General features: G+C 46.0%; 97 protein-coding genes, 1 pseudogene and 2 riboswitches (2 of these 100 cut by a window edge). Of the genes and pseudogenes, 70 read left to right on the top strand and 28 right to left on the bottom strand.

Going from position 1 to position 115,343, the window contains the following annotated elements:
• Together AC0VYE_RS04330 and AC0VYE_RS04335 are read right to left on the bottom strand one after the other, a co-directional pair.
• A protein-coding gene (locus AC0VYE_RS04330; RefSeq protein ID WP_076271914.1) for a Fe-Mn family superoxide dismutase crosses the window boundary here: on the bottom strand, positions 1 to 786 show its 5' portion. Its footprint begins 300 nt before the window's first position; the window shows 786 of its 1,086 coding nt (coding positions 1-786); it begins with the start codon at positions 784 to 786; its stop codon lies off the left edge, out of view.
• Positions 787 to 868: 82 nt separating this feature from the next.
• Complete coding sequence (locus tag AC0VYE_RS04335) at positions 869 to 1,924, bottom strand: alpha/beta hydrolase (RefSeq protein ID WP_076271915.1); 1,056 nt, start codon at positions 1,922 to 1,924, stop codon at positions 869 to 871.
• 253 nt (positions 1,925 to 2,177) lie between these two features.
• On the opposite strand from AC0VYE_RS04335, the gene AC0VYE_RS04340 reads away from it, so the two are divergent.
• Positions 2,178 to 2,921 carry an IclR family transcriptional regulator gene (locus AC0VYE_RS04340; protein WP_076271916.1) on the top strand — a complete coding sequence of 248 codons (744 nt, stop codon included), beginning with the start codon at positions 2,178 to 2,180 and terminating at the stop codon, positions 2,919 to 2,921.
• A gap of 1,620 nt (positions 2,922 to 4,541) precedes the next feature.
• On the opposite strand, the gene acnA is transcribed toward AC0VYE_RS04340, so the two are convergent.
• A complete protein-coding gene (gene acnA / locus AC0VYE_RS04345; RefSeq protein ID WP_475446279.1) occupies positions 4,542 to 7,253 on the bottom strand; it encodes an aconitate hydratase AcnA in 2,712 nt (903 codons plus the stop codon).
• Between the two features lie 509 nt (positions 7,254 to 7,762).
• On the opposite strand from acnA, the gene AC0VYE_RS04350 reads away from it, so the two are divergent.
• The 6 genes from AC0VYE_RS04350 to AC0VYE_RS04375 all read left to right on the top strand — a co-directional run bounded on the left by AC0VYE_RS04350 (position 7,763) and on the right by AC0VYE_RS04375 (position 14,269).
• On the top strand, positions 7,763 to 9,082 hold the full coding sequence (locus tag AC0VYE_RS04350; protein WP_083682766.1) for an amidase domain-containing protein: 1,320 nt from the start codon (positions 7,763 to 7,765) through the stop codon (positions 9,080 to 9,082).
• A gap of 23 nt (positions 9,083 to 9,105) precedes the next feature.
• Positions 9,106 to 10,227: a D-alanine--D-alanine ligase gene (locus AC0VYE_RS04355; RefSeq protein ID WP_475446281.1), complete on the top strand. Its 1,122-nt coding sequence runs from the start codon at positions 9,106 to 9,108 to the stop codon at positions 10,225 to 10,227.
• 819 nt (positions 10,228 to 11,046) lie between these two features.
• Positions 11,047 to 11,364: a hypothetical protein gene (locus AC0VYE_RS04360; RefSeq protein WP_054026471.1), complete on the top strand. Its 318-nt coding sequence runs from the start codon at positions 11,047 to 11,049 to the stop codon at positions 11,362 to 11,364.
• Between the two features lie 3 nt (positions 11,365 to 11,367).
• Positions 11,368 to 12,390 (top strand): UV DNA damage repair endonuclease UvsE, encoded by a 1,023-nt coding sequence (gene uvsE, locus AC0VYE_RS04365; RefSeq protein WP_475446283.1) that lies wholly within the window; start codon positions 11,368 to 11,370, stop codon positions 12,388 to 12,390.
• Between the two features lie 99 nt (positions 12,391 to 12,489).
• Positions 12,490 to 13,308 (top strand): sulfite exporter TauE/SafE family protein, encoded by an 819-nt coding sequence (locus tag AC0VYE_RS04370; protein ID WP_339206881.1) that lies wholly within the window; start codon positions 12,490 to 12,492, stop codon positions 13,306 to 13,308.
• A 106-nt stretch (positions 13,309 to 13,414) separates the two neighbouring features.
• The gene (locus AC0VYE_RS04375) at positions 13,415 to 14,269 is read left to right on the top strand and encodes an inositol monophosphatase family protein (RefSeq protein ID WP_076271143.1); all 855 of its coding nucleotides are present in this window, start codon (positions 13,415 to 13,417) and stop codon (positions 14,267 to 14,269) included.
• Positions 14,270 to 14,357: 88 nt separating this feature from the next.
• On the opposite strand, the gene AC0VYE_RS04380 is transcribed toward AC0VYE_RS04375, so the two are convergent.
• Both AC0VYE_RS04380 and AC0VYE_RS04385 read right to left on the bottom strand, forming a co-directional pair.
• Positions 14,358 to 15,272, bottom strand: a complete 915-nt coding sequence (locus AC0VYE_RS04380) for an NAD(P)/FAD-dependent oxidoreductase (RefSeq protein ID WP_475446285.1) — start codon at positions 15,270 to 15,272, stop codon at positions 14,358 to 14,360.
• Positions 15,273 to 15,332: 60 nt separating this feature from the next.
• Complete coding sequence (locus AC0VYE_RS04385) at positions 15,333 to 15,818, bottom strand: RrF2 family transcriptional regulator (RefSeq protein WP_076271141.1); 486 nt, start codon at positions 15,816 to 15,818, stop codon at positions 15,333 to 15,335.
• Between the two features lie 185 nt (positions 15,819 to 16,003).
• Between AC0VYE_RS04385 and AC0VYE_RS04390 the strand changes: the two genes are divergently transcribed.
• Entirely contained in the window at positions 16,004 to 17,161 is a 1,158-nt protein-coding gene (locus tag AC0VYE_RS04390; RefSeq protein ID WP_475446287.1) for a PQQ-dependent sugar dehydrogenase, read from the top strand.
• A 57-nt stretch (positions 17,162 to 17,218) separates the two neighbouring features.
• On the opposite strand, the gene AC0VYE_RS04395 is transcribed toward AC0VYE_RS04390, so the two are convergent.
• Both AC0VYE_RS04395 and AC0VYE_RS04400 read right to left on the bottom strand, forming a co-directional pair.
• Positions 17,219 to 18,529: a glutamate-1-semialdehyde 2,1-aminomutase gene (locus AC0VYE_RS04395; protein WP_076271140.1), complete on the bottom strand. Its 1,311-nt coding sequence runs from the start codon at positions 18,527 to 18,529 to the stop codon at positions 17,219 to 17,221.
• Positions 18,530 to 18,666: 137 nt separating this feature from the next.
• Positions 18,667 to 19,752 (bottom strand): LCP family protein, encoded by a 1,086-nt coding sequence (locus AC0VYE_RS04400; RefSeq protein ID WP_372239033.1) that lies wholly within the window; start codon positions 19,750 to 19,752, stop codon positions 18,667 to 18,669.
• A 374-nt stretch (positions 19,753 to 20,126) separates the two neighbouring features.
• Between AC0VYE_RS04400 and AC0VYE_RS04405 the strand changes: the two genes are divergently transcribed.
• The 8 genes from AC0VYE_RS04405 to AC0VYE_RS04440 all read left to right on the top strand — a co-directional run bounded on the left by AC0VYE_RS04405 (position 20,127) and on the right by AC0VYE_RS04440 (position 27,228).
• Positions 20,127 to 21,152, top strand: a complete 1,026-nt coding sequence (locus tag AC0VYE_RS04405; protein WP_076271139.1) for an ABC transporter ATP-binding protein — start codon at positions 20,127 to 20,129, stop codon at positions 21,150 to 21,152.
• Entirely contained in the window at positions 21,149 to 21,943 is a 795-nt protein-coding gene (locus AC0VYE_RS04410; RefSeq protein WP_076271138.1) for an ABC transporter permease, read from the top strand. Before AC0VYE_RS04405 ends, AC0VYE_RS04410 begins: the two co-directional genes overlap by 4 nt.
• A gap of 5 nt (positions 21,944 to 21,948) precedes the next feature.
• Positions 21,949 to 22,740: an ABC transporter permease gene (locus tag AC0VYE_RS04415; RefSeq protein ID WP_076271137.1), complete on the top strand. Its 792-nt coding sequence runs from the start codon at positions 21,949 to 21,951 to the stop codon at positions 22,738 to 22,740.
• A gap of 53 nt (positions 22,741 to 22,793) precedes the next feature.
• Positions 22,794 to 23,279: a thioredoxin-dependent thiol peroxidase gene (bcp, locus tag AC0VYE_RS04420; protein ID WP_475446291.1), complete on the top strand. Its 486-nt coding sequence runs from the start codon at positions 22,794 to 22,796 to the stop codon at positions 23,277 to 23,279.
• A gap of 233 nt (positions 23,280 to 23,512) precedes the next feature.
• Positions 23,513 to 24,109: a lipoprotein BA_5634 family protein gene (locus tag AC0VYE_RS04425; protein ID WP_475446293.1), complete on the top strand. Its 597-nt coding sequence runs from the start codon at positions 23,513 to 23,515 to the stop codon at positions 24,107 to 24,109.
• Positions 24,110 to 24,663: 554 nt separating this feature from the next.
• Complete coding sequence (locus tag AC0VYE_RS04430) at positions 24,664 to 25,665, top strand: methionine ABC transporter ATP-binding protein (protein ID WP_076271134.1); 1,002 nt, start codon at positions 24,664 to 24,666, stop codon at positions 25,663 to 25,665.
• Positions 25,662 to 26,324 (top strand): methionine ABC transporter permease, encoded by a 663-nt coding sequence (locus AC0VYE_RS04435; RefSeq protein ID WP_076271133.1) that lies wholly within the window; start codon positions 25,662 to 25,664, stop codon positions 26,322 to 26,324. The genes AC0VYE_RS04430 and AC0VYE_RS04435 overlap by 4 nt, the downstream gene beginning before the upstream one ends.
• 55 nt (positions 26,325 to 26,379) lie before the next feature.
• Complete coding sequence (locus tag AC0VYE_RS04440) at positions 26,380 to 27,228, top strand: MetQ/NlpA family ABC transporter substrate-binding protein (protein ID WP_475446295.1); 849 nt, start codon at positions 26,380 to 26,382, stop codon at positions 27,226 to 27,228.
• A gap of 138 nt (positions 27,229 to 27,366) precedes the next feature.
• On the opposite strand, the gene AC0VYE_RS04445 is transcribed toward AC0VYE_RS04440, so the two are convergent.
• Positions 27,367 to 28,485: a copper amine oxidase N-terminal domain-containing protein gene (locus AC0VYE_RS04445; protein ID WP_475446297.1), complete on the bottom strand. Its 1,119-nt coding sequence runs from the start codon at positions 28,483 to 28,485 to the stop codon at positions 27,367 to 27,369.
• A 212-nt stretch (positions 28,486 to 28,697) separates the two neighbouring features.
• Between AC0VYE_RS04445 and AC0VYE_RS04450 the strand changes: the two genes are divergently transcribed.
• From AC0VYE_RS04450 to AC0VYE_RS04475, 6 genes are all read left to right on the top strand, one after another.
• Positions 28,698 to 30,017, top strand: coding sequence for a polysaccharide deacetylase family protein (locus AC0VYE_RS04450; RefSeq protein WP_475446299.1), 1,320 nt, complete (start codon positions 28,698 to 28,700; stop codon positions 30,015 to 30,017).
• Between the two features lie 88 nt (positions 30,018 to 30,105).
• Positions 30,106 to 31,125 carry an AAA family ATPase gene (locus AC0VYE_RS04455; protein ID WP_339206902.1) on the top strand — a complete coding sequence of 340 codons (1,020 nt, stop codon included), beginning with the start codon at positions 30,106 to 30,108 and terminating at the stop codon, positions 31,123 to 31,125.
• Positions 31,122 to 32,618: a DUF58 domain-containing protein gene (locus AC0VYE_RS04460; RefSeq protein WP_475446301.1), complete on the top strand. Its 1,497-nt coding sequence runs from the start codon at positions 31,122 to 31,124 to the stop codon at positions 32,616 to 32,618. The genes AC0VYE_RS04455 and AC0VYE_RS04460 overlap by 4 nt, the downstream gene beginning before the upstream one ends.
• Positions 32,605 to 35,586, top strand: coding sequence for a DUF4129 domain-containing transglutaminase family protein (locus AC0VYE_RS04465; RefSeq protein ID WP_475446303.1), 2,982 nt, complete (start codon positions 32,605 to 32,607; stop codon positions 35,584 to 35,586). Before AC0VYE_RS04460 ends, AC0VYE_RS04465 begins: the two co-directional genes overlap by 14 nt.
• 584 nt (positions 35,587 to 36,170) lie before the next feature.
• Positions 36,171 to 37,709 carry a glutamine-hydrolyzing GMP synthase gene (guaA, locus tag AC0VYE_RS04470; protein ID WP_441885164.1) on the top strand — a complete coding sequence of 513 codons (1,539 nt, stop codon included), beginning with the start codon at positions 36,171 to 36,173 and terminating at the stop codon, positions 37,707 to 37,709.
• Between the two features lie 240 nt (positions 37,710 to 37,949).
• Positions 37,950 to 38,522 carry a hypothetical protein gene (locus AC0VYE_RS04475; protein WP_475446305.1) on the top strand — a complete coding sequence of 191 codons (573 nt, stop codon included), beginning with the start codon at positions 37,950 to 37,952 and terminating at the stop codon, positions 38,520 to 38,522.
• Positions 38,523 to 38,580: 58 nt separating this feature from the next.
• On the opposite strand, the gene AC0VYE_RS04480 is transcribed toward AC0VYE_RS04475, so the two are convergent.
• From AC0VYE_RS04480 to AC0VYE_RS04495, 4 genes are all read right to left on the bottom strand, one after another.
• Positions 38,581 to 39,333, bottom strand: a complete 753-nt coding sequence (locus tag AC0VYE_RS04480) for a lysostaphin resistance A-like protein (RefSeq protein WP_475446307.1) — start codon at positions 39,331 to 39,333, stop codon at positions 38,581 to 38,583.
• Entirely contained in the window at positions 39,334 to 39,858 is a 525-nt protein-coding gene (locus AC0VYE_RS04485; RefSeq protein ID WP_441907962.1) for a PadR family transcriptional regulator, read from the bottom strand. It lies immediately after the preceding gene.
• Positions 39,859 to 40,046: 188 nt separating this feature from the next.
• Entirely contained in the window at positions 40,047 to 40,643 is a 597-nt protein-coding gene (locus AC0VYE_RS04490; RefSeq protein WP_475446309.1) for a permease, read from the bottom strand.
• An 80-nt stretch (positions 40,644 to 40,723) separates the two neighbouring features.
• Positions 40,724 to 41,368 carry a TetR/AcrR family transcriptional regulator gene (locus tag AC0VYE_RS04495; RefSeq protein WP_475446311.1) on the bottom strand — a complete coding sequence of 215 codons (645 nt, stop codon included), beginning with the start codon at positions 41,366 to 41,368 and terminating at the stop codon, positions 40,724 to 40,726.
• 333 nt (positions 41,369 to 41,701) lie between these two features.
• Between AC0VYE_RS04495 and AC0VYE_RS04500 the strand changes: the two genes are divergently transcribed.
• The 17 genes from AC0VYE_RS04500 to AC0VYE_RS04580 all read left to right on the top strand — a co-directional run bounded on the left by AC0VYE_RS04500 (position 41,702) and on the right by AC0VYE_RS04580 (position 63,079).
• Entirely contained in the window at positions 41,702 to 42,553 is an 852-nt protein-coding gene (locus tag AC0VYE_RS04500; RefSeq protein ID WP_076271121.1) for an AraC family transcriptional regulator, read from the top strand.
• Positions 42,554 to 42,644: 91 nt separating this feature from the next.
• A complete protein-coding gene (locus tag AC0VYE_RS04505) occupies positions 42,645 to 43,616 on the top strand; it encodes an N-acetylglucosamine kinase (RefSeq protein ID WP_256711067.1) in 972 nt (323 codons plus the stop codon).
• A gap of 34 nt (positions 43,617 to 43,650) precedes the next feature.
• The gene (locus AC0VYE_RS04510) at positions 43,651 to 44,958 is read left to right on the top strand and encodes a 6-phospho-beta-glucosidase (RefSeq protein ID WP_475446314.1); all 1,308 of its coding nucleotides are present in this window, start codon (positions 43,651 to 43,653) and stop codon (positions 44,956 to 44,958) included.
• Between the two features lie 246 nt (positions 44,959 to 45,204).
• Positions 45,205 to 46,227, top strand: a complete 1,023-nt coding sequence (locus AC0VYE_RS04515; RefSeq protein ID WP_076271119.1) for an ABC transporter substrate-binding protein — start codon at positions 45,205 to 45,207, stop codon at positions 46,225 to 46,227.
• 8 nt (positions 46,228 to 46,235) lie between these two features.
• Positions 46,236 to 48,290, top strand: coding sequence for an iron ABC transporter permease (locus AC0VYE_RS04520; protein ID WP_475446316.1), 2,055 nt, complete (start codon positions 46,236 to 46,238; stop codon positions 48,288 to 48,290).
• Positions 48,291 to 48,399: 109 nt separating this feature from the next.
• Positions 48,400 to 48,500, top strand: a riboswitch (purine riboswitch).
• 122 nt (positions 48,501 to 48,622) lie between these two features.
• A complete protein-coding gene (locus AC0VYE_RS04525; protein ID WP_076271118.1) occupies positions 48,623 to 50,008 on the top strand; it encodes an NCS2 family permease in 1,386 nt (461 codons plus the stop codon).
• Positions 50,009 to 50,178: 170 nt separating this feature from the next.
• Complete coding sequence (locus AC0VYE_RS04530; RefSeq protein ID WP_475446318.1) at positions 50,179 to 50,940, top strand: 5-oxoprolinase subunit PxpA; 762 nt, start codon at positions 50,179 to 50,181, stop codon at positions 50,938 to 50,940.
• Positions 50,937 to 51,698 carry a 5-oxoprolinase subunit PxpB gene (gene pxpB / locus AC0VYE_RS04535; RefSeq protein ID WP_475446320.1) on the top strand — a complete coding sequence of 254 codons (762 nt, stop codon included), beginning with the start codon at positions 50,937 to 50,939 and terminating at the stop codon, positions 51,696 to 51,698. The genes AC0VYE_RS04530 and pxpB overlap by 4 nt, the downstream gene beginning before the upstream one ends.
• Positions 51,695 to 52,723, top strand: coding sequence for a 5-oxoprolinase subunit C family protein (locus tag AC0VYE_RS04540; protein WP_475446322.1), 1,029 nt, complete (start codon positions 51,695 to 51,697; stop codon positions 52,721 to 52,723). The genes pxpB and AC0VYE_RS04540 overlap by 4 nt, the downstream gene beginning before the upstream one ends.
• A 101-nt stretch (positions 52,724 to 52,824) precedes the next feature.
• Positions 52,825 to 53,592 (top strand): DeoR/GlpR family DNA-binding transcription regulator, encoded by a 768-nt coding sequence (locus AC0VYE_RS04545; protein ID WP_076271115.1) that lies wholly within the window; start codon positions 52,825 to 52,827, stop codon positions 53,590 to 53,592.
• 187 nt (positions 53,593 to 53,779) lie between these two features.
• A complete protein-coding gene (locus AC0VYE_RS04550; RefSeq protein ID WP_076271114.1) occupies positions 53,780 to 54,634 on the top strand; it encodes a DMT family transporter in 855 nt (284 codons plus the stop codon).
• 38 nt (positions 54,635 to 54,672) lie between these two features.
• The gene (locus tag AC0VYE_RS04555) at positions 54,673 to 55,641 is read left to right on the top strand and encodes a metallophosphoesterase family protein (RefSeq protein WP_475446324.1); all 969 of its coding nucleotides are present in this window, start codon (positions 54,673 to 54,675) and stop codon (positions 55,639 to 55,641) included.
• A gap of 354 nt (positions 55,642 to 55,995) precedes the next feature.
• Positions 55,996 to 57,645 (top strand): type 2 periplasmic-binding domain-containing protein, encoded by a 1,650-nt coding sequence (locus tag AC0VYE_RS04560; RefSeq protein WP_475446325.1) that lies wholly within the window; start codon positions 55,996 to 55,998, stop codon positions 57,643 to 57,645.
• Positions 57,646 to 57,723: 78 nt separating this feature from the next.
• The gene (locus AC0VYE_RS04565) at positions 57,724 to 58,629 is read left to right on the top strand and encodes an ABC transporter permease (protein WP_054027178.1); all 906 of its coding nucleotides are present in this window, start codon (positions 57,724 to 57,726) and stop codon (positions 58,627 to 58,629) included.
• The gene (locus tag AC0VYE_RS04570) at positions 58,623 to 59,522 is read left to right on the top strand and encodes a carbohydrate ABC transporter permease (protein WP_475446327.1); all 900 of its coding nucleotides are present in this window, start codon (positions 58,623 to 58,625) and stop codon (positions 59,520 to 59,522) included. Before AC0VYE_RS04565 ends, AC0VYE_RS04570 begins: the two co-directional genes overlap by 7 nt.
• Before the next feature lie 44 nt (positions 59,523 to 59,566).
• A complete protein-coding gene (locus tag AC0VYE_RS04575; RefSeq protein WP_475446329.1) occupies positions 59,567 to 61,882 on the top strand; it encodes a helix-turn-helix domain-containing protein in 2,316 nt (771 codons plus the stop codon).
• A gap of 57 nt (positions 61,883 to 61,939) precedes the next feature.
• Positions 61,940 to 63,079 (top strand): glycoside hydrolase family 88 protein, encoded by a 1,140-nt coding sequence (locus AC0VYE_RS04580; RefSeq protein ID WP_475446331.1) that lies wholly within the window; start codon positions 61,940 to 61,942, stop codon positions 63,077 to 63,079.
• A gap of 42 nt (positions 63,080 to 63,121) precedes the next feature.
• Here the strand turns inward: AC0VYE_RS04580 and AC0VYE_RS04585 are convergent, their stop codons facing one another.
• The 3 genes from AC0VYE_RS04585 to AC0VYE_RS04595 form a co-directional block, all read right to left on the bottom strand.
• Positions 63,122 to 64,066, bottom strand: coding sequence for a proline dehydrogenase family protein (locus tag AC0VYE_RS04585; RefSeq protein ID WP_475446333.1), 945 nt, complete (start codon positions 64,064 to 64,066; stop codon positions 63,122 to 63,124).
• A gap of 100 nt (positions 64,067 to 64,166) precedes the next feature.
• Complete coding sequence (locus AC0VYE_RS04590; protein ID WP_475446335.1) at positions 64,167 to 65,243, bottom strand: phosphodiester glycosidase family protein; 1,077 nt, start codon at positions 65,241 to 65,243, stop codon at positions 64,167 to 64,169.
• Positions 65,240 to 65,671, bottom strand: coding sequence for a hypothetical protein (locus AC0VYE_RS04595; RefSeq protein WP_076271107.1), 432 nt, complete (start codon positions 65,669 to 65,671; stop codon positions 65,240 to 65,242). The genes AC0VYE_RS04590 and AC0VYE_RS04595 overlap by 4 nt, the downstream gene beginning before the upstream one ends.
• A gap of 262 nt (positions 65,672 to 65,933) precedes the next feature.
• Here AC0VYE_RS04595 and AC0VYE_RS04600 point away from each other — a divergent pair, with 262 nt between their 5' ends.
• The 3 genes from AC0VYE_RS04600 (at position 65,934) to AC0VYE_RS04610 (ending at position 69,416) form a co-directional block, all read left to right on the top strand.
• Complete coding sequence (locus AC0VYE_RS04600) at positions 65,934 to 67,691, top strand: stalk domain-containing protein (protein ID WP_475446337.1); 1,758 nt, start codon at positions 65,934 to 65,936, stop codon at positions 67,689 to 67,691.
• A gap of 121 nt (positions 67,692 to 67,812) precedes the next feature.
• Positions 67,813 to 68,799, top strand: a complete 987-nt coding sequence (gene msrA / locus AC0VYE_RS04605) for a peptide-methionine (S)-S-oxide reductase MsrA (protein ID WP_083682630.1) — start codon at positions 67,813 to 67,815, stop codon at positions 68,797 to 68,799.
• A 47-nt stretch (positions 68,800 to 68,846) separates the two neighbouring features.
• Complete coding sequence (locus tag AC0VYE_RS04610) at positions 68,847 to 69,416, top strand: nitroreductase family protein (RefSeq protein WP_475446339.1); 570 nt, start codon at positions 68,847 to 68,849, stop codon at positions 69,414 to 69,416.
• 77 nt (positions 69,417 to 69,493) lie between these two features.
• Here the strand turns inward: AC0VYE_RS04610 and AC0VYE_RS04615 are convergent, their stop codons facing one another.
• Positions 69,494 to 70,771 (bottom strand): LysM peptidoglycan-binding domain-containing protein, encoded by a 1,278-nt coding sequence (locus AC0VYE_RS04615; RefSeq protein ID WP_475446341.1) that lies wholly within the window; start codon positions 70,769 to 70,771, stop codon positions 69,494 to 69,496.
• 511 nt (positions 70,772 to 71,282) lie between these two features.
• A riboswitch (purine riboswitch) is annotated at positions 71,283 to 71,382 on the top strand.
• Positions 71,383 to 71,702: 320 nt separating this feature from the next.
• On the opposite strand from AC0VYE_RS04615, the gene purE reads away from it, so the two are divergent.
• The 20 genes from purE to AC0VYE_RS04715 all read left to right on the top strand — a co-directional run bounded on the left by purE (position 71,703) and on the right by AC0VYE_RS04715 (position 95,265).
• On the top strand, positions 71,703 to 72,188 hold the full coding sequence (purE, locus tag AC0VYE_RS04620) for a 5-(carboxyamino)imidazole ribonucleotide mutase (RefSeq protein ID WP_339206946.1): 486 nt from the start codon (positions 71,703 to 71,705) through the stop codon (positions 72,186 to 72,188).
• Positions 72,185 to 73,360 carry a 5-(carboxyamino)imidazole ribonucleotide synthase gene (gene purK / locus AC0VYE_RS04625; protein WP_475446344.1) on the top strand — a complete coding sequence of 392 codons (1,176 nt, stop codon included), beginning with the start codon at positions 72,185 to 72,187 and terminating at the stop codon, positions 73,358 to 73,360. The genes purE and purK overlap by 4 nt, the downstream gene beginning before the upstream one ends.
• 7 nt (positions 73,361 to 73,367) lie before the next feature.
• Positions 73,368 to 74,663: an adenylosuccinate lyase gene (purB, locus tag AC0VYE_RS04630; RefSeq protein ID WP_076271100.1), complete on the top strand. Its 1,296-nt coding sequence runs from the start codon at positions 73,368 to 73,370 to the stop codon at positions 74,661 to 74,663.
• Between the two features lie 15 nt (positions 74,664 to 74,678).
• A complete protein-coding gene (locus AC0VYE_RS04635; RefSeq protein ID WP_076271099.1) occupies positions 74,679 to 75,575 on the top strand; it encodes a phosphoribosylaminoimidazolesuccinocarboxamide synthase in 897 nt (298 codons plus the stop codon).
• Between the two features lie 1,082 nt (positions 75,576 to 76,657).
• Entirely contained in the window at positions 76,658 to 76,903 is a 246-nt protein-coding gene (purS, locus tag AC0VYE_RS04640) for a phosphoribosylformylglycinamidine synthase subunit PurS (protein ID WP_175598164.1), read from the top strand.
• 4 nt (positions 76,904 to 76,907) lie between these two features.
• The gene (purQ, locus tag AC0VYE_RS04645; protein WP_076271098.1) at positions 76,908 to 77,603 is read left to right on the top strand and encodes a phosphoribosylformylglycinamidine synthase subunit PurQ; all 696 of its coding nucleotides are present in this window, start codon (positions 76,908 to 76,910) and stop codon (positions 77,601 to 77,603) included.
• The gene (gene purL / locus AC0VYE_RS04650; RefSeq protein WP_076271097.1) at positions 77,581 to 79,827 is read left to right on the top strand and encodes a phosphoribosylformylglycinamidine synthase subunit PurL; all 2,247 of its coding nucleotides are present in this window, start codon (positions 77,581 to 77,583) and stop codon (positions 79,825 to 79,827) included. The genes purQ and purL overlap by 23 nt, the downstream gene beginning before the upstream one ends.
• On the top strand, positions 79,809 to 81,293 hold the full coding sequence (purF, locus tag AC0VYE_RS04655; protein WP_076271096.1) for an amidophosphoribosyltransferase: 1,485 nt from the start codon (positions 79,809 to 79,811) through the stop codon (positions 81,291 to 81,293). The genes purL and purF overlap by 19 nt, the downstream gene beginning before the upstream one ends.
• A 65-nt stretch (positions 81,294 to 81,358) precedes the next feature.
• Complete coding sequence (gene purM, locus AC0VYE_RS04660; protein ID WP_076271095.1) at positions 81,359 to 82,402, top strand: phosphoribosylformylglycinamidine cyclo-ligase; 1,044 nt, start codon at positions 81,359 to 81,361, stop codon at positions 82,400 to 82,402.
• Positions 82,402 to 83,013, top strand: coding sequence for a phosphoribosylglycinamide formyltransferase (purN, locus tag AC0VYE_RS04665; RefSeq protein ID WP_475446349.1), 612 nt, complete (start codon positions 82,402 to 82,404; stop codon positions 83,011 to 83,013). Before purM ends, purN begins: the two co-directional genes overlap by 1 nt.
• Before the next feature lie 92 nt (positions 83,014 to 83,105).
• On the top strand, positions 83,106 to 84,653 hold the full coding sequence (gene purH / locus AC0VYE_RS04670) for a bifunctional phosphoribosylaminoimidazolecarboxamide formyltransferase/IMP cyclohydrolase (protein ID WP_076271093.1): 1,548 nt from the start codon (positions 83,106 to 83,108) through the stop codon (positions 84,651 to 84,653).
• Positions 84,654 to 84,773: 120 nt separating this feature from the next.
• Positions 84,774 to 86,039, top strand: a complete 1,266-nt coding sequence (gene purD / locus AC0VYE_RS04675) for a phosphoribosylamine--glycine ligase (RefSeq protein ID WP_475446350.1) — start codon at positions 84,774 to 84,776, stop codon at positions 86,037 to 86,039.
• Between the two features lie 198 nt (positions 86,040 to 86,237).
• Complete coding sequence (locus AC0VYE_RS04680; RefSeq protein ID WP_475446351.1) at positions 86,238 to 87,167, top strand: polysaccharide deacetylase family protein; 930 nt, start codon at positions 86,238 to 86,240, stop codon at positions 87,165 to 87,167.
• Between the two features lie 29 nt (positions 87,168 to 87,196).
• Positions 87,197 to 88,642 (top strand): FG-GAP repeat domain-containing protein, encoded by a 1,446-nt coding sequence (locus tag AC0VYE_RS04685; protein WP_076271091.1) that lies wholly within the window; start codon positions 87,197 to 87,199, stop codon positions 88,640 to 88,642.
• A 25-nt stretch (positions 88,643 to 88,667) separates the two neighbouring features.
• Positions 88,668 to 89,522, top strand: coding sequence for a response regulator transcription factor (locus AC0VYE_RS04690; RefSeq protein WP_475446352.1), 855 nt, complete (start codon positions 88,668 to 88,670; stop codon positions 89,520 to 89,522).
• A complete protein-coding gene (locus tag AC0VYE_RS04695; protein WP_076271089.1) occupies positions 89,519 to 90,913 on the top strand; it encodes a sensor histidine kinase in 1,395 nt (464 codons plus the stop codon). The genes AC0VYE_RS04690 and AC0VYE_RS04695 overlap by 4 nt, the downstream gene beginning before the upstream one ends.
• Before the next feature lie 350 nt (positions 90,914 to 91,263).
• A complete protein-coding gene (locus AC0VYE_RS04700) occupies positions 91,264 to 92,085 on the top strand; it encodes an alpha/beta hydrolase (protein ID WP_475446354.1) in 822 nt (273 codons plus the stop codon).
• A gap of 253 nt (positions 92,086 to 92,338) precedes the next feature.
• Positions 92,339 to 93,412: a DUF3048 domain-containing protein gene (locus AC0VYE_RS04705; RefSeq protein ID WP_475446356.1), complete on the top strand. Its 1,074-nt coding sequence runs from the start codon at positions 92,339 to 92,341 to the stop codon at positions 93,410 to 93,412.
• A 221-nt stretch (positions 93,413 to 93,633) separates the two neighbouring features.
• Complete coding sequence (locus tag AC0VYE_RS04710; RefSeq protein WP_076271086.1) at positions 93,634 to 94,245, top strand: DUF47 domain-containing protein; 612 nt, start codon at positions 93,634 to 93,636, stop codon at positions 94,243 to 94,245.
• 24 nt (positions 94,246 to 94,269) lie between these two features.
• Positions 94,270 to 95,265 carry an inorganic phosphate transporter gene (locus AC0VYE_RS04715; RefSeq protein ID WP_076271085.1) on the top strand — a complete coding sequence of 332 codons (996 nt, stop codon included), beginning with the start codon at positions 94,270 to 94,272 and terminating at the stop codon, positions 95,263 to 95,265.
• Positions 95,266 to 95,903: 638 nt separating this feature from the next.
• Here AC0VYE_RS04715 and AC0VYE_RS04720 read toward each other — a convergent pair.
• Positions 95,904 to 96,431, bottom strand: coding sequence for a tyrosine protein kinase (locus AC0VYE_RS04720; RefSeq protein WP_475446359.1), 528 nt, complete (start codon positions 96,429 to 96,431; stop codon positions 95,904 to 95,906).
• Between the two features lie 222 nt (positions 96,432 to 96,653).
• On the opposite strand from AC0VYE_RS04720, the gene AC0VYE_RS04725 reads away from it, so the two are divergent.
• From AC0VYE_RS04725 to rlmD, 4 genes are all read left to right on the top strand, one after another.
• Positions 96,654 to 96,944, top strand: a complete 291-nt coding sequence (locus tag AC0VYE_RS04725; RefSeq protein WP_054026535.1) for a YerC/YecD family TrpR-related protein — start codon at positions 96,654 to 96,656, stop codon at positions 96,942 to 96,944.
• Positions 96,945 to 96,954: 10 nt separating this feature from the next.
• Positions 96,955 to 97,758 carry a sirohydrochlorin chelatase gene (locus tag AC0VYE_RS04730; protein ID WP_475446361.1) on the top strand — a complete coding sequence of 268 codons (804 nt, stop codon included), beginning with the start codon at positions 96,955 to 96,957 and terminating at the stop codon, positions 97,756 to 97,758.
• 41 nt (positions 97,759 to 97,799) lie between these two features.
• Positions 97,800 to 98,708, top strand: coding sequence for a diacylglycerol kinase (locus AC0VYE_RS04735; RefSeq protein WP_475449442.1), 909 nt, complete (start codon positions 97,800 to 97,802; stop codon positions 98,706 to 98,708).
• An 80-nt stretch (positions 98,709 to 98,788) separates the two neighbouring features.
• Complete coding sequence (rlmD, locus tag AC0VYE_RS04740) at positions 98,789 to 100,294, top strand: 23S rRNA (uracil(1939)-C(5))-methyltransferase RlmD (RefSeq protein ID WP_475446363.1); 1,506 nt, start codon at positions 98,789 to 98,791, stop codon at positions 100,292 to 100,294.
• A gap of 179 nt (positions 100,295 to 100,473) precedes the next feature.
• On the opposite strand, the gene AC0VYE_RS04745 is transcribed toward rlmD, so the two are convergent.
• On the bottom strand, positions 100,474 to 101,631 hold the full coding sequence (locus AC0VYE_RS04745) for a site-specific integrase (RefSeq protein ID WP_475446365.1): 1,158 nt from the start codon (positions 101,629 to 101,631) through the stop codon (positions 100,474 to 100,476).
• Positions 101,632 to 102,013: 382 nt separating this feature from the next.
• Positions 102,014 to 102,202: pseudogene (locus AC0VYE_RS04750) on the bottom strand (transposase); the annotation flags it as partial.
• Between the two features lie 713 nt (positions 102,203 to 102,915).
• Here AC0VYE_RS04750 and AC0VYE_RS04755 point away from each other — a divergent pair.
• The 3 genes from AC0VYE_RS04755 (at position 102,916) to AC0VYE_RS04765 (ending at position 106,494) form a co-directional block, all read left to right on the top strand.
• Positions 102,916 to 103,941, top strand: coding sequence for a hypothetical protein (locus tag AC0VYE_RS04755; RefSeq protein WP_475446367.1), 1,026 nt, complete (start codon positions 102,916 to 102,918; stop codon positions 103,939 to 103,941).
• The gene (locus AC0VYE_RS04760) at positions 103,941 to 105,548 is read left to right on the top strand and encodes a hypothetical protein (protein WP_475446369.1); all 1,608 of its coding nucleotides are present in this window, start codon (positions 103,941 to 103,943) and stop codon (positions 105,546 to 105,548) included. The genes AC0VYE_RS04755 and AC0VYE_RS04760 overlap by 1 nt, the downstream gene beginning before the upstream one ends.
• Before the next feature lie 70 nt (positions 105,549 to 105,618).
• Positions 105,619 to 106,494, top strand: coding sequence for a hypothetical protein (locus tag AC0VYE_RS04765; protein ID WP_475446371.1), 876 nt, complete (start codon positions 105,619 to 105,621; stop codon positions 106,492 to 106,494).
• Between the two features lie 92 nt (positions 106,495 to 106,586).
• Here the strand turns inward: AC0VYE_RS04765 and AC0VYE_RS04770 are convergent, their stop codons facing one another.
• The 7 genes from AC0VYE_RS04770 to AC0VYE_RS04800 form a co-directional block, all read right to left on the bottom strand.
• Positions 106,587 to 106,874: a tyrosine-type recombinase/integrase gene (locus AC0VYE_RS04770; RefSeq protein ID WP_475449444.1), complete on the bottom strand. Its 288-nt coding sequence runs from the start codon at positions 106,872 to 106,874 to the stop codon at positions 106,587 to 106,589.
• Positions 106,784 to 107,536 carry a site-specific integrase gene (locus tag AC0VYE_RS04775; RefSeq protein WP_475446373.1) on the bottom strand — a complete coding sequence of 251 codons (753 nt, stop codon included), beginning with the start codon at positions 107,534 to 107,536 and terminating at the stop codon, positions 106,784 to 106,786. The genes AC0VYE_RS04770 and AC0VYE_RS04775 overlap by 91 nt, the downstream gene beginning before the upstream one ends.
• A gap of 9 nt (positions 107,537 to 107,545) precedes the next feature.
• Complete coding sequence (locus AC0VYE_RS04780) at positions 107,546 to 107,758, bottom strand: hypothetical protein (protein ID WP_475446375.1); 213 nt, start codon at positions 107,756 to 107,758, stop codon at positions 107,546 to 107,548.
• Positions 107,759 to 107,881: 123 nt separating this feature from the next.
• Positions 107,882 to 108,736 carry a tyrosine-type recombinase/integrase gene (locus tag AC0VYE_RS04785; protein ID WP_475446377.1) on the bottom strand — a complete coding sequence of 285 codons (855 nt, stop codon included), beginning with the start codon at positions 108,734 to 108,736 and terminating at the stop codon, positions 107,882 to 107,884.
• 108 nt (positions 108,737 to 108,844) lie between these two features.
• Complete coding sequence (locus AC0VYE_RS04790; protein WP_475446379.1) at positions 108,845 to 109,945, bottom strand: tyrosine-type recombinase/integrase; 1,101 nt, start codon at positions 109,943 to 109,945, stop codon at positions 108,845 to 108,847.
• Positions 109,946 to 109,957: 12 nt separating this feature from the next.
• Entirely contained in the window at positions 109,958 to 111,445 is a 1,488-nt protein-coding gene (locus AC0VYE_RS04795; RefSeq protein ID WP_475446381.1) for a tyrosine-type recombinase/integrase, read from the bottom strand.
• A gap of 116 nt (positions 111,446 to 111,561) precedes the next feature.
• Complete coding sequence (locus AC0VYE_RS04800; protein ID WP_475446383.1) at positions 111,562 to 112,419, bottom strand: hypothetical protein; 858 nt, start codon at positions 112,417 to 112,419, stop codon at positions 111,562 to 111,564.
• Between the two features lie 168 nt (positions 112,420 to 112,587).
• Here AC0VYE_RS04800 and AC0VYE_RS04805 point away from each other — a divergent pair, with 168 nt between their 5' ends.
• Positions 112,588 to 112,920 (top strand): helix-turn-helix domain-containing protein, encoded by a 333-nt coding sequence (locus AC0VYE_RS04805; protein WP_475446385.1) that lies wholly within the window; start codon positions 112,588 to 112,590, stop codon positions 112,918 to 112,920.
• 269 nt (positions 112,921 to 113,189) lie between these two features.
• Here the strand turns inward: AC0VYE_RS04805 and AC0VYE_RS04810 are convergent, their stop codons facing one another.
• A complete protein-coding gene (locus tag AC0VYE_RS04810) occupies positions 113,190 to 113,363 on the bottom strand; it encodes a hypothetical protein (protein WP_475446387.1) in 174 nt (57 codons plus the stop codon).
• 1,077 nt (positions 113,364 to 114,440) lie between these two features.
• On the bottom strand, positions 114,441 to 115,343 hold the 3' portion of the coding sequence (locus AC0VYE_RS04815; protein ID WP_475446389.1) for a TIGR04141 family sporadically distributed protein. The gene runs 663 nt beyond the window's last position; 903 of the gene's 1,566 nt are visible here — the last part of the coding sequence; its start codon lies beyond the right edge, outside the window; it ends in the stop codon at positions 114,441 to 114,443.

Genomic DNA, 115,343 nt, shown 5'->3' on the forward strand with positions numbered 1-115,343 from the left:
GAAGCTGCCAAAATCATTTCGGATTTGCTGGCTGAGAGCTCCTATCGGTTCACCACCACCATAGGGCGTCATGATGCTCCAGAACAGAGTATGTAAGTAGTGGCCGGCACCGTTAAAAGCAAGCTCTCGCTCCCAATGCTTAACCAGCTCAAATTGATTCGTCTCGCGTGCGATTTTGAGCTGCAATTCCGCTTCATTTAGACCATCGACATAGGACTGATGGTGTATATCATGATGGATTCGCATCGTATGCTCATCGATATAAGGCTCAAGGGCACTGTAAGCATAGGGCAGAGGAGGCAGTGTGTGTCCCCCGATGGGGACTTGCTGGACAATTGCACGGTGCTGATTATTGCCTGAGCTGGTTACCTTTTGTCGATAGGAGCTCATTAAGCCGATATAATAGTTGGATTCACGAATGGCGTGAGAGATGACGGATTTGGTGACATCAGAAGAAGCCGACGCGGTGCGTTCAGTTAGCTGCCTAAGTTGATCGACATACGTTCTTGATTGTTCAAGAGATGTCTCTACAACCGCTTCAATCGTTTGTTCCATATAGGATGGCAAGCGTGACGGAATGGGAAGCCATTCATCCAGCCATTGATTAGTATATTGAGCGGTATTGGAGAAAACAGGCTCCCATGCTTGGAGAAGCTGAACATACTGACGCTCCATCTCAGGCGCTGCCTGCAAAATAACAGCGATATGCTCTTTCTCTTGCAGCTTCCAATGTCTAACTAATTCCATTACGCGAACGGGCATGAGCGTTCCATAAACAAAAAGCACGACCATCGCCTCCCTTTTTCGCAACAAATGCATCTATGTTAGATGTATTCGTCGGTAAGCGGGCTTATGTCGTGCTTCATTATTATGTTCGTTCTGCTTGGAGCTGTTGATCGACTTGGCTTAGAAATAAGGCTGCTCTTTGGATATATTCACTCGGATGAACTTGAAACAGCAATTCGTGTTTGCCTTCGGGAACGATCCAAGAACGAGATAGAACGTTGCCTTGCCCATCAGCAATAGCCTCTGCCGTTTGGTAAGGAGCCTTTGAATCTTCTGTGCCATGGATGATAAATAACGGGATATCGTAAACGTTAGATAAAACCTCGCTTGCCGGAATAGATCCAAAGCTTGTACCCGTCCAAAGGGGGATCATCGATTCAATAAGCGGCAAAGAGAACTGCGGCAATGAAACAAATTGATTCAAGTTATCAAATAATGCCTCGGGGCTCGGGATGAAAAGACTGTCGAGTATCATGGCGTCAATTTCATCGGTCTGCAGTCCTGCTTGCAGTGCCGTTCCTGCACCCATTGAGAAGCCCCAGACGACGATGTCCTCCGCTCCGCGTGATTTTGCATAATCTACTGCAGCAAGCAGCTGTTGTGACTCCTCAAGGCCGCCAGTGGCCGGAGCTTTGTACTCCTTAGATGCATAGCCGTAGTCAAACAACAATATATTATAGTTTAAACCGTGCAGCAGCTTCGAGAGCTCATACATCGGTACCCATGATTCTTCGCGATTAGCGCCATAACCGTGGCTGAAAACAACAGTTCGTGCTGAAGGAGCCGCTTCGCTTGCATCACTCTCAGCAGGAATGAACCAGCCGCTGACCGTCGTATTTCCGCTTTTGCTAGGGAAAATGACATCCTCGTAATCTAGGCCGATAGCCGCTTGCGGATTAGAGGAGAGTGGGGCTACATAAGGGTATGCAAGCATCCATGCGACATAGCCATGAAAAATAATGACAGCAATCAAACACATTGCCGTAAGGGAAGCAATGGAAGCAACCAGCAAATGCTTGCTGCGGCTTTTGGTTTTGCGCAATTGGGACAGGTTATCCGAATCGCCAAGCGGGAAGGGATGAAGGTTTTTTGGAAATCCGCCTTCAAGTGGCAATGGTGTCATTATAGTCGTGCTCATGTCGTTGTCCTCCCTCTGTAAGTAACCGTCCATTAGACTCATATATTCGGATCGTTGTAAGCGCTTTTCTTATCTAGTACTTTTATCGTAGTCCGGTCCTATAAGCCTGTCAATTGTTGTCGAGGTAATGTTAATCATTTGTAATATTACTGTAATGTAAACAACTGTTCTTTACGATAATGGAAGCGATGAGTTATACTGAATGAGAATCGGTTTCATTGGATGAAACTTTTGGAGAGGGAGCTGTGGCTGCATGGAAGATGGAAAATCGACGGTTCGAGCAGTGGATCGGGCGCTTGATATATTGCTGTGTTTTATTTCAAAAACAGACTGGGCAATGACTGAGATTGCCGAACAGGTTGGCCTGCACAAAAGCACGGTGCACCGGATGCTCGCCACGCTCGAAGAGAAAGGCTTCATCGAGCGCGATCGCTCGACAGACCGATATCATTTGGGTTTAAAAATGTGGGAGCTGTCAGCCCATTTATCACGTTCAGATGATCAAGCAACAATATGGCTGCCTGAGATGGAGCGTTTACGCGACCAGCTGGGCGAGACCGTTAGCATATACGTAAGAGACGGCTCTGAGCGGATTCGTATGCAGGCCGTACAAAGCAATCAACCCGTTAGGCGGGTAGCGCCTGTAGGCGTGAGACTGCCGCTTTATGCAGGTGCATCGAGCAAGGTGCTAATCGCTTATTCAGATCCGATCGTACAGGAAAGCATTTTTGGAGATCCAGCTTGGCTGTACTCTCTGGATCTGGATCAATACAAGCAGCAGCTCGAAGAGATTTGTATGCAGGGATATGCCACAAGCTTCGAGGAACGCGAACCGGGAGCAGCGGCGCTTTCTGCGCCTATCTTTAACCGTACCGGCAAGCTCGCTGCTGCATTATCCGTGTCGGGTCCTGCCAGCAGGATGACGATGGATACGATGAGGGAATACGCCCCGGTCATGATGGAGTCCGCCAAACGGATGGGTACGATGATTCTATAGTCATAAAAGAAACAGCAGGTATGAGGTGATCCTCGGGCCTGCTGTTTTTGTTTTAAACACATTAGGGTTGTTGGGTAGTGTAGCCCGTTTTAAGTTACGCCTTTGCTGGGATGTTGCGTTGCTTAGCGAGTGGTTGCTGCATCTAGGATTTAAACAAGCAGCTAAGCTATGTTCCACGAATGATTGGAGCATATGAATCTCAGGATTAAGTCATCTAATCGGTGGGAGTGGAAGCTCCTGTGTATTGCTTTTTAGAGAAGGTAACGGACATCAGATACGCTATTTGCTCCTTTTCCTTACTTTTGGGGTAGCTAACGGACATAGGGTACGCTATTGGTCTTAAAAAGGTAGGTTTATGCTCAAAATGGGACAAATAGCGGATCGTATGTCCGTTAAATTTGTTGTGGACGTTATTTGTAGTAAATAACGGATCCTATGTCCGTTAGGTGAGATTTTGTACGATAAAGCGAAGCTATGACACTTCAAGTACAGTTGAGGACTAATGTGATTGTTGTAGCTGCGCGCCTGCTTTGGATGGGGTACGTGGCTAGATTGCTGGTTGTAATTTATTCAAACTCATAATGAGCATTTGAAGTAAAAGAAGGGTGGAATTAGGAGCTTGAGTAACCAAACTTGCTGTAACGGTCATCAGATACGTTATTTGCTTCGAATCCTCCCTTTTGGGGCGGCTAACGGACATAGGGTACGTTATTGGGCTTAAAAAGGTAGGTTTATGCTCGAAATGGGACAAATAGCGGATCGTATGTCCGTTAAATTTGTTGTGGACGTTATTTGTAGTAAATAACGGATCCTATGTCCGTTAAGATGAGCATTATGGGAAATAGCGAAGATATGACGCTTCAAGTGCGTAGAGGACTAATTTGATTGTGATAGTTATGTGCATGCTCCGGGTGGGGGGATCGTGGCAGGGTGCTGGCTGTAATTTGGTTCAAACTCAAGCTACAGGACTAACAACGTGATAGCCGCGCGCCTGCTTTGGGTGGGGGTACGTGGCTAGATTGCTGGCTGTAATTTATTCAAACTCATAATGAGCGTTCGAAGTAAAAGAAGGTTGGAATTAGAAGATTGAGTAACCAAACTTGCTGTAACGGACATCAGATACGCTATTTGCTCCTTTTCCTTACTTTTGGGGTAGCTAACGGACATAGGGTACGTTATTGGGCTTAAAAAGGTAGATTTATGCTCGAAATGGGACAAATAGCGAATCGTATGTCCGTTAAATTTGTTGTGGACGTTATTTGTAATAAATAACGGATTCTATGTCCGTTAGGTGAGGTTTTGTACGATAAAGCGAAGCTATGACACTTCAAGTACAGTTGAGGACTAATGTGATTGTTGTAGCGGCGCTCCTGCACTCGGAGGGAGCCTGACTAAGGTGTTGCCTGTAATCTAGCTCAAACTCATAAGGAGTGTGTGAGAGAAGATAGGAGGAACTGGAACCACGAGCCAAGCATAGGCGGCGGAAATTGTTCCAGCGTACAGTGACAAGTAACAGTTAGCAAATAACAAGAAGCAAGTAACAACGCTATTGCTTAAAACAAACGAAAAAAGAGCTTTGCCGACGAATCGGCAAAGCTCTTTTTGATACTGCGCAGATTATTACATGTTAGCGATCATTTGACGAAGTACAGTTTGCAGGATACCGCCGTTGCGATAGTAATCAACGTCAACTACCGAGTCAAGACGTACAATTGCTGGGAAGTCGAATGTCGTGCCGTCTTCGCGAGTAGCCGTAACGGTAACTTGCGAACCTGGAGTAACGTCATTTGACAAGCCAACGATGTCGAATGTTTCGCGGCCAGTGATGTTAAGCGTCTTCCAGCCTTGGCCTTCTGGGAATTGGAGTGGCAATACGCCCATACCAACCAGATTGGAGCGGTGAATACGCTCGAAGCTTTCAGCGATAACAGCTTTGACGCCTAGTAGGAATGTACCTTTTGCAGCCCAGTCACGCGAGCTACCAGTACCGTATTCTTTACCAGCAAGAACGACAAGGTTTTTGCCTTCGTTTTGATATTTCATCGATGCATCGTAGATCGACATTACTTCATCCGTTGGAAGGTAAGTCGTTACGCCGCCCTCTGTACCTGGAGCCACTTGGTTACGAATACGAATGTTCGCAAACGTACCGCGCATCATAACTTCATGGTTACCACGACGTGAGCCGTAAGAGTTGAAGTCTTCGCGTTTAACGCCGTTTTCGATCAAGTATTGACCGCCTGGGCTGTTAACTGTGATGTTACCAGCAGGTGAGATATGATCTGTTGTTACGGAATCGCCCATAAGAGCAAGTACGTTTGCTGTATGGATATCTTTGATATCAGAAAGCTCGGAGCTTAGGTTTTCGAAGAACGGCGGGTTTTGGATGTAAGTTGATTTTGCATCCCACTCGTAGCTTTCGCCCTTAGGTACCGAAATTGCGTTCCAACGCTCATTTTGTGTAAATACGTTTTCGTATTTATCACGGAACATTTGCGGGTTAAGCGCAGCTGTCATTGCGTCGTTGATTTCTTGCGACGTTGGCCAGATATCTTTTAGGAATACAGGCTTGTTGTCTTCAGTGTAACCAATTGGATCAGTTGTCAAATCGATGTTAGTCGTTCCAGCAAGCGCATAAGCGATAACTAGTGGCGGAGAAGCCAGGTAGTTTGCTTTTACTTGTGCGTGGACACGGCCTTCAAAGTTACGGTTACCGGAAAGTACAGCAGATACGGTCATGTCATTGTCGATGATCGCTTTGCTTACTTCGTCTGGAAGTGGACCGGAGTTACCGATACAAGTCGCACAGCCGTAACCAGCAACGTGGAAGCCAAGTGCTTCAAGCGGCTCGATTAGGTTTGCTTTTGTCAAATATTCCGTAACAACGAGCGAGCCCGGTGTTAGGGAGCTTTTTACATAAGCAGGTTTCTTAAGTCCAAGTGCTACTGCTTTCTTAGCAACTAGACCAGCGCCAACCATTACGCTTGGGTTCGAAGTGTTCGTACAGCTTGTAATAGCTGCGATAACGACTGCGCCAGTACCCATTTGGCTAACTTGGCCATCATTATGGTTAACAGTAACGAACTGCTCGATTTTCTCATCGGACAGACCGTAGCCGCCTTTGTCAATCGGTGTGCGGATGATGCTATTGAAGGATTCCTTCATTGCAGTAAGCTCCACGCGGTCTTGAGGACGTTTCGGGCCTGCAAGGGAAGGAACGATTGTCGAAAGATCAAGCTCAACCACATCCGAGAATACTGGATCTGGAGTCTCGTCAGTACGGAACATGTCTTGCGCTTTGTAGTAAGAGCCAACAAGCTCAATAAGATCCTCATTGCGGCCAGTTTGGCGCAAGTAGCTAAGAGTCTCGTTATCAACAGGGAAGAAGCCGATTGTAGCGCCATATTCTGGTGCCATGTTGGCAACTGTTGCACGGTCAGCAAGGCTGATGTTCGATAGACCAGGGCCGAAGAACTCAACAAATTTACCAACAACGCCTTTTTTACGCAAAATTTGAGTAACCGTAAGCGCAAGGTCAGTTGCTGTTGAACCTTCTGCAAGTTTGCCTGTCAATTTGAAGCCGATAACTTCTGGCATTACAAAGTAAAGCGGTTGACCAAGCATACCAGCCTCAGCCTCGATACCGCCAACGCCCCAGCCTACTACGCCTAGACCGTTGATCATCGTAGTGTGGGAATCCGTACCTACGAGGGAATCAGGGAATACGACGGTTTCGCCGTCTACTGTTTTTGTAGCTGCAACAGATGCAAGGTACTCCAAGTTAACTTGGTGAACGATACCTGTACCTGGTGGAACCGCGCGGAAGTTATCAAATGCTGTTTGTGCCCAGCGAAGGAAACGGTAACGCTCTTCGTTGCGCTCAAATTCAACTTTAGTATTGTATTCAAGTGCTTCAGGTGAACCAAATGCATCAACCATGATCGAGTGGTCAATTACAAGGTCAACTGGTACGAGCGGGTTGATTTTTTTCGGATCTCCGCCTGCTTTTTTCACAGTGTCGCGCATTGCAGCAAGGTCAACGACAACCGGTACGCCTGTGAAATCCTGCAAAACGATACGAGCAGGGATGAAAGGAATTTCTTTATCTTCGCGTCCGTCAGCCCATGTAGCAAGCTGCTTTACATGTTCAGGGGTAATGGCGCGTCCGTCAAATTGACGAACAGCAGCCTCAAGCAATACTTTAATTGAAAAAGGAAGCTTGGAAATATCGCCTAGTCCTTGCTCTTCAAGTCCGCCTAGACGGTAGTAAGCATAAGACTTGCCGCCAGCGTCGAGCGTTGTGCGAACTGAATAATGATTTTGTGTAGACATCGTCATTCTCCTTTTAACTGTAGTCTGAGTTTCATTCTGTGAAACACTATTTCATAATTTCTATATCTATAGTATATCGTTAAAATAGTCCTTCCGTAAAGTCCAATTATGTCTTTATGCGCTTGGAAATGGCATTGAAAATGATCCTCAATGAATGTTACATGAAATGGCAGAGTGCCTCATATAATGAAGCAGTTAATCAGCGACAGGTTTAGCCCCGAAATACTTGATGACGTTCTCATGCCATAAAGGCAAGCTGTAGCAGCATAGGCTTGAAATATAAGATTGCTAACGAGAAGGTCAATCCAAAAACTTATATTTCATCGTGAAACGGCGGCCATGAAGCATTAAGGGAAAAGCGGCAACCTTTTACATTTGAAATGTAAGTTCGGTTAAGTTGGATTTCTATCCCAAAAGCTTATATTTCAACGCTAACCAGTTAGCCTCAACAAATGAGATGCTGCAGCCGTTTACGCTTGCACTCACGATAAGGTCAAGGAGGGATTGCTATGCCGCGAACAGGCAACAGGGGGCCAGGAACTCAGGGCCAAAAGCATAACCAAACATCATCCAAACCATCAGCTTCTCAGCGCAAGTCACAGCAGAAAGTTGTAACGCATGCCATCCAGAAGCAGCCGTCGCCTTCTGGGTTGCAAGCGGAGCGAAATGCTGCAATCGGCGATCAAGCACTGCAAAATCAAAAAAGAGCAAATCAGGAAGAACAGCCAGTAAAACAACAAACGTCAAAGTTAAACTCGCTGCTTCGTTCCTCTGATTACGATCCGCACGATCAGCAAGGGAAGCTGCAAGGTTGGAAAGCTGCTGTTCATCGCTATATTAGCTTGTACAATCAAGCCGAAGCGAATCAGCATGCGGCTGTGCTGACCGATTACGTTACGGACCGCGATCATTGTGACCGCCTAAGATTCAGGCTTGAGCGTCTTCGTGAACGCGATTTGCTTAGAGGCGCGCTTCCCGCAGGAAGCGAAACAAAAGCAGAACTCATACGCGTCAACGAATCATCAAGCGAGGTCTCCGTGCTGATTCGTCTCCACATCAAAAGAAGAATGGAGCAGTCTGGGCGTTTTTACATGGAAGAAAGATCTGAATTCGAGCGTCTTTGGTTAGGGCTCGCAGGTCACTCATGGAATGTTCTTCGTGTTGAGCCAATTATATCGGAACGAAGACCGCGTTATGGCACAGCAGTAGACAATTGGATGACCGTCGATGATTACTCGGAGCTATTTGGCGAACAATCTTCACCATCAACACCATACTTAAATTATGACCTATTACAGCAATTCAAACACAGACCATCTGGTATTCGTTACAGGAGAGATTTGGTTGCTGCGTATGCGGATCGTTGGTGGAATGAGGGGAACCCAGCGTATGAGCTTTTTGAGGTGAATTGTACCAATTACGTGTCGCAGTGCATCTTTGCAGGCAATGCTCCGATGAACTATACTGGTAAGAGAGAAACGGGCTGGTGGTATAAGGGCCGAAATAAGGGCAGTGAATGGTGGAGCTACAGCTGGGCGGTATCGAATGCGATAACCAACTATTTAACTGGTTCAAAGACCTCAGGCTTGCGTGCAGAGGTCGTGCAATCTGCGGATGAGCTGCAGCTTGGAGATGTCATTACGTATGACTGGAATGGTGATCATCGCTTTCAGCACAGCACAATCGTTACTGCCTTTGACTCGTTCGGTATGCCGCTAGTGAATGCGAATACCGTTTCCAGCAGGCATCGTTATTGGGATTATCGTGATTCCTATGCATGGACGGAACAAACGAAATATCGTTTTTTTCATATTGCAGATCTATTATAAATTATTGTACCGGAGGATATGCCATGGGGAGCAAGGTTAGAGTAGGTTTAGTTTACGGGGGGAAATCGGGAGAGCATGAGGTCTCTTTGCAAACGGCTTACGCAGTAATGGGTGAATTTGACTACAGCAAATATGAAATCAAACCTTTTTATATTACGAAGCAAGGCGAATGGAAAACGGGAGCCGTTTTGCATAACCGTCCAAGCAGTGTAGAAGATCTACGCAACACAACAGATGAGGCTGAGGATAATGGCTTTGCTCTTGCTCCATTATTTCAAGGCTTGAATAGAAGCTCAAAAATGGCTGGCGATGAGCCGCGCATTGATGTGATTTTTCCTTTGCTGCACGGAACATTTGGTGAAGATGGTACCATTCAAGGGCTGTTCGAAATGGCGAACATTCCTTACGTCGGAGCGGGTGTTCTCGCTTCTGCCGTTGGGATGGACAAGATTCTAATGAAAAAAGTATTTGCGCAAGAAGGCTTGCCGCAATGCGTTTTCCGGTACTTCAACCGTACACAGTGGGAAAGAGACGCATCTTTCTTCATCATGGAATGCGAGGTTTCACTCGGCTATCCATGCTTTATTAAGCCAGCCAACCTAGGTTCTAGTGTAGGCGTATCCAAAGCGAAAAATCGTGAAGAGCTTATTAATGCCATCAACTATGCGTTCCGTTTTGACCGCAAGGTTATTGTTGAAGAGTTCGTGGATGCCCGCGAGATCGAAGTAAGCGTACTTGGCAATGATGATGCCAAAGCATCCTTACCTGGCGAGATTGCGCCTTCTAACGAATTTTACGACTACAAAGCCAAATACATCGATGGAAAATCGACTATGCAGATTCCGGCTCATTTGTCGCCTGAGCTTACAGAATCCGTTCGCGAAATGGCCGTTCGTGCATTTCAATCCATTGATGGCTCGGGATTATCGCGCGTAGACTTTTTCCTTCGCAAAAGCGACAATCAACTATTTATCAACGAAGTCAACACATTGCCTGGTTTCACGCCTATCAGTATGTATCCGCTTATGTGGAAAGAAACCGGCATTCCATATAAAGAATTGTTAGACACCTTAATTTCCTTAGCTCTTTCCCGCCACGCGGAGAAGCAGCGGATTGATTTTACAGGTGAAGCATCACAATCGTAAGATACATTTCTAACGATCTCTAACTTGTTATTTTTTCTATAACTTTCTTAACTTTCTATAACTGTTTGTACACATATGAAAAAAAGATATGGGGAAAAATTTCTTTTATTATTTACTTTGGGGCTTCAATCTTTATCTTTGCATCCAAGGTAAACAGGTAAAAGATCTTTTTTCCTTCTTAAAATGGACAAGTTGTTTCTTTAATGCCATGCCCTAAAAGTAAAGCGTGTCCCGCAGGGACGAAAGCGATCCCCCTGAAATGTAGAAAGCTCGCGCAGTGTAACTCCTAGGGTAGTCCAATTGCGGGTGTCCAGAGGGTGCAACCCTTGGGGCCCTCCCTTGGAAGGGAGGGTTTGGGTGGGTTCGAAAAGTTTGTGAAGCTCGGAAAGTTCGAAAGGCTTGCATTGTTCGTTAAGATTGAATAGCGTAAAGGTTAAAAAAAGTTTAAAGGGTTAAAGGTTTATTCTTTAAACGCACCAAAAGTAAAGCGTGTCCCGCAGGGACGAAAGCGATCCCCCGCAAAAGTAGAAAGCGCGCGCAGTGTAACTCTTAGGTTAGTTCAGTTGCGGGTGTCCAGAGGGTGCAACCCTTGGGGCCCTCCCTTGGAAGGGAGGGTTTGGGTGGGTTCGAAAAGCTTGAAAAGGATTTAAGGGTTTGATATTAATGTTTTAAAGGTTTGATATTAATGTTTTAAAGGTTTGATATTAATGTTTTAAAGGTTTGACATTAAGGTTTAAAGATTTGAAATAAGCCTTTAAAGGTTTGGTAGTAAGCCCTTTGAAGGCACGGTAGAAATTTCACTGAAAGGAGGGAAACAATATGGGTTTTGCAACTGAGTTTAATTCTGTGTGCAAATTTAAGTCCGAACAAGAGCTCTATGAATTGTTGGAGTATGGTCGGGGCAAAATGGTCAAGAGCGGCTTTCGCGTATTTCCAACTGGCCAAAAGGTGATTGCTTATACACCAGCCAATGAAGCGATTGCGATTGTCCGCATTTTAGCTTCTATCGCCGAAATTAATTTTCAAGGCGAAGAAGTGACACAAGTGGAGATGGAGCTCGTGAGAAAATTGACTGAGGAAGAATCAAAAGTTCAAACGGCGCTTGCTTTTGAAATGTTTTTTGGAGAGAGGGCCTAATCGATGATTGTCAGATTAGGTTTTGTTGCAATGAGCTTGCAGGTTGAGAATGCATCGCCTTCGAGAACGATGACGTTTGCGAACTTCTCGAAGCTAAACGACCGCGAGGCAGGGATTCGGAAGCTGGAAAGAATAGCAGAGGAAAATCTGCGCAGTACGCTGCGGATTTTGAAGCATTGCAAAGCCAGCGACATTCAAATGTATCGCTTTTCGTCAAAGCTTATACCCCTTGCTACTCATGAGGACTTATTGGAGTGGAATCCATTTGAAGCACTAGCACCAGCATTTCAGGAAGTTGGCGAGTTCGTGCAGAAGCACGGAATAAGAGTGTCCTTTCATCCGGATCATTTCTGCGTGTTCAGCACGCCTAGACCGGAGGTGCTCGCGAAATCAGAGCTGGATTTGCTCAATCATATTCTTATGCTAGAGGCAATGGGGCTTGATGAAGCGACAAAATGCAATATACATATCGGTGGAGCATATGGCGACAAGGTTGTAGCTGGTGAACGTTTTGTTCGCCAGTTCAGCTCCTTGTCGCCTCGCTTTAAACATCGAATTACGCTTGAAAATGATGATAAAACGTTCAATGTCAAGGAAACGCTAGAGGCGGCTGAGCAGGTTGAGGTTCCGATGGTGCTCGACATTCACCATCATGCCGTTAATGCAGGCGACATCTCAGATGACGAATTATATGAGCATTTATGGCCGCGTATTGTTCGAACATGGGATAAAGAGCGAGATCGGCTGGGCCTTGCTGGTACAAGCCAGCTCCCTCCCAAAATTCACGCTTCCAGTCCAAAAAGCTTATCTGACCCGCGTGGTCATGCAGATTATGTAGAAGCAGAGCCGCTTGTACAGTTTTTGCGTCATGCGGCTAGAAATACTGAATATTTGGATTGCATGCTTGAAGCCAAAAGCAAGGATGAGGCTTTGATGAAGCTGATAGAAGACTTAAAGGAACTGGAAGCAAGCGCAGAAGGCATCAAGGTGTTGGATGGCGGCCGCGTAGAAATTACTGCTGATTAGCAGCAAAATAACACCGTCAGGGCTTGCCTTGGCGGTGTTATTATATAGCGGGCGCTTCCGAGTAGATGCATCATTATGTAACTGAAAAGGTGAATTCGCATGGAATGGATACTTCTTGTACTTCTTGGCGTTGTAGCAGCGATGTTTGGCAGTATTGTTGGACTTGGCGGCGGTATCATTATCGTTCCTGTCTTGATGCTCATTGGTCCCACATTAACGGGAGAAGCTATTGGACATGCAACAGCAGTTGGCATATCATTAACGGTATTAGTCGTTACGGCACTTGCATCTACACTGAGCTATGCCAAACGCAAAATCGTTGATTTCCGCAGCGGCTGGATATTTTTTGTGACCAGCGGGCCTGCAGCAATGATTGGCTCCGCGCTTACAGGAAAGCTGCCTGCAGGCGTATTCCAGCTTGTATTTGGTATTTTCATGCTGCTGATGGCATCATTATTAATTGCTCGTGACTACATGAAACCGTTTACGAAGCAGTGGCCAATCGTTCGAACGATGACCGATGCATCAGGCGAGGTGCATACGTACAGCTATGGTATTATTCCTGCACTCGGTATCGGTTTTGGCGTAGGTCTCATGTCTGGCTTATTTGGAATCGGAGGCGGGTCGCTGTTTGTCCCCCTTATGGTGCTGTTATTTCGTTTTCCGCCTCATATGGCGACCGCAACGTCAATGTTCGTTATTTTTTTATCATCCATTCTAGGGAGCGGCATGCACGTTTATCTTGGTGAAACAGATTGGCTGCTCGTGCTTGCATTAGTGCCTGGAGCTTGGATCGGCGGAAAGCTGGGTGCGGCAATTGCTGTGAAAATGAGCGGCAAGGGCTTACTTTGGCTGCTTAGAGTGACGCTGCTTCTGCTTGCGGGACAATTAATCATTGAAGGCTTGCGTTCATTTTGATATGGTTGGAGTATTCATGCGAAACTTGGTAAAAGCATCAAACGTAGTAGACCTTAACATGGATAGAAATGTTCGTGAATTTACATAGAGGGAAGAGTGATGGATCGTGAATGATCAGAACAGTACTTCCGTCGTTGGCGGTAAAAGCTTTACGGCTGTCGCAATTAATTGTGCGTCGAAAGCAGGAGAATGGATTAAGACGAAGCTTGGCAATTTTGCAAGCCTTGATATAAAGTATTCCTCGCATGATCTTGTTACGGAAATTGATAAAGGTTCCGAGCGTTTAATAAAAAATCTAGTGATGACTCATTTTCCCCATCATTCGTTTTTGGGAGAGGAAGGCGTAGAGCCTGGGCCGGAAGCGTCAACGCGTGCGCTGGAGAACATCCGTGACGCTGAATATTTATGGATCGTTGATCCTATTGATGGCACAACGAACTTTGTTCACGGATTTCCTTTTTTCTGTGTATCCATTGCTTTGGCGCATAACGGCGAGGTGATCGTCGGCGTGGTCTATGACCCGATGAAGGATGAATTGTTTGTAGCCGAAAAAGGCAAGGGAGCTTACGTGCACGGAAAACGGATGCAGGTATCCAAGGAGGATACGCTGCGCGGCAGCTTGGTTGCAACAGGTCTTCCGGCCGACCATCATTATGCGCTGCCTTTAAATTTGAAAGGCATTCAAGCAGTTGCCCCGCAGGTTCGAAATCTCCGTATAGCCGGCTCTGCTGCGATGCATATGGCCTATGTAGCGGCAGGACGCTTGAGCGGGTTCTGGGAGATTGGACTGAATAGCTGGGATCTGGCTGCCGGTTCGCTGCTCGTTCAGGAATCGGGCGGTATTGTGACGAGTACAGTTGGCAAGCCTTACGAATTGGGAACGCGAAATATCGTAGCGTCTAATGGACACATTCAGCAGGAGCTTATCTCGGCGCTTGACGAGGCGAAAGCAAGCGAATAAACGCAATAGACAGCGTGTAAACAAACACCAAAAAAGCAGCCAGGCTTATAAATTGCCGAGGCTGCTTTTTTTTATGAATTTGAAAGTATTAAACTCGGCTATTCCAAGCCTCTGCAAGCAGCTCGCTGTTAATGCCCACAGCAGCCAAGGATCCCATCGAAGCAGCCGTAATGGCTTGATACAGCTCCGTCGCTGCATCGCCAGCGCCATAGATACCTGGAATGTTTGTTTTCCCAAATATATCAACAAAAACAGTCCCTGCTTCAGTGACCTTGCAGCCTAATGTTTGCGGCAAGTCTGAGCCTGCAGCAAGCTTTGGTGCAAAGAAAATTCCTGTACACGGAACAATAGTACCGTCCTCCAGCACAATTTGCTTCACCATGCCATCGCTAGATTCAATACGCAGGATAGGTGAGTTAAAGGTAGGAACGTTATGCAGCTTAAGCTCCTCACGCTGCTCATCGGTCCATTCATCAGGACCATCGGTACAAATGGTAATTTGGCTTGTCCAACCAGACAGCATTTTGGCAGAGTGCAGCGCTCTATCGCCTTTGACAATCAAGACTAGCGGTTGGTCTCTTAATTCCCAGCCATCACAATAAGGGCAGACGAAGGCGCTTTTGCCATATACTTCAGACAGTCCATTAATATCGAGAGGGATGTCTTTCATTCCTGCTGCAAATAGCAGCTTTTTGCTTTGATAGATTTGTCCTTGTGCGGTCGTAATTTGAAAATGGCCATCGGTTCCAGTGATCGACACTGCAGCATCCTCTACAAAATGAACCGTAGGATATGCGCTAATCTGCTCCTTCGCGACTCGTCGAAACTCGCCTGGACTAATGCCGTCTCTGGTAAGAAAACCGTGAGTTTCGCGAGTAACTCGGTTGCGCGGACGCCCTTCATCAATAACAACTACGCTTTTTCTTGCTCTGCCTAGTACAAGTGCAGCACTCAAGCCTGCAGGTCCCCCGCCAATAATTGCTGCATCGATCATTTGTTCCATGTTAAACATCCTCTCGAATGGCTAATTTTATTTTTACGCAGAAAGAGTAGTGAGGCTTGTTTATTTCACGGTTTGTGTTAATGGATTGAAGGCAGCAGAGTCTACCACCCACTGGATCGTATGCTGCTGAAGGTACTGCTGCATATGACGTTCAGCACCAATCATCACTTTTTTTACAAGACATCCCTTATTTTCTGAATGGTCAGTGGACTCAAGCTCTAAATCTTCAGCTTCAAAAAATAAATGATGATGCTGATCGTCAATATTAAAGCACTCATATAGAGGCTGTCGTCCCTCAATAACTTGAATGACATCAAAAAATGTAATTTGATCTGCAGCTCTAGCAAGCTCGTAGCCGCCGCTTGCACCCGTCACAGCACGTACGATGCCGTCCTGGCGTAGTTTGGACATAATCTTGGATAAGTAGCTCTCTGAAACTCCGAGAGAAGAAGATAAATCTTTAATACCTATGTTCTGACCGCGCTCAGCATGGGCTAAGTGAATTAAAGCATGAAGTGCATAACCGATACTTTTTGAATATTGCATAGGGTACACTCACCCTCCTTTAGTACTTGTAATTACTCATTATGGATCCACAATGTCCATTATAGACAACGTGAATCCGTAATGCAATGGTGTAATACAAATATGTAAATTTGCAAGGATTTACAATGTGTTTTGTCGAATGAAATAGCATGAAAGTACTGGAGATAAGCCAGGAGGAGTGAGCGATGGTGACAGTGAAAAAACGAATTGTTGCGATGATGATGACAACATTATGTTTAGGCATGCTGGTTGCATGCGAGCCGAATGAAACGTCGTCAACAAATACAAAAGTAAATGAAGCGACGGATAAGCCTGAGAAAACGATGGCAATTGATGAAAGCACTGAGCCGTCAGAGCAAGAAGAGCAAGACGAAGCTTACACCGTACTTGCGAAGGAGCTTCGAGTGCCTTGGGTCATTACTTTTGACGAAGACATTGTTTATATAAGCGAGCGCGAAGGAAATATTGTGAAGGTGGATGGCGATGCGACGACACGTCAAGCGGTTCATTTGCTCAAAAGTGTACATGACCGCGGAGAAGGCGGATTTTTAGGTTTCCTGCTTGCTCCGGATTTCGCTCAGTCTCGAGAGGCCTACGCGTATCATACTTACGAAGAAAATGGTCGTGTAATGAACAGAGTCGTGCTTATTAAACAAAATGGCGGGCAATGGGATGAGGTTAGAGCACTGCTCGAGGGCATTCCTGGTGCTGCGAATCACGATGGCGGACGGCTGGCGATTGGGCCCGACAAGCTGCTTTATGTAACAACAGGAGATGCCCAGCAGCCGGAGCTGGCACAGGATCGTAACAGCCTTGCAGGAAAAATCTTGCGAATGACGTTAGATGGCAAGGTGCCAGCGGACAATCCGTTTTCCGGCTCCTATGTGTATTCTTATGGACACCGCAATCCTCAAGGGCTTGTTTGGAATAGTGAAGGTGCGCTATTTAATACAGAGCATGGCCCTTCGGGAGATCCTGGCGGACATGATGAGATTAATAAAATTGCAGCGGGCGGCAATTACGGCTGGCCTGCGATTTATGGCAGTGCTGCGCAGGAAGGGATGATAACGCCGATTTATCATACCGGCGAAGATGCGATTGCGCCCTCAGGCGCGACAATCGATGAGAACAATCGAATATGGATTGCTACTTTAGTAGGCGAGGCGCTTTATCGCTATGACCCAGCATCCAAAAACATGGAAAGAGTATTCGAAGGTGAAGGAAGACTTCGTGACGTAAAGATAAAGGACGGACGTATTTATGTCATCACGAATAATACCGATGGCCGCGGTAACCCGTCAACATCGGATGATCGATTGCTTATAGTAAAGCAGGTAAAATAAAAAAAGCTCAGGAGCCTATTTCAGCTCCTGAGCTTTTTTTTATGATCTAAACAACTATTACAAGTTAGTGAAAGCATAATTAATGGCTTTAATCGTTTCATCAATGTCTGCCTCGGTATGGGCTGTTGTAAAGAACCAAGCCTCATATTTGGATGGTGCAAGATTGATGCCTTGATCCAGCATGAGCTTGAAAAATCTGCCGAACAGCTCGCCGTCCGTATCCTGCGCTTCATCATAATTCGTAATCGGATGATCGCAGAAATGAGCGGAGAAGGAGCCGCGAATTTGGTTAATTGTGAGCGGGATGCCATGCTGCTTGGCAGCGGCGTGCAGTCCTGTTGCAAGCTTCGTAGCCAGTGCGTTCATTCTATCGTAAATGCCAGGCTCTTGGAGCAGCTCCAAACACGCTATGCCTGCTGAGATCGAGGCAGGATTGCCCGCCATCGTACCAGCTTGATAAGCAGGGCCGAGAGGAGCAACCTGCTCCATAATTTCACGGCGTCCGCCGTATGCACCGATTGGAAGGCCGCCACCGATGATTTTGCCTAATGCGGTTAAATCAGGTTCGATGGCTTGGTGATCAGGGAACGCAACATAGGTCTGTGCTGCTCCGTAATGGAAGCGGAAGGCGCTGATGACCTCGTCGTATATAACTAGCGCTCCAGCTTCGCGAGTGAGCTTGCAAAGCCCTTCTAGGAAGCCTTCATGCGGCATAACCATACCGAAGTTGCCGACAATCGGCTCAACCATAACAGCGGCAGTCTCGTGCCCCCAGCGATCGAGTGCAGCTTTCAGCGCAGGCAGATCATTAAATGGCACGGTGATGACTTCACTAGCGATGCTTGCAGGGACGCCTGCACTGTCTGGAATGCCCAGAGTAGACGGACCAGAGCCTGCTGCGACGAGCACAAGGTCTGAATGGCCATGATAGCAGCCAGCGAATTTAATGATTTTGGATTTCTTTGTATAGGCGCGAGCGACACGAATGGTCGTCATGACGGCCTCTGTACCGGAATTGACGAACCGCACCTTGTCGAGAGATGGGATGGCTTCTTTCAGCATACGAGCAAGCTTAATTTCCAGCTCCGTTGGTGTGCCGTATAGCGTGCCGTTCTGAGCTGCACGAACGATAGCTTCTGTAATATGCGGGTGAGCATGTCCAGTAATAATAGGGCCATAAGCAGCTAAATAGTCGATATAGCGGTTATCATCGACATCCCAGAAATAAGCGCCCTCGCCACGTTTCATAAATACGGGTGCGCCGCCGCCTACCGCTTTGTAACTGCGGGAAGGACTGTTGACGCCGCCAACAATATGCTGCAGCGCTTCTTCATATAGTTTTTCGGAATTTTGTCGCTTTGTTGTCATGGAAAGCAGCCTCCAATGGGATTCATAGTTGTAAGTCAATTTAAACAAGCTGAGAAAGAGTGTTGTATGATGTACAGCAGCGGCGCACCTAGAAACAAAATACACGCAACTTGAAGCGCCGTTGCGTGTACGTATGTTTACTGCTGTTTATTGCTGCTGTCGCTGCCGCTTGGTGTACTGCTTGGCGAAGCAGTAGGTTCTGGAACGGTGTTGTCTTCCTGCAGCGTCGTTTGTACGAAGGAGCGCAGCTCATCTTCATCTCTAATTCCAATAACAGACGCGCCGCCAACCCGATCCTCCGCGATGAGATCCATCGGCGGTATTTGCGTTGTACTGGCCACATGGCTTTTGACGCCAAGCTGACCGAGCTTCAGCATATCGGGCACACTAATGTTTGTTTTCACATAAGGCTGAACGCTTTCAAGAATTTTTTTCATTTGGATAATGTTCCATGTCGATTGAAGCTCTTTGGACACCGCCTGAAGGAAATTTCTCTGACGCTCCGTTCTTGTGAAATCGCTCATCGCATCGTGGCGGAAACGAACGTATTGCAAGGCTTTATCGCCGTCAAGCAGCTGGTAGCCTTTTTTGAGATCAATATCGTAGCGATTACCGTCGGCGTTATCGGTGTAATGCATATCTTTTTCGACATCGAAGTAAATGCCGCCCATTGCGTCAATCAGGCTTTTAAAACCTTCAAAGTCGGTATAAACATAATATTGTATGTCGAGGCCAAGCAGGTCTCCAACCGTTTTCATAGCGAGCGGATATTCTCCTAAAGTAAGTGCTGTATTAATACGGCCTTTCCCATGTCCTTCTATGCTGACGTAAGTGTCGCGAAGAACGGAGAATAGATGTGCTTTCTTGGTTACAGGATCAAAGGATGCAACCAATATGGAGTCTGAACGAGCCGCTTGCCCCTCGTCTAGCCCGCGAGCGTCACCGCCGAGCAGCAATATATTAACGCGCTCTTTGCCTTCCCATTCAGGAATAGGTACTGGCGTTGCTTCAGCATCCTCGATAGGAGCCTTTGTTGGCTCTGGATCACTGAACTTATCAAGCGCACTGTAAACACCTACGCTCCAATAAATAACAAACGCTGCTACCACACCAAGAATGACAGAGAGGCTGATATAGATCCTTTTCCATCTTTTTTTCTTCGCCATTTTAGCAGTCTCATTTTTCGATTCTTCAGTCGTCTCTTTATTCGTCTCTTTAGGCATTTCGTTAGACGTGCTCCTTTCAGATATTGCGGAATCGTTTTGAAACAATGAGGGTAGATTTCAATGTAAGCATGAGCAAAGATGGCATAGCGAATGATCCGCTCCCAAAAAAAGAAGTTAGCAGAGCAGTATACGTTAGAAATATAAGAACGCATAAGTATGAGCCTTATTAACAGCTTATATTTCATCAGCAAACAAAAGCTTCGCTGCACAAGGCAAAGACAGTCGTTTACGCTAGGCGTGAACTAATGTATGATTACATATCATAAAATTATAAAGCTGAACGACATGCAGAAGCAAGTTTTATCGTTTTAAGTAAATAAAGATCGCTATTTCCTAGGAAATGTCGAAGTGGAAGGGGCTATAACAACCAGATGTTAGCAATCGATGTAAAGGATTTACGCAAGCAATTCAGCGTTCAAAAAAACCGAGAAGGCCTATCCGGCGCCCTCAAGGACTTGTTTAAACGCGAGTACAACGAGGTAACGGCGGTAAAGGATATTTCATTTCAAATCCCGCAGGGTGAAATTTGCGGTTATATTGGCGAGAATGGAGCCGGAAAATCGACAACCATCAAAATGTTGACCGGTATTTTGGTACCGACCGCAGGCGAGCTCAAAGTAAATGGCTACGTGCCTTTTAAGGATAGAGAGAAATTCGTTAATGGCATTGGTGTTGTATTCGGACAGCGGTCTCAGCTGTGGTGGGATATAGGCGTTATTGAATCGTTCCAATTACTCCGCAAAGTTTACCGGGTTTCGGAGGCGGATTTCCGCAAACGTCTTGACGAGCTTGTTGAGCGGTTACAGCTTGGCGACTTATTAAATCGTCCTGTACGCAAGCTGAGCCTTGGGCAGCGGATGCGCTGCGAGCTTGTTGCTTCACTCCTTCACAATCCATCCATTCTTTTTCTCGATGAGCCTACAATTGGTCTGGATATCGTTGTGAAGACAGAAATTCGTGATTTCCTGATGCAAATGAATAAGGAACAGGGTACGACAATTTTGCTGACGACTCATGATCTCCAGGATATTGAGGCGCTTTGTTCTCGCGTCATCATGCTCGATGATGGCCGCATTATTTATGATGGCGGACTGGAGGATCTGAAGAGTCGTTGGAGCAAAGGACGCGAAATTCAGTTCCAATTTGCAGGGCATACTGCGCTTGCCAAGCTGCAGCAGTTGACGAGCACACTCGATGTGACATGGACGATGGAGAATGAAGTGAGCGCAAAAATGTGGCTGCCGCATGCCGTTAATGTCTCGGATGCATTGGCATGCGTTGTAGGCGGCGTTGAAATTCGCGACATTAAAATTATCGAAACAAACACCGATGACATCGTTCGAAGCATTTATTCCTCTGGCTCTGCGGCAACAACCAAGGAGACGGTTCAATCATGATGAGCGCTTATATCGACTTTATTCGAATACGGTTTATCATGATGCTTGCGTACCGCGTTAATTATTATAGCGGTATCATTATTTATGCGATTAATATCGGTGCTTATTACTTTCTATGGCAGGCGATTTATGGGGACAAGGAGACGTTGGCCGGTTTCACGGTGACCCAAATGACAACCTACGTTGCGGTATCGTGGATGGCTCGTGCTTTTTACTTCAATAACCTGGACCGCGAGATCGCGAATGAAATAAGGGACGGTAGCGTAGCAGTACAGCTTATTAGACCTTATTCCTATTTAGTCGTAAAAATGATGCAAGGTTTCGGAGAAGGTTTGTTCCGAATGCTGCTCTTCATGGTGCCGGGGATGATTATCGTTTGTTTCTTATTTCCCGTTAAATTACCGACAGATCCGATGACCTGGCTCATTTATTTAGTCATGCTGTTCTTTAGCTTTCTTATCAACTCGCAAATTAATATTTTGACAGGCCTATTCGCATTTTTCGTTGAAAATAACGAAGGCATGATGCGAATGAAACGTGTTATGGTCGATTTGTTTTCTGGCGTAGTTGTGCCGATAGCGTTTTTCCCAGGCTGGCTGTCAGCTATTATGCAGTGGCTGCCATTCCAAGCCATTACGTATTTGCCAAGCTCCGTCTTCACGGGGCGGACGCCTAGCGATCAAATATTGCAGGTGTTTGGCATACAAGTGCTTTGGTTTGTTGGGCTGCTGGTGCCAATCTGGTTAACGTGGCGCGCCGCTCGCAAGCGGTTGTTCGTGCAAGGGGGATAATAAATATGAGATACGCATCATTATTTTTGGAATACATTAAAAACTACGCGAAGACGCGTCTTACTTATCGTGCTGACTTTTGGATTGAGGTACTTTCCGATTTATTGTTCCAAGGGATGAACCTCATCTTTATTCTGATCGTGTTCCAGCACACGCCATCGCTTGGCGGCTGGTCTGAGGCAGAGGTCGTATTCGTTTATGGTTTCTTCATGATCCCATATGGCGTGTTCAGCACCTTCTTCAGCATATGGAATTTCAGCGAACGTTATATTGTGAAGGGCGAGATGGATCGTGTTCTAACCCGCCCAGCACACAGCCTATATCAGGTGCTCCTCGAAAATGTAGATCCGCCTTCTTTAATCGGTTCCTTCGTTGGGGCTATTATTATGGTGCTATGCTGGACACAGCTCGGATTGCCTTTCGAGATTCTCGATCTATTTGTGCTGATGCTCTTAATATTAGGTGCAGTGCTGATTTATGCGGGGCTCTACACGGCACTTAGTGCCATTTCCTTTTATTCCGATGCACCCACAGGAATTGTGCCGTTGATGTACAACATTCAAAATTACGGACGTTACCCGGTTAATATCTATAACAAAATGATCCGCTTCGTATTAACATGGCTGCTGCCGTTTGCTTTTGTAGGCGTCATCCCAGCTTCTTATTTTCTTGATAAGAAGGCGGATGATCTCTCACAGCTTGCGCTCCTAACTCCGGTCATGGGAATTATCGTGTTCTCTCTAGGGCTTTTGTTATGGAACCATGGCGTAAAGCGATACCGAGGAGCCGGCTCTTAAGCGGCTTGGTTTTAATTGAATAGGTGTGCAGCAAAAATGATGGGGGACTAATCATGACACAGCTTCAAGTGGGAGATATGGCACCGGAGTTTGTATTGCCGGCGTCAAATGGAGAAGATGTTTCACTTAGCGATTATCGTGGGAAAAATGTTGTCCTTTACTTTTATCCAAAGGATATGACGACAGCTTGCATACAGGAATCATGTGATTTTCGAGATGCAAACACAGAGATGCTGAAACGAAATACTGTTATTTTGGGGATTAGCCTAGATACGGTAAAGTCTCATCATCGTTTTATTGAAAAGAAGGAGCTTCCTTTTCTGTTGTTAGCTGATCTGGAGCATGAAGTGTGTGAGCTGTATGGAGTATGGCAATTAAAGAAGCTTTATGGCAGAGAGTATATGGGTCTTGTCCGATCGACTTTTCTCATCGATGAAGCGGGCAGGCTTGTGCAGGAATGGCGTAAAGTAAGGGTGAAGGGGCATGCAGAGCAGGTACTGGATGCCGTAAAACAATTGCAGCCGACTGCTGCTAAATAATTGAAAACAGGACGGAGCAGGAAGTAGCTGCTCCGTCCTGTTTTTTTGTTTTGGACTCTTACAAATTTGTCACCTGAATTGTCACCCTAATCGATGGTTGGCAATCGCTATTTTTTATACGATAGGAAATAGAGAACGGACTTGTAAAGGAGGCGTCAACAAATTGTTCCAATAGCTTGAACTCAGCTGATCGCAGAATATCGAATAAACACAAAATATATGGGGGAATGAAAATGAAAAAGTTGTTAATTGCCATGCTGTCGCTTGTCGCTGTCATCCTCATCGCGGGATATGTTGGCAAGGACAGCATCATCGAAAAAATATTTCCGCAGGCTAAGGGTGTCATTGTGTACGGAGAGAAACAGCAGATCGATGATGTATTAATCAAACATGCCGAGCAATTAGAAACAAAAGAAGTGTACGAAATAAAAATCGAAATTGCTGATGGACAAAAAATAATGTATTTGTCGCAATCAACGATTCAAGGCTTATTGAAAAAAGAACTGCTTACCGAAGTGGAAGCTGACGGTAAAACTAAAAAGGTAAAATCTTTGTCGACTGTTCCAAGTGGAGAAGGCTTATTGTTTGCCAAAAAAGAGTCAGACAAGATTAATGGAAATGGAAATCCCATTTCAGTCAAATATGAAGGGAATTTGATTATTGGAAGCGGCCGAGCTTATGTCGATGCATTTGTTGTACTGGAGGACTCATCCTGGTCATCGCTGCAAAAGACAGAAAAAACGATGGCTGTTATGAAATTTAAAGAAAATCCACAAAAGCTAATCGGAGAGTTTGATGTGGAAAGAGACCAGCTTGTAACTTTGAAATAATGGTTCTGGTTAGGGTTGTCGCAAAAACAGATTTAATCTGCTTTTGCGACAACCCTATTTTTATTTTTGCTGACGTATCTTAGGGAGAGCGAGTCTCTGAGGTAATTGCAGCCAGTAATGCACTCCCTTATTGGACAACAAGCTTACGAACCCAGCAGCTCTTATTTGATCTTTTCATAATGGATTGAATTTTTAGCGAACTCCAGAATCGTTATTTCGAGCAAATCAACTCATGGAGCCCTGTACAGTACGCGATAACGTTAATAAGATTCGTTAAAGCTTAACAGAAGGAGTTTTCTGCATAATAGGCATGATACAGTTCGTTAGCCAAATGGTTTTGGGATGTTATGCGCTGTCGGTGACACGAAGCGTTGAACCCTTAGGTGTATTGCAAGAGTAAAAAGATGGAGCAGGGAAACAATAGAGGAAGCTTTCTCAAATGAATATATAGCTGTTAAATTATGAAGCACAGTTAAATAGATAATTTTGACATTGACAGTATGCTGTCACATTTATAAAATATGGACTTGCTTGTTAGATAGGGGGTTATAGATTTGATCAGGCTAAACAACATCAGAAAATCGTATCGAGTAGGGTCGGTTTCAGTAGAAGCGGTTCGTGGCGTTAGCTTGACGGTAAGTAAAGGTGAAATATTTGGAATTATCGGTCATTCAGGCGCGGGGAAGAGCACGCTGCTGCGCTGCGTCAATTTGCTGGAAAAGCCAACATCGGGAACGGTAAATGTTGGGAATGTGGAGCTTACCGGCTTGCCAGAGAGACAGCTGCAAGCGCATCGCAGGCGTATCGGAATGATTTTTCAACATTTCAACCTGCTATCGATGTCTACGGTACGAGATAATATTGCATTCCCGCTTGTTCTCGCCAAGCTTTCAAAGGCAGAGGTGAATAAGCGTGTGGATGAGCTGCTGAAGCTCGTTTCGCTTGAAGGTCATGCAGATAAATATCCTTCTCAGCTTTCGGGAGGCCAGAAGCAGCGTGTTGGTATCGCGAGAGCGCTCGCAAACAATCCGGATGTATTGCTCTGCGATGAAGCGACATCGGCATTAGATCCGCAGACAACGAACTCGATATTATCATTGCTGCTCGACATTAATGAGAAGCTAGGAATTACAATTTTACTTATTACGCATGAAATGAACGTTATACGTTCGATATGTGATCGTGTCGCTGTTATTGACGATGGCGAAATCGTTGAAATGGGCGATGTGCTGCATGTATTTCTAAAGCCGGAGCATCCGGTTACCCGCGACTTTGTTGATCAAGCTTCGGACAGCGCCGTGAATGGACAATTGCTGCGAGGCCGCTCAGGGCGTCTGCTTCGCATGACTTATATTGGTGAGCTAACTTACGAGCCTATTTTGTATAATGCGGTGAAGCCAACGTCTGTTCAATTTGCGATTTTGCAAGGAACCGTTTCGCGTATGAAGCACACGCCTTATGGTCAGCTTATTGTGGAATTGATCGGCAGTGCTGCGGAGATTGATCAAGTAATTGATGTTTTACGTAGAGATGGGCTGGAGGTGGATGCGATATGATGAGCTTCGAAAACGTACGTATTCCTGAAATTTGGGATGCTACGAAGGATACGCTCTATATGTTGACAGCCTCGCTCGTGTTTACAATTATTTTCGGATTAATCATGGGCGTCGTCCTGTTTCTAACTTCAAAACGGCAGCTTCTGCAGCAGCCTATTGTGTATGGCATCCTTTCATTTATCGTCAACGTATTGCGCTCGGTTCCGTTCGTTATATTGATGATATTGATCATGCCGCTTACAAAAATCATTACGGGAACGACGCTAGGCGTAGAGGGGTCTATTCCGCCGCTTGTGGTAGCAGCAACGCCTTTCTTTGCAAGGCTGGTGGAAACGTCGCTGCGTGAGGTAGATCGCGGCGTTATTGAAGCGGCTCAGGCAATGGGTGCATCAAAGTGGGATATCGTACGCCGCGTGCTGCTCCGTGAATCTAGTCCAAGTTTGCTAGCTGCGGTTACAATAACGGCAGTCACACTCGTCTCTTATACAGCGATGTCGGGTGTAATCGGCGGCGGTGGACTTGGTGACTTAGCACTTCGCTACGGATATCAACGTTTCCAAACCGATGTGATGCTGGTAACCGTTGCGCTTCTTATCGTGCTCGTACAGGTGCTGCAAACGATCGGGGATTCATTAGTGCGTCGTTACAGCAGAAAATAAATAAGTAGAAGCATGATGCAGCTCAGAGTGAATTGACAACTATGGAGGAATGAACATGAAAAAGACAAGTTATATGATCGTAACTTTAATGCTGATGTTTGCATTAGCAGCTTGCGGACAAAACAAAAATACCGATGACAACTCAGCAGGATCAAATGCTAATCAAGGAACAGAAACGCCTGGAGCGGTTAAGCTGAAGGTTGGCGCTTCTCCTGTTCCACATGCGAAGCTGCTTGAATTTGTAAAGCCAATGCTCAAGGAGCAGGGCGTGGATCTCGAAATTATCGAGTTCAATGACTACATCCAACCGAATACACAGCTTTATGAAAAAAATATTGATGCTAACTTTTTTCAGCATACACCTTATTTGGATCAGTTCAACAAAGACAAAGGTTATGATCTTGTAAATGTAGCTGCTATTCATATTGAGCCGTTTGGCGCTTATTCGAAAAAGATTAAAAAAATCGATGAGCTGAAGGATGGCGCGAAAGTTGTCATTCCGAATGATCCATCGAATGGCGGACGTGCGCTTGCCCTTATGGCTTCAAATGGACTGATTACTCTGAAGGATGGCGTAGGTGTTAGCGGAACTGTATCAGATATTGTCGCTAACCCGAGGAAGCTTGATATTAGAGAAGTAGAAGCAGCGACATTACCGCGCGTCTTAGGTGAGGTTGACCTTGCTATGATCAACACGAATTACGCGCTGGAGGCCGATCTAGTTCCTACAGAGGATGCACTTTTCATTGAAGGAAATGACTCCCCTTATGTGAATATTCTTGTTGCGCGTCCAGACAATAAGGATTCCGAAGCGATCCAGAAACTCGCTGCAGCGCTGCGTTCACCTGAAGTGAAGAAATTTATTGATGAGACCTACAAAGGCGCGATTGTTGCTGCATTTTAAGCAGGCCGTACTTTAATTAAAATGACAAAAAAGCTGAGCATGCGAGTAATCGCTGCTCAGCTTTTTTATGTTTTGTGCATCACTGCTATTGTTGGTCAATGCTTTTATACCGAATCTCTGCCGACAAGCTCCTTCTTATTACGAAAGGCTTAAACTATAGGTTTGATTATCCTTGTCATACGGGAAACCATTCTTGAAATACAAAATATCGCCTTCACGCTTGATGAACTTTAGGTAATCGCCGAGATAAGGAAGATCATTTGTTTCTACATATTCTTGCTGCTTAGCACCCAATAATTCTTTGTAAAGCACTGTAGTCGTCATATCTTTTCTATACACAAGTTTTAAAATGCCGCTTTTATTTGCCCGCAAGAGAAAAACATCCTTGTCAAAATACTCAATAAAATAATTGTCATCCTCTCCGCTGAGGTTAACCAAATTAACCGTTTCAATCACTTCTCCGGTACCGTCTTTAATCAGGCGCAAAGTCTTCCCATCGTTCAGCAGCAAGTTGCCGTCTGCTTGAGTCACATTTTGCTCCAATCGGTTGAAATAGTAAACGCTGGATTGCTGTATGACTTTGCCGTCTTTCATGACAAGCGTGAATAGCTGGTTGTGAATATGCGGCTCTCCATAGTTATCTTCCAGATTAAGCACCAGCAGTCCGCCCGGTGTTTTTTGAAATTTGAATGTCAAATATTCATGTATGGATTCACCTAGCTTTGCCAGCTCACGCCTTACACCCTTGGCCTCAGTGACGTAGACAATGCCTTTCTTAGGCTCTACGGTGTAAGTTAATCCACCATATGAGTAGAGATACTGCTTGAACGTTTTCAGATGATCAGCCTTTATCGTCTTTTTTTTGTCATCCCACGTCACGTTATCTCCACCTAATGCTCCGACAACGAAACGGACAGGCAAATAAACATTTTTCTCATACAAAAATGGTGCGCTTTCGAGCTTAACCATCTTTCCATCGAGTACGCCTGTTTTGCTGCCTAGACGCACCGCAATCGATTTATTCCACCCGTCATATTGAGCCCGCTTGCCCGCTTTATCCCATTTCACTTCGAGCCCCGCTCCGCCTCCGACACTATCCATTGATAAGAATGTAACGCCATTTTTTACGAGTGCTCCTCCATAAGAGCGAGTGCCGGAATCCCAATTAAACTCATAGCTTGCCTGAGATGCCGCACTGACAGAGGTTGGCAGCAGGAGTGCAAATACCAAAATAACTGCTGCAATGCTCCATTTCATTACAATCACTCTCCTAAATTTCAATTAAATGGAATATATATGGAATGAAGACGCGAATGCACCACAATAAGTTGCGCACTGTTGTCTTCATGTTTTATTCGAAGCTGACATTTGAAATTGACTAGCATAGTCATTTACCAGTTCAACTGTTCATATAATCTATCAGAATGACTCAGTTAATTATTCATAGGTAGAGAAGGGTGGCAGCGTGAATGCAGCGGATTTGGCGGGTAGCGATTTGTATGCTAGTTGTTTGCTTTGGTTTGTTTAAGCCTGATGGCTTTGGGGCGAATAAAGACGATGCTGCAAGTGATCAGAAGATCGTACAGGCAAGTGCCGCTGCTGGGGTTACGAATTATGAGGCGATGCCGCTTCTAACGGTGCAGGCATCTTACGATACCGAGAAAAAGCTGGAGCAAGGCAAGTCGTCGGCTGCTGCTGCTTCATCGCAAAATGATAGAGTTAAAGCCAATTCACTAGGATCAGATCAAAAGATTTTGTATTTAACATTCGATGACGGACCTAGTAAAAATACAGAGCAGGTGCTGGATATTTTGAAGCGGGAAGGGATAACGGCGACTTTTTTTGTGCTTGGCGAGCATGTACTGAAGCAGCCGGAATTAGTTAAACGGATCGTGAAGGAAGGACATGGGATTGGCAATCATACGTTCGACCATAAATATGATCATTTATACGGAAGCTTTGCTGAATTTGCTGATCAGGTGATGAAAACGGATGAGGCTATCTATCGTACAACTGGGGTTAGAACTACATTAGTTCGCGCGCCGGGCGGCACATATAGCAATTTTGATCAGGGATACTTCGATGCGATGAAAGCCGCAGGTTATCAGGTACATGACTGGAATGTAGACAGTGGGGATTCGAAGCGGCAAGGCGTGCCAGCCTCCGAGATTATGACGACGATTAAAGGCTCAAAGATTGCAAACAAGCTGAATGTTTTGCTTCATGACAGTGCAGGGCATGCAGAGTCTGTTAAGGCATTGCCGGCCATCATTAAATATTACAAAGATAAAGGGTACACATTTGCTAAGCTGACGGATCAGGTTGAACCTATTCAGTTTAGGGTGGCAAGCAAACTCAAGTGGAGCAGAATGCAGGTCACGCAGCAGGAAGTAGATAAGCTCACTCTGTTTTCGGAGAAGCTAGGTCAAAGCAGCCTGTCTGCCCAAACAAAGAAGCAGGTTCCAAATTTAATTTTGCATCGTGGCGAGAAAAGTCTAGTGCTTGAGTCAAGCGAATACGGAATAAAAAACGGCGCCATCGAAGTCTCGCTGCAAAAGCTTGTGGAATGGATTGAAGACAGCACGGAGCTTGAGCTGAATACTGATTCCATAGAATCGTATGTAAGTACAAACCAGGTGCCACCGAAATCCGGCAAGGAGAAACCTGTGATGGATGAGCCCAAGAAGCAGATCGTAGTTCCAGTACGTGAGACGCTGCAAAAACTTGGAATTGCGATAACAAGATATGTGTACAACGATACCGATCGGGAAATTTGGATAACGGAGTAATAGAAAGGTTTCTAGCAGGTCTAAAGTGAGAGAAAGCTGGGGACACTGAAAAATAGATAGATTTATTTTTCAGGAGGCGATTTATACGATGATTTCTCCCCAATTTTCTGAGGATGCTAAAGAGGAACGTTATAGTCATTGGCCGGAAGCACCACAGGTGCTGCTGCATCGATTGCTAGTAAAGGTAGAGAGTGTATTGCTAGGCAAGCAGCAGGTCATTCGAAATACGCTAACTGCACTTCTGGCTGGCGGACATGTTTTGCTAGAGGATGTGCCGGGTGTTGGCAAGACATTGCTCGCTCAGGCGTTTGCTAGAGCGGTCGGTGGAGATTTTAAACGAATACAGTTTACGTCCGACATGCTTCCGGCTGATATTGTTGGCGGAGTCGTGCTTGATGCACGGACGAGTGAGCTGGTCTATCGGCCTGGACCGATTATGGGCAATGTGGTGCTTGCTGATGAGATTAACAGAACGTCGCCGCGCACGCAGTCTGCGCTTTTGGAGGCCATGGAGGAAAGACGAGTGACGGTAGAGGGGAAAACCCGCAAGCTGCCGGTTCCTTTTATGCTCATAGCTACACAAAACCCACTTAGCTTCGAGGGGACAAACACGCTGCCAGAAGCACAATTGGATCGGTTTATGATGAGGCTGACAATTGGTTATCCCGGCTCATCGGAAGAGAAGCGGATGCTCGAGCAATACGCGAATGGCAATCGAATTGAACCCGAACGGCTTCGTCCTGTCATTGCTACGGAGGAATGGCTGCAAATGCAGGCTGAGGCAAGGCAGACTCACATGCATCCGGCACTGCTTGAATATATGGTGCAAGTAGCCGATGCGACAAGGCGTGCGCCTGAGGTTGTGCTGGGCTTAAGCCCACGCGCACTGCGCGACTGGCTGCGGGCATCACAGGCGAATGCGTATATGGAAGGACGCGGATTTGCGATTCCAGATGATTTGCTGGCGACAGCTGATGCTGTGCTTCCGCATCGTTTGTCTTTGCGTTTTAACGCGACTGCGGCTGGTGCTGATGCAGCTGCAGTTATGAGACGGACGATACGTGAATGTCCGATGCCTGCTGCAGTAGGAAGCGGGAAGCGCCGATGAATGCACCTTTTCAAGATGAATTATTGCAAGGCGGAACGCCGGAGAATGAGGCTGTTGATACGACGACTTATTCTCAAGAGGGTGACAGCGCAGCTCCGCTTGATAGGAGTGGGCAAAGAGCAGCTTCGGTACAAGTAAAAGAAGCTGTTCTAGTGAATAAGGAATGGGATCAACTAGCTTATCCATATCGTACGAGATGGATCGCTTGGTGTATCATTACGGCGGGCTGGGCAAGCAGCTTGGCAGCTGTCATGATGCGAGGCGGTGCAGTAGAGTGGTTTATGTTATCCGTATTCAGCATGATTATAATCATTAGCGGGCTTGCGCCTATTATGGCTGCCAAGGGATTAACTGCAATGAGGATGATGTCGCAAGAAATGACGAGAGAAGGCGGGCAGCTTGAAATTAGCCTGACTTTTAAGCGTTCTTTGCTCATACCTATTGTATGGATAGCTATTTCCGATGAGACGAGTAATGAAAGTTCATCAGAAAATACGAAAATAAGCGTGCGTACGGTGCTTATGCCAATGTTCCGCCAAGAGATGACTTACCGGTATACTCTTCATCACTTACGGCGCGGGCGTTATCCCTTCGAGCCTATATCGATTACAGTGGGGGACTGGCTCGGCTTGTCAGCGATCCATAAACGTATATATACCGCAGGAGAATTTGTAGTACTGCCAGGACTGCCCCATGCCGATCAGGTACAAAAAGCGGAATGTGCAAGAGGCACGGCATTATATGCTGTGCAATCTTCGACCGCTGATCCAAGTACGGATCACCTTGGAGATGCGGGTCGGGAGGAAATCAAAGCGGCGGTGAGTGCGGCGGGACTAGGACCAGACAGCCGTCCATATCGCGAAGGAGATTCGCTGCGTCATCTGGATTGGCGAAGTGCAGCTAAGGGGCGCGGCTTACAGACCAAAATCCATCCTTTAGAGCGGCCAGCTAAAACAGTTATTGCTGTCGATACGCTTGCTTCGGCTTATGGGCAGGACGATCGGTTGTTTGATGCTTGTGTAGGCTGGACTTCGCTTGCATTAGCACAGTCTGCTTCACTCGGCCACGCTGTGACACTGCTGCTTGGACAAGCTTCTCCTGTCATGCAATCATCTGTTGATGGAGGAACACCGTCTGATTTATCAGAGATGCTGCATGCCATGGCATTGCTTCGCGCAGATGGAAAGGGCTCTCTTGCTGGGAGACTCGCCGAGGAATCAAACCTGCAAGCACGCGGCAGTACGATACTTGTATTTACTGCGGATTGGCGAGGCGGCCGGAGCTGGGGAGAGCTTGCCGGATTCGCAGGCGAGCAAGGCTGCAGGCTGGAACTATTTATTATTACGCGCAGCAATGTACCGACCTTCGCTATGCGCGAACAACAAAAATGGTTGGAAAGCGGCGGCGTCAAAGTGACGTGGCTGCATGTCCCTTCGAGTATGAACGCGCTCCCTTACGCCGAGGAAGGAGGCGACAATCATGAGCTTGCTTAAAAGCGATGTAGTAGGGAGGAGCGATAAGCCTCTGAAAGCTGAGCATAATTTACTGAGGGGCGAATCGGCCGAGGAATCGTTTGAATACCGATTGATCACAACATTGCTGTTGTTCGGACTGCTGTCGGAATGGCTGCTGCCTTGGGTGAATGCAGGTGAGTGGTCAGCTATTTATAATCCTGCCCCGCTAATTTTTGTTATCGGAGTGGTGCTGCTGGCAGGGCTGTTTCGTTTGCCGATTGCACTTTCGTTCGTTATGAATGCTTTGTTGTGCATATTAAGTCTCATGTGGATTTATAAAAGCGCTGATCAAAGCAGTTTGCAATGGCTGCTTGCGTTTCCAGGCATGTTGAGAGACCATTTCGTTCTGATTATAGAAAATGGGCTGTGGTCAATGTCCGGAGAGCTTCGGACTTTGCTGCTGTTTATAGGCTGGGCGATGCTTGCACCTGCATTGCAGGCTCTATTATGGATGCGGCAGACCGCTCTTGGCATCGCATGTTTCACGCTAGTTTATTTGATTACGCTGCATGTCTGGCTGGGTATGGATGTAATGGGAGGCTTAATGCGAACCGTGGCAGAAGGACTCCTGCTAGGTGCCATTGTTTCTGTACCGCGTGTTAAGCGCATGATTAATACAGGTGCCGGCAAGCTTAGAGGTCTTGATATGCGCTGGTTATCAAGCTCCGTGTTTGTTGTACTTACGATACTTGGCTGCGGTCTTTTGTTTGCAGGCGGGAAAGGTGAAACGATGCCGCCTGCTAGCTGGACTGCCTCTCTCAATGATCGTTTAGAGCAAACCATTCAGTCTATGGGTAATCAGCAAGGCTCTATCCATGTAATGGGGCAAACTGGATTTGAACGATTAGGCAGTGCATTTACGGGTTATGGCTTTGATGACGGCGTGCTAGGAGCGCCTTTGCAAAAGGATAACAGCGTATTATTTACAGGCAGCTCCACTGAGAAAGCATACTGGCGCGGGGAGTCAAAGCAGGTGTATGACGGCCGGGGCTGGATTGATACCGCGGGCAGCTCTGTGTTGCTTCCTATACGAGGCTCGGATGCAGCAGCCTCCACTGAGGCAGCAGCAGAAGCTGGAAATAAGCAGCTCGGTCCGCTCATTCGGCAAACTGTAGTTTGGTCTAAGCCGGCTGCAGGGATGCCGCTCTTTGCATCAGGCCACTTTGGCAATGTGACAGAGCTTGTAGCAGCTGATCCGCGTAGGAAGCTTGGAAGTTACGTATACAATGCGGATAAAGACTCTTTATACGCACAATCCGATACGGCGAAAATTGAGAAATATACAATAGAGAGTGTGCTCTCCATAACGGATGAAGCACAATTGCGCGCTTTGAGCAGTACCGCTGACGATAATGTATCGACAGGTGACGGAGCACAGGCGGCAACAGTAGAAAGTGCTGCGGAGCTTGAGCCTTATTTGCAGCTGCCAAGTAGTCTGCCAAGCCGCGTAACTGCATTAGCTGCTGAGGTTGCGGGCGGCGGGGTTACAAGCCGCTACGATCAGGTGAAGGCGATCGAGGACTTTTTGAAAGCGAGCTATACCTACTCGCTGGAGGATAGTACCGTTCCGCCGGAAGGAAGCGACTTCGTCGATCATTTTCTCTTCGAGCAGCGGCAGGGCTATTGTGTGCATTTCTCCACAGCCATGGTCGTATTGCTTCGTTCGCAAGGGATACCCGCTAGGTGGGTGAAAGGCTTTACTTCAGGTACTCCAGTGGGAGAGAGCGCGGAGATAGGCTCGCTGAGTACGAGCGGTGGAAGTAATAATAGCCGGACTCAAGGGACGATTGATACGAGTACAGGAAGTATGAAGAATGAACAGCTGAGTAGTGGGAGTCATGATAGCGGAGCTCAAGGAGCACTAAATAAGAGCGGCGGAAGTAATGATAGCGGGAAGCAAGGAACGCTTAATGCGAGTAAAGAAGGTTTGAATAGTGAGGGGCTAAGCGCGGGAAGCAGTAGTGCTGGGCAAGCCACTGAAAAAAGTTTGAAGCTGGTGGATTATGAGGTTAGAAGCTCGGATGCGCATGCTTGGGTTGAAGTATATTTCCCAGGCGCAGGCTGGGTACCCTTTGATCCGACGCCAGGATTCAGCGATGTATCGACTATCGCGTCCGTCGGTTCTGTGGACGGACAGCTTGCTGCTCCTGCGATGGGCGCACCAGGAACATCAGCAACTGGAGCAAGTAGTCTTAGCGAGTCCAGTTTATCGCGGCTCGCTGCTTCATTCGAGGCGGCGGCAGCAGCCATTGCACGAGGAGCAGACGCCCTCGTGCATGCGGCGCAAAGCGCCGCCAAGAGCGCAGCGGCGGCATCGCCCGCCGCTGTAGTTACCGCAGGCGCGGCCGCGCTAGCGCTCGCGGCCGCGGCCATTGCTGCGGCGCAGCACCAGCGGCTTCGCCTCTCGCTGGCGCTGCGCCGTTATGGCGCGGCTCACGCCGGCATCGCGAAGCTCGCCGGCGCAGCCGCGCCCTATCCGTCACATGAACCTGTGACGGACATGGATGCAGCGCCAGCGGCGAAGGCGCGCTTGCGCTCTGGCACTGGCGGCGCGGCGGCGGATATGGCGCCGCGCAGTGGAAAAACGCCGCGCGACGCCGATGGGCGGATTCGCGCGAGCTTCATTGCTGTGAGCAGCGCGTTAGCGCCGCTGCTGCAGCGCCGTTTCGGCGTGCAGGCGCCGGGACAGACGGCGCGTGAATATGCGAGCGCCGCTGAGCCGACGCTCGGTGCGGAGCAGCAGGACGCGCTGCGCCAGCTCACAAGCTGGCTTGAGGAAGCACATTTTGCTGCGCCTGGTCCTTGGCCGGGTGCTCCAACTCCTTCTGCACTGAGGACGGTTCTGCGAGTGCTGGACAAGCAGCCCATTCAGAAAGTGAAGAAGCGCTCCGCGGATAATCTGCAAAAGCAGAAGAGAAGCGACATGCCAGTCAAGGCTCCTAAATAGTTGCTGGAGACGATGATACATTTTGGCTCCTAAAGGGCTAAGCTTTAAGTCGATTTATATAACGAAACATGAAACGCAGTTTAGCTGGAAAAACTACCGTTAATATGGTGTACCTTTGAGCTTTTTCTGCAATAGAAGGAATTTCTCCCGTTAATTGTTGATGATTTAGCTGATAATGGCTATTTCTCGAGAATTAACGGGAGTTTTTTCTGTTAATTTGCTGAAAAGCTCATTATGAGACATTTTAACAGGAGCTTTTCCCGTTAATGTCTCAAGCAGCTATTGAAACACTCGTAATAAGCATAGTTGCACAATTACCAAGCGTTCTTACTATATAATCTGACTTTAACTTAGGCAGCCGCATGAAAAAAGGGTGGATGAAATGAAGCAGCAGCCTGCAGCTGCTCAAATTTTTTCAACTATTCCGTATGACTTGGCACATTAAATAACATTCTATTTATAAGCCTATAATCAAGCAGATAAGCGGTTACATTTTTACTTCAATGAATTGTCACTCCGCTTTGCCTTGACTCGCTTAAACAGCCTTATATATAATTACTACATAATTTGAGGGAGGCTCGGTAATGACTAAGCAAAATGAAATCATCGTTGTACTCGATTTTGGAGGACAATATAACCAACTTATTGCACGCCGTATTCGTGATTTGGGCGTATATAGCGAGCTATTGCCGTATAACACGTCGGTAGAACGGATCCGTGAACTACAGCCGAAGGGTATCGTATTCTCGGGAGGACCGGCAAGCGTTTATGAAGAAAATTCACCAATGGTTGACCCTGCGATTTATGATTTGAACATTCCAATTTTCGGTATTTGCTACGGTATGCAGCTGATGTCGCATCAGCTTAATGGTAAGGTTGAGCGCGCTGGCAAACGTGAATACGGAAAAGCAGAAGTGGAATTTGTGGAAGGTTCGCAAATCGGCTTTGGCTTAGATAAAGTTCAAACGGTTTGGATGAGCCACGGCGACCACGTAGTTGAGCTGCCTGAAGGCTTCAAAGTTGATGCAAGCACGGATCATGCTCCTGTTGCAGCGATGAGCAATCCAGACCGCGGATTCTTTGCCGTTCAATTCCACCCAGAGGTTCGTCACTCTGAATTCGGTAATGAAATGATTCGCAACTTCCTTTACAATGTTTGTGATTGTGATGGCACATGGACGATGGAATCGTTCATTGAAGATGCTATTCGTGATATTCGCAATGAAGTTGGCGACAAAAAAGTACTATGCGCGCTTTCCGGCGGCGTAGATTCTTCTGTTGTAGCTATTCTTCTTCACAAAGCGATCGGCGATCAGCTTACTTGCATGTTTATCGACCACGGCATGCTCCGCAAAGGTGAAGCCGAAGGCGTTATGGAAACATTCGTAGGCAAATTCGATATGAAAGTGCTCAAAATCGACGCGCAAGAGCGTTTCCTTGGCAAGCTGAAGGGCGTAGAAGATCCAGAGCAAAAACGTAAAATTATCGGTAACGAATTTATTTATGTGTTCCAAGAAGAGTCGGACAAGCTGGATGACTTTGAATTTTTGGCACAAGGCACACTTTACACAGACATCGTGGAGAGCGGTACAGCTACAGCTCAAACGATCAAGTCTCACCACAATGTTGGCGGTTTGCCCGAAGACATTAAATTTAAACTTATCGAGCCTCTTAAAGCGCTATTCAAGGATGAGGTTCGTAAAGTCGGCGAAGAATGTGGTCTTCCAGAAGCTATCGTATGGCGTCAGCCATTCCCAGGTCCGGGTCTTGCGATTCGTGTCCTAGGCGAAGTAACAGAGGACAAGCTGCATATCGTTCGTGAATCGGATGCGATTCTTCGTGATGAAATTGCAAAAGCCGGTCTTGACCGTGAAATTTGGCAGTACTTCACTGCGCTTCCGAACATGAAGAGCGTAGGCGTAATGGGCGATGCTCGTACGTATTCGTACACTGTTGGTATCCGCGCTGTAACTTCAATCGACGGAATGACAGCAGACTGGGCACGTATCCCTTGGGATGTTCTTGAGAAAATTTCCGTACGTATCGTTAATGAAGTAGACAACGTTAACCGTATCGTCTACGACGTAACTTCGAAACCGCCTGCTACAATCGAGTGGGAATAGATTGGAATTAATTGATTACAAAAAATTACTCTCTTTTATTTGTGTTATTCAGCAAATAGAAGGGAGTTTTTTTCGTTTGATCAAAGAACTAAATTGAAATGTACTTAGCTGGTGCTTTTTTCATGCTCACTCATGAGTGCGTCTAGGAAGCCCACGCATAGATGTTGTTCTAGAAAAGAGTAGTTAGACATTGTGATCTTGGGGAAGGCTACATGAAAAAAGATTACAAGGAGGCAAACGATGATAAAGAGGGTTAGTTTGCTTATAATCGTTTTCACTTTTATGATTGGCTCAACTACATATGCCTACAACGAAAATCCATCAAGTAACGAGCGTGTGCCTTTTGAAAAGATGTATTTTGAATATGGTGGCTATAAAACAGTTGAAGATGCATTAAGTGAATGTAATCTTCACTTCAGAAAGAAGATTACATTGCCTTTTAAGCTGCCGCCGATTCCGTTTACTCACCAGTTGGCAAGATGTAATCAACATGGTGGTGTTGTAAACGACTATTTTGAAATCGAGTACCTTAATGAGCTTCAAGGTTCAAATAATCATTACATGATATGGGTGAATCCTTCTGGACACCGAAAAGGCTTCCCACGTAAAAGCAATGTTATCCGCATATACGAGTTAGAGAATGGAGAGAAAGCTGTTTATGGTACGACCCCAACATTAGGTGATAGACCTCCAGCGTTTGATGTATTGCGTTTTGAAAAAAATGGTTGGCAATATATATTGTCGGTTGATAAACGTGTAGAGGATAAGGTGACAGCTGATGTTTTAGTGGACATTGCTAATTCAATAAAATGAAGTTCAAGCACCATCATTCGGTTGGTTGGTGCTTTTCTTCTTCACGTAGTACTTCATATTAGGTGTAAATAGTGTTTGTGTTAATCGAATTTTTTTTGGAGGAAGAAAGCAGCCAGATTAATTGAATGGCAAGAATAGCGATGACGAGATAGTCGTATAGATGTGTGCCTGGATCATTGCCTGTGAAGTTAAGGAAATTGTGCAAGCCGTGGAAGAGGATTGTGAGCAAAATGGCACGGTTCCGAACGACCAGCATCGTTAATACAAAGCCCAAAATAAACGCATATCCAATTTGTAAAAGAGTGTCCTCTAGCGATTGGCCGCCAAGCGCCTGCAAAGCATGTGTAACACCAAACAACGCGCTGGAGACGATGATTGCAGCCGTTTTACCTTTTGGCATAAGAATCCGCAGCATCATTCCCCGGAACAATGTTTCTTCTACAAATCCTACTAAGAACAGCTGTGACAGCAGCATATAAGCGAAAAACGAGAAGGAAGCGGGTTGAAAGCCTTTGTTGGCGATCAATAAGACGATTAAGACGAGCAGAAGAGGAAGGTATTCAAGCCACTGCTGCTTTGTAAGCTTGGAAATACCGCTGAAATAAAAGGTGCTCCACCGTTTTTTTACCGTCATGTAGATCACTAGAAATAGTGCTATCGGAATAAAGCCTAGGAATGGAGCGAGTGGATGCGTAAGTTCAGCAATCGATACGTAGGCGCTGCCGCCGGCTACAAAAATCATCAGCATAAGCTCGATTAGAATAAGCGCAACAATAGGTCTTTTTACTGTAAAGCTGTCCGTTGTATTCATTTAGAATTCCTCTTTTTCGATTATTTTTTTTAAAAATTCATTTTCCATCTTAAAAAAATGCAAGCCGTAATGCATGACAGATACGCGGTAATAATAGGCGTTTTTATCTTCGAGCTGCTCCAGCTCCTTGGACACGATGGACTGAACTGCCTCCATTTGAGCAATGTTGCGCGCGATGTTTTGTTGATACGCCATTAAGTTTTGCTTTTTCGTAGGCTCATCAAGGTAATCGTAAAAGAAGATTTTAATGAGATACTCCCGTTTATTCGATTGAAGGGGTTCTCTCAGCCACTGCATAAAATGCTTCTGCCCTTCGCTTGTGATGCTGTACATCTTTTTGTTTTTGCTGTCATTCGTTTCTTCTTCCGTCACGTATGCACTTTCTACTAGACGCTTAAGTCCGGGGTACAGGCTTCCATAGCTCATTTTGTAAAAGATTCCGATTGATTGCTCTGTTATTTTTTTAATATCATAACCGCTCATTTTTCCTTGCATCAGCATTCCTAAAGTAACAAGCTCAATCATTGTCGTTCTCCTCAATGTATCAATTTGATATATCTATTTGATATATGTAATGTAACTCGAATGGAATACTTTGTCAAGTGGAACAATCGAGAAAATGAGCGGAATTTTAAAATAAAGAAAAAGCCCAAAACTCTCGTATCAGCCTGCTGGCTGGTTTGCGGAGTTTTTGGGCTTTGTATGATTGTGCTTTAGAGTGAAAAATAATCGGCCGCAAATGTCAGGATTAGGAATGCCGCCATGATCCAGCCTGCACCATAGGTTCGTTTCGAATGTACAGGAGCAGAGGCGCCAGCTTGGTTTTGTTTTGCCGTTCGTTTCTTAATGGACCAAATATATAGGCAGGCACCCGCTAGTACTAGGGACAGCTCTAATAAGGCGCTAATTGCCGGCAGTTTCCACAGTCCGAAGCCGAGTAGAGGGAAATCGCCGAAATTTCCGGGCAAGAGCGGCATGTCGCTGCGATGTACGAGCAGGTCAATCAACCAATGGCTGAAGACCAGTGAGCCAATGATGGCTGCACTTCGCTTATTCCATATACGCCATGAAATTAAAGCAGCAACAATCGCTATTAGCAAAGCTCCAGCCAGAGAATGCGTATAGTCAGCATGGATAACAGCTTCACCATAACCTCCGTCGCCTATTTTATCAATAGATTCTGCCCCTGTGAGCAGGAGCGGGATAAATGCGATATCGAGAAGCTGCGTGCTTGCCATCAGAACCCACAAGGGTACCTTGGGCTCCATCGCTTTTACAATGGCCGCAAGTCCAAAATGTCCAGCCAGCATTTACTTCGCCACCTTTCGTTCAATTCGTGCATCCGGCCAGCCGCATACGACGATAAATAGAAAGAGAAACAATAAAAAAGTCATGTATCAGCTCTTCTTTCGTTTATCTGCTTGTCGAATCCAATAAGGAGTGCTTCAAAGGCATGATCAAAGGTAGTGGAGAGTCGGCTGAAAATGGCGTCCACACTCTCTTCCGAATGCGTATAGGTGCCAACAATCCCGCGCAGCATATAGAAATAAATGCGTGAGCAGCTTAGGAGCTGCTCGCCTTCAGGCAAATTAAGATTTGTTTTCAAAAGCTGGACGATAACGTTGAACATCTGATTGCGCACACGATTGATTTCTAGCTCAGGCTCCAGTTCATCGACACGGGAGGATTTAACTTCAAAAAATATAGCGTACATGCTTCTGTTGTTTAAGCAGAACCGAATAAACAAATCATTCATTCGCTTAAGCTTCTCGTCAGCGGATAGGAAGGCGTCTTTTGCAAGTGTGTCTAATTCACCCTTCAACAGCAGTAAGGGCTGCATGGACAAGGCATGAAGCAATGCTTCTTTATCCTGAAAATAAATATAGATCGTAGTATGAGAACAGCCGGCTTCTTTAGCAATTTCTCTTATTGAAACGGAATCGTATCCGCGTTCCCCGAACAGCTTCTCAGCTGCGGCGATGATGGCGCGTTTTGTTTCCTCTGCGCGTAATTCTTTTTTAGTAGCGATGCTCATTCACTCCTTTTCACATTACTAACCACTGGTTACTAACCGATGGTTATATAATACCAAATGCTTACAGATGTCGTCAAGACGCGGATTTCTGCTATAATCTTTGATGAGAACAATAGTAAATTCAACCTCGTTTTTATGGAGTAGTTTTGCATTCGCAAAACTAAGCCGATGCTTACGAAGTAGGTTTTCTACGAAACCTCAGTCCATGCTTACGAAGTAGTTTTGCATTCGCGAAACTAAGCCCATGCTTACGAAGTAGTTTTGCATTCGCAAAACTAAGCCCATGCTTACGAAGTAGGTTTTCTGCGAAAACCTTTAAGGAGAATCAATCAAATGAACCTATATCCTTCAATCAGCGAAGATCGGATTGAGCTGCCGCTGGCTTTTCCAATAACAATTTCGCAATCTGTAGGGGTTTCCCCGACCTTTCAAAGACTGCATTGGCATAAAGCGCTCGAAATTAACTACATACAGAAGGGGAGCGGCTACTATCTGATCAACGGGAGCCGTTATGACTTCCAGCAAGGAGACATCGTACTTATTCATTCCAATGATTTGCACCGTGCGTTTGAGTCAGAGGAGCTGGTCATGAGCATTATTATGTTTGATTCGTCTTACCTTGCTTTAGAGCAGCGCTACGATGCGGAGCTGCTTATTCCATTTCGGGATATTGGGTTAAGATTTGATAATGTGCTTGACCGAGAGCATCCGAAGCTAGGAGAGCTTGGCGGCATTATTAAGGATATGTCTGCTGAGTTTGAGCTGAAGGAGCCGCATTTTGAAGTGGTGGTGCGGGCGAAGCTCATTCAATTGCTTGCATTCGTCAATCGCTATTTTGCAAAAAATAACGAAACGGGAGCGCAGCATGTGCGGGGTATGGAAACGATTCGAGGCGTGCTGAATGACATCGAGGCTGATATATCCTATCCATGGACGCTTGGAGAGCTGGCAGAGGCCGCGCATTTGAGTCCCTCTCGGTTCAGCACGTTGTTTGTGCAGGTTGTTGGGACCTCGCCCATGGATTATTTGATACAGATGCGGCTGTCACAGGCGGCTTATCTTCTTGAATCCACAGACAAAAAGATTATTGAAGTAGCAGCTGAATGCGGATTTCGCAATTTATCTAATTTCAATCGGCTGTTCAAGCAGCATGTAGGGAAGCTTCCATCCGAGCTGCGATCCTAAAAGACAGTAAGATAGTATTACAACATCGTTCTTTTTCATTAGAAGAACGATGTTTTTTATTTTAAAATAGAAGAAAGTACAAATAAGGAGTGTGAGCGATATTATTTTCCTTGGTATAGATGCAGGAGGCAGCAAGACACATGCTCTGCTCGTAGATGAGACAGGACGTGTACTCGGCAGAGGCCTCGGCGGAAATGGGAATCACCAAACCGCTTTTGATGCAGCAAAAAACAGCATAGATCATGCTTGTCAGCAAGCTCTTCAGGATGCTGGCGTGACGAAGGATCAGGTGACATTTGCTTATTTCGGACTTGCTGGAGCAGATCGTGAGCCTGACTATGCAATTTTAAGACCGATGATTGCTTCACTTGACTATAAAAATCACGCGATAGCATGCGACACCATGATTGGTATGCGTGCGGGGACGAACCGATCATACGGAGCGGTCATCATTAGCGGAACTGGCTTTAACGCTGCTGCTCGCAACCCTCAGGGCGAAGAGCTGCAATATGGCGGCTTTGGTTATTTATTCGGGGATGGGCATGGTTCGGGTACGGATTTGGCCATTCACGCTTTCCGCAGTGCAATTCGTGCTTGGGAAGGCAGAGAGCAAGCGACGATTCTTAGTGAAATGGTTCCCCAGCGGCTTGGGTATCACACGATTCAAGAGATGTACGATGATGCGCTGGACAACGGCAAACGTCCGTCACATGAGCTTGCGAAGGTCATGTTTGAGGCTGCAGCACTAGGTGATGCAGTAGCGATTCGTCTTTTGCAGGAGGCAGGTCGTGAGCATGCGAACTCGGCTAATGCGTTGATTAAGCGGCTAGGCATGGAACAAGAAAAATTCGATGTTGTCCTTGCTGGCAGCGTAATGTCGCGAGGCGGCTCTACACATATGGTCGATGCAATCAGTGAAGCTGTTGTAGCGGTTTCGCCGCAAGCGCGTACGGTCAGATTGACGGTCGATCCCGTTATTGGAGCAGTAATGAGTGCGATGGATAGCAGCGGCATTGTGATTGACGAAGCGGTAGACGCAGCGCTTAGAAAAATTACATTTTAAAAATAGTTTAAACATTTAAGGGAGGCTCATTCACATGTCCAAAAAACCACTAAAGGTCGCCGTCATTGGCGGCGGTTCCTCGTATACGCCAGAAATCGTAGAAGGCTTTATTAAAAAGTATGATGAAATGCCGATTCGTGAGCTTTGGCTTGTTGATATCGAAGAAGGTCGTCATAAACTGGCAATCGTTGGCGAGCTTGCGAAGCGGATGGTAGAGAAAGCTGGCCTGCCAATCGAAGTGAAACTAACGCTTGACCGTCGTGAAGCGATCGCTGGTGCAGATTTCGTAACGACACAAATGCGGGTAGGTTTGCTGGAAGCAAGACGCCGTGATGAGCATATTCCTATTTCACATGGTGTAATTGGACAAGAGACGACTGGACCAGGCGGCATGTTTAAAGCGCTTCGTACTGTACCTGTCATTCTGGATATTTGTAAGGATATTGAAGAGCTTGCTCCGAATGCTTGGATGCTTAATTTCACGAATCCAGCGGGTATTGTAACCGAAGCGGTTCAAAAATACAGCAAAGTAAAAACAGTGGGTCTATGCAATTCACCAATTAACTTTCAAAAGTTTCTGGCTAAAGAGTATGGCGTTAGCGAGAGTGAAGTATTGCCTGAATTCGTAGGGATCAATCATTTGCACTGGGTTACAGCCGCTTATGTAAACGGTGAGGACAAATTGGACGAAATGATCGGAGCCGGCCGTGACTATTCAGCTACAAACGTAACCGCGTTTGACTGGGATGCAGATTTCCTTCGCTCATTAGGCGCGATACCAACGTATTACCTCCGTTATTTCTATATGACGGATTCGATGTTCGCGGATATGAAAGACTCGCTAGAGAAAAACGGCACGCGCGCAGAAGTTGTAAGCCGGGTCGAAACAGAATTGTTTGAGCTGTACAAGGATGTTAATTTGACGGAGAAGCCAAAGCAGCTTGAGCAGCGCGGCGGTGCTTACTACTCTGAGGCAGCTGTTAACTTGATGCATGCTCTATATACCGACAAACGTGATATTCAGACGTTGAACGTTAGAAACGGCAACATTATTGATTTTCTGCCTGAAGATGCAAGCATCGAGGTTAACTGTGTCGTTACGGCTCAAGGCCCGATTCCACTGCCTTTGCAGCGTGTTCCAGAGCAAATTAAAGGTCTTATGCATGCTGTAAAAACGTATGAATCGCTAACTATTGAAGCTGCAATCAGCGGAGATAAGGGGATCGCGCTGCAAGCGCTCGTTCATCACCCGCTTGTTCCAAGCGTAGCGGTGGCTAAGGCGCTGCTTGAAGAAATGCTTGAGGCGAACAAAAAGTATTTGCCGAATTTTTTCAAAGAATAAACTAGGCTGCTAAGCAGTCGTCAGGAAGGGCAGGAGCATAGCTCCCGCCCTTTTTTGGCTTGCTTTGAACTATAGATTTCGCATCGGTAATTAGCTGAAAATACAAAATATTTACATTGACATCTAGTGCTATCGATTATATGATAACAAATGTATTTGAACATGATAATCATTATCAATGCATTGGAATCAGTTATCAACCCAGCGAATGAAGCAGGGTTTAAACAAATAGGGGGTAAGAAAAAAATGAACAAACGATTAATGAGTTTGATTATGGTCATCGTCGTAATGGTGGTGGCTGCAGGCTGCGGTGCGAATAATGCTTCGAACAACAAGGCAGAAAACAAGGCAAGCACTAACGCTCCTGCTACAAACGACGCTGGCGCGAAAACGGATGGTCCGATTGTCGTGAAGGATGCTAAAGGTGAGGTTACCCTTGAGAAGCCAGCACAAAAGGTTGTTGTGCTGGAGTGGACGTTTACAGAGGACATGGTTGCCCTTGGAATGCAGCCGGTAGGCAGCGCGGACAACGAGGGTTATAAGCAATGGGTAACAGGAGAGGCGCCGCTTGATGCAGGCGTGACGGACGTTGGTTTCCGCCACGAGCCGAACCTAGAGACGATCGCAGCCTTGAAGCCTGATCTCATTATTGGCATTACGGACAGTCACGAAGCGATCTACGATCAGCTGAAAGGCATTGCGCCAACGCTGCTATTCAGCCTTTATCCGGTTGAAGGCCAAGGCGATCAATACACGCAAATGATCGATATATTCAAATCTATTGCGGCAGCAGTCGGCAAAACACCAGAAGGCGACAAAGTACTTGCCGATCTGGATCAGCATTATACGGATGCAAAAACGAAGCTTGCCGCAGCAGGCAAAGAAGGCTTGAACTATGTGCTGACGCAAGCATTCAGCTATCAGAACGCTGCAACGATGCGCCTATTCATGGATAATTCGCTAGCGGTTCAAACGCTGGATCGTATTGGCCTCAAAAACGATTGGAAACCGGAGCAGTTCGAAATGTATGGCTTTACTACTTCAACGGTTGAGGCACTGCCGGCTATTCAAGATACGAACCTGATCTATATCGTTCAAAAGGATGACGACATTTTTTCTGGCACATTGAAAGACAATTCGGTATGGAACGGTCTTAATTTCGTGAAAGAAAAACGTACGTTTGCTCTCGACAGCACGACATGGGTGTTCGGCGGTCCGATCTCCTCCAAAGTCATCGTAGACCAAGTCGTAAATACATTAACGAAATGAGCGAGCTCATGAAGAAGCAAAATAAAGAAGCCTCATTGGGTATGATTTGGCGAATGATAGGTATATTTGGGGGCGGCCTTGCCGCCCTTTTCTTTCTGTTCATACTGAGTCTTTGCTTCGGGGAAGCAAAAATTCCAGCGGCAGTCGTATTTGACGGTTTGCTTCATCGGCAGGATGTCATGGAGCATAATTTGCTTTGGGATATTAGGATGCCGCGGACCGTTATCGGCATTATAGCGGGAGCTGCGTTAGCAGCGGCAGGAGCGTTGTTGCAAACGATAACGAAAAACCCGCTTGCGGCCTCCGATACACTGGGCATTAATGCTGGAGCCTATTTTATGGTTGTGCTCGGCATGGTCGCTTTTCCTGCACTGCAGCATGAGGCACCTTTCCTGCTTGCGGCAGTGGGAGGTTTCCTTGCGGCACTCGCTGCTTATTTTCTTGGCGGCGGGCGGGCGGCAACGCCGGTTCGGCTAGCGCTATCGGGGATGATCGTCTCGATGGTGCTCGGTGCGTTTACGTCGGCCATTCATATTTTTAAAGCGACGGAAACGCAATCGTTGTTTCTTTGGGGTGGAGGCACGTTAATTCAGCTTGATTGGAGCGGCGTGAAGTATGCTTGGCCGCTTGTGGCGGCATTGCTCGTCATTGCAATACTTGCCGGACGCAAGTTCGATGCGCTCGAGCTGGACGAATCGACTGCTCGTTCATTAGGGCAGCGCGTAGGCTTAACCCGGGCGGGAGGGCTGGCGCTCTCTGTGCTTATGGCAGCCATCGTGGTCAGCGTCGTAGGGCCGATTGGTTTCGTTGGCCTTGTAGCTCCGCATTTGGTTAGGCTCTCCGGCATACGAAATCATCGTTTGCTCATTCCTGCGAGCGCGCTTTGGGGAGCGCTGCTCATAACGGCAGCGGATGTGCTTGCCCGCATGGTACGAAGCAGTCTCGGCGAAATGCCGGTAGGCGCCGTCATGGCGATTATCGGGGCGCCTTGGCTTATTTGGCTGGTGCTTACCAAGATGAAAAATATTTCCGGTTCGGGCTCAGGACAGTCGTCGATGAGCATTGGAGGAGCTCCATTCCGCTGGCGTTTTGCACCGACTGCCTTAGCCATGACCGTATTGCTGGCTGCGGTCATTCTCGTTAGCTTGTCGCTCGGCGGTACAAAAATTCCGATCATGGAATTGCTTAGAAGCCTATTCGGAGCAGGAGACGATTCTTATTCTGTGCTGCTGAATCTAAGGCTTCCGCGCACCCTCGTTGCAGCAGGGGGAGGCATCGCGCTCGCAATCAGCGGCGTACTCATTCAAAGCGCTGTTCGCAATCCGCTCGCAGATGCTTCTATTATCGGCGTCACCTCGGGTGCGGGTTTTGGGGCCTTGGTCGTGCTCGTTGCATGGCCAACGCTGCCGATCTTCGCGCTGCCGATTGCCGCTATTACTGGCGGGGCTATAGCTGCCGCGGTTGTATTCTTCTTAGCTTGGCGCAAATCGCTTAACCCATCCGTTCTGATCCTACTTGGCATAGCGGTGTCTGCCATCGGAGCTGCAGGCATTCAGGCGATGATCGTGAAGGCAAGCCTATGGAGCAGCACGGCATTTGTTTGGCTAACGGGAACGACGTATGGCCGAAGCTGGAGCCATTTTAACAGCATTTTCATTTTCCTGCTTATCCTTGTACCGGCGGCCTATTATTTGAGCAGGAAATTTGATCTGCTCGCCTTCGGAGATGAAAGCTCGACAGGTCTCGGCTTACCAGTCAAAGGCACACGGCTTTGGGCTATGATCATAGGCGTGCTGCTTGCTGCGGGAGCGGTGGCGAGCGTAGGAACGATTGGTTTCCTTGGATTGATGGCGCCGCATGCGGTTAGGATGATGGTCGGACATCACACAAGGCGCTCGATCATCCTGTCAGGTCTGCTCGGCGCCTTGCTGCTCGTAATTGCGGATACGATCGGAAGAACGGCAATGGCTCCGAAGGAGATTCCTTCCGGGCTCATCATTATGCTGATTGGAGCTCCATACTTCCTGTTTCTTATGTACCGTTCACTCGTCAAAAAAAGGTAGAATGTTAGAAATGTTTGCTAAAAACGAATGTTGTACGTATGTATTGCCAATAACGTTCGTAAAAGTTGTTGACAAAATGGGCAACTTCTCTTTAAAATTGAAAACGGAAAACAACAACAGCATATCTTTTCGTATAATCTCAAGAATCGGCTTGAGAGTCTCTACTCGGTCACCGTAAATGATCAGGCTACGAAATTGGCGGAAAAAGCTCGCAGCGGTCCAGCGGGTATCTTTTTCCCCTTTTTGCAGAGCCTAGGAGAAATGCGATCTATTGCATTTTTACTAGGCTTCTTTGTTTGTTCCACCACATTTTTGGGAGGTTTGTAATCAAAATGGAACGTTTCTTTCGCTTAAAGGAACACGGAACAAATGTCAGAACAGAGATTATGGCGGGGCTGACGACTTTCATGACGATGGCTTACATATTAGCCGTCAATCCAATCATACTAACGCCAGCTGGCTTGGATTGGACTGCCGTGTTTCTTGCAACGGCATTAGCAGCAGGTATCTTCACCATCGCAATGGGCTTGTTCGTTAACTTCCCAGTTGCGCTAGCACCAGGTATGGGTCTTAACGCGTATTTTGCATCGGTCGTTATCGCATCGGCGTCAACGGACGCACCGATCTCACCAGCAATGGGACTAACCGCGGTATTTATTTCAGGTATTATCTTTATCATATTGACGCTTACCCAAATTCGCCAAATGCTTATCACAGCTGTTCCAGACAGCTTGAAGCATGCGATCACAGTCGGTATCGGCTTGTTCATCACCATTATCGGCTTGAAAAACAGCGGAATTATGACAATCGCAGTATCAAGCTTCACAGACATTAAAGCAGGTCAATTCACACCAGTTAGCGGCTCCGAAACCGTTATTCAACTGGGAAGCTTTCATAATGAAACGGTTGTACTTACCGTGATTGCATTGCTTCTTATTGGCGTGCTGATGGTACTGCGTGTACCGGGAGCGCTTTTGTTCGGTATTCTAGGTACAACTGTTATTGCTATTCTAATGGGTCATGTTGATGTGAAAGCGGCATTCACTGGTCAAACATGGGTGCCTGATTTCTCCAAAATGAACTTCTGGCATTTTGACTTTGCAGGCGTATTTGAAGTCGGACTGGTAACGGTTATCCTGACATTTACGTTCGTCGAAATGTTCGATACGTTCGGTACGCTTGTTGGTACAGCAAACCGTGCAGGCTACATGAAGGACGCTGAAAAGGGCAAAAAACGTGTAGGTAAAGCGATGTTTGTTGATGCGATCGGCGTCAGCGGCGGCGCGGTGCTTGGTACAAGTACAGTTACCGCATTCGTAGAAAGCTCTGCAGGTATTGCGCAAGGCGGACGTACAGGCCTAACGGCAGTAACGACAGGCGTTTGCTTCCTGCTTGCTATCTTCTTGTCTCCAATCGTTGCGCTTGTTCCAGGCGCGGCTACAGCTGCTGCACTCATTATCGTAGGCGTGCTGATGATGCAATCCGTAAAAGATATCGATTTTTCAGATATGGTTTATGCGATTCCGTCCTTCTTGACACTTGCACTTATGCCGCTTACTTACAACATTGCAAACGGTATTTCGTTCGGTATCGTATCGTACGTATTGCTTGCAACCGTTGCTAATGTAACAGGCAAAGGCAAATACAAGGTTCACTGGCTTATGTGGATTCTAGCGGTGCTCATCATTGGCCGTTACGTATTTATGGGCGGGGAATAAACAAATAATATGGAAGAAGCAGCGCTGGACCGGCGCTGCTTCTTTTTTTTTGTAGTTTAGACTTATGGTGGAGAGATGGAGTGGTTAGGGCTGCTTATTTTCGAGCTGAAATTTGATATAATTTTGGAAATAGAGCTGGCTTTGGCAGTCGAGCAGACGGGGGAGAGCATATGTTTCGCGTGGATTTAAACTGCGATATGGGTGAAGGTTTTGGGGTTTACACAGCTGGCCTCGATCACGAGCTGATGAAATATATTACTTCAGCGAATATTGCTTGCGGTTTTCACGCTGGAGATGCAGCGACAATACGGCGCACGGTTAAGCTGGCGCTAGAGAATGATGTAGCTATTGGAGCGCATCCGGGGCTGCCGGATTTGGCAGGCTTCGGTCGAAGGATGATGGCTATAACGCCGGAGGAGGCATATGAGCTGACGGTTTATCAGCTGGGTGCGGTGTGTGCTTTTGCTAAATCAGAAGGCGGAAGCGTCGCACATGTGAAGCCGCATGGCGCTTTGTATAATATGGCTGCGAAGAGCAGACCGTTAGCCGATGCGATAGCAGAGGCAATATATAAGGTTAATCCAAATCTGATGCTATTCGGATTAGCAGGCAGTGAGCTTATTCACGCAGGCGAAGCTATAGGCTTGCGTACCATTCATGAAGTATTCGCAGACCGAACCTACGAGTCGGACGGCTCACTAACGCCGCGAGGGACGGAAGGAGCTGTTATTGTTGATCCTGTTCACGCTGCAGAGCAAGCGATAAGAATGATCAGAGATGGCGAGGTCAAGTCGAGACAGCATCATAGCGTTATTTTGAAGGCGGATACGGTATGCGTGCATGGGGATACGCCAGGCGCAGTAGAGCATGTCATAAGACTGCGGGCGGTATTAGAGGCAGCGAGCATATCTGTTCAGAAGGCGGGTGTATGAGCATGGAGAAGGCTGCAACGGAACCTCAGGCTCCTATTGAAATGCTGCCTCTTGGTGACTCTGCCGTTATTATTCGTTTAGGCAGCTCCATTGACGAAGAAACGAACCGAACGGTCATGAATTTAAGCCGCCATTTGGAGTGGAAACCATTTGCTGGACTCATTGAATGCGTCCCATCCTTCGTCTCGGCGGCGATCCACTATGACCCGCTGCTGGTGAAGAGAAGCCGCACTGCAGCCGAGCTTCAGCATGCTACAATCTTTGAAACGGTATGCGCTAGAGTGCAGACGTATCTATCTCTAGAGCAGCTGCACTCTTCCGATCAGGCGGATAGAACGATTGAAATTCCGGTTTGCTATGGCGGAGAGTACGGTCCTGACCTTAGCCTAGTTGCTGAGCTTAACGGACTTCCGGAGGAGGAAGTGATCGCTATACATGCTGGTGGCAGCTACTTGGTCCATATGCTCGGCTTTGCGCCAGGTTTTCCTTATTTGGGAGGAATGTCTGAGCGAATTGCCGCGCCAAGGCATCAGACGCCCCGGACGATCATTCCTCAGGGCAGCGTCGGCATAGCTGGCAAGCAGACGGGCATATATTCGGTTGCAACACCGGGCGGCTGGCAGCTGATCGGCAGAACGCCGCTTGCTCTATTTCGTCCTCAGGACGAAATTCCAAGCTTGCTTAGACCGGGGGACTTGATTAGATTTAAGCCGATAACGGAGCGGCAGTACAAGCTTTATTTAGAAGGTGAATTATGACTATAAAAGTGGTTCGTCCCGGCTTGCTCGTTACTGTACAAGATCTCGGAAGACATCGGTATCAAAAATACGGCGTAGTCGCCGGCGGGGCTATGGATACGGGAGCTTCGCGTGCGGCTAATCTGTTAGTCGGCAACGAGGATAGTGAGGCGGTGCTGGAAATTACGCTTACCGGAACGGAGCTCTTTATGGAGAAGGATACGCTGCTCGCGATTTGCGGCGCGCGTATGTCTGTTACCGCAGGAGGTGAGACGCTGCCCTTATGGAGACCAGTGCTCGTTCGCGCGGGAATGAGCGTGAAATTCGGAGCTTGCCAATCGGGCTGCCGCTCCTATCTCGCCGTTGCGGGCGGACTTGATGTACCGGAGGTAATGGGAAGCAAAAGTACGTATCTGCGCGGCGCAATCGGAGGTTACTTCGGAAGGGCATTAAAGTCAGGAGATGTACTGGCAGCTAAGGCGCCGAGCTTGCTGTCAGAGCGAATGGAGCATGCTTTGCGCCTGGGATGGAATGGCAGCGTTGCGGTGCCGCTCTGGCATGCGAGTCATTTTGCGATAGCGGACAATCTAGCGGACCCGATCATTCGCGCGATGACGGGCACGCATTACGAGCTGTTTACAGAGACAAGCCGGGCGAGCTTTTTTAGCCAGAGCTTCCAGATTTCCGCACAGTCCGATCGGATGGGATATCGGCTCGAAGGAACGGAGAAGATGACGCTCGCGAAGCCGCTTGAGCTGCTTTCGGAGGCTGTCGCAAACGGAACGGTCCAAGTGCCGGCTGGCGGAGAGCCGATCGTGCTGCTGGCGGACAGACAGACAACGGGCGGTTATCTACGTATTGCGCAAGTCGCAACGGTCGATATTCCTGTTTTTGCACAGCTAAAGCCCGGCGACCGTTTTCGGTTCGAGAGGATCACGCAGCAAGAAGCGGAACAGCTTTATTTGGACAGCGAGCGTGATATGAGAATGCTGAAAGCCGCTATAGCACTAAAATTTAATGCCGCGAATGAAAGGGATACAAGATGAACACTGCTCTTAGCGGCTGAGCCTCTTTCCTTGATTTATGGTAGACTACTAATCAAGAAGCAGGAATTACCGGAAGGCACGGCATAGAGGAGTGATAGCAATTGTTCGCACAGCAGCGGCATCAATTAATTATCCAAAAAATAAATAGCGACAAATCGATTCGAGCGTCGGAGCTTATGGAATCGTTTGGCGTCTCTTTTGAAACGATAAGGCGCGATCTAGAGCATTTGGAGAACCTAGGCCTATTGCAGAGGGTTCATGGCGGTGCGATTTTAAAAGAGCCGGATTACAGCCGGGAAATCCCGCTGCCGATTCGTGAATCGATTTACTTGACGGAGAAAACGGAATTGTCACAGCTCGCCATTCGATATGTAACGGAAGGAATGTCCATCGCACTTGATGTAAGCACAACCAATACTCAGATTGCGAAGATGCTCAAGACAAAGTTCGAGCGATTGACGATTATTACGAATTCCTTGCCAATCGTAAATGAATTAATCGATGTCCCCGGTTTTACGCTGATCATGATCGGAGGTATTATCCGTCAAGCAGAACAGAGCATTATCGGAGACTTGGCTGAAGAATTCGCTTCCCGCTTTCATGCAGACTTGTTTTTTATGAGCATGAGCGGAGTTACATTGGACGAAGGCATTACCGACAACGCGATTGGTGAAGTACAGGTGAAGAAGATTATGCAAGCAAACGCAAAAAGCACGATCGCGCTTGCAGACAGCAGCAAATTTGATCAAGTCTCCCTGCTCAAGGTGTGCGGTTGCGCGGATGTAGAACGTTTCGTTACAGATTCGAAGATCAGCCTTGATCTAGTCGATAAATATAAACGGAGCGGCATTGAGATTGTTTATGAGTAGAGATGAATAATAAAGGGGACTTTGACTGTCCTAAAGACTCTTGGTTATATACCAAGGGTCTTTTTTTGCTTTCTAATGAAAAGTAAATATTAAGATATTGTAAATGTGTGTGTTTGTGTGATATTGTGTTGGAATATGTGGAACTGATAGTTGAATCTAAATGAGGATCGATGGAGGTGTTTCTTAATTGATTGTTATTTCTCTTATTCTTGTCTTGTGTTCCGGTTTGGCGCATGCGGTGTGGAATATGCTAGCAAAGCAAAGTACGGATAAAGCGTTGTTCTTATGGGTGATTTATATGCCTGCAACTATTGTTTTGCTGCCGACACTCATTAATGAACTTTCGAGTGCGTCACTATCTCAGACACAGTGGCTGTTAATCGGGGCATCGCTAATTATGCAAAGCGTTTATTCGCTGTTGCTCGCTTACACCTATAATGCTGGAGATTTATCGCAAGTGTATCCGATCATGCGGGGGACACCAACCTTGCTTATCCCAGCCATCGGCGTATTGCTATTAAAAGAGACATTGCCTTTGTGGGGGTGGATCGGACTCAGCTTTATGCTGATCGGGTTCATCGTCATGATCGGAAGATCTTCGGGCAAAGGGCATCAGCAGTCTTTCTATAAGCCTGTACTGCTGGCGATGAGCGTTGGGCTATGCATTACCACTTACACGCTTATCGATAAAGTGAATTTACAGCATCTTTCTCCCCTTGCGCTGCTTGAGGTGACGAATATCGGTTTTGTACTCGGACTGACACCTGCTGTTCTTCGTTCTAAACGGCTTAAGCATGTTATTCGCACTCATATTAATATTATTTGGATTGGCGCTATCTTGTCTCCGGGCTCGTACTTGCTGTTTTTGTTTGCAGCCAGAAATGCCAATATTTCTACAGTTGCGCCTATGCGCGAGGTAGGAATCGTGTTTGGCACGCTCCTTGGTCTATTTGTATTAAAAGAGTCGCAAGGGACTCGCAGAATTACGGCTTCGATCGCTGTAGTTATGGGCATTATTATGATTGCGTCATCAGGGCATTAAACAATAGCACCTGAATACCTAATGGAGAGGAAGTAAGGATGAAGATGGAAAACGCCAAAAAGCTTCGTTTTCGCAAAGACGGCACTTTTACAATTGTCCAGTTTACAGATATTCATTGGCAGGACGGATCGGACTTAGATTTGCGTTCCAAGGCTGCGATGGAGCTTGTACTTGAGGCTGAACAACCGGATTTTGTTATGTTTACAGGAGATGTCATTTACACGGGCAGAGGTTCAGACGGGGCAGTCTTATGCCAAGACCCGCTTCAAGCGTTTCGGGACGCGGTTGCCGCTGCCGAGCAGCGAGGCATTCCGTGGGGAATCGTATTCGGCAACCACGATACGGAGAACGATATTACCCGCGATGACCTGATGGGCGAGGTGCTAAAGCACGCTCACACCTTTGCCGAGCCGGGACCGCGGGATATCCATGGCACAGGCAACTACGCGTTGCCTGTATTTGGGTCTGACAACGATCAAGAGGCCGCTATGCTCTATTGCCTGGATTCTGGCGATTATTCCAAGCTGCCTGGCGTACCCGGCTACGATTGGATTCAGCATGATCAAGTGCAGTGGTACATGGAGCAATCCAAGGAGTGGAAAGCTCGTCATCAGGGCGCTGCATTGCCGGCACTCGCATTCTTTCATATCCCTTTGCCTGAATACCAAGAAGTGTGGGACCGGGAAGTGTGCTATGGCCATAAACATGAGGGGGTATGCGCCGCGCAGACGCAAGCAGGTTTCTTCTCAGCAATGTTGGCACAGGGAGACGTGATTGCAACTTTTTGCGGACATGACCACACGAACGACTATTGGGGAGAGCTTTACGGGATTCGTCTTTATTACGGACGAGCAACAGGATACAACACTTACGGCAAGGAAGGTTTCCCGCGGGGTGCCCGCGTGATCCGCTTGACCGAAAATGAACGGAAAGTGGAATCATGGCTGCGTCTTGATGACGGCACGGTCGACCTGCATCAGTCGGAACATCAGCCGGAAATCGGTTAATACAAGCACTTATAATTAAATAGCCCGAAGAAGCAAAGATGTCCCGAATATTCTTAGGAATCCGGGACATCTTTTTTTTGCGGAAATCATTTCTATTCTTGTTCAGGTAGAGGAATTCCCGGGTCTCGGGCCGAACCCGATGAGGTTGAAATAAGGCGTCGCAACAGCATTGTTTAAAGGTTTTCTACAAAAAAGGATATCGTGTAAAGAATCGTAAATCGCTGTTTGTATAAAAATGAATACCGTTATAGCAATTGAAAATGTACGGGGCTGCTTTTATCCATTAGATTGGGATTAAGGCGAGCCGGCAACCGGCAGGCGCCTCATAAATAAATTCGTAAAGGGGAGTCACGCATGAAAAGAAGTATTTTTACTAGAATTGCTCTGCTGCTTGCCATCGTATTGATGTTCGGAGGAATTGCAACGGCTTGCTCCAGCGGCAAGTCAGAACAACCCGCTAACAACGCGGCATCCGGCAACGGAGCGAAAGAAAATGCGGGGAAAGGCGATAAATCGGCTGGACCTGTAAAGCTAAAGCTCTGGCATCCTTTAAACCCTAATGCGCAAGCCGTCGTTCAAAGCTTAAGCGATGTAGCGATGGTGCAGGAATGGGAGAAAAAGACGAATGTGAAATTCGACTTTGAACATCCGACGGGCACGGGTGCCGATGCTCAGCAGCAATTCGGCGTGATGGTAGCTTCCAATGTGCTTCCGGATTTGATTGTGTGGAACATGTCCAACTTCCAAGGCGGTCCAGCCAAGCTGTTTCAGGATGGAACGATCATTAAATTAAACGATCTTATTGATCAGCACGCACCGAATTTGAAAAAAATTCTCGAGGAATATCCGCTTATCGCCAAGCAAATTAAAGCGGATAACGGCGATATTTACGTATTCCCTAACCTGAAGGTTGGCGATCACGGCAAATACAAAACGTTCTCCGGCCAGATGATACGGAAGGATTGGCTCGATGAGCTGGGCTTGCAGCTGCCCGAAACGATCGACGAATGGGAGATTGTTCTAAAAACGATTAAAGAGAAAAAAGGCGTCATTCCATATACGTCCGAGAAAGACATGCTTCTAGGATCAAAAAGCTCGATGGACTTTATCGGGGCATACGGCATCGGCAAAGATTTTTATCTGAATGGCGACAAAATTGAGTATGGGCCGCTTCAGCCTGCATTTAAGGACTACTTGGCGCGTATGCAAAAATGGTATAAAGAGGGTTTGATTGATCCGGACTATGCTTCCAACGACAACAAAGCGAAGGAAGCGAAGATCACTTCAGGCAAGGCAGCCGCTACCTTCGGTTACATTGGCGGCAGCATGGGCGCATGGCTTCCTTCCTTGCAGCAGGCGGATCCGAAGGCGATGCTTTCCGCCGCTCAATATCCGGTAATGAATAAAGGAGATGAGCCTAAATTTACGGAAACCGGCTGGGATTACAGCAATACGGGAGCTGTCATCACAAGCGCAAACAAAAATCCGGAAGCTACGATTAAGGCGCTTGATTATTTGTTCAGCGAAGAAGGCGCTATGCTGAAAAACTTCGGTATTGACGGCACAACGTATACGCTGGTGGATGGCCAGCCTAAATTTACGGATTTGATCATGAAAAATCCGGACGGACTGCCGATCGGCCAAGCGATGGCGAAAAACTTCATTGCGAACTATCCGTTCCCGGGTCCGGACGATGACCGTTATAATGACCAATACTATTCGCTCGACGCCCAGAAGGAAGCAGTAAAAGCGTATGCTAAATTCGCGAAAAACTCTGCCTCCGTTCTCATTCCTCCCGTTTCTTTAACGCCGGAGGAAGCAAGCGAATTCAGCAAAATTATGACGGATGTGGATACGTATCGTTCAGAGATTGTCACGAAACTGATTATGGGCACCTCTAGTTTGGACAGCTTCGATAAAGCGATCGAGCAGTTTAAGAAAATGGGAATCGAGCGCGCGATAGAAATTCAGCAAGCCGCTTTCGACCGTTTCAACAAACGTTAAACCGATTGAAGGAAGGGGGGAACACACTCCCCTTCCTTTAAAAATCAATTTCGGTGGAAAGAGAGTGCACCTGCGATGATGAGAAAACTAGCTAACGATCTTGTGAGAAATAAAGCTATCTATTTTATGGTGCTGCCAGTTGTTTTGTATTATTTTATTTTTAAATATCTTCCGATGTACGGTTCAATTATTGCCTTTAAGGATTTCAGTATTGCCAAGGGTGTATGGGGAAGCCCATGGGTCGGCCTTGACAATTTCAAGGACTTTTTTGACAGCATCTATTTTTGGCGGGTGCTGCGCAATACGCTGTTGCTAAGCTTCTATCAGCTCTTGTTTGGTTTTCCAGCGCCGATTATTCTTGCTATTTTGCTCAATGAAATCCGTTTGAAGCTGTTCAAAAACGTCGTTCAAACGGTCGTCTATCTGCCTCACTTTGTATCGCTCATTGTCATTTGCGGACTCATTCTCGATTTTACGAACCGTGATGGGATTATCAGTACGATGATCGAATTTTTCGGGGGCGAACGCACTACTTTGCTTGGCGATGCCGCTAACTTTCGGTTCATTTATGTATTCTCCAGCATATGGCAGGAGCTTGGCTGGTCGTCTATCATCTTCTTGGCGGCGCTCAGCGGCATTAATCCCGAGCTCTACGAAGCGGCCAGAGTCGATGGTGCCGGGAGGTTTAGGCAAATGTGGAGCATTACGCTTCCGGGATTGATTCCAATCATTATGATTTTGCTCATTCTTCGAATCGGGGGGCTTATGGATATCGGATTTGAGAAGATTATATTGCTTTACAATCCGAATACGTATGAGACTGCGGATATTATCTCCTCCTTTGTGTACAGGAAAGGGCTTGCGGAAGGCCAGGACTACAGCTTTACTTCTGCCGTCGGCTTGTTTCAAGCTGGCATCAACTTTGTTTTGCTCATCAGCGCCAACTGGTTTTCCCGCCGGGTATCCGGGAACCGATTATGGTAAGGGGGAATGGGAACTTGAAAAATAATACGATGACAGACCGCACATTTGATATATTGAACGCCATTCTCATGCTTTTGCTTATCGTCGTCACCATTTATCCTTTCTATCATGTCGTAATGGCTTCCTTAAGCGACTCTAATCGATTGATTGCACATCAAGGCATGCTCCTAGGTCCGCTTGGATTTAGCTGGGAGGCTTACTCCCGCGTGCTCGACAATCCGAATATATTCAGCGGATACCGGAATACGCTCCTGATCCTCTTCTCTGGAACGCTGTTTAACTTGTTTTTCACGGCGCTTGGCGCCTATGGCTTGTCCCGTAAGTTCATGCTGCGCAAACCGATTATGATCGCTATCATATTTACGATGTATTTTAGCGGCGGACTGATTCCCACTTATTTATTGATCAACAACTGGCTGCATATGGGCAACAGCTTGCTGGCGTTAATCGTGCCGGTTGCAATCAGCACATGGAATCTGATCATCATGCGCACCTCCTTCGAGGCGATTCCCGAGAGCTTGATCGAATCTGCCAAAATAGATGGCTCCGGGGAGTTTGGTATTTTGTTCAAAATCGTCGTCCCGCTTTCCATGCCGATTATCGCGGTTATGATTCTATACTACGGCGTTGCCCACTGGAATTCTTGGTTCAATGCGATGTTGTTTATCCGTGACCGTAAATTATTTCCGCTGCAGATCATTTTACGAGAAATATTAGTCATTAACGATACGAGCTCCATGCAGCTGGGAGACGCGATGGCGGATCAAGAAGGAATCAGGGAAAGCATCAAATATGCCACAATTATGGTTGCAACGCTTCCGATATTGCTTGTGTACCCGTTTCTGCAAAAGTTTTTCGCGAAGGGCGTTATGATCGGTGCGGTAAAAGAGTAGTTGGTATATACTCGGAGTATATTTCTCTGGCGGTGGATGCTCATATGAAACGCAAGGTTTATAAGTTTTGGCTGTACTCGTATTTATTTGTCTTATTTATTCCAATCCTTATTACCTTGATCGTCCTGCTGCAATCACAAGAAATGCTGGTCAAGGAAGTGCGCAGAGCTAACGACACGCTCCTCGATCAGGTTCGGCAATTAGTGGACAATCAGATCACTGACATTCGCAGGTTAGGCACGCAATTATCGTTTGACCCGAAAGTCATGACGTATTTAAACCGTGAAACGTTGGATACGGCGGAAGCCAGGTTCGGCACGATGGAAATGATCTCGAGCCTTCAGTCTTATACGATTGCCAACGGCAATATAACCGATGCCTATATCTATCTCAAGAACAAAGAATATGGGATTACGACAACGACGTTTATGCCGGCAGACAATTTGTATTCCGTGCTCCATAAGGCATCGGGAAAAAGCTTTGCGGAATGGACAGAGTGGCTCCGGGCGAGCCATGCTGGTCTTTTCGTTACATTAAACGAAGGCGCCAAACAAACGGAAAACTCGCTCGTTTACGTGCAATCCTTGCCTATTCAAGAGATTAAAGCTGCCCCTGCGACACTTGTTGTGCTGCTCAATCAGGATCGGCTCAAGCAAGCGATTTCGAAAGTCGGTCTAGCAACCGAGAGTTCGGTTTATATCCTCGATCGCGAGGGCCATCCCATCATGATTACTGGCCCTCAGACTGGACTGGCTGAGCTGCCGATACCGAAAATGAGCAATCAACGCGGTTTTCTTACGGAACTAGTGGACGGCAACGATGCGGCCATATCTTATGTGAAGTCGGATACGACGAATTGGACCTATATTTCGGTTTTGCCGGAGCAAGTGTATTCCGCTAAAGTGAAGCTGCTGAAAAATTTGATTTATATTGCGATGCTGCTTTGCATCGGACTGGGCGGACTTAGCGCCTTTTGGCTTACGCGAAGAAATTATGCCCCTATTCAAAATATGATGAACTTTGTTTCAACAAAGGTCAAAACAAACATGATGAATATGCCGAACGAATTTGCGGTTCTGCAATCGTTTATGACCGACAGTGCAGCCATCCAAGATGAAGCAAGTAGAAAGCTGCTCGAGCAGCATCAAGTGCTGCGCAACCAATTTATGGCCCGTCTGCTGAAAGGCCGGGTGGATATGAGCTCCGCACTGCCGCAAGCCATTGAATCGTTTGATTTTCGGTTCGAGACAGACCGGTTTGCCGTCTTGCTGCTGCAGATCGAAGACTATGAACGGCTGTTTCAGGCGAATCAAGAAATGGATGCGGAAAGGAAGCTTCAATTCGTTTACCTGATCGTTACGAACATTTTTGAGGAGCTGTTATCCGCAGGCCATCGCTCTTATTTCACGGAAGTTGACGGCATGATTGCTTGCGTTGTAAACGTACTAGGGAAAGAGAAGGAAGCAAAGAAAGAGCTGCTCAAAGTGGCAAATGACGCTAAACGTTTTATTCAAGATAAATTTTTCGTTCGTTTTTCCGTGGGTGTCAGTGATATCCATACGTTTTGGTCGACGCTGCCAAAATGTTACGAGGAAGCGGTCGAGTCTCTGGAATATAAGCTTGTTCTTGGCTCCAACCAAATCATTTCCTATGAATCAATTAAGCGTCCCAAAAATGATTTGTATTATCCGCTCGATACCGAACGTCAATTAATTAACTTGATGGCGGCAGGCAATTACGATGATGCGGCAGCTGTCCTGCAGCGTATCCTCATTACGAATTTTTCCGAGGGAACGCTGTCCATTCAAATGGGAAAATTGCTGATGTTCGAACTCGTCGGCACGATGCTGAAAGCGGTAGAGCAGCTTCAACTTAGCACGAAAGAAATTATGGTGGAGAAAACGGATTTAATTAAGCAGATTACAGAGTGCGAAACCTTCGCAGAGATGGAAGAAGAAATTTTGGACTTCCTAAAGAAAGCCTGTGATTATTTGCAGCAAAAGAAGAAAAGCCATAATACCGATTTGAAGCGCCAAGTTGTCGAGCATGTCCTTCATAACTTGAATGATATGAATATTAGCCTGACGAGCATTTCGCTTGCTTTCGATATTAATCCGACTTACTTATCTCGATTTTTCAAAGAGCAAACCGGAGAGAATCTCGTCGATTTTGTTAATAAGCGGCGTGTTGAAAAGGTGAAAGCACTGCTTGCTGGGACCAACCACGCCATTCAAGATATTGCCGAGCAATGCGGCTTTGCAAGCAGCCAATCTTTGCTAAGGGTGTTTAAAAAGTACGAAGGCATAACGCCGGGACAGTATAGGCAGAGTTGGGATGGAAGAGAAGCTCTAGAGCGGTGAGGCTGAGAGCCGTCTTTTATTTTTGAATGATGCCGGAATATGGGAAGGGTGAATCCGATGAGCGTATGGCAAACAGCTATTGAGGACGCTTTACAGAAGACGAGGCGGAATATCGGCAAATTTGACGATCAATTTCCACATGTCAGCACGGACGGTGGGCGCTCGTATGAGTTGAACGCCAATGAGGATTGGACCGACGGCTTTTGGTCCGGCATGTTATGGCTTTGTTACGAGTACAGCGGCGATGACGCATTTCGGCAAGCGGCAGCCCGAACCGTTGAAAGCTTCCGGGAGCGCTATGAGGCGGACCGGGTGCTGGATCATCATGATATCGGATTTTTGTACTCGCTGTCGGCTAAAGCACAGTGGATCATAGAAAAGGATGAAGCTGCGAGGCAGCTTGCTATAAGGGCCGCCGACAAACTAATGGCAAGGTGGCGCGAGTCGGGGCAATATTTTCAAGCGTGGGGACCTGCTGGCGACTCTGTAAACGGCGGCCGCATTATTATCGACTGCATGATGAATTTGCCTTTGCTTTACTGGGCCTTCGAGCAGACAGGCGATGAACGGTACCGCCAGGCTGCGGTTCGCCATGCTGACAAGAGCCGACGTTATCTGGTCCGCGGGGATGACTCGTCCTATCATACCTTTCATTTTGATCAAAAAAATGGCGAACCGATCGGCGGCGATACAGCTCAAGGTTATACAAACGGGTCGACGTGGACACGGGGACAAGCATGGGGTGTATATGGATTCGCGCTGTCGTACCGGTATACGGAGGATCGGCTTTACCTAGAGACGTCAAAAAGGCTGGCGCGGTTTTTCTTGAGCCATCTGCCAGAGGATGAAGTGGCTTATTGGGACTTTAATGCGCCTATCGAGTCTGGAACGCCTCGTGACAGCTCGGCTTCTGCCATCTTTTGCGCCGGTTTGTTGGAGCTGCTCGATTTGATGGATGAGAGTGACCCGGAGCGCGCGTATTTCGAACGAAGAATACGGCTTGCGATGGAGTCGCTTGTACTCAATTATTCGACCATCAATGAGCCGAATGTGGAAGGCCTGATCAAAAGAGGCTCTTATCATGTTCGAGGCGGTTCGTCTCCGGATGATTTTATGATTTGGGGCGATTATTATTATTTGGAAGCTTTGCTTCGCCTAGAGAAGGGGATCAAAGGGTATTGGTACGAAGATCGATAGAAAAAACAGTCGAGCAGGTAAAGCTATCCTGCTCGACTGTTTTTACTTAGGGGATGCCTTCTTTAGACCGGACATGTTTTTAAGAACGAGCATGAGGTTAGCTGGTTTCTCGGCAAGTCGGCGGGTGAAGTAGGGGTACCACATGGCGCCGTAAGGGACGTAACAGCGGATGCGGTAGCCTTCCTTTGCGAGCTTCGCCTGTTCATTCATGCGGAGACCGTAGAGCATTTGGAACTCGAAGGCGCTTTTGGCTATACGGTTCGTACGCGCATAAGCTTTTACCCAGCTAATGATAGCATCATCATGTGAGGCAATGGCGGTATAGATGCCTTTGTCCAAATGAGCCTTGATCATGCTTTTGAAATTGTCGATGACCTCGTTTTTATCTTGATAGGCGACCTCACTCGATTCTTTGTAGGCGCCTTTAACGAGTCGCAAGCTTATGCGTGCTTGAAGCATATCGTTAACATCCTGCTCCGTTCGGAATAGGTAAGCCTGCAGCACGGTGCCGACATTGGTTAAGCCTTCTTTGTGGAGCCTTTTAACGATATCGATTGTAGCTTGCGTGTAAGGCGTATTCTCCATGTCAATTCGAACGAAGTTTCGATGGCGCCTTGCATGCTTGACTACGTCTCGAATGTTGGCGTAACAAGCCGCTTGGTCAAGAGCGAGACCCATTTGAGTAGGCTTCAGCGATACATGAGAATTAGCTTTCCGATCAGCTATGCCTTCGATTAGCTTCAAATATTGATCTCTGTATGCTGATGCCTCGCTTAAGTCCTGTATACCTTCGCCAAGATGGTCGAGCGTTGCCATAATGCCTAGCTTGCCCAGCTTTTCGAGCTCAAGCAAAGCCTCTTCAAGCGTCTCCCCCGCAATAAATCGGCTCGCGAGTTTTTTTCCATACGTAGTTGAAAGCTTTTCTACGAGCGGAATGCCTGTAATCGTCAATAATGATTTGCGGTACCATTTCGATCCAATGCCCATTCGTGCTGCTCCTTTCCGAAGAACAGTAGTAGGGGTCAAAACTTAGGAGTTCGATAATAGTATATTCAGAAGTCATCTTCATCGCGCTATGCAGGCCTAATTATTTAAATAACAAAAAGTGCGTCGGCAGTTTGCGAAGCTGTCCGTCGGAAGGCTTATTGATGACTCTTCCGTTAAAAATGAGCGAGGACGAGCCGCCGCCATCCAGGTTGTAGCCGTCAACGGCGCCATAGCGCTGCAGCAATAGCTGCATTTCACCAAGCGTAGCCCCTGAGCTGCCAGATTCGTTGTAGCCGTCAGCTACAAGAAACAGCAGCTGATCATCCTTGAAATTAGCAATGACGGTCCGTGGCGCGCGCTTTGGACTCGTCTGCCATTTGGCTGGGATCGGTTGTGGAGATCCGCCGCGCAGCAGTACAGGAACAAAGGATGCACCGAATTTCGGGTTTTTGGCATCCAGCTGTTGTTTGCTTGCGAATTTTCCGCCGATGAGCTCATTTTGCTCGTTTAACCCTACAAAAAACAAATCCGCACGCGGCGGCTCAAAGCTTGTTACGTAATCTCTGTCCACGATGGTTGTGCTTAGCGGATATCTTTTGCCTCGTCCATCTGCAAACCCGCCTGCATTTATGCCCGCAACAGCTCCATGCCGGTTAACTGCAGCGAGCGTAGTCTCCGCTTGTCCAAGCTCTTCACCGCCGAGCGACATCGTCATCGCATCTTTGCTCTTAAGCTTTACCTTGAGCGCGTACGCCGAGAAGTTTTCTGCTTTTATGTAGAAAAGCTGTGCTCTTAGCTTGTCCGATTCAATTGTGCCGGCGACCTTGCCAAGCTTGCTCGTAATATTGCGGTCGTAAATTTGCAAAGGTCTCATTGCCTGCGATGCAGCCATGGAAGATATCTTTGCCATATCGGCATTTGTTTCTTTGTACAGCTTCAGCTGTCTTTGAATGGACTCTCGTGTTTGTGATGCGGTCTCCTGTGCGAGGTCAAGGCCGGCAGCGGCATGTTTAATATCGGATTCGGGAAGCCTTGTTTGCTCGGTAATGGGCTTTGGAAAGGCTTCAGCAGATAATTGAATAACGATATCGGACAATAACAGCCAGATCATAATGCCTAGAAAAGGTGCACAGGCAAGCAGTGCAGTTCGATTTAACGCTTTGACGGTTATATTCATTTGAGCACGTCCAAGCTCTTCTGCAGCTCATTAAGCTGTTTTTTCACTTCATTCAACTGCGTATACAGCTTGTTGCTGTTGTCCGTTTTGGAAGCGGCGTTGTCCTTTGTGAACGTAAGCAGTTCATTCAGCGCATCGACTTTTGCCTTTAGCTCAGCAAGATCTGCGGTGTAGTCGGTTTCGAGCTTCAGCATGCGAGCCTCATAAGCTTGCTGCATAGCCGCAATTTGACCAGCGGTTTGCTGCTCCAAGTTTGCGGATAACGTCTGCTGAATCCGTTCGGTATACCATTTGGCGCCCAATATGCCGGAGCATATAATAATGACCCATATGCAGACAAAAAGAAGGAAGGTACGGTTTCCTTTCTTTCTGCGTGTTTTCTTATCGTATTGGCTGGCAGTGCGTTGTTCCAAAATCAAATCACTCATTCTATTCATTCACCTCTCTTGATAGTCACTTGCACGAAAGATCGGATGAACGAACTGCTAGCAAGGGTACATAGATTAGACTTCAATTGCTCCTAAATAGTTGCGGATGTCATCTTATTGTAACAAAGACAAACGTAGATGTCCTTTGCGATAGATGGGAATTTCCTGTAAATTTCAAAACGGACCGGAACATTCTCCCTCCTTTCGGCGTCTAACCATAAGGGATGCGGCAGCCGATGCCGCAAATTGGAAGGAGAACAAGATGAAAACACAGAATTGGTTTAAGCAAATGACTAAGCGAGTTCTCATAGCAGGCTTACTCGTTTCGCTGGCAGGTACTGGATTTGGAGTGAAGGAGGAAGCTAATGCAGCTGAGCGTCAGCCGATAAAGGTTGTGTTTGTGCATGGTTCGAAAAAAATGACTGTAAACGGCAAGGCGCAGCAAATGACGGCGCCGCTGCCGGTAGTAAAGGGAGTTACGATGATTCCTATTCGGACGATTGCTACTTCCGTTGGAGCAAGCGTTTATGCTGATAGTAAAGGCACTCATATCGATACTTATTTCAACAAAGTTACACTGAACAACAATATGCGTGGTGCGAATCGCAACGGAAGCTATGTTGTACTGCCAAATGCAGCTACACAAATTAATGGAACGATGCATGTGCCTCTTTCAGCAGTCAAGCTGCTGTGGAATGCCACTTATGTGTTTAATGCACAGCTTAAGCAAATTACCATAACAATTCAGCCGGAGCCAAACGTGCCGCCAGTAGCCCGCTTCGAAGCTCCGTATGAGGTGAAGCTCGGGGAGCCGATCGAATTTAAGGATTTGAGTTACGACCCTGATGGCAAAATCGTGAAGACAGAGTGGACCGGCCGTAAAAGTACATATTTTGAGCCAGGTGTTTATACCGTTACTCAAAGTGTCTACGACAATGATGGCGCACGAAGTGAAGTCGTGTCTCAAGATATTCGTGTAACAGAAGAGGTTATGTATACGCCTTATGAATACTACATGCGTTATGGTAACCCGGGCGATAAATTTGAAGTTGACGGGAAACTAATGAACACCTTCAAAGAGGTGGATACGATTGAATCCAAAGGCGGCCGCACATTGTATATGTCGAATGCGCCGGAGCGTTTCTTTGGAGAAGGTTTGCTGTACGAAGATACTTTGAATGATGCAAGTCGTTTATTCCTACATCACCGCAACGGCTCTGACGAGCGATTGAAGCTGGCGGTTGTAGTTACGAATAACGAAAACGAAAGCGTAAAGCTGACGATCGGCAACCGCGGTCTCGCTGGACCAAGCGTCAGTGCAATGCAATTTGGATCGGCTGCAGTGGCTAGATATTTTGCAAGCTCACAGCCGCGCGAGATGATTATTGAGCCTGGTACCTCCGCTGTGCTGCTGCCGGAGCTTGAGAAAATTATTATGAATCCAGACGAGGGTTTCTCGGGCTTGCTTGATGTCGATATGGACGGAAAGCTGACATTTTCTACGATGGCGCTTAAAGTAGATACCGACCCGATTAGTGCAGTGTCTATGGTTACTGAGCTGGAGAAGGTCGGAAATCGCGGCAAGTTCTTCGATACCGATCAATATATTGAAGTGAATGAGAAGGTTGGCGTTACAGAAAGCAAGCTGCGCTTAGGTCAACGTGGTCCTGCTATGGCAGGTGTAGATGCATTGACAGGCGGAATGACTATTAACGGCGGGGAATATGGTGCCGTAACGACCGTCAAGCTCAAAAATGTCGCTTGGGGAACGCGGATTATTCTAAATCCTCGAGCGGGAATTTTCCAAGGTGCAGTTAGTGTAAATGGAAAAGTGGTGTACGTCCCTTCAGGCGGTCATGTGAAGGTAGGCGAAGGAGCATTGATCTACACGCAACCGAATCAACCCGCTGGAGCAGCTGGCATGCAGCCTGCGCCAGAAGTAACGATTCAATATTCATCACCGGGCGCAAGCTCATTGCCGATCTTATTCGTATTTTTTCCAGGCTCGGACTTTAAATAACCAAGTAGAAGGAGGAAACGTCGCTGTCAAGCGATGTTTCCTCCTTTTTTTGTTGTTAGCCCACCTAGTATTGTATAATAGAGATTCATTATCATTTGAACCAACTAGGAGGATGATCAGCATGGATCAACCAATTACAAATAACGGCGCGAGCCGAAAAGAAGCAAAAGCAATGTTCGCAGGAGGCTGCTTCTGGTGCATGGTATCGCCATTCGAGGAAATGCCGGGTATTATATCGGTCGTATCCGGATACACGGGTGGACATACGGTAAATCCAACGTATCAGGAAGTATGCTCGGAGACGACAGGTCATGCGGAAGCGGTACAAATTACGTATGATCCTGCGATCTTCCCTTATGAGAAACTGCTTGATATTTTCTGGAAGCAAATCGATCCTACGGATGCAGGCGGTCAGTTCCATGATCGCGGGGAATCCTATCGGACAGGTATTTATTATTATGATGAAGAGCAGCGCGAGCTGGCGGAAGCTTCTAGACAAGAGCTTGAAGCTAGCGGTCGCTTCGACCGGCCAATCGTAACGGAAATCGAACCGGCGCAAGCTTTTTATCCGGCAGAGGACTATCACCAGGGCTATCACAAATCGAATCCGTATCGTTACAAAATGTATCGTAAAGGCTCTGGCCGCGACGCTTTTATTTCACAAAACTGGGCGATTAAGAAAGACCCAGCAGAATTGAAGCAGCGTCTTACGCCGATCCAGTATGAAGTCACACAAAACAGTGGAACAGAACGTCCATTTACAGGGGAGTATTGGGATCACACCGAGGATGGCATCTATGTAGATATCGTTTCTGGAGAGCCGCTGTTCAGCTCCCGCGATAAGTACGATGCTGGCTGCGGTTGGCCGAGCTTCACGAAGCCGCTGCAAGCAGCAGCTGTTTCTGAGCATACGGACTCCTCGCATTATATGGTACGGGTCGAGGTTCGCAGCAAAGAGGGCGATTCTCATCTCGGTCATGTATTTGATGATGGACCGCAGCCTACGGGGCTTCGTTATTGCATCAATTCCGCCTCACTGCGTTTTATCGGCAAGGATAAGCTGGAGGAAGAAGGATACGGCGAATATTTGCATCTGTTTGAGCAATAAGTTTTTAAGCATCTTATTATAGACATTTGGGTGGAGGAGAAGCTGAAATGAACATAGAAGAAGCGATTCGCACGAGAAGAACGATTGGAAGAGTGAAGAAGGACCCTGTTGACCGTGCACTTATTGAACGGTTGTTGGATGCAGCTGTTTGGGCGCCTAGCCATCATAATACGCAGCCGTGGTCATTTATTGTGATGACGGGTGAAGGCAGAGGGCGGCTTGCAGAAGGATATGCGCGTGTATCCGCGGCCGCTGTTCCTGAGCTGAGCGGACAGCCGCTTGAAGATCGTTTGGCTAAAGAACGTACCAAAGCATTCCGTGCCCCAGTCGTTATTGCGGCAGTATGCTCACCTTCGGATGATCCGCGTGCTGTACTGGCAGAGGAGCTTGCTGCTGCTCAAGCAGCGGTGCAAAATTTGCTGCTTTCAGCACATGCGAATGGACTTGGGGCGATATGGCGTTCGGGCGATCCAATGTACCACCCGATTATGAGAGAAACATTCGGCCTGCGTGAACAAGATCAAATCGTAGGTTTTATTTACCTAGGTTATCCGGATATGACGGCTCAAGAGCCGCAGCGTGTACCTGCCACTGCAAAAACGGTGTGGTTGGTTTAATAAATAAAAAAGAAGGCCGTACCGTTCGATTATGCCGAACGATACGGCCCTTCTTTTTATCTGTATTCAATCATTAATTATATGAGCTTTTTCACTTTAAAATTGGCTTGCAGTACATACCAGTTTTGCGGGAACGGTACGCCGAGCACCCAATAGCCGATGCCGCGAAGCTTATATATTTTGACAAGATTGAATTTGGCCTGAACGCTGCGTGCATCCTCATACCAGACGACATGCTCTCGGCCTTCCTTGTCGTAATAGTTATAGTAAGGTGATTGTCCCTCATCATCATATTGAATGGTGGCTCCGTAAGTATTCGCACGAATTACCGCTTCATGCGGACTGATCGTCGGTGCCCACTTTCCGCCTTGGACGTAGGGGAGCGTCCAATCGTAGCCATACAAAGGCATGCCCATTACGATTTTTTGGGGAGGAATAACGCTGAGGGCATATTGCAGCACCTTGTTGACCTCGTTCAGCGGAGCGACGGCTCGCGGCGGCCCGCCCGACCAGCCCCATTCATAGGTCATGAGAATAACAAAATCGGCGATGCGGCCTAGAGCCTGGTAATCATGCGCTTCATATAGCGTGCCTGCTTGGTCGGCACTCAGCTTGGGTGCGAGGCAAACGGATACGAGATAATTTTCCGGGTGCAGGCTGTCGACGAGCCTTTGAATAAAATGTTGAAATAACTCACGATCGGCAGGCGGAACATATTCGAAATCAACATTGAGCGCTAGATAACCTTTCTGCTTCATCATAACGAGAATGCTCGTTATGAGTTTTTGTTGAAGCCCGGCATCTGCGAGCACCGCATGGGCAGTATCAGGACTGAATGTGCCGTTTTCAAAATTAGTTAGAACCATCATAGGCGTAGCTTGTGTCTGGTAGGCTGCATTTATAATAGCTGAATCATCTAAAAGCGTAAAAGTACCGTCAGCCTGTACACGGTAACTGAATGGATTTAAATAGGTTAGATGTTGGCCGATGTCCTCAATTAAACGAACACCGGCAGCGTCAAATTTCTGTGTATAGGCGTTTACTTCAATCGTTGGCCGGACGGTTTGAGGAATAACGAGTGTTTGTCCCGGGTAAATAAGGGCGGGATTAGAGATTTTATTTATTTTCGCGAGCTCCTCCAGTGTAACGCCATATCGCTGAGCAATGAGCCAGAGCGATTCACCGTAATGTACTTTATGAGTGCTTGCATCAGCTGGAATAATAAGCGCCTGACCAATAACGAGTACGTTTGGATCGCTAAGGCCGTTTGCATCTGTGATGTCGCTTATCGACAAATCGTATATTTGAGAAAGCTTATAGATGGAATCTCCTTTTTGCACGACATGAATATGCACCCTATTCGAGCCTCCTTTTTAAAATAATTAGCGATTGCGGTCTCGGCTGCGGTGCTTGCCTGAATGCTAAGAAAAGACTCTCTTATAATGTATTCATTACATGGCTCTCGCATTCGAATGGGAAATGACAATCAACTGGCTTAAGGCAGACGGAGAAATGGGAATGATAAAGAAGAGGCGAAAAAAAGAATAAAAGCAAATAGGAATGCTGGGTATACAGAGTTGAAAAGAAGGTAAGTTTAGGGAATGATCAAGTGCGATACACCTAAATATGGTTATTTTACGCTGGATTTCCGATTATTTTATTCAAAAAAACGAACCTTTATAAAACATTCTCTTTTAATGTTCGTATTTCATTGACAGTGGTTTGGGGATTAGATAAACTAGAATAGGTTTGAGGCGGAATTGTCCGCTGGAACGTATTGCTGTTTGTTCTTAAGGCTAGAGTGAACAGAAATGTTTTGTGAAAAATTAGAACTGAAATTTATGGATGACTACAAATATCTTCCTACTATTTCATTTAAAGTTTACTCGTATATATTCGGGATCAGGCCTGAATGTTTCTACCCGAGAACCTTAATTTTCGGACTACGAGCAAAATGAGACGATAAGCGATATCAAATCGTAAGGTTTCGGATCGCCATAAAGCAAATGCAAGTCTGCAAAGTGCCTTGTTAGTTGGACACTGGTTGCCTCCTTTACGGGGCAGCCTTCTGTTGTCTTTTCGGCTCTGCAGCACGATTTGTCTCGTCCTCATTGAAGTGAAGCTTGATTGGCCATGGATTCGCATGAATACCGGTCTGTGCTTCCGCTCCGGTCCTGCGGCATCCCCATTCTTATGGCTGCTGAAGGGCCTTTTCTATTTTAGATGTGTTGTTTTATAGGATGCTTGATCATTAATTATCTTATAGATGAAAGTGGGTTTGAACGCATGTCTGCGAAGGTTGGCGTCATCATGGGCAGCAAATCGGATTGGGACACAATGAAATTAGCCTGCGACGTACTAGAGGAATTGCAAATTCCTTATGAGAAAAAAGTTGTTTCCGCGCATCGGACACCGGATTTAATGTTCGAGTATGCAGAAACTGCAGTAGAACGAGGGCTTAAGGTAATTATTGCCGGAGCCGGCGGAGCTGCACATTTGCCCGGCATGGTCGCTGCTAAGACGATTTTGCCGGTTATTGGCGTTCCCGTGAAGTCCTCGAATTTGAGCGGACTCGATTCCTTGCTCTCCATCGTTCAAATGCCTGGCGGCATTCCAGTAGCTACGGTAGCTATTGGCAATGCAGGCGGAACAAATGCTGGACTGCTCGCGGCACAAATGCTGGGAGCGTTTGATCCCGAGGTGCAGGCGCGTGTAATCGCACGTCGCGAGCGTGTAAAGCAGGAAGTGCTGGAAAGCAGTGAGACGTTATGAGTCAAAAAACGGACAAGCAAACGATCCAGACGCTGTTGCCAGGCAGTACGATCGGCATATTAGGCGGCGGGCAGCTTGGACGAATGATGGCGAATGCAGGCAGCGCGATGGGTTATCGCTTCATTGCTCTTGATCCAACGCTGGATGCTCCGACTGGACAAGTAGCAGAGCAAATCGTTGCAGCTTACGACAATCACGAAGCAGCGAGGGAGCTTGCAAAACGATCGGATGTCATCACATACGAATTCGAGAATGTGGACGCAGATGTAGCAGCGATGCTGATGGCAGAGTCTTATGTGCCGCAGGGAAGTGAGCTGCTGTATACAACGCAGCATCGGCTTCGCGAGAAGCGGGCGATTGAAGCGGCTGGCGTACGTGTTGCGCCTTACCGCGAGATTCGCAGCGTAGACGAGCTGCGCGAGGCTGTTGCCGCTTTTGGAACACCTTGCGTATTGAAAACAGCTATGGGCGGTTACGATGGCAAAGGCCAATGGGTCATTCGCAGCGAAAGCGAAATAGAGGAAGCGTATGAGACCTTAGCACGAGCGCGCGTCCAACTGGTGCTTGAGCAGTTCATTCGTTTTGATAAGGAAATATCAGTTATAGCGGCGAGAAGTCCGCAGGGTGAGATCAAAGTTTTCCCTGTCGCGGAAAACATACACGTCGATAATATATTGCATTTGTCTATCGTGCCAGCAAGAATTACGGAGGATTTGCAGCAGCAAGCAGAACGGCTTGCAGAGCGTATCGCTGAGGGGTTAGGCGTAGTTGGTCTAATTGCAGTAGAGCTGTTCGTTACAGCGGATGGTGAGCTGTTCGTAAATGAGCTTGCACCACGCCCGCATAACAGCGGTCACTACACGATGGAAGCCTGCCGGACGTCACAGTTCGAGCAGCATGTACGCGCGGTGTGCAATCTGCCGCTCGGGGATACGACGCTTATGAGTCCTGTGGTTATGGTGAACGTGCTGGGTGAGCATGTCGCACCGCTTCTAGAGCTTACAGCTCGCGCGGATGAAGCGGCTAAGCGCTTGAAGGTCGCTCCGAAATTGCATTTGTACGGGAAAAAGGAAGCTATTGTGAAGCGGAAGATGGGCCATGTCAATGTTTTGGCAGAAACGACGGATGCTGCGCTTAGCTGGATCGAAGAAACAACTATTTGGAAGGTGTGAAGCAATCATGTTAGATCGTTACAGCAGACCGGAAATGAGAGCTATTTGGACAGAGGAAAATAAATTCAGAGCATGGCTGGAGGTTGAGCTTTGCGCATGCGAGGCTTGGTCTGAGCTAGGCGTTATTCCGAAGGAAGACGTTGTCGCGCTTCGCGCATCAGCTGATTTCGATATCGATCGGATTTATGAAATTGAGCAGGACACTCGTCATGACGTTATCGCGTTTACACGCGCCGTATCTGAGAAAGCAGGCCCTGAAGGCAAATGGGTGCATTACGGCCTTACTTCTACGGACGTTGTAGATACTGCTATCGGTTATTTGCTTCTTCAAGCAAATGCGATTCTCGTTAAAGATATTGAACGTTTTATTGAAATTCTTAAGAACAAAGCGTTGCAATACAAGGATACGCCGATGATGGGCCGTACGCATGGCGTACACGCGCAACCAACAACCTTTGGTCTGAAAATGGCGCTTTGGTACGAGGAAATGAAGCGTAACCTGGAGCGTTTCCACCATGCTGCGAACAACGTGCAGTTCGGTAAAATGTCCGGTGCGGTAGGTACATTCGCAGATATCGATCCTTTTGTTGAAGAATTTGTATGCAAGAAGCTTGGCATTACTGCAGCTCCAATCTCAACACAAACGCTGCAGCGTGACCGTCACGCTGAATATATGGCGACTCTTGCACTCGTAGCCTCTTCGCTTGATAAGTTTGCAACGGAAATTCGCGCTTTGCAGAAGAGTGAGTTCCGTGAAGTAGAAGAAGCGTTCGCAAAAGGTCAAAAAGGTTCATCCGCAATGCCGCACAAACGCAATCCAATCGGCTGCGAGAACATTTCCGGCTTGTCCCGCGTTATTCGCGGACATATGGTTACAGCTTACGAGAACATTGCCCTTTGGCATGAACGCGATATTAGCCACTCGTCTGTTGAACGTATTATTTTGCCGGATGCAACGATGCTGCTTAACTACATGCTGAACCGTTTGGGCAACATCATCAACAACCTGACCGTGTTCCCGGAAAACATGAAGCGCAACATGCAAGCGACATACGGCGTGCCATTCTCTGGCCGCGTATTGACGAAGCTGATCGACAAAGGCTTCAGCCGTGAGAAAGCTTATGACACGGTTCAACCGCGTGCAATGCAGGCATGGGAAACAAAACGTCAATTCCGCGAACTCATTGGCGAGACAGAGGAAATTACAAGTGTGCTGACGACAGAGGAAATCGATGATTGTTTCGATCCGGCTTGGCATCTGAAGCATGTTGATACGATTTTCACACGTCTTGGACTGATTTAAGGGGAGGCTGGCCTGATGACTGCACCATCGCAAGCTCTATCGACAGCTGTCGATTATATTAAAGCTCCGCTGATTTACAAAGGAAAGGTTCGTGAGCTGTACGATCTGGGCGAGCATTTCCTCATCGTCGTAACTGACCGCATTTCCGCTTTCGACTACGTGCTTGACCCGGCAGTGCCGGACAAGGGCAATGTGCTGAACCGTTTGTCCGCTTACTGGTTCGAGCAAACCGCTGACATTCAAGTGAATCACGTCGTTCATACCGATGTGGAGAAGCTTGGCGGTCTCGTCACCGAGCCGGAGCTGCTCAAAAACCGGATTATGGTCACCCGCAAAGCGGAGCGCATCGATATCGAATGTGTGGTTCGCGGCTATATCACTGGCGGCGGCTGGAGACAGTATCAGCAAACGTCAGCGATTAACGGTATCGAGCTTCCAGCGGGCCTCCGCAAAAACGAACGTTTTCCTGCTCCAATCTTTACGCCGGCAGCGAAAAACGACGTCGGTCACGACGAGGACATCCCATTTGAGAAAATGGCTGAAATGGTCGGTGCTGAGCTTGCCGAGGAGCTTCGTGACCGCAGCATCAAGCTGTATGAATACGCTCATGGCTATTGCGCAGAGCATGGCATCATCCTTGCCGATTGCAAATTCGAGTTTGGACTCATCGACGGCAAAGTGATCTTGATCGACGAAATCTTCACGCCTGACTCCTCCCGCTTCTGGGCGGAAGGCAATTATGCGCTGGATATCGAGATCGACAGCATGGACAAAGAGCCGGTACGCACGTACTTGTTAGGCTCAGATTGGGATCGCGACAGCAAGCCAGCACCACTGCCGGATTCCGTAGTAGCTGAAACCACGTCCCGCTACCGTGACATCTACCGCCGTCTTACTGGCGTAGAGCTGTAGGAGCTTTGCTAGCTGAGTGCGGAACGGGAAAAACAGGCGTTAAATGCTGCAAAATCGAGCTAGGACGCCGAAGTTGATGCAAATAACGCCTGAAATTCCTGCTAATCGCAGCAAATTAGCATTAAGAGTTGGATTAACGGGAACAGCAGGCGTTAAATGCTGCAAAATCGAGCTAGGACGTCGAAGTTTCTGCAAATAACGCCCAAAGTTCCCGCTAATAGCAGCAAATTAGCTTTAATAGTTGGATTAACGGGAAAAACAGGCGTTAAATGCTGCAAAATCGAGCTAGGACGCCGAAGTTGATGCAAAAAACGCCTAAAACTCCCGCTGTTCGCAGCAAATTAGCTTTTAGGCTTGATTTAACGGTAGAAATTCCCGTTATATTAAAATCCGTCGCTGGAAGCCGGATGGAATGATTTTAACAACGTTGAGCGAGAGCGATGACGCTGACATAGAGGTGCTGAAGCGCATGCCGCTTAGGCAGGCAGTCAGCGAGAGCGCTGCTGCACCCCATAAACTTTAACCAAAGCGCGAAAGCGCAAGGTTGCAATGCATTACTGACAGGCAGCACAGTCACAGGCCAGTCAAATAGGAATCAAGCGGCCAGCGTTAACGCGGCCGCCAAACAAACGCTTCACCGACCATCCTCGCAAAGGTTTGATTGGTCATGTGCAGAGGCGAAGCGTGGGGTGTTGTTGCCTTAAGAGCGATAGCGATCGCTTCTTGAAGACCGGGAAATACCCGCTAGGCGGTGTAATCAAATTTCCCGGCTTCGAAAGCGACGTAGACAACAACCCCCACGCCTGCGCTGAGCAAGCCGATCAACACCGGCGAGAAACCATCATTACTTTACCGACCACCCTCGCAAAGGTTTTATCTCAAAATTTGTGAGCTCGGAGAGTGGGAAGTTGTTGCCTTAAGAGCGACAGCGATCGCTTCTTGAAGCCGGGAAATTACCGCAAAGCGTGTAATCAGAATTTCCCGGCTTCGAAAGCGGCGTAAGCAATAACTCCCGCGCCCGAGCGGCCATCACATTTTGACGAAAATCTGCTGCGAGAAAAAACCCACATTTTCAGGAGGCTATTATGAAGGCAACCGTCTACGTCACTATCAAGCAAAACGTTTTGGATCCACAAGGAACCGCTGTACAAGGAGCGCTTCACACACTTGGTTTCTCTGAAGTCGAAAAAGTACGCATCGGCAAATATTTGGAGCTTGAGCTTGATACGACTGACCGCGCAGAAGCGGAAGTACGCATTAAAGCTATGTGCGAGAAGCTGTTTGCGAACACGGTTGTAGAAGATTTCCGTTTTGAGCTGGAGGGATAGGGCGATGAAGTTTGCAGTACTTGTATTTCCAGGCTCCAACTGTGACATCGATTGCTACAAAGCAGTCGAAGACACGATCGGCCAGTCGGTTGACTACGTATGGCACACAGCTACAGACTTGTCTTCTTATGATGCGATTCTAGTACCTGGAGGCTTCTCCTACGGCGATTACCTGCGCTGCGGCGCAATTGCGCAATTCGCTGCTGTTATGGCGGAAGTGCAAAAAGCAGCCGAAGCAGGCAAATATATTCTAGGCATCTGCAACGGATTCCAAATCTTGACGGAGGCTGGCCTTCTGCCAGGCGCCTTGATTCGCAACAACGGACTGAAGTTCCGCTGCCATCAAGCGCCGCTTGAAGTGGTAAACAACAACACAGCATTTACCAACCAATATTCGCAAGGTGAAATTATAAATATTCCAATCGCACACGGCGAAGGCAACTACTATTGCGACGACGCAACGCTTGCTGAGCTTAAAGCGAACGATCAAATTATTTTCCGCTATGCGGGCGACACGAATCCGAACGGTTCTGTAGAGAACATTGCGGGCATTAGCAACAAAGCAGGTAACGTAGTAGGCATGATGCCGCATCCAGAGCGTGCAGTTGATCAATTGCTTGGCTCGGAAGACGGCAAACGGATGTTTACATCGATTTTGAATGCATGGAGGGAACAACATGGCGCAGCAGTTAACAGCTAAGGAACCGACAGCGGAGCAAATTGCCGAGCAAAAAATTTACAGCCAGTTTGGTGTATCCGATTATGAATTTGAGCTCATTTGCGGCTTTCTTGGCCGTAAGCCAAACTACACGGAGATCGGCGTATTCAGCGTTATGTGGTCAGAGCATTGCTCTTACAAAAACTCCAAGCCTATTTTGAAAAAATTCCCGATCACAGGACCTCGCGTTCTCATGGGACCGGGCGAAGGCGCGGGTATCGTCGATATCGGCGACAACCAAGCGGTTGTATTCAAAATCGAATCGCATAACCATCCATCGGCGGTTGAGCCTTATCAAGGCGCTGCAACTGGCGTAGGCGGCATTATCCGCGACATTTTCTCCATGGGCGCTCGCCCAATCGCATTGCTGAACAGCTTGCGTTTTGGCCGTCTTGAAAATGAGCGCGTTAAATATTTGTTTGAGCACGTCGTTAGCGGAATTGCTGGCTACGGCAACTGTATCGGTATTCCGACAGTTGCGGGCGAGGTTATGTTCGATGAGAGCTACGAGGGCAATCCGCTCGTTAACGCGATGTGCGTTGGTCTAATCGATCATGATAAAATTCAGCGCGGTGTCGCAAAAGGGGTAGGCAACCCGGTATTCTACGTTGGTCCTGCTACTGGCCGCGACGGTATTCACGGTGCTACTTTTGCATCGGTTGAGCTTTCCGAGGAATCAGAAGAAAAGCGTACAGCTGTTCAAGTCGGCGATCCATTCATGGAGAAGCTGGTTATGGAAGCAACGCTTGAGCTGATCAACTCCGGTATCGTTCTTGGTATTCAAGACATGGGCGCAGCGGGTCTTACTTGCTCCAGTGCTGAGATGGCTTCGAAAGCTGGCAACGGCCTTGAGCTTTACCTTGATGAGGTACCGCAGCGTGAAACAGGCATGACGCCTTATGAAATGATGCTTTCCGAGTCGCAAGAGCGTATGCTCTTCGTCGTAGAGCCGCAGCATGAAGCGCAAGCGAAGGAAATTTTTGATCGTTGGGGCATTATTTGCGCCAAAGTAGGTAAAGTAACGGATGACGGTCGTCTTCGTTTGTTCCACCAAGGCCAAGAGGTTGCCGATATGCCGGTTAAAGCGCTCGTTGACGAGTGCCCTGTATACGACAAACCATCGAAAGAGCCTGCATATTACAGCGAGAATGCCGCAGTAGATACATCGGCATATGATGAAGTAACGGATTTGACTGGCGCGCTGGAGAAGGTTCTTGCTTCCCCGACAGTTGCCAGCAAAGAGTGGGTTTACAATCAATATGACTATATGGTTCGTACATCGACAGCTGTTCAACCAGGCTCCGATGCGGCAGTCGTAACGATTCGCGGCACGCGCAAAGCGCTTGCGATGACAACGGATTGCAACGGACGTTACGTATATCTAGATCCAGAAGTAGGCGGACGTATTGCAGTTGCAGAAGCTGCACGTAATATCGTGTGCTCAGGCGCTGAGCCGCTTGCTGTAACTGACAACCTTAACTTCGGTAACCCTGAGAAGCCAGAAGTTTTCTGGCAGCTTGAGAAATCGGCAGACGGGATGTCCGAGGCTTGCGTGGTGCTTAACACACCAGTTATCGGCGGTAACGTAAGCTTGTACAATGAGAACGCGAAGGGTGCTATTTACCCGACACCAGTAATCGGTATGGTCGGTCTTGTACACGACATCGATCACATCACAACGCAAGGCTTCAAAGCAGAGGGCGACGTTATTATTCTTGTAGGCGAAACAAAAGCGGAAATGGGCGGAAGCGAATTCCAGTACGTTACGCAAGGCGCTGCTGCTGGCCGTCCTCCAGAAATCGATCTTGCTACAGAGAAGAAGGTTCTGGATGCTGTCCTTGGCGCGATTCAAAAAGGTCTTGTAGCATCGGCTCATGACTTGTCCGAAGGCGGTATTGCGGTAGCTGTTGCAGAATCATGCATTAGCGGTCGTCTAGGCGCAGAAGTGGCATTGTCATCTGATCTACGTGCTGATCACCTATTGTTCAGCGAATCGCAATCACGTATCTTGCTGTCGGCTAAGCCGGATCAAGCAGCGGCATTGCAAGCATGGCTTACAGAGCAAGGCGTTGTTCATGCACAAGTTGGTATCGTTAAAGGCAGCAGCCTGACCATAAGCGTAAACGGAAAATCCGGCATTCAGGCGCCGGTAACACAACTGGAGAAGGTCTGGAAGGATGCGATTCCATGTCTGATGAACAAATAAGACAGGAACCTTTGTTATGGACGGGCGACCACTATAACGAAGGTATTGGCCGTGACGATATGTTTGATAAATTGCGTGAGGAATGTGGCGTTTTCGGGGTTTTTAATCTCCCCGAAGCGTCCAACCTATCCTATTATGGTCTTCATGCGCTTCAGCATCGCGGTGAGGAAAGTGCGGGAATCTGTACGGTTGATACGAAAAATGGCAATAAGTTCGCTTATCACCGCGGTATGGGTCTTGTAAAAGAAGTATTCAACAAGGAAAATCTCGATATGCTTGCCGGGGACCGCTCCATCGGCCACGTACGTTATTCGACAGCGGGAGAAAGTAAGCTTGCGAACGCACAGCCGCTTATTTTCCGCTATCGCGACGGTGACCTTGCGGTTGCTACAAACGGCAATATCGTGAATGCGCCGGAAATTCGTCGTGAGCTTGAGATGTCAGGCTCAATCTTCCAAACGTCCAGCGACACGGAAGTAATCGCGCATCTTATTGCACGTTCATCGAAGGATTTCGAGACGGCTGCGAAGGAAGCATTGCAGCGCATCGTTGGCGGATTTGCTTTCTTGATTATGACGAACGACAAGCTGCTCGTTGCAGCTGATCCGCATGCTCTTCGCCCGCTTGTTATGGGCCGTATTGGCGAAGGTTATGTATTCTCGTCGGAGTCTTGTGCATTCGAGACAATTGGTGCCGTGTATGAGCGTGATGTACAGCCTGGCGAATTGCTCATTCTCGATGCAGACGGCATGCGCGAGGAACGTTACGCGGAGGTTGACCGCCGCGCAACTTGTGCGATGGAGTATATTTATTTTGCCCGTCCTGATAGTGATATCAACGGCATTAATATTCATATGGCCCGCAAACGGATGGGTCGCCAGCTTGCTTCCGAATCTTTTGTTGATGCGGATATCGTAACGGGTGTGCCGGATTCGAGTATTTCAGCAGCAATTGGATACGCGGAGCAAACCGGTATTCCATACGAGCTTGGCCTTATCAAAAACAAATATACCGGCCGGACATTCATCCAGCCTTCTCAAGAGCTTCGCGAGAAGGGTGTAAAAATGAAGCTGTCTGCCGTTCGTAAAGTGGTGGAAGGCAAACGTGTCGTTATGATTGATGATTCAATCGTTCGGGGCACAACATCGCTGCGGATCGTAAACCTGCTTCGTGAAGCGGGAGCGACTGAGGTGCATGTGCGCATCACATCGCCGCCTTTCAAAAACCCATGCTACTACGGAATTGATACTCCTGACCGCAAAGAGCTCATTGCTTCTTCAAGGACAGTAGAGGAAATCCGCAAGCAAATTAATGCTGATTCATTATCTTTTATAAGCAACGAAGGTTTTGTTGAGTCTGTTGGCGGCAATGATGGGGCTTATAATCGCGGCATGTGTCTAGCTTGCTTCGATAATGACTACCCAACACCAGTTAACGAAGAATCAGACAAAAGCTGCAGCTGTTAATAACATAAATGATTAACCTCATGGAGCGATTGCTGCTCCTAAATTAGTTAAGGAGTTGACCGAGAGTGTCAGAAGCGTACAAAAAAGCCGGCGTCGATATCGCGGCAGGCAACGAAGCGGTTGAACGGATGAAAAAGCACGTAAAACGGACTTACCGTCCAGAGGTGCTGGCAGAGCTTGGCGGCTTTGGCGGTCTATTCAGCCTTAACAAGGACAAGTACGATGAGCCTGTACTCGTGTCTGGGACAGATGGCGTCGGAACGAAGCTGAAGCTTGCTTTTGCCATGGACAAGCATGACACGATCGGCATTGATGCCGTAGCCATGTGCGTGAACGATATAATCGTACAAGGCGCAGAGCCGTTGTTCTTCCTTGATTACTTGGCATGCGACAAGGTCGTTCCTGAGAAAATCGAAGCGATCGTTAAAGGTATTGCAGAAGGCTGCGTACAAGCTGGCTGTTCACTCATCGGCGGCGAAACAGCTGAAATGCCTGGCATGTATCAAGGCGGAGAATACGATATCGCTGGTTTTACAGTAGGTATTGTGGATAAGAAAAAAATGATCGACGGATCAACTATTGCTGCTGGCGATGCGGTTATCGGTTTTGCTTCCAGCGGTATTCACAGCAACGGCTTCTCGCTCGTTCGCCGCTTGCTGCTTGAAGACGCAGGTTATTCGCTTGATCAAGAGCTTGAAGAGCTTGGCGGCGCGAAGCTAGGCGATGTGTTGATTGAGCCAACACGCATCTACGTGAAATCGGCGCTTAAGCTGGTTGAGCAAGTGGAAGTGAAGGGCATGGCGCATATTACTGGCGGCGGTTTTATCGAGAACATTCCGCGGGTACTTCCTGACGGCGTGAACGTAGATGTGGAATACGGCTCATGGCCGATTTTGCCAATCTTCGATTTGATGCAAAATAAAGGTGCGATTACGAATCGTGATATGTTCACGACTTTCAATATGGGTATTGGTCTAGTTATTGTTGTTCCAGCTGATCAAGCAAATGAAGCTCTTCGCATCGCTTCTGAGCTTGGTGAGCAGGCTTACCGTATCGGAACGGTTACGGAAGGAAGCCGCATCGTAACGTTTACGGGAGCGGAAGTATAATGGGAGCACTTCGCATCGCTGTTTTCGCTTCGGGACAAGGTACGAATTTCCAAGCGATTGTAGATGCGGTGCAGGAAGGGAAGCTCGATGTAACCATCGAGCTTCTTGTTTGTGATAAGCCTGCCGCTCCCGTTGTAGAGCGCGCAAGGAAGGCTGGTGTGGACACGTTCCTGTTCACGCCGAAGGAATACCCGTCTCGCGAAGCTTATGAGACGGAAATTATCGCTGAGCTAGCGCGGCGCGGCGTTGAGCTGATCGTGCTTGCAGGCTACATGCGCATTATTACGCCTTTGCTGGTTGAGCCATTTTATGGTCGGATGATTAATATTCATCCGGCACTGCTGCCGGCATTCCCCGGCGTGAATGGCATAGGGCAGGCACTTTCGTACGGCGTTAAGCTGACTGGCGTCACCGTTCATTATGTGGACGGCGGCATGGACAGCGGACCAATAATCGCGCAGCAAGCAGTGGAAGTGCAAGGCGGAGATACGGAAGATTCACTCGCGGAGCGTATTCACGCAGCCGAGCAGGCGCTGCTGCCCGCAGTTATTCAGCATATCGCGAAGGGTCGCGTCACGCTGAATGGACGTCATGTGACGGTAAACGGCTAATCGTTTATTGAAATAACATCTAATATGGCAAGTGTGGATGCAGTATTTGGAGAAGAGAAATTGTTTGGTCAAATAGATGAGGAGGGATTTGCATGGCAATTCGCAGAGCGTTAATTAGTGTTTCGGATAAGTCAGGAATCGTGGAGTTTTCTAGAGAACTGGCTAGCCAAGGTGTGCAAATTATTTCGACGGGCGGTACATTCAGCCTGCTGCAAAAGGAAGGCATTCCGGTTATCGGGATTTCCGATGTAACGGGCTTCCCGGAGGTATTGGATGGTCGTGTCAAAACGCTTCACCCGGCCGTACATAGCGGCTTGCTCGCGGTGCGTGACAATGAAGAGCATCAGAACACGATGAAGGAGCTTGGCCTGGATTACATCGACCTCGTTGTCGTTAACTTGTATCCGTTCAAAGAAACGATCGCGAAGCCTGATGTTTCCTATGAGGATGCGATCGAAAATATCGATATCGGCGGCCCGACGATGCTTCGTTCAGCTGCCAAAAACCACGCGTTCGTAACGGTTGTAGTGGATACTGCCGACTACGGTACGGTGATTGAGGAATTGAAAGCACAAGGCGATACGACACTTGAGACGCGCAAACGCCTGACTGCCAAAGTGTTCCGTCATACTGCGGCTTATGATTCCCTTATCTCTGATTACTTGACCAAGCAAGTGGGCGAATCATTGCCTGAAACGTACACCGTTACTTACGAGAAGGTACAGGATCTGCGTTACGGCGAGAACCCGCACCAGAAAGCTGCATTCTACAGCAAGCCGCTTGCGGCAGCAGGCAACGTAACGACTGCTGAGCAGCTGCACGGCAAAGAGCTTTCCTATAACAATATTAGCGACGCCAACGCTTCACTCGCAATTCTAAAAGAATTCGACGAGCCAGCGGTCGTTGCTGTCAAACATATGAATCCTTGCGGCGTAGGAATCGGCGCTACAATCCATGAAGCTTATCAAAAAGCTTATGCAGCAGACCCAACGTCGATCTTCGGCGGTATCGTAGCTGCTAACCGTACGATCGGTGCAGATACAGCTGAGCTGCTTGGCGGTATTTTCCTCGAAATCATCATCGCGCCTGACTTCACGCCTGAAGCGCTTGAGATTTTGACGAAGAAGAAAAATATCCGTTTGATGAAGCTGGGTGAGCTTTCGGCAGCTGGTGAGCGCAAGCCGGAATGGCTTGTTACTTCAGTTGACGGCGGTATGCTCGTACAAGAGAGCGACGTTCATTCGGTAACAGAAGCAGATTTGCAGTTTGTAACAGATCGCAAACCGACTGCGGAAGAGCTGAAACAGCTGCTATTCGGCTGGAAAGTTGTTAAACATGTAAAATCGAATGCGATTTTGCTAGCGAAGGACGATATGACGATTGGCGTTGGCGCTGGTCAAATGAACCGCGTAGGCGCAGCACGCATTGCAATTGAACAAGCTGGCGAAGCGGCAAAAGGAGCAGCACTTGCATCGGACGCATTTTTCCCAATGGGCGATACGGTAGAGCTGGCTGCCAAAGCTGGCATCACAGCGATCATTCAACCAGGCGGCTCAATCAAAGACGAAGAGTCGATTGCTGCGGCTAATGCGAACAACATCGCGATGGTGTTCACAAGCGTACGTCACTTTAAACACTAGAACCTGGCGCAGCTATTCAAATAGGCAGCCGCACGTTAACGACAGAGAGCTGGCGCGGGCGGCGGCTGCATTTTTTAATGCGTTTTTGCTTGTATTTAGTCATTTGGGAGGTTATCGGTTATGCGTATTTTGGTAGTTGGCGGCGGCGGACGAGAGCATGCAATCGTATGGGCGCTTAAGAAAAGCGAGAAGGTAAAAGAAATTTTTTGCGCACCGGGCAACGCAGGTATTGCTCAGCTAGCTGAAATTGTACCGATCGCGGTCAATCAATTTGATGAGCTAATTCAGTTTGCAAAGGATGCTGCAATTGATCTTGTTTTTGTAGGTCCAGATGATCCGCTTGCAGATGGTATTGTAGATGCATTCGAAGCAGCAGGAATCGTGGCATACGGTCCTCGCAAAAATGCGGCTGAAATCGAAGGCAGCAAAATTTTCATGAAAAATCTATTGAAAAAATACGATATTCCTACGGCGAAATATGAAACATTCACCGACTATGAATCAGCGTCTGCTTACCTTCGCGAGCAATCCGCTCCTATCGTTATTAAAGCTGACGGGCTCGCAGCTGGTAAAGGCGTTACGGTTGCAGCTACGCTAGAGGAAGCGGAGCAAGCGCTGCGCGACATGATGGTTGATAAAGTATTCGGCCAAGCAGGAAGCCAAATTGTTATCGAGGAATGTCTAGTTGGACAAGAGATGTCCATTCTCGCTTTCGTTGATGGTGAGACGGTTCGCGCTATGGTACCAGCACAAGATCATAAGCCCATCTTTGATGGAGACAAAGGCCCAAATACTGGCGGCATGGGTACCTATACACCGCTGCCTCATATCGATCAAGCCATCATTGACGAATCGATTCAGAACATCATCATTCCAACGGCAAAAGCGATGGTCAGCGAAGGCCGTCCATTCCGCGGCGTTTTGTTCGCTGGTCTTATGATTACGAAGGACGGTCCAAAAACGATCGAATTTAACGCTCGCATGGGTGATCCAGAAACGCAGGTTGTACTGCCTCGTTTGCAAACGGATCTGATCGACATCGTGCTAGCATCGCTGAATGGCAATTTGGATCAGCTTGATATTCAGTGGAGCGAGGAAGCAGCCGTTTGTGTTGTTGTCGCATCGGAAGGGTATCCAGCTTCTTATCCAAAAGGTTGCGTAATTACCGGTCTTGCAGAAGCAGAAGCGCAGGGAGCACTTGTGTTCCATGCTGGAACAGCTGAGAAGGATGGGCAATTCGTCACGAACGGCGGACGCGTTCTAGGTATCGTTGGCCGCGGCCGCGACATTGCAGAGGCGCGTGCACGCGCGTATGAAGCGGTTAGCGTGATTGATTTTGAAGGCAAGCAAAACCGTACGGACATCGCAGCTAAAGCACTAATCTAAGATGCTTAGTACGAAATATAAATATGGTCTTTCCTTTATTTTGGTCAACCAGAAATCTCTGGTTGGCTTTTTTTTTATTTTGCCTATTTTTGTGCCAAGTGTGTCAAAATCACTCGAAAGGTGTTACTAATTTGTAACTCTATCAATATGCCATAGCGTTACAATGAATCTATCAGCGAGGAATAGAAGGTGAGTGTAATGAAAAAAGTAAGACAGCGTCGTTTTTTGTTTTTAGGAGTCCTATCAATTGTAGTAATCATGAGCCTCAGTGCTTGTGGGGCAAAAGGCGGATTAAGCTTATCAACGCTTTTGACAGGCGAGAAAAATCCCATTGTAGATAATGGGAACAACGAGAAAGGGCCAGAAACGGGAAGCGGAACCACAGGTGACGGAGATGTCGTTATTATCGGCAACAACGGAGGCAAAGACGGTGATATCATTCATGGCGATGTGGATAATAAGCCAGTCGAACCAGATAAGGGAAAACCTGAAGTTCCTGTAAAGGAAAAGCTGGACAAGCCGGATCAAGTCATAGCAGCATCAAAGCCAGACAAAGGTAAAAAACTTATCGCGCTCACGTTCGACGATGGTCCAGACAAGCGTTATACAACCGATATTTTGGATATCCTGAAGGAAAAAGGAGTTAAGGCCACTTTCTTTGTAGTCGGGCAACAAGTTACGAAAAATCCAGAAGTGCTGCAGCGTATTGTAGACGAAGGGCATGCAATTGGCAATCATACAAACAATCATAAGGATTTATCTAAGCTAGACGAGCAGGGAATTATTGAACAATTTAAAGAAGCGGACACCGCTATTAAAGAAGCGATCGGCATTACACCAGCAATGGTCCGCGCGCCTTATGGGGCAGTATCGGATACGGTTAAAGCATTAGTGAAAGAAAATCATCGTGAACTAATTGGCTGGAATATCGACACGCGCGACTGGGCGGGAACCTCGTCTTCCGATATGATTAAAATGATTAAGAAAGAAGCCAAACCAAATGGTATGATATTAATGCATTCTTTTGGAAGCAAACATGTTAAAAATACGGTACACGCTTTACCTGCTATCATTGATCTTTTGGAAAATATGGGTTATACGTTAGTGACTGCCGATCAATTGGCTTAACTGGGAACATGCACGAGGAGGCTGCAACGTTGGATAACGCAAGTGATAGTAATGTGAGAAATAGGCGTGGACCAATCATGAGATGGAGCTTAATGCTCGGCGGCTTGATTCCACTCCTATTGCTCGCAGCTGGCTGTCGTTATACAGCCGCGCCTGCAGATCTTCTGCAGAAGCCTGCTATTTCACCCGAGAAACAGGCTATCGTGCAGGCAATTGAAAAAAATTTACCGGATTACAGCAAGCTGACGCTTCCTCTTAGAGAGGATCATATGGAAGCCATACGCCTCATTGATGTGGACGGAGACGGAACGGAAGAGGCTATCGTTTCTTATTACAATGAATACAGTTCACCTGAGTTAATGGTGTTCAAATATACGAATTCAGTATGGAAGCCGTGGGTGCTCATTCAGCAGCCGCTGGCTAGATTAATTGATTGGCTGAAAATAGAGGATCTCGATAACGATGGTCAAATGGAAATCATGATCGGGTGGATCGGAGCTTTTGACAGTCCGAATGTGCTCGAGATTTATTCGTTTAAATCGAAGCCAGTTCGCAATGATGTCGGCAAATTGACATTGAAGCCTATGGAGACCTTGCCTTATTCTTATGGAGATACGGGCGACATTAATGAGGATGGACGAATGGAGCTTGCGATTATATCGGAGATCGGTACGAATCAAGAAATGGCGCTGCCTGAATTCCATTTAACCCTTTACAATTGGATCAACGGGAGCATGCGGGAAATACATACAGAGAACCTGTATAAAGAAGTGAATAGTTATGATCGTTTGCTCATTGGACGGATTTCACCTACTCGTAGAGGTATTATTTTGGAAGCATCGACCGGTGCGCACAGTACTTATACCACTATGTACGTGTGGGAGCGAAACAAGCTCAGGCTCGTTTATCCGAATCGATCTATAGGGCAGGAAGGAATTAGCGGCACGCCAACGATGAGCAAGGATATCAATGGCGATGGCATCTTTGAACTGCCATGGACGAAAGAGGCTCCGGGTTATTCAGAGGTTCCTTATTCCGATTCCAAATGGTTGGATGAATGGATGCAATGGGACGGTAAATCTGACTTTGTAAAAATAACAGAGGAATTTTCTGATTATAGTTATGGTATACAGCTTCGTATACCTGAACAATGGTTAGGCCGTTATACGATGCACAGCTTGAACGAGCCGCATGCCCTTGTATCCATCGATTACTGGAATGAAAAATTGAATAAGACAGCCAAGCTGGCGACCTTATATGCAGTACCGCAGAAGCAGTGGGATAGCGTTGAATCAACTTGGAAGCAGCAATCTAAACGATATCGGCAGCTAATGACGGACAGCGGCAATGTTTTTGCGGTTTCATTCGTAGTGGAAGCTCCAGCCGAGTGGCCAGAAGCAGACCGGCAAGCTTTTAGCGAGATGGCAGGGGTAGAAGCAGAGTTTGCATCTTCGCTTACTATCCGCAACGATTAAGAGAGAAAAGCGGGTGCTTTAAGCTATGCGTATATTATTGTTGGAGGACGAGGAGTCCATCCGCGGCTTTGTCCGCATTAATCTAAAGCGCAACGATATGGAAGTGATAGAGGCGGAAACAGGCGAATCAGCGTTAGCGCTTGCAGATACAGAAGGGCCTATCGATATTGCGCTGCTTGACGTTATGCTGCCGACAATTAGCGGATTTGAAGTGTGCGAGCAGCTGCGTGCCCGCTATCCGCGCATGGGTATTATTATGCTAACGGCGAAGTCGCAGGAAGAGGATAAAATTCATGGGCTGGAGCTAGGGGCAGATGATTATGTGCAGAAGCCGTTCAGTCCAGGCGAGCTTATTGCGCGCATTAAGTCGCTCTATCGGAGAATGAAGCCTCAGCTGGATGATCAGGAGCAAGAGGTTGGTGCTGCATCGGAATCGATTGCGGCAAGTGAGGAAGTGTACCGTGGCGAAGCAGCGCCTATAGCGGCACCGACATCTGCATTTCATGTTCAGCGTTCGATAGAAGAACAGCAGCCTACGATGATTTTTGGAAGCGGCGGCTTTCATCATCAGGAGCTGCATGTACAGCCGTTCCGGCTCTCTGTAGCAGAGCGGAAGCTGTGGAAGCAGGGCAAGGAAATTATTTTGACGCCTACGGAATGGACGCTTGTACGACTATTGATGGAACGAGTCGGCGAGAGCGTCAGCCGAGATCATATTTTGACAGAGGTATGGGGCAGATATTATGTTGGAGATCTTAAGGTAGTGGACGTGAATATTCGAAGAATTCGCCAGAAAATCGAGAAAAACCCATCCGATCCAGCCTTTATTGAAACGGTTTGGGGTTATGGTTATCGGTGGAAGCGGGGCGGCGACGAATGAAAAGCGTACAAACGAGAATGGTGTGGAGCTATTTGCTGCTCATCGTGCTTGTCGTCAGCGTACTTGGTGGCGTGTTCGCAGCATTAATGTGGAACTACTATTACGGAAGCGCGCAGAGCTCCGTTAAACAACGTGCGGAGTCGGCATTAACACTGCACAGCCGGTCGCTTTCCTCGCTTACAGTGAAGGATCAGGGCGATTATATTTTGCAATACATGGTTGAGAGCGGCACTAGGCTGCAGCTTCTTGATAGCACGGGTCAAATTAGGATCGATTCCGACGGTTTTGCACCAGATATTCGTTATACGACTGCTGACGTGAAGTCCGCGATTGCAGGGACAACGGGAAGCTGGCGGGGAGTTGATCCTTATTATGGAGAGCGGGTCATGTCGGTCACGATACCGCTTTGGAATGAAACACGGGTCGTATCCATGCTTCGTTATTCAGCTTCCTTGAATCAAGTAGATGCGATGGTGAGCTTGCTTATCCGGATGGCAACAGCGGTGGGTATCGGAGTTGTCCTGTTGTTTCTTGGCTTAAGCTTGTTTCTCGCCCAGCGAATCGTCAAGCCGATTCGAGAGCTTACACGAGCGGCACGCTATATGGCCGAGGGAGATTGGACGCATCGGGCTATTCAGCGAAATGATGATGAAATTGGTCAACTCGCAGAAACGTTTAATGCAATGGTATTAGAGCTTAGCAAACGTGAGAAGCTGAAGGATGACTTTATTTCTTCGATATCCCATGAGCTTCGCACCCCGCTTACATCGATTAAGGGCTGGAGTGAAACCTTAAAGGAAAGCGAGCCTACCGAGGATGATGAAGAGGTAAAGCTGGGCTTATCCATTATTAGCAAGGAAACGGAGCGCTTATCGGGGCTGGTCGAAGATTTGCTCGATTTCTCGAAGCTGTCGGCTAGGACGATGGAGCTGCATAGCGAAGTGCTTGATTTCAATGGTCCGGTTAAAGAAACAGTTAATCAGCTAGGGGTTCGTGAGGAGCATACGCGGGTACGGATTTTGGCTAACTATGGCAAAAGCCCAATCGTTGTTCGAGGGGATGCGAATCGACTCAAGCAGGTGATCATTAATCTAATTGACAATGCGCTCAAGTTTACACCTGCTGGCGGCACCATTCGTGTAGCAACGACCATCGAACAAGATAGCGCGATGCTCACGATAGCGGATACAGGCTGTGGGATTGAAGCGGAGGACTTGCCTCATGTCACTGAAAAGTTTTATAAAGCGAGTACCGGCCATGGCGGATCTGGACTCGGACTAGCTATTTGCAAGGAGATCATTGAGCTCCACGGCGGTCAGTTAACCATTGACAGCGAGCGTGGAGCCGGAACCATTGTGACGATTCGAGTGCCGATCATGCATGAGGAATAATCCATTCCCTCAGCTGCTCGCGGTGCTCTTATCGTCATTCTTTATAGAACAGCAGCTTGCGGTTCGCATATACAAACGATATCGCAACTGCGATTCCTATAATAAGCAGCAAGGACAGCCAGTGATCCTTTATAAAGGCAATCCATAAAGGCATAGCGTTGCACCTCCTAAAATGTGAATCTGCCAAACATATGGGTAGTATGTCCCGATTAGGAGCAGTATAAAGTTTGCTGGTTTTATTTTCTTTGTGAGATTGACAGGTAATGAGCAGTGATGATATTATGGTTTTAATATTAATTCATAGTATACGGGTAGGAATTATTATATATAGGCTTTCAGGAGGTTATCGGATGGAAAAGCACTTGACGCTGCGACATAACGAGCTTGAGCTTGCGGCAACGCTGCATTACCCTACGGATGGAAATAAAAACGATTCAGAAAAAAAACAAGCCATCATTATATGCCATGGATTCATAGGCTCTCGCATAGGCGTTGACCGTTTGTTTGTGAAAACGGCTAGAGCGCTTGCGGCGCAAGGCTCTTATGTCCTTCGTTTCGATTATGGCGGCTGCGGCGAGAGCAGCGGTGACTACGGAGCTCTCGGCTTTGATTCAATGGTTGATCAGACTAGAAGCGCGATTGATTATTTATCAAGCATGGAATGTGTCGATCCGCTCAGAATCGTATTGCTTGGCCACAGCCTCGGCGGGGCGGTAGCGATTATGACAGCAGTTAAAGATAAGCGCGCTAAACGTCTTGTGCTTTGGTCGCCTGTTGCATATCCGTTCAATGACATTGTACGGATCGTAGGACGCAGCAGTTATGACGATGCTGTAACTGGAGGAAGCTCCGATTATCAAGGGTATACGCTGCAGCCTGTATTTTTTGATTCGCTGCTTCAACACCAGCCTTTCCAAGCAGCTACTAAATTTGGCGGCGAGGTGCTGCTGGTTCACGGTACTAGCGATGAGCTTATACCTGTCGATTACAGCTTCTTATATCAGAAGGTGTTCTGGACCCGCAATGAGGGCCTTTGCGATAAGGAAATTATTTTTCAAGCGAATCACACCTACTCCGCTCGCAATCATCAGGAGGAAGCGATTCGCGTAACCTCAGATTGGCTAAACGGACTTGATAAACAGCAAGAAGAATGGCATCACTGGAGTATTTAAAGCGGTATGAACAAATAGAAGGGGCAAGTTCTTGTTAACCAAGAGCTTGTCCCTTCTATTTTTTTGTTGCACGTCCATACGGTGCTAAGACCATGCTTTCTGTCAGGAAATTGGGATATGATATGAAAAATTTGGATTTTTTAACCTGGAAAGCAACTTATTTGTCGAGACATACGCCCTCAATTGTGTTTAAATGGAAGTAATATGAAAACGAATACAAGCTATGTTTTAGCGGGAAAAGGCAGGTAAACGCATGAATAAAAGAATTCGAAAATCGGCAGTTTTGCTATTATTATCGCTTATACTCCTTCTTACAGCTTGCAGTGGAGGGAAAGGCAGCAACGATACACCGACAGAGACAAATGATATTATTGATCCTAATAGTACGGATGAGCCAGTGACGGATCCGACGCCGCTCCCTTATGATGCTCCGCTAAGCGGACTGAAGCTGGAAAATGCGGCAAGTGCAAGACCGATTGTTGTTATGATTAATAATTTCGCAGCAGCTCGGCCACAGTCTGGTTTAACGAATGCTGATGTCATCTGGGAAGTGCTTGCGGAAGGCGGCATTACTCGTTTAATTGCCGTATTTCAGAGTACGAGCGCAATAACCGATACGATTGGACCTATACGCAGCATCAGACCTTATCTTATTGATATTGGAGACAGTTATGGCGCGGTGCTTGCCCATGCAGGGGCGAGCAATGATGGTTATGCAGTGCTGCAAAGGCAGGGCAAACCTTATTTGGATGAAATCTCGAATGCAGGCAGCTACTTCTGGAGAAGCAAGGAACGTAAGGCTCCGCATAATTTGTATTCAAATCTAGAGAAGCTTCGTACGGGCGCAGAGAAGAAGAAATACAGCATGGACAAGCAGGTTCCGCCTTATACGTTCGCGGAAGCGGGTTCCACAGAGGTTGGTGTCCCGGCAGCCGACATTACAATAAATTTTTTGCTCAAAAATTATAACGTTGGATACAAGTACGATTCAGTATCAGGCTTATACAAACGGTCAATTGGCGACAAACCGCATATCGATATGAACAATAATGAACAGCTTTCCGGTACAAATTTGGTTGTTCTTGGAGCGGATCACAAGACGCTTGATAAAGAGGGACGATTGGCCGTCGATCTGACAAGAGGAGGCTCGGCGATTCTGTTCCAGAAAGGCAAAGCGATCGAAGCAGAATGGGTAAGAGCTCCAGATGGAATGATTCGAATTGTAAAGAATGGAGCAGAGCTGCCGTTTGTCCCTGGAAAAACTTTCTTTCATATCGTGCCAAACAAACCGACATTCGAAGGGCATGTAACATGGGTACAAACGTAGCAAGTTGGAGACACTGTTAACAGACGTTGACGGATGAGCTTCCAAGGATCAAAAGGACGCAATCTTGTTACAGGATTGCGTCTTTTTTATATTTTTTATGAAAATCTAAAATTTTTCATAAAACCTTTACATTCTCTTAACAATTCACATGTAAACTATGTTAAGATATTGTGGGCTCATAGCAGTGCGCCTAAACATCAAGTCGTGTAAAGGGGATTACGATGTTCAAGAAAAAGGATATTTTCTTTAAGACGTTCGAAGAAATGGCTGACGCAATTGTCGAGGCTGTGGAGTACTTTGCCAAAGGATTGTCAGACCTATCGGATGTATCAGCTTTCGCCAAGACCATGAAGGAATACGAAAGTAGATGCGACAAGCATGTACACACGATTTTGAAGGAGCTGAACAAAACGTTCATCACTCCGATTGAACGTGAAGATATTATGGCCCTGACGACTTCGCTTGATGATGTGCTTGATGGCATCGAAGCTTGCGCATCTCGTTTTGAAATGTACAACATTCTTGAGAAGGACGAGTACATAACGTTGTTTGGCGATATTCTCGTTCGTTCGTCGCATCAAATTAAGAAAGCAATTTATTTGCTTACAGAACGGAAGCTGCTTGCTATACGCGAGCCAAATATTGCACTTAACGAGCTGGAGAACCAAGCTGACGACCTGCTTCGGGTTTGCATCAAGAGCTTGTTCGCAAATGTCACAGATCCAATTGAGCTGATGAAGCGCAAAGAGATTTATGAGATGCTAGAGCAAACGACCGACTACTGCGAGGACGTTGCCAATACGCTGGAATCGATCATTATGCGTAATAGCTAATCTAGAGAGTGGGAGTCTTTTACAATGGATTTAATGGTTCTATGGATTGTCGTATTTCTAGCGCTTTCGTTTGATTTTATAAATGGATTTCATGATACGGCAAATGCGATTGCAACTGCCGTGTCGACTCGGGCGTTAAAACCTAGAGTTGCAATCGTAATGGCCGCCGTAATGAACTTTGTCGGTGCAATTACGTTTACAGGCGTTGCGGCCACAATTGGTAAAGGTGTAGCCAATCCAGCAGAGCTGGAGCATGGCGTTCCCATTGTTATTGCGGCTCTATTGTCAGCAATCGCATGGAACCTGATTACTTGGTGGTTCGGTATTCCTTCCTCATCCTCACACGCTTTGATTGGCTCCCTCGCAGGCGCAGTAATCGGCGGAGCAGGCATGAGCGCAATTAATAGCGGCGGATTGATCAAGATTGTACAAGCGTTGATTTTTTCACCGCTCATTGCTTTCTCCGCAGGTTTTATCATTATGTGGATTCTCAAGAAAATCTTTGCCAAATCAAGCCCGCATCAGGTGAATAAAGGATTTCGCTTCGGTCAAATCCTGACAGCTGCTTTCCAATCGTTCTCTCACGGTACGAATGACGCTCAAAAAGCAATGGGTATTATCGTATTTGCTCTAGTTGCTTCCGGTATTCAAACCACGATGGACGTTCCGCTATGGGTTAAAATTTCCGCGGCGACAGCAATGGCGCTCGGTACCTCAGTCGGCGGCTGGAAAATCATCAAAACGATGGGGACAAAAATTTTCAAAATCGAGCCAATCAACGGCTTTGCAGCTGACATTGGTTCAGCAGCGGTTATTTTGACGGCTACGATGCTTCATCTTCCAGTAAGTACAACACATGTTATTACGTCTTCAATCCTTGGTGTCGGCAGCGCGAAACGTTTCTCCGCTGTTAAATGGGGAGTTGCAGGTCGTATCATCGTTGCGTGGGTTATTACGATTCCCATTACAATCATCATGGCGATGTTTTTCTACTGGATCATTCATTTCTTCTTCCTATAAGAAAAGCTTGAAAAAACGATTACTCTTCGGTAATATAGTGATCTGACTCTTTAAATGAGATAGTGAGGAAAACCTCACTCGCCATGAGCCTAGGCTCATGGGGAATGAGATGTTCCTCACTATTTTTTGTGTTCTCTTCTAACGTTTACCCACTGTGGACAACGTTTATCGAAAATTCGCGAAAATTGCATCTATGCACATAATTAATAACAGCTGTGTATGAGTTCCACATTTGCTGATTGTACAGCCGCTTCAGCTTCGTTGCTACCATAATATGCGGCAGAATTGATTCGTTTTTCTTTTGAATATTTATATATTTTCAGCATAAGCAGAAAACATATGCACATTGTACGAACAGCTGTGTATGGATTGCAAGATGGAAGCTGACGAAAACTGTCGAAGGTTGTACTTGTACACAGTTCACAACAATGATGTACGAATTCGAACGGTTTTTATGTGGACAGACAAGGGAAATGGGTTATCCACAGCTGGATAACTATTTTATTTTCAGGGTGATCATGTGCATAAATGGATGAAATAAAATACACCCCGATCGCTGCGCTATTCGCGGCAATCAGGGTGCTTCACTTTAATAGATGTAGGTTAAATATGTTTAGAATAAACCTTCGAATCCGTGTTTAACGTTTCTTAGGCGTAGTACGGCGACGACGAACGGTTTTTTTGCCTGAGCCGGAACCAGCTCTTGGCTTGCGGCGTTTGCGGCGCTTTGGTTTCCATTCGTCAGAATCATCGTCATCAGATTTGTCTTTTTTGCTGAAGGAGCCCATAAGCACTTTGACTAGCGGAGCCATCTGAGAAACGCTCGACATGACCTTCTGGACCTTTGTCACGGTCGTTAAGATACCGTCGATGCCGCCCAAACGATCGATATAACCTTTAATTTCGCCTAGATTGGCAAGTGAGAAGCCGCTTGCTTTGGTGCTAGTGGTCGATTCTATAAGCTCAGCAGCTGTATCCGGTACAACGACGGGCAGGATATCCTGCGCCTGCTGCGAAGCCGGCGGCATTGTTGGCAGGTTTCCGCCAAAGCTGAAACCGCTCGACTTTGCGCCAGACGATTTGCTGAACGGATCTTGTGCCAGACGCTGGCCGCCGTGCCAATCGTTTTGCTGGTTGCCGGTACCGGGGTTATTGCGATAGTTCACACGGATCACAACCCTTCTTTTATAACAGTTTATGGAGTAGGCGAACATAAGGATTGGACGAATGTCTCGGGTGCAGATTTTTTTCTAGATAAATGCCTGCTGCTTGTATGTGAGTTCGCGTCAAATAGGTGGGGCAATTCCTTGCGTTAATTCGGTAATGTTTGAAAAAAACGGTTAAAAAAGTTACAATAGTAACATTAGTTTTAATAGGAGTGAATTCGCATGCAGCTTAAAAAGCTGAACGATAAAGCAATAGATCAATTATTCGAAGCGGTGCTTACATTGAAGTCAGTTGAGGAATGTTATGTTTTCTTCGATGATCTGTGTACGGTGAATGAGATCCAATCGTTATCGCAAAGACTTGAAGTAGCACGGATGCTCGGAAAAGGCAGCACTTATAACGCGATTGAAGCCGAGACAGGCGCAAGTACAGCAACAATATCAAGAGTGAAGCGTTGCTTGAACTATGGCAATGACGGTTATAAAATGGCTTTAGAACGGCTTGGAAGGTAGGAATCATGCGATGAAGCCAGGCATTCTTGTCATTAGCCACGGCTCCAGAGAAGCTGCATGGATACAGTTAGTCGATGAGGCGATTGCAGCAGCAGCGGCTTCGTCCCGTTTATCAGGCGTTCCAATTATGTCGTCCTTTCTCGAGATCGTGGAGGGACGGCTTATTCAGGATGGCATTGATGAATTAGAGCGACAAGGTGTTACGGATATGTTCGTAGTGCCGTTGTTCGTATCTTCGGGCAGTACACATGTGGATGAAATTGGGCAAGCATTTGGTTTTCCGTGGGTTTCCGATCTGGAGGGTGACTTAGGCACATTTCGAGTCAAAGCCACGATTCATTATGGTCTCCCGATTGACGATGATCCCCAAATTGCAGAGCTGCTCGCTTCAAACATTGCACCCTTATCCACAAAACCAGAGTCAGAAGCGTTACTGCTTATTGGCCACGGAAGCAAAGAAAAGGTATTCCATGAGCGCTGGCAGGAAGGGCTGAAGAAGCTTGGCGAGCGGGTTAGAGCGCTCGGTGGATATAAGCGCGCAGAGTATGCCATGCTATTGCCAGATCAAGCGGCAGGAAAGCTGGCAGCGATGCAGGCTGCGAATCCACAGGAAACGGTCATTATTGTGCCGCTATTTCTAAGCCAAGGCTATTTTACCAATCATGTCATTCCAAATCGGCTTAATGGTTTTGTATATCGCTATAACGGCAAGGCGATGCTTCCTAATGCAGCGATTGAGCAGTGGCTGGAGCATCAGATGATCGACGGTTTACAACGGTTGCGCGAAGAGAAGCATGTCACGTTTACAGAATAAATGTTAGGTTGAATGATTGTTAGGGGTGAACCGAGATGGCAATCAAACGAGCAAGACTTATATATAACCCGACATCGGGAAGAGAAGAAATGAAAAAAAGATTGCCAGATATTCTTCAGCGTCTTGAACAGGGCGGTATTGAGACGAGCTGCCACGCCACGATAGGCGAGGGAGATGCTACGCTTGCAGCGGCTGAAGCTGCGGACCGCGGCTATGATATGATCATTGCTGCAGGCGGTGACGGTACGCTTTATGAGGTTATCAACGGCTTGACGAACAAGGCGAATCGACCTCCGCTTGGCATATTGCCAGTAGGCACAACCAATGATTTCGCGCGGGCGATGGGTATTCCGAAGCATTGGGAGTACGCAGTCGACCTTATTATTCAGCAATATAGCCGGCCGATTGATGTCGGTAAGGCGAATGATCGCTATTTTATCAATATTGCTGGGGGCGGCTCCTTAACGGAACTGACCTATGATGTGCCGAGCAAGCTTAAGACGATGATTGGGCAGCTGGCATATTATATGAAGGGCATGGAGAAAATGACCCGACTTCGGCCAACTGAGCTGACTTTTCAAGCAGCTGGTGTAGGGGAATTCCATGACGAGTTCATGATGTTCCTTATATGCAACAGTAATTCGGTTGGCGGCTTCGAGCGACTCGCGCCGGACTCCAAGCTTGATGACGGGCTTCTGGACGTCCTGCTTATCCGCAAATGCAATTTGCCGGAATTTATTAAGCTTGTGACGCTTGCGCTGCGCGGTGAGCATTTGAACGATCCACATGTGATTCATTTCCGGACGGATGAACTAAAGGTGACTACACCGGATTATGTGCAAATTAACCTCGATGGCGAATATGGCGGCGTGCTGCCGTGTACTTTTTCGGTGCTGCCGTCGCATTTGCGTATTTTTGCTGATGAGACTGGGGAATCGACTTACCGTTAAGCCCTTATGTATTCGGAAATTTGGGAATGATAAATAGGAACTAGCATGCAACAGCATTGAAGATAGAGCGGAGAGAGTTTATGAACAAAGGTAGAAGCAGAGGCGGCAAAGGCAGATCGCGCAGTGCTGCGGGTACGGGTACTCGAGCAGCGGCGATTCCAGCGGATGCGCCTTTTCAGAAAAATGAAGAAGTCACCGTCGATATTATCGGCCTGACACATGATGGAGAAGGGGTAGGCCGCGCTGACGGCTTTACCCTTTTTATACAGGGAGCACTTCCTGGTGAGCGTGTGCGCGCGAAGGTGATGAAGGTAAAGAAGCAGTATGGTTATGCGAAGCTTGAAGAGCTGATGCTTAAGAGCCCATCGCGTATAGAACCGCCTTGTGATATTTATAAGGAATGCGGCGGCTGTCAGCTGCAGCATTTCGATTATCCGGCGCAGCTGGAGTGGAAACGCCAGCATGTTGTGGATAACTTGATGCGAATCGGCAAACTAAATGTGGATGGTGAAGGCAATCTGTCGGATGGAGAGAATGCGTCTGCTGGGATTGTTGTTCACCCTACTATTGGTATGGACGAGCCTTGGCGCTATCGCAATAAAGCATCAGTACCGATCGGCACCAGTTCTAAAGATGGTCAATTAATTGCAGGCTTCTACGCTCGCGGCAGCCATCGGATTATTGATATGGACGATTGTCTGATTGAGCATGAGCATAATGATGAGGTTATTCGTGTCGTAAAACGAATTGGACGTGAGCTGGGCGCCACACCTTATGATGAGGAAACTGGCCGCGGCGTACTGCGCCATGTAATGGCACGGACTGGCGTTGTCACCGGCGAGATCATGGTTGTGTTGGTCACGAACAGCAGGAAGCTGCCTTCGTCGGATGAATGGGTTAGGCGCATCCGCGAGGAGCTCCCGGGCGTGAAGAGCATCGTTCAAAATGTGAACGAGCGGAATACGAACGTTATATTCGGTGATGAGACTCGTGTCCTCTGGGGCAGCGAGGTTATCTATGATGAACTCGACGGCATTCGCTTCGCAATATCGGCGAGATCGTTCTATCAAGTGAACCCGATGCAAACGGTGGAGTTATATCGTAAAGCGGTCGAGTATGCTGGCTTAACAGGCTCGGAAACCGTGATTGACGCTTATTGCGGCATCGGTACGATATCGCTGTTCCTTGCAAGGCAGGCTGGACGCGTTTATGGCGTTGAAATCGTACCCGAGGCAATCGAGGATGCTGCGCGGAACGCGGCGCTCAACGGCATTACGAACGCCTCATTCGAAGCGGGCCCAGCGGAGGTTGTTATTCCTCGCTGGCGCAAGGAAGGCATAACGGCCGATGTTATTGTCGTTGATCCACCGCGCAAAGGCTGCGATCCTGCACTGCTTGAGACGATTCTGGCGATGAAGCCGGAGCGAGTGGTGTATGTGAGCTGCAACCCGTCTACGCTCGCAAGGGATTTGCGTGTGTTGGAGGACGGCGGGTATAAGACGACTGAGGTTGTGCCGGTGGATATGTTTCCTTGGACAGTTCATGTGGAGTCGGTCGCTTTGTTGATTAGGGATAAAACAGTGTAGCGAAACCCTTATGATTATTGGTTTTTTCGGTATGGTACAGATTGGAAATATTAGTGGTACAGAGATCAAAAAACAGGCTTGATGTAAAATTGATGTAAAATTAAAACGGATCTCTGCTTTAAATAAACAGAAGACGCCAGGAAACTCCTGTGCGTCTTATTTGTTGTTCCTATACAAAATCAGTTAAAGAACGATTCGAATTTATCAGCTGCTGCCTGATCAGCAGTTCGGAGAGCGTGTCCATAAATGTTCATTGTTGTGGTGATACTCCCATGTCCAAGTCGCTCAGAAATGATCTTAGCATGAACGCCTTGGTTAATCAGAATCGTAGCTGAAGTATGTCGGAGGTCATGAAAACGGATGTAACGGAAATTGTTTTTCTTAACGAACTGACGGAACCAAAGATAGGGCCGTTCATGGTGGAAGGGTTGTCCATTGGGATGTGAAAACATGAAAAACCAATCGTGGCCGAGCCATGCATCCCCGATATCAGCTCGTTCTTGTATTCTATAGGCGTAATATTCCTTTAGATCCTTAAGCATGGAGCTCGGTAAAGCAACCTTTCGGATGGATTTTTTTGTTTTAGGCTGTTTGACAATTATTTCACCTTTGAGAGCGTGTATCATTGTTTGTGAAACATCTAAAATACCACTGTTGAAATCAAGATGCTTCCATTCAAGTCCAAGCAACTCGCTTCGTCGTAAGGCGGAAGTCAGAGCCAACGTAATCATTACCCTCCAGTGATAAGGCTCATGCTGCAATGCTCGAAGCATTTGTTCAACTTCTGCATTATCATAAGGGATGATCTCCTTTGAATCGACCTTTGGTTTTTGTACATCGCTAACCGGATTTCGCTTGATAATTCTCCATTCAACTGCACGGTTGAGGATGTTCTTTAAAATGCGGTATTGAATTTGTATTGTGCCAGAAGCTAGTCCTCCGGATTTTCTATCTTCTCGACTACCCTCCTTTTCAAGGTTATCAAGAAAAGCCAGAATATGAAGTGGCTTGATATCTTCCAGTTTTAGATGTTGAAAATATGGAAGAATGCGAGTCTTTAAATTCGATTCAAAGGTATATAGCGTTTTATATGCCAGATGTTTTACAGCGTACTTATTGCGCCATTCTGTGATGAATGCACCGAAAGTCAGTTTTTGTGGTGCAATATACTCACCGGCCTCCACCTCCATTTTAAACTTAGCATATTCAATATTAGCTTCTTTTTTTGTTCGACATTGGACAGTCTTAGTTCGACGAATATATTTACCCTTAGCGTCAAGACCAGCATTTACAGTTAAATAATAAGAATGTTCACCGCGTTTTTGAATATTGGCCATATCGTAATCTCTCCAATACTAACAAGTGATAGTATTAGTATGTCCATATATAGAAAGAAAGAGACGAGGCTATAATATTAATTACTATAGAAGTGCTTATTCTTATATGTATTTATGCAGTAAGCATTATCGATGGTGGCGAAGAGGTCAGGGGTTCGATCCCCCAAGGCTCTACCAGACTTAAAATGATGAAAACCCTTGCGGAGCAAGGGTTTTTTTGTTTTTCATTTAGATATATGACCATTATGGCAAATCCAATTATTCGTGTTGGGGACGAATTTGGGTACGGAATTTTCCTAAGACCATTAGTAACCAGCTGAATAAGTGAAAAACTGAAGCTTTAGTGTTTGAAAATATACAAATAGGGAGGTGCACAAGGCAAATTACGTTTCAATTTGACGTACAGACCCTCGAGATAATTGTCAGAGTAACGCTGTTCTAACTGGCGCGACATCAATTCTTGAATGACTTCCATGACGGTTATGCTGATGTTGCTGATGGTCGTTGGAGAGTACTGGCTGCCGAACATACTTTCTATAAATTTAGCTACTTCACGCGTGCTCATGCCGCCCATTGTGTTGTACACAAGGTTGATGCGAGGCGCAAAAAGACCGTGTTTTTGACAAAACTGAACTTTTAGGTGATTAAAAGCAGGCTTACACCATATTCGAAGTTTTTAAATCACCTTGGGGTAGGCGCTACACTCGCCAGGTCGCCTACTGGGAAGAACAGCTTTTGATGCTGATAACCTTCTACGAGTATCCACCGATGGTACAATATGCGATCTATAAAACGTATTCAATTGAGTGAATGAACAAGGAATTAAGTAAAGGCCTAAAACCCGTTAATAAACAATCAAACAAAAAGATCATTTAAACGCAGGCAATAGATTACACGAGAAGTGGTTCAGCTGAGTAATTCCTGGTTTTGCAGATCCGAACACAAAAGCAGTCTTTGAAGAAATGCTTATGTCATGGAACGCCGCGTTGCGGACGAAGGAAGAAAGCAAGGCCAATTAATACTAAGACATATCCATCGTCTCGATGGAAAAACCTAATACACAACAACTTTCTTGACATTACCGAGGGGACTAATAAAATGAAAAATTCACATAAACTTGGTCGCTATGTGGGGATTTAGGATAAGATTGCTATCGGAAATTATAGGCTGATGGACATATTTTTTAAATATGCAATACTTTCCTTTATTGGTACAATACTAATGGGTTCTTATTAAAAATTCACTTGGTTATAGTCTTTTAGGTAGAGAGGAGTATGGTCGTAAATGGCTTATAAAGTAACTTCTTCAGAGAGATTAAGACCTTCTGGTGCTGAATATGAAACAAAAGCACTGTTATATTTAATGAATTTTAGAAAAGATAGTGATGATATATATTTCTTTGTTGTGGATTTTTTTAATGATTTAACTGGAATGGATAAAATGGGTACAAGACTTTGGGATATGCAATCCAAAGGTGCGAAAACTTCATCTCCAAAAGCAATTGGTAAAGAGCTAGTTACGTTATTTAAAAATTTTCGTAGTGAGATAGAATTTAGTTGTTTTCTTCTTTTCTTAGGTGGTGTCTCAACCACAGTACGCATTGATAATTCACTTAATATTTTTGATATTAGTAATATTAAGCCTGAGGCAATTATCAAAATTAAGGAGGGCCTTTTAGAAGAATCGAAAGAAAAAACATATATTGATTATGATTCAATAACTATTGAGGAAATTAACTCGTTTTTAGAAAAAGTGCAATTTATTATCGATGATAAAAAACCTAGCGATTATGTTAAATCAATCGTAAAAATTCATCCCCGAATAATTCCAAACGAAGAAACACTGGATGCGATTTTTAATGAGATAAGAGATCAACAGTCAAGCAAAAAAAATATTGGAGTAGTTGAAAATATTATTATTGAGACAAGCTTTGAAGCATTAGATTACTATCATCATTTGACAAGTAGCGAAATAAAGCTGTTAGTTTTAGGTAGAATAATAAACAGAAATCCATTTGAAAAAGGTGTGCCACTTTCATTTGTATCGACTTTAAATAGAGCTCCTGCAGAAAAAAGGAAAATTGTTCTGGAAGATTGTCAGATCTCATTTTCAAGGGCTCTTTTTAATAAAAATCGTGCAGAAGATTTTTGGTCCTTATTTGAAAACGTATACTCAACAATTTCAGTTAATCCGAACGATGACATTAATATACTTTTACAAAAACTAGATCCCGAGTTAGTTAGTAAAAGTGATTTTGATGTTATTTCATTGAAGTACTTTATTTCTATAGTAAAGGACGGCGTTCAATAATGATTATAGAAAAGGTAGCAATCGGTAATTCTAAAGAAGCGTATATTGAATCATCATTTTCAAAATCTGTAAACGTAATCTCAAGCGATGATAACAATCGTGGTAAAACTATACTAATTCAAAGTCTAATGTATTGTTTAGGTAATGTTCCTGCATTTCCATCAACTTTTAATTTTTCGGATTATTATCACATAGTTGTATTTTCTATTGAAGGTGAACTATATACTCTTTGCAGAAAAGTAAATTCATTCATATTGAAAAATGATAATTCGTTGATGATATTTGATAATATATCAGAACTAAAAAGATATTGGTCAAAAAATATATCTAAGCTTCCGACTATAACAAAAAACGGTATTGAAAAGATCGTAGATCCGGAGCTATATTTCCAACTTAATTTCGTAGGACAAGACAAAAAGGATACCTCCAATATCGCAAATAAAGGATATTATAATAAAACGGATTTTTATAACATGATATTCTCATTCGCTAATATTAAATCTAATATAGCAACTATTGAAAATGCAGATATCATTAAGAAAAAAATAATTGATTTAAAGGATGAAAGGAAGACACTTCTTAAACAACATAAAATATTAAAATCAAAGTCTACTGCTGTAAGTTACTTAAGTAGCGTTAATGACAAATTGAATTTCAAATCAAAGATAGAGAAAATTGAAATCCTAACATTGCAAATATTGGAATTTAGTAAAGCTAGAAATACTGCTTTTACTAGAAAAAATAAATATGAGCTCACTGTTAAAGAGTTAAAATCACTAAATAGAACGATAGATTCTGGTGAGCTACGCTGTATGGAATGTAATTCAACACATATAAGCTATCATAATAAAGGCCAAAATGCGTTTAGTTTCGAAGTTTCAACACCAGAGATTCGCAATGAAATACTGGAATCAATTAGTGAAAAAATTAATATGTATAGTGAAGAAATTGAGATGAATACATTTCAAATAAATAAGCGTCAAGATGAGATAAATAATATACTTGTGCAAGATAAGATTAGTTTGGAAGTATTAGTTGCTTATAAAGACGATATATTTAATGCTGCCGATGCAGAAAAACGTATTAATGTCTTGGATAATGAGATAAAGAAATTAGAGGATGCTTTGCTTTATAGTGAAAATGACTCAGAAGAAGTAATACAACAGCAACAAACTTTATTAAACGATATTTCTGATTTGATGAATCAAACATATAAAAAAATTGATCCCAATGGAAATCTGTATTTTGAATCAATATTCACAAAAAGTAATCAGATATTTTCGGGTAGCGAAGCTACTGTTTATCATTTAGTCAAGCTATACTCATTTGCAAAACTATTGCAATATAACTTACCGGTTATTGTAGATTCATTTCGAGCTGAAGATTTATCAACAGAAAAGGAATCGATTGTATTGGAGCTTTTCTCAAACTTAGATAATCAAGTAATATTTACTACTACTCTTAAAGCAGAGGAGGTAGGGAAATACGAAAATATAAAGACTATAAATCATATCGATTATTCTAATCACAAACCAAGTAAGATGCTAGATGAAGGTTATTTAGAAGAATTCAGAGAACTAATTGATGTTTTTTCAATTAAAATATAAATAGCATGTTAATATATCTGTTGAATTTGTCTATCATTTTAATTATGAATTTACTATGGAAATCCGGCGGGTGGCTCTTGATTTTACCGTAACAGACACTTCGTTATTAGATATGTTCAGCCGAGGATCTCATCGGGTAACAGCACTCCTTTTTAATGCTTCAGGTGATGATACCGTCATCAAGGGGAACACAGTATCTAGTGGTGAATACGCGGCTGCGGGATATATGTATATTGAGCTTCATTTATCGGAAATTATTGCGAAGGTGCTTTCCTTGCATGAGGAGGTAAACAATTATTATTTGACTGAGCCTCTTATCGAGCTTACCAATAGGGTGACATTAGCTTCTAGTGGGGTTTTAGATATTAATTTAGACAAATTGTATAAAACTGCAGAACTTTCTAAAAAGAGGGCAAGGCTTACTTCTGAAACGTTCATTAACTCTGTTGAAACTTTCCGTCGTATTTCCAGCAAAGATAAAGTTGACGACATTTTGTATTTTATGCATATGTCGAACACCGTTCACCAAGAGAAGGGGAATTTCAGTCAGCATGACATTATGCATCGATTTCGGTACATTTGGAGTGCTTTCAATGCGTTATACGATGCTACTACGGTCGAAAAGGGGGACAAAGCCTCCATTATCGAGTTCTCAAAAAAGAGTGATGTCGTAATGTTTATTAATAGTTATCAATGTCGCGATTATCTAGATAGGTTAAGTACTGCAAATTTAGAATTGCGAGGGAATCAAGAGGTTTCAATGAAATTAAAGGAGTCAATTTCTCAAAAGGACAATGAGGCTGTGTCGAAATATGCACTTTTATGTGTATACGCGATACGTAATTCAAATTTCCACGGAACGTATGATGAGTCAGCTACTTATTGTAGAGTAGGGTATGAACTCATCAATTCACTCTTACAATATTATTTAGCTGACGTGTTATAGTCATATCAAATACATCTGTATCTCCATGAAAGGGAGATGACCAAACCTCAGTCTGTCACTGTTCTGGGGAAGAGTTGAGACAGTTTAGTATTTTATTCAGATCGTGTTCTCTTATCAAGAAGCGAATTAAAAGTGTTCGCCGCAGCCTGATCAGCACTTTGAAGTGCATCACCATAAATATTCATCATCGTATGGATATCTGCAGGTCCAAGTCGACTAGCAATTATTTTAGCATGCACACCTTGGTTGATAAGTAATGTAGCAAAAGTGTGGCGCAAGTCGTGGAATCTTATAGGCTTGAGCTCGTTACGTTTAATAAATCTTGAAAGCCATTTACCTGGTACTGTGTGATAGAATGGCTTACTGTCTCCGAAAAGAATACAAAGAACTTATCTCCACCTTGCCACAGAGAACCTAGTAGATGCTTATGTCGTTCTGATTTTTCTTGGTAACTCTTAAGATCTTCGATTAAAGAGTCTGGAATTGTGACTTTACGTTTAGAGTTTTTCGTTTTTGGTTCTTTTATTATGGTCTTTCCTCTACTATGACTAAGTGACTGTGTTACGTGAATTAAAGAAGAATCGAAATCAATGTGTTTCCATTCTAAAGCAAGTAGTTCGCCTCTGCGAAGGCCGGTCGTTAAGGCAAGGGTTATCATGATCCGCCGATGAATTGGTTCATTTTCAAGGGTTTGAAAGAGCGTTGAGGCTTCATGTTCATCATACACCTCAGATTCACGCTCAACGATTTTAGGCCGTTTAACTGTACTTACAGGGTTGCTAGTGATCAATTGCCATTCTACTGCTCGTTCAAAAATATCTTTGAGGACTCTATGGATGAAAGGAGTTGTGGTTGTAGATAATTCTCCATGTTTACCATCTTTCCGAGCTCCATCATGTGTCAGGGAATCAAGAAAACTTAGTACATGCATGGGCTTAACATCCGCTATCTTCATTGATTTGAATGTTGGGAAAATGTGATTCTTAAGTAAGTGATCGTAGTTCTCTAGAGTTTTTTGTTCGAGGTGTTTTTCACCGTACAATTCGCGCCACTATTCAACAAAGGCTGCGAATGCCATCTTTTGAGGCACAACATATTGCCCTGACTCGACTTCAGATCGGAATTTGACGAGTTCCTTTTCGGCTTCTCGAATGCCGGATACGGTTACTGTTTTATACCGTTTTACTCGTTTTCCAAACTCGTTATAATCGGCCTCTACAATGAGTCGAAATGAATTCTTGCCTCTCTTCTCAATACTAGCCATAGTGTTCACCTACCTTAGAATTTCCTATTATTCTTGACAGTAATTATTAAGAGAATACTTGAGTATTCAAATTTGGAGTCGTTATTATTTAAATGAAGCTACTGAACAAAGTCGGAGCGCTTATTAGTCTACATCCGGCTCAAGGTTCTCAAGTAGCTTGGCAAAATTGACTAACGGGGGTACGTATCTTAATGTTGTACCGATATGTTTATGACGAAGCTGATGTTGAATATTTACAATATGCATCCCACCTTTTTGCATCAAATAACCCGCAGTACGTCTAAGATCGTGCGGACGAATTGGTCTTGAAAGCCCAGCAGCAATAGATAGTTCGGATAGTAACCGACGGATTTTTTCTACCGATAGCATTGCTCCTTTTTGATGAAATAAATATTCATCTCCCCGATTTGCATGTTTTAGGTATTCCGCATGTGTTGTATATCGTTCTAGTTCTACCGCAAGGTCTTTAGGGATTGCTACAGGCCGTTTCTCGGTTTTTTGTCCATCAAATACGTGAACAATTCTTGTGTCTAATTGCAGACGGCTTCGCCGAAGGTGACGAATTTCTGAAAGGCGTAGGCCGGTAATTAGCAAGAACCAAATCAGCACAAACTCTTGGCGATAGAAGGGGTCTCTTAAAAGTGCAACCTTGAGGAGAGCCATACATTCTTCTAGCGATAAAGCGGTGTTTTGAATAGGTGACTCACATTTAGGTCTTGGATAGTTGGTCATAGGGTTTTGCTCAATTAAATCCATGTCTCGAAGAAACTCGAAGAATCGTTTCAGCATGGTAACGGTAGCTGCTAATCTATGGTCTGTTATTTGTTCATTTTCTTTTAAACTAAGGAAAAAGTGGTCGATGATATGTCGTTGAATCGGAAGGTATCTTCCCGGATGTTCACGGCTGGCATGAAATTGATTAAAATCAAGAGCTCCACTAAAACCTTCTTTCAAGAGAAAGGCTTCAAATTTCTTCAAAACACTGATATAACTCTGTTTTGTACTCGCTCTACGATGAAAGTTTTTACTCCAAACCTGAACGTATACGGATTGAAGCAAGAGTGTCATGTGAGTTCACCAACCTTGTTAAAAGAAATCACTTGTTTTAAGTTGGGACAAGGGATGTTTGTCAATGGCCTCGACAAGCATACTATCAAAGAGGTTCAAATAAATGGCTGTTGAACTGTCCCATTTATGACGCATGAACTTTTTAATAAATTCACGCTCAACTCCAGACTGAAGCATAAACATAGCAAACGAATGCCGGAGAGAGTGTACGGAAAGTTTATACGGATGTTTGTCAGATTCAGATATGGATGTCGCACTATCAATTAATGAAGTAAACATCTTTTGTATGGTACTTTCATGCAGGGGAGATATTCCTCTATCATCTGAGAAGATGTACCGTTCCGAATAGTTTGGCTCACCTTTTATTCCGGAATAGCGAAATTTCACATAAGCATTTAATATCTCCAGAGAGGATGTAGTTAATTTGCTCGGCTGTTTATATCCCCGATGTCCTTTTCCACGAACAAGGACTTCTTGACGCGAAGAAATAATATCCCCTATTTGCAAATGGATCAACTCGCTTAATCGTATACCTGAGCCAAGAAACGTCCATAGAATCGTGAAATTTCGATGAGACTCGCGGCCAAGCCTTACCAAACAGATAAGCTCATCCAGTTGCTCTTTCGTAAATGCACGTGGTTCACGATTAGAGTCGATTTCAATTGAAAGAATTCTTTTTAGTTTGCCAATGTCACGATTTTGATAATGAGCACACACTTCACCTAAAAAGCTTCTTAAGAATGCTGCCTTTTTACTGCGCGTGTTAAGCTTCCGTACAGATGCCAAATAATCACCCAGAAAGATGGCCGAGTCTACATTCTTAAACGTTGTGCTCATACCTAAAAATTGCTCGCAATAGCGTAAAAACAGACCCATTTCATAGCGATAAGACTTCTGAGAAGAAACAGCTAAACTTAGAAATGTATCGCTTGCAAAGTAAAGTGCAGCTGCATCATTGATTAGAATATCTTCGCTAGCAATTGTAGTTGGTTTACTAGTAGGAGGAACTATGGAGTGGATATGGCGTGAAAATGCATCGGGTCCATACTGATCCGCCAGTTTCAGCAGTGCTTCTTCGAGAGCTAGATCATTTGTTACAGCGTCATCAAACATAGGCATAGCATTCTCTCCTTATTCATAGCTCAACCTATTAATTTGGTTTATCATACGTGTTTCTTGGTCGTTTAAATGGACATATAAACCAACAGTATTTTCCATTTGGACACGAGCTAATTCCTTCATCGCTTGTGACAGGATCCCTTTTTCGGCTAATTTGGTGATAAAAGCATGCCTAAAAAGGTGTACACCGCCAGGAAATGACCAATCTGCGATCATAGCGTAAAGTTTGAAGTACTCATAAAATTGATCTTTAATGGTGGTTACTTTTTCACCAAAAAGGTATGTTGTTTTAGCGTTGGTATGGCATTCTTGCAGGAGTTCATACAGTTTACCCGCAAGTGGCAAGACGTGGGTTTTCTTGCCCTTACTATGAATGACAATGGTTCGTGTTCCTAAGTTAATATCTTTCCATTTGATTTTTGCCACTTCGGACAACCGAAGGCCTAGTTCAATCATGAATCGATACCCAAGCTGCTCAAGCTTTGGTTCTTTGGCATACCTATTCACGACTTGCAAGAAAGAGTCAATCTGATCTCTAGTTGGGATGTCACGTGGGTGGTAACGCTCGACTGTTATGGACTCAAATCGATATAGAGGAGGCTCGTATCCAAACCGTTCATTTAAAAAGTAGTAGAACGAGCGTATGGCATATATGCAATGCGTGAATGTAATGGGACTCCAAACCCCATCTTTTATCATTTTCCGTTTGTAGGTTCTGTACATTAACAAGTGTTTATTTTGAATGTGAAACACCGAAATCTCTGTAGGGGATTTGCCCTGAAATTCTCGGACATTCGCACAAAGCCAGTGAAAGAATTGCTGGACGTATGTAATGGAATTCCGAATATGTTTAGGCGAGAATCCCTTTCCCTCCATATGTGATTTGTAGTTCAATATTCTCGGATGGAAAGGTGCTTGTTTAGATGTTGGGTGTAATAGAGGTATTTTCTCATTGAGGTTCCCAGCTTTCATGGACAACTTCAATAAAAAATGAAAAAGAGATTTCGAATAGCGAATGGCTAAATGCTCGGTTGCGTAGCGAATGGAACTGGGAGTCAGTACATGGTGATTTTGTACCTGAGTAACCGGAACTCCATGCAGCTTAGCGATCATTTTCATCAGGTTTCGTGTCATATGATATTGCCTGATAAAGACGTGAGGTGCATTTTGCATTCTCTGTCTTAAATAGTCCTGTAAGGTGCTTGGAGAAATCTCGCGTAGAACTTTGTTCTCCCAGAGCCAATGATTTATGCCTGGCGGACCGGGACGCTCGGTTTCTTCCGTTACTTCATAATCGGGCATGATTTGCTTCGCATACAGCATGTTTTCCACCTTCTCCCGTGTGACTTTTCTAATATCATGATCGTCACTGAGAGTGGGAAACATACGCTCGGGGTCAAGAATCTTTTCGGCAAAAGAAAAATTCTGTGGAAAAGATTCTTGGGTTTCGTTAGTTATTGATTGCTCGATCTGACTGAGTAATTGGATTTCCTTATCCACTGTTTAGGCCTCCTTGTTTGATTTATACCTTTAGGATGGCCGTGTTTGAGCAGGACTTTGAAATTTCTCAGTCTAACTGAGAAAGCCGCCTCCAGATGGAGACGGCTTAGTGGGAGCTACCTAAGTTGGTAATGGACTGTAGCATCCCGAAAACCCTTGAGTTCTGTAATAACTCCCTTGTAGTCCTGTTCCCGTCCCACTTTCGGCGTCATGATCCAAAGGGATCTCATTTTTGATCTAAATGGGACATAGGTTGTAATCACATCTTTAGCTAATGGAAATTCGTCAAGAATGCGTTTCTTTAAAGCCTTGTCCATCACCGGCTCACGTTTGAGGTGGAACTCGAAGTAGTCCATTTCGGGATAAGTGGTAACCCAGCGTCCGGTCAAAGGAGGTACTTCTAGTGGGAATACCTCCTGGGGATTTAAAATCACAAAACCCGTAATGCTTTTTACTTGTGTTCTCTCCTTAAAAAGATTCTCAATGTGTATCTTTTTTGCAACTTCGGGGTCGAAGTACTCTGATGGGGAAGAGTAAGATAATTCATCGGGGTCTTTTTTGTTAACCAATTGCCAAGGATGATTGAGCAAAATGGAAAGTTTGTATGGCCTTGGCCAATGTGGTAAGCCAGATGAATTAAATAAGTTATGTGCAGCACCTGCTCTTGTTGCAGAATACCCAAGTACTTCTGCGACATCAGGCTCTGAGAGATTAAATAATTTTCTGCAGAGCGTACGTCTAAAATAAAGGTCTGGATCATTCATAAGTAAATGCCAAAGATCAGAGGAGTTTTGCAAAGCTAATACGTCCACATAATCCAACCGGCATAACTTTCGTTTCGTTGATTTTAGTTTTGCTTGTAACATTTTTATTTCATTAACATTATCCAGCCTGTGCATAGCCGCAATATAATCATCTACAAGTTTACGAATATGACTTTGATAGACGCCATCATATTTGATGGAAGAGTTCATAGCATCACCACTAACCATATTAATGCATATTGACGAACATTATAGAACTTCTCAGTTGAACTGAGAATATTAAGCCATTGTGTTGAATCGGGAAAACTGATATTAAACGAGTTTTAATCCATGGTAATACTAAATACAAAGCTCTTAACGGTAATTGGAGGTGAGACAATGGTGCAAGAATACGATATATTAAGAATGCAATTACTTGAAACTTTATTACAAATGGAAGATAAGCTTACTGTTGAAAAAGGAAAAGACTCCATTCAAACATCCGGTAATGTAGAAAGCAATAAAGAAATGAAATCTTATCCAAATGACGCCATTATAGTTAAGGCGATGTTTTCAGTAATGGAGTTATCAGATTATCTTGGTGTCTCAACTGACAGCATTTATACAATGGTTCGTGAAAATAAAATTCCATTCGTAAGGATTCGAAGAAGAATTCTATTCCACAGAGACTCAATTAATGCATGGATTCATTCAAACACCTCCAATATCTGAAAAACTCGATTCGGTGTACCGGTTAAGTTAAAAAATCAAAATGATTACAAAAAACAAAAACCACAAAACAACTCGTTAAATGGATTGTTTATCCATTACAATGAGTTAGTTTTGTGGTGGTTGATAGCTATTAGGGTACAATAAAATAATGTACGAGGATACAGGTAAATCTGACCAACTGGAGATGCAGCTTGATTCAAAGCCCAGTTAATTATATAAAGGACCTTTCTCGGATCAATCCTGAGAAATACAATCACTTATTTCCAAACTTAGGGCTTATCATTTTGTTCCTTAAATAGTTTTATGAAAGCTTGCATGTCTGCATGGGATTTTGCACGTTCTTCTGTTGGAGTTGGAATAGCCATAACACCGTCATCAAATTTCTCATCACGACCTTGCAGAGTAGGTGCTTGTCGTAACTTTAACAATTTCAATTTTTTCATTTATAATCAACTCCTCAAGAATATTATAAAGCAAGCATTCATTGTGATTCAATGAAAGCAGATCTGAGTTCTTGCTACATTCAATTGTAATAAGATTCATTTTCAAATAGTGAGTCTCAAAAAGCATACTTTTCGAGACTTTTTTTTTTCACCACGCATGATGACTAACTAGGCGGTGAAAGTCCGCTGTGGGGTTTGTAGTTACCATCCACTAGCCAAGTGCAAGGGCATCAATCGCGAGGTGGAATCTGAAGGAAGCTGGATACAGAATTCCGACCTGAGGAACACGAACATCATCACGCATAAGGTATGGGTGAACCAGGATAGGTATGCTCGTACAACAGGCAGGCTTTCCGCATTTGAGAACCTTGACGGCTAAATACGTGAGCATACTTCATTTGCCGCCGGTTGTACGCTTGAAACATTGCTATATATGAGTTTGCTGAAGGGGCGCGAGAATTTGCTACTCAAGGGGCTGTCGGTGGGGGCAAAACGCATATGGCGCGTATTCTATCGAGATAAATTACCCGAAAAATCATGAAAGGTTACCATGAAAATCGTGTTTAGCTGGAAATTTTCGATACGGTTGACACGGAACCTCAGCGGGCATGATTAAGACCGGAGCCCCGGGCTTTGCAGAGGCCATTGAGCCAATCATGCCCGGCCTTTCGTATAACCGTGTCTATTTTACTGGAAATGATCGACCTTAGTGCGTGACGATATTTTTGGGTAATTTCAAATGATGAAACACACATATGGCACTTCGCTGGGTGTGGAGGCCTGCAGAAGAGGACATGCTGTCCAATTCTTTCGAGATTCCAATTTAGTGGCTCTGTTGCAGGAAAAGTTTGCTGCAGGCTTGCTCAGCTGCTTTCGCGAGAAGTAAAAGAAGATGGATCTCATTATATTTGGATGAAGAGGTCTATGTCCGTTTAACAAGTTGGACTCTGAGTTGTTGTTTAATGTGATCACCGATTAAAAGAATACCGAGTGTCTTATATAATTTTATAGCCGTTTTCATCAATTTTACTCCTAGGAATTATATTTTCATCACAATATAAAATAGAATAAAATTGTTCAAGTGCGGGCTATTTTCTTTTTAGTTACAACAAACCCAATGTTTCTTAAATATTTTATGTTTTGCATCATATTTAATTTTGAGAAGAATGGTAGTCTTTCTATTAATGGACGAGTATCCTTGTCTATAATGGCAAACACTATTTCATAATCTCTAGGATTTAAGGCGTCTACTGGTATACAATTCTCAAAATTAGCATCGAGCCCACAAATTGTTTGATATGATAATCTTCTGAACTCAACGTCTTGCAGTAGCAACTCTGCAGAAACTCTCCCTTGTGAAAAAAGATGACTTAATGTAGCGGAACTTGCCCAATTTTTCACGTGAATTAATTTATTATCTAATGAAAGTAGATCACACACTTCAAATGGAGTACCACTGTAATAGACAAATTGTCTGTCTAAAGTTAATATTTGAGCTAATTCCACTCCAACTCTATCGTTATAAGGCCCCTCTTTTTCATCCTCTATGCAGTCCGGTAGAACAATGTTGGAATCATCTACACTGTTTAAATAATCGGTAACTGTTTCTACAAATACTCTATTTATTTTAAACCAATGGCCCATAGTAAGTACATAAATATCATTTGCTAATTCTGTTTCAAAAACAATGCTATTAAAGATGGACCATTTTGCAATATAATTCTCCGTATTCTGTCTTGCATAAATGTGCTTACGTTTGATTCTTTCAATTGTTATTTCAATATTTCTTTCTCTAATTTGTTCAAAAAAAACCTCAACTTGCAAATCATCAAACATTGTACCTTTCGGAGTAAAGGAAAATCCTTCAATTTGTTCCCAGTCTATTATTTCTGGAGGGGAAAGGTGCAGTTTGCTTCCATCTTCTTGATGAATAGAATTTATTAACAGAGAATTTAAACTATTAATAATCGTCGGGTCAGT

This window comes from Pristimantibacillus sp. Z349TD_6 (genome assembly GCF_056173205.1).

What these genes read in the sequence shown, in the direction of transcription:
- AC0VYE_RS04475 (WP_475446305.1), top strand. Translation starts at nt 37,950, where the DNA reads ATGATAAAGAGGGTTAGTTTGCTTATAATCGTTTTCACTTTTATGATT.
- AC0VYE_RS04715 (WP_076271085.1), top strand. Translation starts at nt 94,270, where the DNA reads ATGGATTTAATGGTTCTATGGATTGTCGTATTTCTAGCGCTTTCGTTT.
- AC0VYE_RS04695 (WP_076271089.1), top strand. Translation starts at nt 89,519, where the DNA reads ATGAAAAGCGTACAAACGAGAATGGTGTGGAGCTATTTGCTGCTCATC.
- purB (WP_076271100.1), top strand. Translation starts at nt 73,368, where the DNA reads ATGTTAGATCGTTACAGCAGACCGGAAATGAGAGCTATTTGGACAGAG.
- AC0VYE_RS04745 (WP_475446365.1), bottom strand. Translation starts at nt 101,631, where the DNA reads ATGGCCAATATTCAAAAACGCGGTGAACATTCTTATTATTTAACTGTA.
- AC0VYE_RS04415 (WP_076271137.1), top strand. Translation starts at nt 21,949, where the DNA reads ATGAGATACGCATCATTATTTTTGGAATACATTAAAAACTACGCGAAG.
- AC0VYE_RS04450 (WP_475446299.1), top strand. Translation starts at nt 28,698, where the DNA reads ATGCAGCGGATTTGGCGGGTAGCGATTTGTATGCTAGTTGTTTGCTTT.
- AC0VYE_RS04585 (WP_475446333.1), bottom strand. Translation starts at nt 64,066, where the DNA reads ATGGGCATTGGATCGAAATGGTACCGCAAATCATTATTGACGATTACA.
- AC0VYE_RS04340 (WP_076271916.1), top strand. Translation starts at nt 2,178, where the DNA reads ATGGAAGATGGAAAATCGACGGTTCGAGCAGTGGATCGGGCGCTTGAT.
- AC0VYE_RS04710 (WP_076271086.1), top strand. Translation starts at nt 93,634, where the DNA reads ATGTTCAAGAAAAAGGATATTTTCTTTAAGACGTTCGAAGAAATGGCT.
- purK (WP_475446344.1), top strand. Translation starts at nt 72,185, where the DNA reads ATGAGTCAAAAAACGGACAAGCAAACGATCCAGACGCTGTTGCCAGGC.
- AC0VYE_RS04370 (WP_339206881.1), top strand. Translation starts at nt 12,490, where the DNA reads ATGGAATGGATACTTCTTGTACTTCTTGGCGTTGTAGCAGCGATGTTT.
- AC0VYE_RS04755 (WP_475446367.1), top strand. Translation starts at nt 102,916, where the DNA reads ATGGCTTATAAAGTAACTTCTTCAGAGAGATTAAGACCTTCTGGTGCT.
- AC0VYE_RS04440 (WP_475446295.1), top strand. Translation starts at nt 26,380, where the DNA reads ATGAAAAAGACAAGTTATATGATCGTAACTTTAATGCTGATGTTTGCA.
- purH (WP_076271093.1), top strand. Translation starts at nt 83,106, where the DNA reads ATGGCAATTCGCAGAGCGTTAATTAGTGTTTCGGATAAGTCAGGAATC.
- AC0VYE_RS04350 (WP_083682766.1), top strand. Translation starts at nt 7,763, where the DNA reads ATGCCGCGAACAGGCAACAGGGGGCCAGGAACTCAGGGCCAAAAGCAT.
- AC0VYE_RS04780 (WP_475446375.1), bottom strand. Translation starts at nt 107,758, where the DNA reads ATGGCTAGTATTGAGAAGAGAGGCAAGAATTCATTTCGACTCATTGTA.
- AC0VYE_RS04460 (WP_475446301.1), top strand. Translation starts at nt 31,122, where the DNA reads ATGAATGCACCTTTTCAAGATGAATTATTGCAAGGCGGAACGCCGGAG.
- pxpB (WP_475446320.1), top strand. Translation starts at nt 50,937, where the DNA reads ATGAGCATGGAGAAGGCTGCAACGGAACCTCAGGCTCCTATTGAAATG.
- AC0VYE_RS04580 (WP_475446331.1), top strand. Translation starts at nt 61,940, where the DNA reads ATGAGCGTATGGCAAACAGCTATTGAGGACGCTTTACAGAAGACGAGG.
- AC0VYE_RS04690 (WP_475446352.1), top strand. Translation starts at nt 88,668, where the DNA reads ATGCGTATATTATTGTTGGAGGACGAGGAGTCCATCCGCGGCTTTGTC.
- AC0VYE_RS04490 (WP_475446309.1), bottom strand. Translation starts at nt 40,643, where the DNA reads ATGCTGGCTGGACATTTTGGACTTGCGGCCATTGTAAAAGCGATGGAG.
- AC0VYE_RS04400 (WP_372239033.1), bottom strand. Translation starts at nt 19,752, where the DNA reads ATGCCTAAAGAGACGAATAAAGAGACGACTGAAGAATCGAAAAATGAG.
- AC0VYE_RS04590 (WP_475446335.1), bottom strand. Translation starts at nt 65,243, where the DNA reads ATGAATATAACCGTCAAAGCGTTAAATCGAACTGCACTGCTTGCCTGT.
- AC0VYE_RS04555 (WP_475446324.1), top strand. Translation starts at nt 54,673, where the DNA reads ATGAAGATGGAAAACGCCAAAAAGCTTCGTTTTCGCAAAGACGGCACT.
- AC0VYE_RS04405 (WP_076271139.1), top strand. Translation starts at nt 20,127, where the DNA reads ATGTTAGCAATCGATGTAAAGGATTTACGCAAGCAATTCAGCGTTCAA.
- AC0VYE_RS04680 (WP_475446351.1), top strand. Translation starts at nt 86,238, where the DNA reads ATGAAAAAAGTAAGACAGCGTCGTTTTTTGTTTTTAGGAGTCCTATCA.
- AC0VYE_RS04410 (WP_076271138.1), top strand. Translation starts at nt 21,149, where the DNA reads ATGATGAGCGCTTATATCGACTTTATTCGAATACGGTTTATCATGATG.
- AC0VYE_RS04810 (WP_475446387.1), bottom strand. Translation starts at nt 113,363, where the DNA reads ATGAAAAAATTGAAATTGTTAAAGTTACGACAAGCACCTACTCTGCAA.
- AC0VYE_RS04730 (WP_475446361.1), top strand. Translation starts at nt 96,955, where the DNA reads ATGAAGCCAGGCATTCTTGTCATTAGCCACGGCTCCAGAGAAGCTGCA.
- AC0VYE_RS04700 (WP_475446354.1), top strand. Translation starts at nt 91,264, where the DNA reads ATGGAAAAGCACTTGACGCTGCGACATAACGAGCTTGAGCTTGCGGCA.
- AC0VYE_RS04800 (WP_475446383.1), bottom strand. Translation starts at nt 112,419, where the DNA reads ATGAACTCTTCCATCAAATATGATGGCGTCTATCAAAGTCATATTCGT.
- AC0VYE_RS04610 (WP_475446339.1), top strand. Translation starts at nt 68,847, where the DNA reads ATGAACATAGAAGAAGCGATTCGCACGAGAAGAACGATTGGAAGAGTG.
- AC0VYE_RS04500 (WP_076271121.1), top strand. Translation starts at nt 41,702, where the DNA reads ATGAACCTATATCCTTCAATCAGCGAAGATCGGATTGAGCTGCCGCTG.
- AC0VYE_RS04635 (WP_076271099.1), top strand. Translation starts at nt 74,679, where the DNA reads ATGACTGCACCATCGCAAGCTCTATCGACAGCTGTCGATTATATTAAA.
- msrA (WP_083682630.1), top strand. Translation starts at nt 67,813, where the DNA reads ATGGATCAACCAATTACAAATAACGGCGCGAGCCGAAAAGAAGCAAAA.
- AC0VYE_RS04600 (WP_475446337.1), top strand. Translation starts at nt 65,934, where the DNA reads ATGAAAACACAGAATTGGTTTAAGCAAATGACTAAGCGAGTTCTCATA.
- AC0VYE_RS04435 (WP_076271133.1), top strand. Translation starts at nt 25,662, where the DNA reads ATGATGAGCTTCGAAAACGTACGTATTCCTGAAATTTGGGATGCTACG.
- purF (WP_076271096.1), top strand. Translation starts at nt 79,809, where the DNA reads ATGTCTGATGAACAAATAAGACAGGAACCTTTGTTATGGACGGGCGAC.
- AC0VYE_RS04335 (WP_076271915.1), bottom strand. Translation starts at nt 1,924, where the DNA reads ATGAGCACGACTATAATGACACCATTGCCACTTGAAGGCGGATTTCCA.
- AC0VYE_RS04540 (WP_475446322.1), top strand. Translation starts at nt 51,695, where the DNA reads ATGACTATAAAAGTGGTTCGTCCCGGCTTGCTCGTTACTGTACAAGAT.
- AC0VYE_RS04480 (WP_475446307.1), bottom strand. Translation starts at nt 39,333, where the DNA reads ATGAATACAACGGACAGCTTTACAGTAAAAAGACCTATTGTTGCGCTT.
- AC0VYE_RS04595 (WP_076271107.1), bottom strand. Translation starts at nt 65,671, where the DNA reads ATGAGTGATTTGATTTTGGAACAACGCACTGCCAGCCAATACGATAAG.
- bcp (WP_475446291.1), top strand. Translation starts at nt 22,794, where the DNA reads ATGACACAGCTTCAAGTGGGAGATATGGCACCGGAGTTTGTATTGCCG.
- AC0VYE_RS04565 (WP_054027178.1), top strand. Translation starts at nt 57,724, where the DNA reads ATGAGAAAACTAGCTAACGATCTTGTGAGAAATAAAGCTATCTATTTT.
- rlmD (WP_475446363.1), top strand. Translation starts at nt 98,789, where the DNA reads ATGAACAAAGGTAGAAGCAGAGGCGGCAAAGGCAGATCGCGCAGTGCT.
- AC0VYE_RS04455 (WP_339206902.1), top strand. Translation starts at nt 30,106, where the DNA reads ATGATTTCTCCCCAATTTTCTGAGGATGCTAAAGAGGAACGTTATAGT.
- AC0VYE_RS04575 (WP_475446329.1), top strand. Translation starts at nt 59,567, where the DNA reads ATGAAACGCAAGGTTTATAAGTTTTGGCTGTACTCGTATTTATTTGTC.
- AC0VYE_RS04445 (WP_475446297.1), bottom strand. Translation starts at nt 28,485, where the DNA reads ATGAAATGGAGCATTGCAGCAGTTATTTTGGTATTTGCACTCCTGCTG.
- AC0VYE_RS04705 (WP_475446356.1), top strand. Translation starts at nt 92,339, where the DNA reads ATGAATAAAAGAATTCGAAAATCGGCAGTTTTGCTATTATTATCGCTT.
- AC0VYE_RS04520 (WP_475446316.1), top strand. Translation starts at nt 46,236, where the DNA reads ATGAAGAAGCAAAATAAAGAAGCCTCATTGGGTATGATTTGGCGAATG.
- AC0VYE_RS04790 (WP_475446379.1), bottom strand. Translation starts at nt 109,945, where the DNA reads ATGCCTATGTTTGATGACGCTGTAACAAATGATCTAGCTCTCGAAGAA.
- AC0VYE_RS04380 (WP_475446285.1), bottom strand. Translation starts at nt 15,272, where the DNA reads ATGGAACAAATGATCGATGCAGCAATTATTGGCGGGGGACCTGCAGGC.
- AC0VYE_RS04495 (WP_475446311.1), bottom strand. Translation starts at nt 41,368, where the DNA reads ATGAGCATCGCTACTAAAAAAGAATTACGCGCAGAGGAAACAAAACGC.
- AC0VYE_RS04760 (WP_475446369.1), top strand. Translation starts at nt 103,941, where the DNA reads ATGATTATAGAAAAGGTAGCAATCGGTAATTCTAAAGAAGCGTATATT.
- AC0VYE_RS04725 (WP_054026535.1), top strand. Translation starts at nt 96,654, where the DNA reads ATGCAGCTTAAAAAGCTGAACGATAAAGCAATAGATCAATTATTCGAA.
- guaA (WP_441885164.1), top strand. Translation starts at nt 36,171, where the DNA reads ATGACTAAGCAAAATGAAATCATCGTTGTACTCGATTTTGGAGGACAA.
- purQ (WP_076271098.1), top strand. Translation starts at nt 76,908, where the DNA reads ATGAAGTTTGCAGTACTTGTATTTCCAGGCTCCAACTGTGACATCGAT.
- AC0VYE_RS04515 (WP_076271119.1), top strand. Translation starts at nt 45,205, where the DNA reads ATGAACAAACGATTAATGAGTTTGATTATGGTCATCGTCGTAATGGTG.
- AC0VYE_RS04425 (WP_475446293.1), top strand. Translation starts at nt 23,513, where the DNA reads ATGAAAAAGTTGTTAATTGCCATGCTGTCGCTTGTCGCTGTCATCCTC.
- AC0VYE_RS04570 (WP_475446327.1), top strand. Translation starts at nt 58,623, where the DNA reads ATGGTAAGGGGGAATGGGAACTTGAAAAATAATACGATGACAGACCGC.
- AC0VYE_RS04355 (WP_475446281.1), top strand. Translation starts at nt 9,106, where the DNA reads ATGGGGAGCAAGGTTAGAGTAGGTTTAGTTTACGGGGGGAAATCGGGA.
- purD (WP_475446350.1), top strand. Translation starts at nt 84,774, where the DNA reads ATGCGTATTTTGGTAGTTGGCGGCGGCGGACGAGAGCATGCAATCGTA.
- acnA (WP_475446279.1), bottom strand. Translation starts at nt 7,253, where the DNA reads ATGTCTACACAAAATCATTATTCAGTTCGCACAACGCTCGACGCTGGC.
- AC0VYE_RS04510 (WP_475446314.1), top strand. Translation starts at nt 43,651, where the DNA reads ATGTCCAAAAAACCACTAAAGGTCGCCGTCATTGGCGGCGGTTCCTCG.
- AC0VYE_RS04385 (WP_076271141.1), bottom strand. Translation starts at nt 15,818, where the DNA reads ATGCAATATTCAAAAAGTATCGGTTATGCACTTCATGCTTTAATTCAC.
- purE (WP_339206946.1), top strand. Translation starts at nt 71,703, where the DNA reads ATGTCTGCGAAGGTTGGCGTCATCATGGGCAGCAAATCGGATTGGGAC.
- AC0VYE_RS04395 (WP_076271140.1), bottom strand. Translation starts at nt 18,529, where the DNA reads ATGACAACAAAGCGACAAAATTCCGAAAAACTATATGAAGAAGCGCTG.
- purN (WP_475446349.1), top strand. Translation starts at nt 82,402, where the DNA reads ATGGGAGCACTTCGCATCGCTGTTTTCGCTTCGGGACAAGGTACGAAT.
- AC0VYE_RS04360 (WP_054026471.1), top strand. Translation starts at nt 11,047, where the DNA reads ATGGGTTTTGCAACTGAGTTTAATTCTGTGTGCAAATTTAAGTCCGAA.
- AC0VYE_RS04525 (WP_076271118.1), top strand. Translation starts at nt 48,623, where the DNA reads ATGGAACGTTTCTTTCGCTTAAAGGAACACGGAACAAATGTCAGAACA.
- AC0VYE_RS04805 (WP_475446385.1), top strand. Translation starts at nt 112,588, where the DNA reads ATGGTGCAAGAATACGATATATTAAGAATGCAATTACTTGAAACTTTA.
- AC0VYE_RS04485 (WP_441907962.1), bottom strand. Translation starts at nt 39,858, where the DNA reads ATGATTGAGCTTGTTACTTTAGGAATGCTGATGCAAGGAAAAATGAGC.
- AC0VYE_RS04465 (WP_475446303.1), top strand. Translation starts at nt 32,605, where the DNA reads ATGAGCTTGCTTAAAAGCGATGTAGTAGGGAGGAGCGATAAGCCTCTG.
- AC0VYE_RS04530 (WP_475446318.1), top strand. Translation starts at nt 50,179, where the DNA reads ATGTTTCGCGTGGATTTAAACTGCGATATGGGTGAAGGTTTTGGGGTT.
- AC0VYE_RS04560 (WP_475446325.1), top strand. Translation starts at nt 55,996, where the DNA reads ATGAAAAGAAGTATTTTTACTAGAATTGCTCTGCTGCTTGCCATCGTA.
- uvsE (WP_475446283.1), top strand. Translation starts at nt 11,368, where the DNA reads ATGATTGTCAGATTAGGTTTTGTTGCAATGAGCTTGCAGGTTGAGAAT.
- AC0VYE_RS04390 (WP_475446287.1), top strand. Translation starts at nt 16,004, where the DNA reads ATGGTGACAGTGAAAAAACGAATTGTTGCGATGATGATGACAACATTA.
- purL (WP_076271097.1), top strand. Translation starts at nt 77,581, where the DNA reads ATGGCGCAGCAGTTAACAGCTAAGGAACCGACAGCGGAGCAAATTGCC.